Annotated in this window: 108 protein-coding genes, 1 riboswitch and 2 other annotated features (2 of these 111 only partly in view); of the genes, 102 read left to right on the top strand and 6 right to left on the bottom strand. The window is 30.1% G+C overall.

Annotated elements, in window-relative coordinates:
• Both ABDJ34_RS02095 and ABDJ34_RS02090 read left to right on the top strand, forming a co-directional pair.
• Positions 1-1083, top strand: partial view of an ABC transporter permease gene (locus tag ABDJ34_RS02095; RefSeq protein WP_353316319.1) — the 3' portion only. The gene continues 18 nt to the left of window position 1, outside the view; only the last 1083 of its 1101 coding nucleotides appear in the window; its start codon lies beyond the left edge, outside the window; its stop codon occupies positions 1081-1083.
• Positions 1083-2018, top strand: a complete 936-nt coding sequence (locus ABDJ34_RS02090) for an ABC transporter permease (RefSeq protein ID WP_353316318.1) — start codon at positions 1083-1085, stop codon at positions 2016-2018. Before ABDJ34_RS02095 ends, ABDJ34_RS02090 begins: the two co-directional genes overlap by 1 nt.
• A 53-nt stretch (positions 2019-2071) precedes the next feature.
• Here the strand turns inward: ABDJ34_RS02090 and ABDJ34_RS02085 are convergent, their stop codons facing one another.
• From ABDJ34_RS02085 to ABDJ34_RS02070, 4 genes are all read right to left on the bottom strand, one after another.
• Positions 2072-2416: a hypothetical protein gene (locus tag ABDJ34_RS02085; protein ID WP_094207284.1), complete on the bottom strand. Its 345-nt coding sequence runs from the start codon at positions 2414-2416 to the stop codon at positions 2072-2074.
• Positions 2409-3689 (bottom strand): DUF1576 domain-containing protein, encoded by a 1281-nt coding sequence (locus ABDJ34_RS02080; protein WP_154271823.1) that lies wholly within the window; start codon positions 3687-3689, stop codon positions 2409-2411. The genes ABDJ34_RS02085 and ABDJ34_RS02080 overlap by 8 nt, the downstream gene beginning before the upstream one ends.
• Positions 3690-3781: 92 nt before the next feature.
• The gene (locus tag ABDJ34_RS02075) at positions 3782-4900 is read right to left on the bottom strand and encodes a toxic anion resistance protein (RefSeq protein ID WP_412701204.1); all 1119 of its coding nucleotides are present in this window, start codon (positions 4898-4900) and stop codon (positions 3782-3784) included.
• Positions 4900-5979 carry a 5-bromo-4-chloroindolyl phosphate hydrolysis family protein gene (locus tag ABDJ34_RS02070; RefSeq protein WP_412701203.1) on the bottom strand — a complete coding sequence of 360 codons (1080 nt, stop codon included), beginning with the start codon at positions 5977-5979 and terminating at the stop codon, positions 4900-4902. Before ABDJ34_RS02070 ends, ABDJ34_RS02075 begins: the two co-directional genes overlap by 1 nt.
• Positions 5980-6142: 163 nt before the next feature.
• Between ABDJ34_RS02070 and ABDJ34_RS02065 the strand changes: the two genes are divergently transcribed.
• The 37 genes from ABDJ34_RS02065 to ABDJ34_RS01885 all read left to right on the top strand — a co-directional run bounded on the left by ABDJ34_RS02065 (position 6143) and on the right by ABDJ34_RS01885 (position 49574).
• Positions 6143-6547 carry an NUDIX hydrolase gene (locus tag ABDJ34_RS02065; protein ID WP_002836712.1) on the top strand — a complete coding sequence of 135 codons (405 nt, stop codon included), beginning with the start codon at positions 6143-6145 and terminating at the stop codon, positions 6545-6547.
• Between the two features lie 4 nt (positions 6548-6551).
• Positions 6552-7469 carry a DNA-binding protein WhiA gene (whiA, locus tag ABDJ34_RS02060; RefSeq protein WP_412701202.1) on the top strand — a complete coding sequence of 306 codons (918 nt, stop codon included), beginning with the start codon at positions 6552-6554 and terminating at the stop codon, positions 7467-7469.
• A 64-nt stretch (positions 7470-7533) separates the two neighbouring features.
• The gene (locus ABDJ34_RS02055; RefSeq protein ID WP_412701201.1) at positions 7534-11019 is read left to right on the top strand and encodes a DNA polymerase III subunit alpha; all 3486 of its coding nucleotides are present in this window, start codon (positions 7534-7536) and stop codon (positions 11017-11019) included.
• 9 nt (positions 11020-11028) lie between these two features.
• Entirely contained in the window at positions 11029-11988 is a 960-nt protein-coding gene (gene pfkA, locus ABDJ34_RS02050) for a 6-phosphofructokinase (RefSeq protein ID WP_094207277.1), read from the top strand.
• Positions 11989-12000: 12 nt separating this feature from the next.
• Complete coding sequence (gene pyk / locus ABDJ34_RS02045) at positions 12001-13758, top strand: pyruvate kinase (protein WP_412701200.1); 1758 nt, start codon at positions 12001-12003, stop codon at positions 13756-13758.
• A gap of 34 nt (positions 13759-13792) precedes the next feature.
• On the top strand, positions 13793-14683 hold the full coding sequence (locus ABDJ34_RS02040) for an HAD family hydrolase (RefSeq protein WP_412701199.1): 891 nt from the start codon (positions 13793-13795) through the stop codon (positions 14681-14683).
• Positions 14670-14915: an RNA-binding S4 domain-containing protein gene (locus ABDJ34_RS02035; RefSeq protein WP_094203802.1), complete on the top strand. Its 246-nt coding sequence runs from the start codon at positions 14670-14672 to the stop codon at positions 14913-14915. Before ABDJ34_RS02040 ends, ABDJ34_RS02035 begins: the two co-directional genes overlap by 14 nt.
• Before the next feature lies 1 nt (position 14916).
• Positions 14917-15291, top strand: coding sequence for an FtsB family cell division protein (locus tag ABDJ34_RS02030; RefSeq protein ID WP_154254603.1), 375 nt, complete (start codon positions 14917-14919; stop codon positions 15289-15291).
• A gap of 68 nt (positions 15292-15359) precedes the next feature.
• Complete coding sequence (locus tag ABDJ34_RS02025) at positions 15360-15782, top strand: S1 RNA-binding domain-containing protein (protein WP_281682215.1); 423 nt, start codon at positions 15360-15362, stop codon at positions 15780-15782.
• Positions 15783-15819: 37 nt separating this feature from the next.
• Positions 15820-17175, top strand: a complete 1356-nt coding sequence (gene tilS, locus ABDJ34_RS02020) for a tRNA lysidine(34) synthetase TilS (protein ID WP_412701198.1) — start codon at positions 15820-15822, stop codon at positions 17173-17175.
• Complete coding sequence (gene hpt / locus ABDJ34_RS02015) at positions 17165-17725, top strand: hypoxanthine phosphoribosyltransferase (protein WP_316511857.1); 561 nt, start codon at positions 17165-17167, stop codon at positions 17723-17725. Before tilS ends, hpt begins: the two co-directional genes overlap by 11 nt.
• Positions 17725-19638: an ATP-dependent zinc metalloprotease FtsH gene (gene ftsH, locus ABDJ34_RS02010; RefSeq protein ID WP_412701197.1), complete on the top strand. Its 1914-nt coding sequence runs from the start codon at positions 17725-17727 to the stop codon at positions 19636-19638. Before hpt ends, ftsH begins: the two co-directional genes overlap by 1 nt.
• Entirely contained in the window at positions 19638-20102 is a 465-nt protein-coding gene (locus tag ABDJ34_RS02005) for a DUF5673 domain-containing protein (protein ID WP_002840266.1), read from the top strand. Before ftsH ends, ABDJ34_RS02005 begins: the two co-directional genes overlap by 1 nt.
• Before the next feature lie 114 nt (positions 20103-20216).
• On the top strand, positions 20217-22271 hold the full coding sequence (locus tag ABDJ34_RS02000; RefSeq protein WP_412701196.1) for a glutamine synthetase III: 2055 nt from the start codon (positions 20217-20219) through the stop codon (positions 22269-22271).
• Positions 22272-22285: 14 nt separating this feature from the next.
• Positions 22286-23884, top strand: coding sequence for a CTP synthase (locus ABDJ34_RS01995; RefSeq protein WP_412701195.1), 1599 nt, complete (start codon positions 22286-22288; stop codon positions 23882-23884).
• Between the two features lie 5 nt (positions 23885-23889).
• Positions 23890-24678, top strand: a complete 789-nt coding sequence (locus ABDJ34_RS01990; RefSeq protein WP_094203793.1) for a type III pantothenate kinase — start codon at positions 23890-23892, stop codon at positions 24676-24678.
• Positions 24671-25603 carry a tRNA dihydrouridine synthase DusB gene (gene dusB, locus ABDJ34_RS01985; protein ID WP_412701194.1) on the top strand — a complete coding sequence of 311 codons (933 nt, stop codon included), beginning with the start codon at positions 24671-24673 and terminating at the stop codon, positions 25601-25603. The genes ABDJ34_RS01990 and dusB overlap by 8 nt, the downstream gene beginning before the upstream one ends.
• Before the next feature lie 83 nt (positions 25604-25686).
• On the top strand, positions 25687-26166 hold the full coding sequence (gene greA / locus ABDJ34_RS01980; RefSeq protein ID WP_094207265.1) for a transcription elongation factor GreA: 480 nt from the start codon (positions 25687-25689) through the stop codon (positions 26164-26166).
• A gap of 2 nt (positions 26167-26168) precedes the next feature.
• Entirely contained in the window at positions 26169-28061 is a 1893-nt protein-coding gene (gene lysS / locus ABDJ34_RS01975) for a lysine--tRNA ligase (protein ID WP_412701193.1), read from the top strand.
• Positions 28062-28182: 121 nt separating this feature from the next.
• The gene (locus ABDJ34_RS01970; RefSeq protein WP_412701192.1) at positions 28183-29460 is read left to right on the top strand and encodes an ABC transporter permease; all 1278 of its coding nucleotides are present in this window, start codon (positions 28183-28185) and stop codon (positions 29458-29460) included.
• Positions 29461-29470: 10 nt separating this feature from the next.
• Positions 29471-30115 (top strand): ATP-binding cassette domain-containing protein, encoded by a 645-nt coding sequence (locus ABDJ34_RS01965; protein ID WP_094203787.1) that lies wholly within the window; start codon positions 29471-29473, stop codon positions 30113-30115.
• A 10-nt stretch (positions 30116-30125) separates the two neighbouring features.
• On the top strand, positions 30126-31502 hold the full coding sequence (locus tag ABDJ34_RS01960; RefSeq protein WP_412701191.1) for an ABC transporter permease: 1377 nt from the start codon (positions 30126-30128) through the stop codon (positions 31500-31502).
• 79 nt (positions 31503-31581) lie between these two features.
• The gene (locus ABDJ34_RS01955; RefSeq protein ID WP_094203785.1) at positions 31582-32238 is read left to right on the top strand and encodes a response regulator transcription factor; all 657 of its coding nucleotides are present in this window, start codon (positions 31582-31584) and stop codon (positions 32236-32238) included.
• A complete protein-coding gene (locus ABDJ34_RS01950; RefSeq protein ID WP_412701190.1) occupies positions 32235-33548 on the top strand; it encodes a sensor histidine kinase in 1314 nt (437 codons plus the stop codon). Before ABDJ34_RS01955 ends, ABDJ34_RS01950 begins: the two co-directional genes overlap by 4 nt.
• 11 nt (positions 33549-33559) lie before the next feature.
• Positions 33560-34126 (top strand): hypothetical protein, encoded by a 567-nt coding sequence (locus ABDJ34_RS01945; protein ID WP_412701189.1) that lies wholly within the window; start codon positions 33560-33562, stop codon positions 34124-34126.
• A gap of 141 nt (positions 34127-34267) precedes the next feature.
• Entirely contained in the window at positions 34268-35299 is a 1032-nt protein-coding gene (locus tag ABDJ34_RS01940) for a metal ABC transporter solute-binding protein, Zn/Mn family (protein WP_412701188.1), read from the top strand.
• A gap of 1 nt (position 35300) precedes the next feature.
• Positions 35301-35942, top strand: a complete 642-nt coding sequence (locus tag ABDJ34_RS01935; RefSeq protein ID WP_316512433.1) for a metal ABC transporter ATP-binding protein — start codon at positions 35301-35303, stop codon at positions 35940-35942.
• Positions 35935-36741 (top strand): metal ABC transporter permease, encoded by an 807-nt coding sequence (locus ABDJ34_RS01930; protein ID WP_094207257.1) that lies wholly within the window; start codon positions 35935-35937, stop codon positions 36739-36741. Before ABDJ34_RS01935 ends, ABDJ34_RS01930 begins: the two co-directional genes overlap by 8 nt.
• A 115-nt stretch (positions 36742-36856) precedes the next feature.
• On the top strand, positions 36857-37747 hold the full coding sequence (locus ABDJ34_RS01925) for a YitT family protein (RefSeq protein ID WP_316524271.1): 891 nt from the start codon (positions 36857-36859) through the stop codon (positions 37745-37747).
• Positions 37748-37759: 12 nt separating this feature from the next.
• Complete coding sequence (locus tag ABDJ34_RS01920) at positions 37760-38617, top strand: CvfB family protein (protein ID WP_094205811.1); 858 nt, start codon at positions 37760-37762, stop codon at positions 38615-38617.
• Positions 38598-39350: a peptidylprolyl isomerase gene (locus ABDJ34_RS01915; protein WP_094208716.1), complete on the top strand. Its 753-nt coding sequence runs from the start codon at positions 38598-38600 to the stop codon at positions 39348-39350. Before ABDJ34_RS01920 ends, ABDJ34_RS01915 begins: the two co-directional genes overlap by 20 nt.
• Before the next feature lie 19 nt (positions 39351-39369).
• The gene (locus tag ABDJ34_RS01910) at positions 39370-40929 is read left to right on the top strand and encodes a cell wall-binding repeat-containing protein (RefSeq protein ID WP_412701187.1); all 1560 of its coding nucleotides are present in this window, start codon (positions 39370-39372) and stop codon (positions 40927-40929) included.
• A 415-nt stretch (positions 40930-41344) separates the two neighbouring features.
• A complete protein-coding gene (locus ABDJ34_RS01905; protein WP_274983388.1) occupies positions 41345-42595 on the top strand; it encodes a dicarboxylate/amino acid:cation symporter in 1251 nt (416 codons plus the stop codon).
• A 151-nt stretch (positions 42596-42746) separates the two neighbouring features.
• On the top strand, positions 42747-44717 hold the full coding sequence (gene uvrB, locus ABDJ34_RS01900) for an excinuclease ABC subunit UvrB (protein ID WP_412701186.1): 1971 nt from the start codon (positions 42747-42749) through the stop codon (positions 44715-44717).
• A gap of 9 nt (positions 44718-44726) precedes the next feature.
• Positions 44727-47546 (top strand): excinuclease ABC subunit UvrA, encoded by a 2820-nt coding sequence (gene uvrA / locus ABDJ34_RS01895; protein WP_412701185.1) that lies wholly within the window; start codon positions 44727-44729, stop codon positions 47544-47546.
• A 61-nt stretch (positions 47547-47607) separates the two neighbouring features.
• Positions 47608-48297 (top strand): response regulator transcription factor, encoded by a 690-nt coding sequence (locus ABDJ34_RS01890; protein WP_002836609.1) that lies wholly within the window; start codon positions 47608-47610, stop codon positions 48295-48297.
• Positions 48297-49574, top strand: a complete 1278-nt coding sequence (locus ABDJ34_RS01885; protein ID WP_412701184.1) for a sensor histidine kinase — start codon at positions 48297-48299, stop codon at positions 49572-49574. Before ABDJ34_RS01890 ends, ABDJ34_RS01885 begins: the two co-directional genes overlap by 1 nt.
• A gap of 42 nt (positions 49575-49616) precedes the next feature.
• Here the strand turns inward: ABDJ34_RS01885 and ABDJ34_RS01880 are convergent, their stop codons facing one another.
• Positions 49617-52553 (bottom strand): penicillin-binding protein 1A, encoded by a 2937-nt coding sequence (locus tag ABDJ34_RS01880; RefSeq protein ID WP_412701183.1) that lies wholly within the window; start codon positions 52551-52553, stop codon positions 49617-49619.
• A gap of 127 nt (positions 52554-52680) precedes the next feature.
• Here ABDJ34_RS01880 and hflX point away from each other — a divergent pair, with 127 nt between their 5' ends.
• The 36 genes from hflX to ABDJ34_RS01700 all read left to right on the top strand — a co-directional run bounded on the left by hflX (position 52681) and on the right by ABDJ34_RS01700 (position 88650).
• Positions 52681-53937, top strand: coding sequence for a GTPase HflX (gene hflX, locus ABDJ34_RS01875; protein ID WP_412701182.1), 1257 nt, complete (start codon positions 52681-52683; stop codon positions 53935-53937).
• Complete coding sequence (locus ABDJ34_RS01870; RefSeq protein ID WP_412701181.1) at positions 53924-54568, top strand: YigZ family protein; 645 nt, start codon at positions 53924-53926, stop codon at positions 54566-54568. The genes hflX and ABDJ34_RS01870 overlap by 14 nt, the downstream gene beginning before the upstream one ends.
• Before the next feature lie 39 nt (positions 54569-54607).
• Positions 54608-55333, top strand: coding sequence for an NAD+ synthase (locus tag ABDJ34_RS01865; RefSeq protein WP_094223532.1), 726 nt, complete (start codon positions 54608-54610; stop codon positions 55331-55333).
• A gap of 12 nt (positions 55334-55345) precedes the next feature.
• On the top strand, positions 55346-56071 hold the full coding sequence (locus ABDJ34_RS01860; protein WP_094205793.1) for a YebC/PmpR family DNA-binding transcriptional regulator: 726 nt from the start codon (positions 55346-55348) through the stop codon (positions 56069-56071).
• A 2-nt stretch (positions 56072-56073) separates the two neighbouring features.
• Positions 56074-56820: a prolipoprotein diacylglyceryl transferase gene (gene lgt / locus ABDJ34_RS01855; protein ID WP_412701180.1), complete on the top strand. Its 747-nt coding sequence runs from the start codon at positions 56074-56076 to the stop codon at positions 56818-56820.
• Positions 56821-56859: 39 nt separating this feature from the next.
• Positions 56860-57042 (top strand): hypothetical protein, encoded by a 183-nt coding sequence (locus ABDJ34_RS01850; protein ID WP_412701179.1) that lies wholly within the window; start codon positions 56860-56862, stop codon positions 57040-57042.
• Positions 57039-57443, top strand: coding sequence for an SOS response-associated peptidase (locus ABDJ34_RS01845; RefSeq protein WP_412701252.1), 405 nt, complete (start codon positions 57039-57041; stop codon positions 57441-57443). The genes ABDJ34_RS01850 and ABDJ34_RS01845 overlap by 4 nt, the downstream gene beginning before the upstream one ends.
• 228 nt (positions 57444-57671) lie before the next feature.
• Complete coding sequence (locus ABDJ34_RS01840; RefSeq protein ID WP_412701178.1) at positions 57672-59069, top strand: glycine--tRNA ligase; 1398 nt, start codon at positions 57672-57674, stop codon at positions 59067-59069.
• A gap of 4 nt (positions 59070-59073) precedes the next feature.
• Positions 59074-60339 carry a Glu/Leu/Phe/Val family dehydrogenase gene (locus tag ABDJ34_RS01835; protein ID WP_412701177.1) on the top strand — a complete coding sequence of 422 codons (1266 nt, stop codon included), beginning with the start codon at positions 59074-59076 and terminating at the stop codon, positions 60337-60339.
• Positions 60339-61223 (top strand): DNA-3-methyladenine glycosylase family protein, encoded by an 885-nt coding sequence (locus ABDJ34_RS01830; protein ID WP_412701176.1) that lies wholly within the window; start codon positions 60339-60341, stop codon positions 61221-61223. Before ABDJ34_RS01835 ends, ABDJ34_RS01830 begins: the two co-directional genes overlap by 1 nt.
• A gap of 178 nt (positions 61224-61401) precedes the next feature.
• Entirely contained in the window at positions 61402-61686 is a 285-nt protein-coding gene (locus ABDJ34_RS01825; protein WP_002836581.1) for a co-chaperone GroES, read from the top strand.
• A gap of 13 nt (positions 61687-61699) precedes the next feature.
• Positions 61700-63319, top strand: coding sequence for a chaperonin GroEL (gene groL, locus ABDJ34_RS01820; RefSeq protein WP_154271081.1), 1620 nt, complete (start codon positions 61700-61702; stop codon positions 63317-63319).
• A 105-nt stretch (positions 63320-63424) separates the two neighbouring features.
• On the top strand, positions 63425-64543 hold the full coding sequence (locus tag ABDJ34_RS01815; protein WP_412701175.1) for a YcjF family protein: 1119 nt from the start codon (positions 63425-63427) through the stop codon (positions 64541-64543).
• Positions 64536-64751 (top strand): hypothetical protein, encoded by a 216-nt coding sequence (locus tag ABDJ34_RS01810; RefSeq protein WP_002836577.1) that lies wholly within the window; start codon positions 64536-64538, stop codon positions 64749-64751. Before ABDJ34_RS01815 ends, ABDJ34_RS01810 begins: the two co-directional genes overlap by 8 nt.
• 29 nt (positions 64752-64780) lie before the next feature.
• A riboswitch (THF riboswitch) is annotated at positions 64781-64869 on the top strand.
• Positions 64870-64971: 102 nt separating this feature from the next.
• Complete coding sequence (gene folE / locus ABDJ34_RS01805) at positions 64972-65526, top strand: GTP cyclohydrolase I FolE (RefSeq protein WP_094208693.1); 555 nt, start codon at positions 64972-64974, stop codon at positions 65524-65526.
• Positions 65526-66005 (top strand): HD domain-containing protein, encoded by a 480-nt coding sequence (locus ABDJ34_RS01800; protein ID WP_412701174.1) that lies wholly within the window; start codon positions 65526-65528, stop codon positions 66003-66005. The genes folE and ABDJ34_RS01800 overlap by 1 nt, the downstream gene beginning before the upstream one ends.
• 11 nt (positions 66006-66016) lie before the next feature.
• Positions 66017-66832, top strand: coding sequence for a dihydropteroate synthase (gene folP / locus ABDJ34_RS01795; RefSeq protein WP_412701173.1), 816 nt, complete (start codon positions 66017-66019; stop codon positions 66830-66832).
• Positions 66832-67650 (top strand): 2-amino-4-hydroxy-6-hydroxymethyldihydropteridine diphosphokinase, encoded by an 819-nt coding sequence (gene folK / locus ABDJ34_RS01790; RefSeq protein ID WP_412701172.1) that lies wholly within the window; start codon positions 66832-66834, stop codon positions 67648-67650. The genes folP and folK overlap by 1 nt, the downstream gene beginning before the upstream one ends.
• Before the next feature lie 144 nt (positions 67651-67794).
• Entirely contained in the window at positions 67795-68442 is a 648-nt protein-coding gene (locus ABDJ34_RS01785; RefSeq protein ID WP_094205778.1) for a redox-sensing transcriptional repressor Rex, read from the top strand.
• Between the two features lie 99 nt (positions 68443-68541).
• The gene (locus tag ABDJ34_RS01780; RefSeq protein WP_412701171.1) at positions 68542-69087 is read left to right on the top strand and encodes a hemerythrin domain-containing protein; all 546 of its coding nucleotides are present in this window, start codon (positions 68542-68544) and stop codon (positions 69085-69087) included.
• A gap of 111 nt (positions 69088-69198) precedes the next feature.
• Positions 69199-70353 carry a glycosyltransferase family 4 protein gene (locus ABDJ34_RS01775; protein WP_412701170.1) on the top strand — a complete coding sequence of 385 codons (1155 nt, stop codon included), beginning with the start codon at positions 69199-69201 and terminating at the stop codon, positions 70351-70353.
• An 82-nt stretch (positions 70354-70435) separates the two neighbouring features.
• Positions 70436-70957: a TVP38/TMEM64 family protein gene (locus tag ABDJ34_RS01770; protein WP_412701169.1), complete on the top strand. Its 522-nt coding sequence runs from the start codon at positions 70436-70438 to the stop codon at positions 70955-70957.
• A 6-nt stretch (positions 70958-70963) separates the two neighbouring features.
• Positions 70964-71962 carry a glycosyltransferase gene (locus tag ABDJ34_RS01765; protein WP_412701168.1) on the top strand — a complete coding sequence of 333 codons (999 nt, stop codon included), beginning with the start codon at positions 70964-70966 and terminating at the stop codon, positions 71960-71962.
• A gap of 127 nt (positions 71963-72089) precedes the next feature.
• Positions 72090-72410 carry a septation regulator SpoVG gene (spoVG, locus tag ABDJ34_RS01760; protein ID WP_412701167.1) on the top strand — a complete coding sequence of 107 codons (321 nt, stop codon included), beginning with the start codon at positions 72090-72092 and terminating at the stop codon, positions 72408-72410.
• A gap of 124 nt (positions 72411-72534) precedes the next feature.
• Positions 72535-73545 carry an aspartate--ammonia ligase gene (gene asnA, locus ABDJ34_RS01755; protein ID WP_412701166.1) on the top strand — a complete coding sequence of 337 codons (1011 nt, stop codon included), beginning with the start codon at positions 72535-72537 and terminating at the stop codon, positions 73543-73545.
• A 122-nt stretch (positions 73546-73667) separates the two neighbouring features.
• Entirely contained in the window at positions 73668-75002 is a 1335-nt protein-coding gene (locus ABDJ34_RS01750; protein ID WP_094207222.1) for a TrkH family potassium uptake protein, read from the top strand.
• A 9-nt stretch (positions 75003-75011) separates the two neighbouring features.
• Positions 75012-75689, top strand: coding sequence for a potassium channel family protein (locus ABDJ34_RS01745; RefSeq protein ID WP_094207221.1), 678 nt, complete (start codon positions 75012-75014; stop codon positions 75687-75689).
• A complete protein-coding gene (locus tag ABDJ34_RS01740; protein ID WP_412701165.1) occupies positions 75667-76398 on the top strand; it encodes a TrmH family RNA methyltransferase in 732 nt (243 codons plus the stop codon). The genes ABDJ34_RS01745 and ABDJ34_RS01740 overlap by 23 nt, the downstream gene beginning before the upstream one ends.
• A 19-nt stretch (positions 76399-76417) precedes the next feature.
• Positions 76418-76605, top strand: a binding site (T-box leader).
• Between the two features lie 37 nt (positions 76606-76642).
• Positions 76643-77665 (top strand): phenylalanine--tRNA ligase subunit alpha, encoded by a 1023-nt coding sequence (gene pheS / locus ABDJ34_RS01735; RefSeq protein ID WP_412701164.1) that lies wholly within the window; start codon positions 76643-76645, stop codon positions 77663-77665.
• An 8-nt stretch (positions 77666-77673) separates the two neighbouring features.
• Positions 77674-80046, top strand: coding sequence for a phenylalanine--tRNA ligase subunit beta (pheT, locus tag ABDJ34_RS01730; RefSeq protein ID WP_412701163.1), 2373 nt, complete (start codon positions 77674-77676; stop codon positions 80044-80046).
• 8 nt (positions 80047-80054) lie between these two features.
• Complete coding sequence (zapA, locus tag ABDJ34_RS01725) at positions 80055-80687, top strand: cell division protein ZapA (protein ID WP_412701162.1); 633 nt, start codon at positions 80055-80057, stop codon at positions 80685-80687.
• Entirely contained in the window at positions 80671-82812 is a 2142-nt protein-coding gene (locus tag ABDJ34_RS01720; protein ID WP_412701161.1) for a U32 family peptidase, read from the top strand. The genes zapA and ABDJ34_RS01720 overlap by 17 nt, the downstream gene beginning before the upstream one ends.
• Positions 82813-85164 carry an endonuclease MutS2 gene (locus tag ABDJ34_RS01715; RefSeq protein ID WP_412701160.1) on the top strand — a complete coding sequence of 784 codons (2352 nt, stop codon included), beginning with the start codon at positions 82813-82815 and terminating at the stop codon, positions 85162-85164.
• Between the two features lie 10 nt (positions 85165-85174).
• A complete protein-coding gene (gene argS, locus ABDJ34_RS01710; RefSeq protein ID WP_412701159.1) occupies positions 85175-86869 on the top strand; it encodes an arginine--tRNA ligase in 1695 nt (564 codons plus the stop codon).
• Positions 86870-86877: 8 nt separating this feature from the next.
• Positions 86878-87534 (top strand): hypothetical protein, encoded by a 657-nt coding sequence (locus ABDJ34_RS01705; protein ID WP_094205764.1) that lies wholly within the window; start codon positions 86878-86880, stop codon positions 87532-87534.
• Complete coding sequence (locus tag ABDJ34_RS01700) at positions 87535-88650, top strand: tetratricopeptide repeat protein (protein ID WP_412701158.1); 1116 nt, start codon at positions 87535-87537, stop codon at positions 88648-88650.
• On the opposite strand, the gene ABDJ34_RS01695 is transcribed toward ABDJ34_RS01700, so the two are convergent.
• The gene (locus ABDJ34_RS01695; RefSeq protein ID WP_412701157.1) at positions 88647-90005 is read right to left on the bottom strand and encodes a helix-turn-helix domain-containing protein; all 1359 of its coding nucleotides are present in this window, start codon (positions 90003-90005) and stop codon (positions 88647-88649) included. The genes ABDJ34_RS01700 and ABDJ34_RS01695 overlap by 4 nt on opposite strands.
• Before the next feature lie 96 nt (positions 90006-90101).
• Between ABDJ34_RS01695 and murJ the strand changes: the two genes are divergently transcribed.
• The 27 genes from murJ to scpB all read left to right on the top strand — a co-directional run.
• Positions 90102-91625, top strand: a complete 1524-nt coding sequence (murJ, locus tag ABDJ34_RS01690; RefSeq protein ID WP_227905187.1) for a murein biosynthesis integral membrane protein MurJ — start codon at positions 90102-90104, stop codon at positions 91623-91625.
• Positions 91626-91665: 40 nt separating this feature from the next.
• Positions 91666-91845, top strand: a binding site (T-box leader).
• 37 nt (positions 91846-91882) lie between these two features.
• Positions 91883-93649 carry an aspartate--tRNA ligase gene (gene aspS / locus ABDJ34_RS01685; protein ID WP_412701156.1) on the top strand — a complete coding sequence of 589 codons (1767 nt, stop codon included), beginning with the start codon at positions 91883-91885 and terminating at the stop codon, positions 93647-93649.
• Position 93650: 1 nt separating this feature from the next.
• Positions 93651-94343: a tRNA threonylcarbamoyladenosine dehydratase gene (locus ABDJ34_RS01680; protein ID WP_002836544.1), complete on the top strand. Its 693-nt coding sequence runs from the start codon at positions 93651-93653 to the stop codon at positions 94341-94343.
• A 4-nt stretch (positions 94344-94347) separates the two neighbouring features.
• Positions 94348-94776, top strand: a complete 429-nt coding sequence (locus ABDJ34_RS01675; protein WP_002837908.1) for a SoxR reducing system RseC family protein — start codon at positions 94348-94350, stop codon at positions 94774-94776.
• Positions 94769-96007, top strand: a complete 1239-nt coding sequence (locus ABDJ34_RS01670) for a serine hydroxymethyltransferase (RefSeq protein ID WP_412701155.1) — start codon at positions 94769-94771, stop codon at positions 96005-96007. Before ABDJ34_RS01675 ends, ABDJ34_RS01670 begins: the two co-directional genes overlap by 8 nt.
• 110 nt (positions 96008-96117) lie before the next feature.
• Entirely contained in the window at positions 96118-97434 is a 1317-nt protein-coding gene (gene der, locus ABDJ34_RS01665) for a ribosome biogenesis GTPase Der (protein WP_094205757.1), read from the top strand.
• Positions 97434-98030, top strand: coding sequence for a glycerol-3-phosphate 1-O-acyltransferase PlsY (plsY, locus tag ABDJ34_RS01660; RefSeq protein ID WP_392435797.1), 597 nt, complete (start codon positions 97434-97436; stop codon positions 98028-98030). Before der ends, plsY begins: the two co-directional genes overlap by 1 nt.
• 9 nt (positions 98031-98039) lie before the next feature.
• Positions 98040-99221, top strand: coding sequence for an acetate/propionate family kinase (locus ABDJ34_RS01655; protein WP_094207207.1), 1182 nt, complete (start codon positions 98040-98042; stop codon positions 99219-99221).
• A gap of 94 nt (positions 99222-99315) precedes the next feature.
• Positions 99316-99504 (top strand): 50S ribosomal protein L32, encoded by a 189-nt coding sequence (rpmF, locus tag ABDJ34_RS01650; RefSeq protein WP_002836538.1) that lies wholly within the window; start codon positions 99316-99318, stop codon positions 99502-99504.
• A gap of 95 nt (positions 99505-99599) precedes the next feature.
• Positions 99600-100571: a phosphate acyltransferase PlsX gene (gene plsX, locus ABDJ34_RS01645; protein ID WP_412701154.1), complete on the top strand. Its 972-nt coding sequence runs from the start codon at positions 99600-99602 to the stop codon at positions 100569-100571.
• On the top strand, positions 100564-100800 hold the full coding sequence (locus ABDJ34_RS01640; RefSeq protein ID WP_094207205.1) for an acyl carrier protein: 237 nt from the start codon (positions 100564-100566) through the stop codon (positions 100798-100800). Before plsX ends, ABDJ34_RS01640 begins: the two co-directional genes overlap by 8 nt.
• A 2-nt stretch (positions 100801-100802) precedes the next feature.
• Positions 100803-101519: a ribonuclease III gene (rnc, locus tag ABDJ34_RS01635; protein WP_094207204.1), complete on the top strand. Its 717-nt coding sequence runs from the start codon at positions 100803-100805 to the stop codon at positions 101517-101519.
• Complete coding sequence (locus tag ABDJ34_RS01630) at positions 101512-102576, top strand: elongator complex protein 3 (RefSeq protein ID WP_412701153.1); 1065 nt, start codon at positions 101512-101514, stop codon at positions 102574-102576. Before rnc ends, ABDJ34_RS01630 begins: the two co-directional genes overlap by 8 nt.
• Before the next feature lie 2 nt (positions 102577-102578).
• Positions 102579-106082, top strand: coding sequence for a chromosome segregation protein SMC (gene smc, locus ABDJ34_RS01625; protein WP_412701152.1), 3504 nt, complete (start codon positions 102579-102581; stop codon positions 106080-106082).
• Entirely contained in the window at positions 106076-107230 is a 1155-nt protein-coding gene (ftsY, locus tag ABDJ34_RS01620) for a signal recognition particle-docking protein FtsY (protein ID WP_412701151.1), read from the top strand. The genes smc and ftsY overlap by 7 nt, the downstream gene beginning before the upstream one ends.
• Before the next feature lie 50 nt (positions 107231-107280).
• Positions 107281-107613 carry an Asp23/Gls24 family envelope stress response protein gene (locus tag ABDJ34_RS01615; protein WP_002836527.1) on the top strand — a complete coding sequence of 111 codons (333 nt, stop codon included), beginning with the start codon at positions 107281-107283 and terminating at the stop codon, positions 107611-107613.
• A gap of 40 nt (positions 107614-107653) precedes the next feature.
• Positions 107654-108067, top strand: a complete 414-nt coding sequence (gene nusB / locus ABDJ34_RS01610) for a transcription antitermination factor NusB (RefSeq protein ID WP_094207200.1) — start codon at positions 107654-107656, stop codon at positions 108065-108067.
• Complete coding sequence (xseA, locus tag ABDJ34_RS01605) at positions 108054-109388, top strand: exodeoxyribonuclease VII large subunit (RefSeq protein WP_412701150.1); 1335 nt, start codon at positions 108054-108056, stop codon at positions 109386-109388. Before nusB ends, xseA begins: the two co-directional genes overlap by 14 nt.
• Positions 109381-109617, top strand: a complete 237-nt coding sequence (gene xseB, locus ABDJ34_RS01600; protein ID WP_002836523.1) for an exodeoxyribonuclease VII small subunit — start codon at positions 109381-109383, stop codon at positions 109615-109617. Before xseA ends, xseB begins: the two co-directional genes overlap by 8 nt.
• A complete protein-coding gene (locus tag ABDJ34_RS01595; protein WP_353316234.1) occupies positions 109610-110419 on the top strand; it encodes a polyprenyl synthetase family protein in 810 nt (269 codons plus the stop codon). Before xseB ends, ABDJ34_RS01595 begins: the two co-directional genes overlap by 8 nt.
• 1 nt (position 110420) lies before the next feature.
• A complete protein-coding gene (locus ABDJ34_RS01590; protein ID WP_353316233.1) occupies positions 110421-111179 on the top strand; it encodes a TlyA family RNA methyltransferase in 759 nt (252 codons plus the stop codon).
• 4 nt (positions 111180-111183) lie between these two features.
• The gene (locus ABDJ34_RS01585) at positions 111184-111636 is read left to right on the top strand and encodes an arginine repressor (protein WP_002836519.1); all 453 of its coding nucleotides are present in this window, start codon (positions 111184-111186) and stop codon (positions 111634-111636) included.
• Between the two features lie 4 nt (positions 111637-111640).
• Positions 111641-113338: a DNA repair protein RecN gene (gene recN / locus ABDJ34_RS01580; RefSeq protein WP_412701149.1), complete on the top strand. Its 1698-nt coding sequence runs from the start codon at positions 111641-111643 to the stop codon at positions 113336-113338.
• A gap of 2 nt (positions 113339-113340) precedes the next feature.
• Positions 113341-113877: an NUDIX hydrolase gene (locus ABDJ34_RS01575; RefSeq protein ID WP_094205744.1), complete on the top strand. Its 537-nt coding sequence runs from the start codon at positions 113341-113343 to the stop codon at positions 113875-113877.
• Entirely contained in the window at positions 113871-114479 is a 609-nt protein-coding gene (locus ABDJ34_RS01570) for a site-2 protease family protein (protein WP_094205743.1), read from the top strand. Before ABDJ34_RS01575 ends, ABDJ34_RS01570 begins: the two co-directional genes overlap by 7 nt.
• A complete protein-coding gene (locus ABDJ34_RS01565; RefSeq protein WP_412701148.1) occupies positions 114476-115186 on the top strand; it encodes a segregation and condensation protein A in 711 nt (236 codons plus the stop codon). Before ABDJ34_RS01570 ends, ABDJ34_RS01565 begins: the two co-directional genes overlap by 4 nt.
• Positions 115187-115188: 2 nt before the next feature.
• Positions 115189-115343, top strand: partial view of an SMC-Scp complex subunit ScpB gene (scpB, locus tag ABDJ34_RS01560; RefSeq protein WP_094208657.1) — the 5' portion only. It continues 394 nt past the right edge of the window; 155 of the gene's 549 nt are visible here — the first part of the coding sequence; its start codon is at positions 115189-115191; its stop codon lies off the right edge, out of view.

Below are 115343 nucleotides of genomic sequence, written 5' to 3'. Positions count from 1 at the left end.
CAAATTTCAATATTCACAAAGTACAACAAGCTATTCTTCATGCTTTTATCTATTTTGATAGGTCTGTTAGTTGGAGCTTTGGCTTTAGTATTAGCAGGTTATAGTCCTTTAGAAGCATATAAGCTAATGCTTGAAGGAATATTTAAAAGACCGAAAAATGTTGGTTGGACAATTGTAAATGCCATTCCAATTATATTCACAGGACTTGGTGTTGCGTTTGCATTTAAAACAGGATTATTCAACATCGGGGCAGAAGGTCAATACATTGTTGGAACAATGGTTGCATTTTTATTGGGATATAATCTTCACTTACCAGCATTTATTCATGTACCTGTAGTAATAATTGTTGGAATGTTAGCTGGGGCAGCTTTTGGAGCATTAGCTGGATTTTTGAAAGCTAAATTTGGAATACATGAAGTTATCTCAACAATAATGCTTAACTGGATAGCTTTTTATTTTAACAATATGGTTGCGAATTATCCAAAATTCAAAGCACCGAACTCAATGGGAACTCACGAAGTTCAAGAAACTGCGAAAATTACATTGATGCAAAATGTAAAAGGACTACCAAAAGCAATCGACAACTTCTTCAAAGCTCCAATTCACTTGGGATTGATATTAGCAATTGTAGCAGCAATTTTATTATGGTATATTTTGAAGAAAACTAATTTAGGATATGAATTAAAGGCTGTAGGTCTTAACCAAGATGCGGCAAAATACGGTGGAATTGATGTCAATAAAAAATTGACATTATCTATGGCAATAAGTGGTGCAGTGTGTTCACTTGGTGGAATCACTCAAGTTTTAGGATACAGATACACAATTTCTGCATTATCTAGTATGGAAAATTTTGGATTTGATGGACTCGCAGTAAGTTTACTTGCAAATAATAACCCAATAGGTTGTATTTTCTCTGGATTATTTTTCGGTGGATTGAAATACAGTGGTGCAAATGTACAAAGAGTTTTACATGCTCCTACTGAAATGATTAACATCATAATGGGAACAATCATTTTGTTCACAGCAATTCCATTGATGTTCAGGATAATTAAATCTAGATTTAAAAGCAAAGGAGGCAAATAATGAACTTAGTACTTTTAGGATTAGTAATAGGTAATACATTAATCAATGCGACTCCTATTTTATACGCTGGATTAGGTGGTATGATTTCTGAAAAGTCTGGAGTTACAAACATCGGACTTGAAGGTATGATGACAATAGGTGCATTAATTGCAGCCACTGTGGGATATTATACTCACAATCCTTGGTTAGCATTTTTGTGTGGCGGACTAAGCGGAATGGTATTTGCATTAATTCACGCAGTTGTATCCATCACATTTGCAGGAGATCAAACTATTTCTGCAATAGCTATAAATTATTTAGGACCTGGTGTTGCTTTATTTGTTTCTAGAATATTCTTCGATGGAGCAACTCAAACGAAACCAATTGAGCCACAATTCAAAATTCCAGTATTATTTGATGGAATTCAAAACAAATTCTTGGCTAACGTAATTTCATTACCTGCTACAGTTTATTTGGTATTTGTATTAGTATGTTTGATTTATATATTTATGTACAAAACAAAATGGGGAATGAGATTGATTGCAGTTGGTGAGCATCCGAAAGCAGCAGAAACTTTGAACATAAATGTATTTTTCGTTAGATACATGGCAGTTTTGTTCTCAGGATTTATGGCTGGTTTAGGTGGAGCTACAATGTCTATTTCACTTGTATCTTCATTCTTCCCTGCATTAGTTGCTGGACAAGGTTTTATAGCTTTGGTTACAGTAATATTCGGAAAATGGACTCCACACGGTGTTATGTTAGCAGCGCTATTCTTCGGATTCGCTCAATCAATATCCGTTGTGTTGGGAGGAACAAATCTACCAATACCATCAGAATTAATATCAATGATTCCATATGTTGCAACATTAGTTGTATTGATACTATTTGGTGGAAAAACAAAAGCACCTACAGCAGATGGAATTCCGTATTTGAAGGATGATATAGCACTTTAATTGAACAAAAATAAAGGTAGTGTGAATTTCACACTACCTTTTTAAAATTTAATCTAAATTAAATTACGCTCTACATAAAAGCTCAAGATTTTTCCGTCGTAAGAAATTATTCCAGAGTCAACCATTGAGCCAAGTAGATTTATATCATTATAATCTGATTCCCATCCCAATAAATTTGCATAATAATCTTCAATTTGAGGAGATCTTCTTACATTGATAAGTCTTTTCATATCTTCAAGATGTTGTGGTGTTTTTGTTGGCATTCCTTCGGCAATAATTATCAATTTATCATCTTTAAATTCTGAATCAATTCTGATACTTTTTGTGTCGTACATGAAAAAATAACTTAATATTTCTGATACAATTAATTTAGCTTTTTTTTCTTCGTTACTAATCATCGTTTTTTAACCTCACTCTCATTAAGAAATTATCCATTTCACTAAATACTGGAACTAAAATACCAGCGACAAATCCTCCTGAAAATCCATTGTTGTACAAATTAACTCCGCCATGAACTACTCCTATGTTTAGAACCATAGCCATGTGCAAAAATCCTGCTAAAATACCTCTGAAAAAGCCAAACTCACCAGCGATTGGAGCAAGAGTCGTTCCAAATAAAGCAGCTAAAAGGCTTGATGTAGATAGAGGATTAACTGTATTTAAAATAGATGCTAGGAATACACCAATTAAAATAGGGATAGTGTTTTTAGGGTGTTTACCAAATGCAGAAAAACCTGTTACAGTGAAAATTCCTCCTATTATTGGTCCACTTATCTTGCCACCTACAATTATGATGTAGCTTGTCGCAATTAGTCCCATAATGCCCATATTAATCATCGTTTGATATAAACCATCAAGCGATATAAAATCCGTCGCCAATCTACCCGAATTGTACATTATATTTTCATATCCATGGAAGGATAAATTATTCTTTACAAATCCTAACAAAAATATGGAAATAAAAAGCAAATACAAAAATATTATTATTCTTATATCATTAACTGGATATACCAAGTTAACAGATTTTATAGTCACATTAAACATTCTTAAAATTCCTACATAAAGCATTCCAACAATTCCTGCTGTAAATCCCATGTTGTATAAGTTATAACCTTGATGAAATCTCAAAAAAGTTCCGGATAAAGGAACCATAATAATTCCTATACTTATTCCAACTAAATAACTTAATATAATTGAATGTACGATAGATAAATTTGAGTCAAATGCTATTTCACTAATTAAAGGCCCTAATGCGCTACCAAATAACGCTGGAAGTATTACAGATGCTCTTGATGTATTTTCTATTTTTGCATAAATTAACACTCCAATAGTTATAGGAATTGTGTTGAAAATATTTTTGCCAAAAAAAGCAAATCCAGTCATAGTGAAAATAGCTGCAACTCCTGGACCAGAAATAACAACATTAAAACTATGTGATAAAATAGTTGATAATAGACAAATCAAGCCAGCATTAAAAAATGCCGCTCCAATATTTGCTAAATACATATAATCAGTAATTAAAGTACAAGGACTTTTAATTATAGTTATCAAACCGTTAAAAATTTCTGTCGGAGAATTAAATAAAAACGCCACTACCATCAGTAATCCAGCTAATGTGTAAAGAAGTTTATAAATCCCCATTGAGTGGAAAACTTTTTCTTTATCTTTCATAAGACCTCCATTTATAATTTAGTATATTTTATTATAAAGAAGTATAAATTTCAACAAAAAAGGAGCGATATTAAAATATCACCCCATAAAAATTAATTAGGTTTATTTAACAGTCTGTTTTTTAATTCTTGTTCCATTGCCATTAATTCTTGTTTTGCTTTTACTCTATTTTCGTGACCTTCTATTTGAATATTGCGCACTTCATCTAATGCACTGATAAGTTGCTCATTAGTGTGTCTAATTGTTTCGACATCAACAATTCCTCTTTCGGTTGCTTTTGCAGTTTCTATAGTACTCATCTTCAATGTGTCAGCGTTTTTACGCAATAAATCATTAGTCAAGTCTGTAACCTTCTTTTGCGCTTCTGCTGCTTGCGAGTTATGATAAACACCTAATGATAAAACCATTTGGTTTTTCCAAATAGGAATAGTATTCACTATTGTAGATTGGATTTTTTCTACCATAACAGCATTTGAAGATTGCACCATTCTTATTTGTGGAGCCATTTGCAAACTCACCATTCTCGTAAGCTCAAGATCGTGTAATTTTTTTTCGAATCTAGTAGCCAAATCTCTTAAATCATTTGCTTTTTGCGCAGTGATAGAATTAGGAGAATTTTCGGCTTCTTTGAGCATATTTGGAAGTTCTTCATTTCTTACTTGATCCAATTTCTTTTGTCCAGCAAGAATGTACATGCTTAATTCCTTAAAATATAGTTCATTTAGCTTATACATTTGGTCTAACAATGAAATATCTTTCATCAAAGTAATTTGATGATTTTCTAAAATTTTTGAAATCTCATCTACATTTTTTTCAGCCTTTTCGTAGTTTGCTCTCAAAGCAGTAATTTTATTGGCACCTTTTTTGAAAAAACCAAACACACCTTTATCTTCAGTTTCATCAAATGATTTTAATTCTGTAACAACGGAAGATAAAAGATTACCAACTTCTCCAAGATCTTTTGTCTTTACTGAATTTAAAGTTTTTTCAGAGAAACTAGCGATTTTCTTTTGGGCTCCAACTCCGTATTGTAAAACTATGTTGGAATTAGATAAATCAATTTGTTTAACAAATTCATCAACAGTTTTTTGTTCCTCAGGAGTAAGGTTAACTTTTTGTTCAAATTCTGGGTAAAAAACTTCATCTTCTTTAATTTCATTTAGTGTAGGTTCTTCTACATCCAAAGTCAATTTAATAGGTTTATCTTCCATTATTCAGCACCTCTCTTAAACATAGTATTTTTCTCAATCAATCCATCTTGTGACAACAAAGTATTCATAACTTCGATTTCCGAGTTAATATTCAAAATATCATCGCTGTACAAATCTGTTAAAAGCTTTGAAAAAGCTTTATTGATATTTTGAATAGCATTTTTAATATCATTTTTTGATTTTTCTACGCTTAATATATCATTTTTTTCATTTTCAAATTGAATATAATTTTTCACCAAATTTATAGCAGTTGGAGTGTAATAATCAACGAATTTATTAAGTCCATTGACATCAGAATTTTCGTTTTGAATTTGATTATTTATCGACACTAACAAATCTTTTAATTTAATGACATCTTGTTTGAAATCAAAATCCTTAACAGATGTGATTAAATTTTCAGTTATCGTAATATAATTAGTAATGTCTCTGTTAGATTCAATCTCTTTTTGGTTTTCTTCTGATTTGCTTTCATCTAAATAATGAGCTTTGTAAGCATCGTAGCTTGTTCTATCTAACAAAAACAAATGACCGTTTTCGACAACACGAGCTTGAGGGAAGTATCTTTTGTTTATGAAATAAATTAGTTCTTTACTACATTTTTCAACAGGAAGATTAACTGCTGATGCAAAATCTTCTACGCTTAAAATTTTATTGTCTCCAATTTCTGTTTTGTATCTTAAAAATCGTTGTAATTTTGATGCGTGTTTATGTGACAAAAAACCCACAACACCAAAAGCTAAGCTTACCATAATACCAGAAAACAGATCGGGTAAACTATGGGTCAACGATGAGACAGAGCCAAATAAAGTCATAGCGCCTATAGCATAACTAATATTTCTTAGTGCAAAATAACTTTTTGGATTAATCTTTTTTTGGGTTACTAACTTAGAGTCTTTATTTGCCAGATATTGTTGTTTCGGTTTAGGTTTTAGATTAAATGTGTTCATAACTACATTTAAACCGTTTTTTGATAAATCCAACGCCATATCAATAGATTTTTCTATTATTTCACCAACTTTTGAAAAATCATTGTCGCTTATAGCGTTATCTATATATTCTTCTAATTTGTTTTTCTTCATTTCACACCTTCCTATTACTATTGTATCATATATAGTAGTTGAAATTAAATGAATTTTATTTACAAAAATTCAAATCGATTTTTAAATATCGCTTTGACTTTTAAATATTTTCAATTCAGTTTATAATAGTATTAGATTTTCAAAATAAAATACAGGAGGATATATGGAAGAAATAAGTGCAGGTGGGGTTGTTATCAATAATGGTAATGTTGCTGTGCTTAAAAAGTTCCGTGGTGAATGGGTTCTTCCTAAAGGTAGGGTAGAGAAAGGAGAAAGCTTAGAAGAAACTGCAATTAGAGAAGTTTTTGAAGAATCGGGACTAAGAGCTGAGATTGTTAAGTATATTGGATATGTAAAATATAAATACAGACACATGGATGGCACGAAAGTTCTTAAAACAGTTCACTATTTTTATATGGTAACGAAAGATAATAATATTATCCCACAAAGAGAAGAAGGCTTTGCAGAAGGAGATTTTATGAATCTCGACAAAGCTTTAAGATATGTGCGTCACAGCGCAGAAAAAAATATGATAAAAACAGCTAAATCGTTTATAGAAAAAAGGTAAAGATATGAGCTTTTCATCTGATATTAAAACTGAAATAATAAGTAATCTTGATGACTATAATGTTTTGGCAATGCTATCAGCTTTTACTAAAACAATAGGAACTTTAAATTATAATTCATTAGGTGTAAAGATTACATTAAAAACAGAAAGTAATCCAGTTGCAAGATTAATCTTTTCTAATTTAAAAAAACATTACAATTATGAATGTGATATGAAAGTTATTCACAACAATAATCTTCGTAAGAAAAATATCTACGAAATATTGATTGATGATAAGATATCAAAACAATTTTGTGAGGATACGCACACTTCAACTAGCCCTTTTGACTTTGATTTGGGAATTGATGAAGAATTAATTGATTCTAATATCAAGAAAATTAGTTTCCTACAAGGAGCTTTTTTGGGGACGGGTTTTTGTTATGACCCATCAAAAATGTATCATTTAGAGATGATTTTCAAGCAAGAAAATGTTGGAAACCAAGTAAAAGATTTACTTCAAGGTTTTGGAATAAAATCTTCTATTTTTGAGAGAAGTGAAAATTATGTTTTGTATATCAAAGAAGCTGAAGCAATTTCTGATTTTTTGAGTTTGGCTAAAGCATATAATAGTGTTTTAAAACTTGAAAATATCAGAGCATTCAAAGATATAAAAAATAATGTCAACAGAAGGTTTAATTTTGAGACAGCAAATTTGAATAAAACTGTTGATGCTGCTTTGAAACAAAAGCTTATAATAGAAAAAATTGAAAACACGATAGGTCTTGAATCGCTAGATCCACTATTGTTGGAATTAGCTTATGCCAGAATAGAAAACCCAGATGTTTCATTAAAAGAATTAGGAGAAATGATGACTCCTAAGATTTCAAAATCTGGAGTTAGTTACAGACTTAATAAACTTAAAAAAATTGCTGATGATTTATAATTGTCAGCAATTTTTCTTTTAAAATAACCAAACTTATTATAAAATAAGGCTAAAGGAGTTTGAAATGATAGATACGTTTACGCATTTACATGTTCATACAGAATACAGTTTACTAGATGGATTTTCTCCAATAGAAAAACTTTTAGATAAAGTTGAAGAATTGCAAATGAAATCCATCGCTATTACTGATCACGGTAGTATGTTTGGAACAGTAAAGTTTTATAAGGAATGCAAAAAAAGAAACATAAAACCTATTATTGGTTGTGAAATCTACACGACTAATAAGGATCATAAAATTAAAAATCCAGAAAATAAATTCTACAATCATTTAGTTCTTTTGGCTAAAAATCAAATAGGTTATTCTAATTTGATGAAAATTGTGTCACTTGGATATGTTGAAGGATTCTATTATAAACCAAGAGTGGATAAGGATACTTTGAGAAAATATTCTGAGGGAATCATTGCTTTGTCTGCGTGTTTGAAAGGAGAAGTACAAGAATCTCTAATTAGATATGGATATGATAAGGCAAAAGATGTTGCAAAGGAACTAAAAGATATTTATGGAGAAGATTTTTACTTAGAATTACAAAATCATTCTTCACGAGAAGATATGGTAGTTATGGAAAATATTCCAAAAATCGCTAAGGAATTAGATATCGGACTTGTGTGTACTAATGATGTTCATTATATTGAAAAAGAAGATTATAAAATACACAATATTTTGATTTGTCTTCAAACAGGCAAAACAATCGAAGAAGACAATAAAATGAGCTACATTCCAGGGGAGTTTTTTCTAAGAAGTGAAGAACAAATGAGAGATTTGTTCAAAGATTATCCCGAAGCAATCGAAAACACGAAAAAAATTGCAGAAATGTGTAATGTTGAACTTGAATTTGGTAATCTTCATCTTCCATATTTTGCAATTCCAGATGGTTTTACAAACAGTAGCTATCTAAAAAAACTCGTTTTTGACGGATTAGAAAACAGATTTTCAAATGATGACAGATTAGAAGAAGCAGAAGAAAGATGCGAATATGAACTATCTGTAATTGAAAAGATGGGATATGTCGATTATTTTTTAATCGTCTGGGATTTTATAAGATTTGCAAAATCACAAGGCATTCCTGTTGGACCTGGACGTGGTTCTGCTGCGGGAAGTATTATAAGTTATTGCTTAGAAATTACAGATATCAATCCATTGGATTACAATTTAATTTTCGAAAGATTTTTGAATCCTGAACGTGTTTCTATGCCAGATATAGATATAGATTTTTGTTATGAAAGAAGAGAAGAAGTAATAGATTACGTAGTTAATAAGTACGGCGAAGATAAGGTTGCTCAGATTGTAACTTTTGGAACAATGGCAGCTAGAAATGCTATAAGGGATGTTGGAAGAGTTCTTGCTATGGATTTTAAAACAGTGGATGACACGGCTAAGAAAGTTCCTAATCTTTTGAATATTAATATAGACAAATCACTAGAGATTTCTCCGGAATTTAGAAAAGCTTACGAAGAAAACCGTGATGTAAAAAAATTAGTCGATGTTGCACGAAGAGTTGAAGGAATGCCACGTCACACATCAACTCACGCAGCTGGTGTGGTTATTTCCAAGCTTCCAATCATGGAATATGTTCCGTTGGCAATTAACAAAGATGCTGTTATTACTCAATTCAATATGACAGAACTTGAAGAGCTTGGACTATTGAAGATGGACTTTTTGGGTCTTAGAACTTTAACTGTAATCAGTGATTGCATGAAATTTATCAAAAAAAATAAAAATATAGATGTAAGTTTTGAAGATATGGACGAAAATGATCCTAAAGTTTTGTCAATGTTTACAGTTGCACAAACTCTGGGAATATTTCAATTTGAATCACAAGGCATGAGAAATTTCTTAAAAGAATTAAAGCCAACTAAATTTGACGATTTAATTGCTGCAAATGCTTTGTTTAGACCTGGTCCAATGAATGAAATTCCAACTTACATTCACAATAAACACAATGAAAAAGATGTTGAATATTTATCTCCGTTACTTGAAGATATTTTGAAACCAACTTACGGTACGATTGTTTACCAAGAGCAAGTTATGCAAATTGTACAAAAAATCGCGGGATTTAGCTTGGGAGAAGCTGACAATTTGAGACGTGCTATGAGTAAGAAAAAAATGAAAGTTATGGAAGATGGTAGAAAAGAATTTATCTTTGGAAAAGAAGATGAAGATGGAAATATTTTGATTGAAGGAGCTATTAGAAGAGGAGTCGGTGAGGATATTGCAAATAAAATCTACGATTTGATGATAGACTTTGCAAAGTATGCATTCAACAAATCTCACTCTGCAGCTTATTCGTTAGTAGCAATGAGGACGGCTTGGTTAAAATATTATTATCCAGTAGAATTCTTAGCAGCGCTTATATCTTCGGTTATGGGAAACACTTCACAACTTTCGTTGTATATTGAAGAAGCAAGAAGACTTGACATAAAAATTGAAGCGCCAGATATCAATTACAGTCTAGATAAATTTGATGTGAAAGATAATTCTATAATTTATGGATTGAAAGCTATAAAAAATGTAGGAACGAATTTAATAGAGCAAACAATTATTTCAAGAAATGAAAATGGTAAATTCAAAAGTTTTAGAGATTTTGTGGAAAGAATTTATGCAAAAGATAAATCAGCTATAAATAAAAGATCGATTGAATCGTTAATAAAAGCGGGAGCATTTACATCTTTGGGAGAAACAAGAGCTACATTAATGCTTCAATACCAATCTATCATTGACTCTGTTCAATCGGGTTTAAAAAATAACGTACCTGGTCAATCAAATTTGTTCGATATGTTTGAGTCCAAAGATGACGATGAACGAGACGATTTTACTAGAAGAGAAGAGTTCGATAAATCAGAACTTTTGAGAATGGAAAAAGAGGTATTGGGTATATATTTATCAGACCATCCTTTAAGAACTTACTCAAACATCATAGAGAAATATTCTAATTTTTCTACAGGGGACTTAGAAGATGATGATTACAATGAGAAAAACTTCGACGGGAAAAGAGTTAAAGTCGTAGGAATAATTGAATCAATCAATAAAAAATTCACTAAAAATCAAAAGATAATGGAATTTGTTAAATTTGAAGATCTGTATGGAACTATGGAATTGATAGTTTTTCCACAAAAGTACGAACAATATTCAGATATTTTAAATGAAGATGAAATTTTGATTGTGAGTGGAAGATTGAATATTATTGAAGGAGAAGATCCAAAAATTTTGGTAGATAACATTCAAAGTATCAAAACTATTTCAAACGTTGAAAAACAAGAAGAAACACAGCCAAAATTATTTTTAAGAATTACAAAAAATATGCCAAGTTATATCTTGGATAAAGTCAAGCCAATACTACTCAATAGCAAAGGAAATACTCAATCAAATATATATTTTGAAGAAAAGAAACAAAACTACTTGCTTGGAAATGAATTTAGAATTTCTGTGGAAGATGATACTATTGATGAACTTGTATCATTATTAGGAAGAGAAAATGTAGTTTTAAAATAGAGGTTAATTATGAAAACAATAGCAATATTGACAAGTGGTGGCGATGCACCTGGAATGAATGCCTGCATTCGTTCTATAGCTAGAACTTGTATTTACAATGGAATAAGAGTAATGGGAATAAGATCTGGATATGATGGTCTTATGAATGGAAATATTTACGAAATGAATGTGTCTTCAGTTGCAGATATTATCCACAGAGGTGGAACTATTTTGGGTTCTGCTAGATGTAATGAATTTAAAACTGAAGAAGGTCAAAACAAAGGCGCACAAATATTAAAGGATTTCGGAATAGATGGACTAGTCGTTTTAGGGGGAGATGGTTCATTTAAAGGTGCAAGTGCACTAAGCAAAATAGGAATATCTACGATTGGAATTCCTTGTACAATTGATAACGATATGGGTTATACTGATTATACGATTGGATTTTTTACTGCCGTTGAAACAGTAAGTGATGCGATATCAAAATTAAGAGACACATCTTCAAGCCATGGTAGAGCAAATATAATTGAAGTTATGGGAAGAAATTGTGGAGATATTGCTCTTTATTCTGGTGTTGCATCTGGAGCAGAATCAATCCTAGTTCCTGAAGTAGAATTAAATATTGATGAAGTCACAGAAAAGATAGAACGAGGAAGAAAAAGAGGAAAGCTTCATCATTTAATCATGCTTGCTGAAGGAGTCGGTGGAGCTTACGATATTAAAGACATAATTGAAGAAAAAACAGGAGTTGAAACAAAAGTTACAATTTTAGGTCACGTTCAACGTGGAGGTACACCTTGTACTTTTGATAGATTAATGGCAACTCAAATGGGAAATTTAGCAGTAAAATTAATCATGGAAGAAAAAACAGGATTAGCAATCGCTATGAAAGACAATAAGATAATCACAGTTCCAATAGATGAAGCAGTAGCAACAAAAAGAAATTTCAGAGAAGATTTATACGAGATATCTAAGGAAATTTCAATATAGAAAGGAGTAAATATGTTAAAGAAAACTAAAATAGTCTGTACTATAGGGCCGGCATCAGATTCTTTAGAGACTTTAAAAACATTGATGCAAAGTGGAATGAACGTGTGTAGATTGAACTTCTCACATGGAAGTCATGAAGAGCATTTACAAAGAATAAAAAACATAAAACAAGCACGAGAAGAATTGGAATTACCAATAGCAATAATGTTAGATACAAAAGGTCCCGAAATTAGATTGGGAGATTTTGGAGTTGATCAAGTTCAACTTTCAATTGGTGATCAATTCACATTAACTACAAGAGATGTAACTGGAAATCAAAATATCTGTTCAGTGAGTTACAAAGGACTTCCAGATGATTTGGATATCGGGAAGAAAGTATTGATAGATGATGGATTAGTTGAATTAGAAGTTGTAGAAATAAAAGATACAGATGTGATTTGCAAAGTTAACAACTACGGTATTTTGAAGAGCAAAAAAGGAGTCAATATTCCAAATTCAAAAGTAAAATTACCAGCAATCACTGAAAAAGATATTTCAGATATAAAATTCGGAATTGAAAATGGAATTGATTATATAGCTGCATCTTTTATCAGAAAATCACAAGACGTATTAGATATTAGAAAAATTTTAGAAGAAAATAACGGAAACGACATAAAAATAATATCTAAAATTGAATCACAAGAAGGCGTAGATAATTTGGACGAAATAATCAACACTTCTGATGGGATTATGGTTGCAAGAGGAGACTTGGGCGTAGAAATCCAAACTGAAATTATGCCTATTGTTCAAAAAGAAATAATCAAGAAAACTTCATTAGCTGGAAAACCAGTTATAACTGCGACACAAATGTTAGATTCTATGATTAGAAACCCAAGACCAACCAGAGCGGAAGTTACCGACGTAGCGAATGCGATTTTGGACGGTAGTGATGCTGTTATGCTTTCTGGAGAGACTGCAGCAGGAAATTATCCAGTAAATGCTGTAAAAGTTATGAATGATATCGCAATTAATACTGAAAATTCTGAAGAGTTTAAAGAAGCTGCGAATAAAAGGTTGAAATGGTTGGACATTACAACAACGAATGCAATAAGTATTGCAACTAGAAGTATTAGTGAACAATTGGGAGCAAATGCGATTGTAGTTGCTACAACTTCAGGTTCAACAGCTAGAAATGTTTCAAAATATCGTCCGTTGTCACCAATAGTTGCAGCTACTACATCAGAAGGTGTAATGAGAAAACTATCTTTAATTTGGGGTGTTCATCCTGTTCTTAGCGAATTGAGTGAAAACACTGACGAAGTAATTGATAGATCAATTTCTGCGGGTATCAAAAAAGATTTGGTTCACGAAGGAGATTTAATTATAATCACAGCAGGTCTTCCAGTTGGAGTTTCTGGAACTACAAATTTATTAAAAGTACACACAATTGGAGATATTTTGATTGAAGGAACAGGAATTGGTAAAAAATCCGTTACTGCAAAAGCTAGAGTTGCTAAAGGTGTAGAAGATTTGGCTTCTAAATTTGAAGATGGAAATGCAATTGTATTGTACAGTTTGGAAAGAGAATTCGTTCCATATATTCAAAAAGCTTCTGCAATTATTGTGGAAGAAGGTGGCCTAACATCACCTGCTGCAATTGTTGGATTACATTTGGGAATTCCAACGATTGTAGGATGTAAAGATGCTGTAAGTAAAATCAAAGATCAAGAAATTTTGACTATTGATCCAATAGCTGGGTTAGTTTATCGCGGAGCAGCCAAGATTTTATAACAGTAATGTGGTACAATAAACTTAGAGGTAGAAAATGAATACTGTAATATTTGATATGGATGGCGTAATAATTGATAGTGAAGTAATTTATATTGATTTTTTCCAAAAAGTACTTCAAGATTTTGACGTCGAAATATCTGAAGAAGATTTGTTTTCTCTTGCTGGTTTGAGTCAACAAAAAACTGATGAATTTTTGAAATCAAAACTTCATAGAAAACCTGAGGAAGTATATAATTTGATGAAAAAATACATCGATGATGATAAAATAAACTACAGTTCTATAGTAATGGATGGATTTTATCCATTACTAAAAGAACTAAAAAGAAAAAATTTTAAGATTGCATTAGCATCTTCATCACCCAAAAAAACTATTAACAATGTTTTAGAAGAATTAGATATAAAGGATGAATTTGATGCGGTAATAAGCGGTGAGGATTTTAAAGAATCAAAGCCAAATCCCGAAATTTACATTAAAACATGTGAGATTTTGGGAGTACGTCCCAAAGATGCTATTGCAATTGAAGATTCTGATTACGGTATTGATTCTGCAAAGAATGCAGGATTAACAGTAATTGCCAGAAGAGAGAATAGATTTAATTTTAAACAAGACAAAGCTGATTTTATTGTCGATAATTTACAAGATATTAAGCTTATATTGGAAAAATTTGAAAAAGAAAAAAATGGCGTTTACAAAATCAGAAGAAAATCAAAAGAATTTGTAAAAGCAATGTTTTTTATTGATCGAGAATCTTTCAATGATAATGTGGATGATTGTGATATTTATTGTTTATATCGAAATGATAAAATGAAATCTGCAATCATAAAAAAACATGATAAAATAATATATAAGAATGTAGAATCAGAGTTGGATTATAAATTAATACTAGAAGGAATAGAAAATAAGGAAATAGATGAGATTAGATAAATTTTTAAAAAATTCAAGGATTATTAAAAGAAGAACTGTAGCAAAAACTGCTTGTGAATCCCAAAGAGTGAAAATCAATGACAAAATCGCTAAACCTGGAGACAACGTAAAAGTCGGAGATATAATTGAAATAAGTTTTGCTCAATCGGTTTTAAAGGCAAAGGTTACTGAATTGATTGATAATCCAAAGAAAGACGATGCAGATAAAATGTTTGAAACTTTAGGAGATTAAAATGAATGCCAGGGATAATCAGATAAGAAAAAGAAGAAAAAACGTTAATAAATTTAGAATAATAGTTTCTGCAATAACTATTTTTGCTTGTGTTACGTTGTTATTTACAATTTTTAAGCAACAAATTCAAATCAGAAACATTAATAATGTTAAGTTGGAACAACAAACAAAAAAGGATGAACTTGAAAAAGAAATAAAAAAATTATCTGAAGATTCCAAAAACTTAGACAATCCTGAGTTGATAGAAAAATATGCCAGAGAAAAATTAGGTATGGTAAAACCTAACGAAGTTTTGATTAAGGATGAAAAGGAAAAACCAAAAAAAGATACAAATTTTACACCGTCGCCAACTTTTGACAAAAAGCCTGATAAATAATTATTGACACCGTTTTTTTAGTAGTATATACTGGTATATAGTATTATATTAGGAGGAAGATATTGCGTATGTCTATATCAGTGGGCGATATTGTTGAAGGTAAAGTAACAGGAATTACTAAGTTTGGGGCATTTGTAGAATGCGAAGACGGAACTAAAGGATTAGTTCATATTTCACAAATTTCTAATGATTACATAGAAAAAGTTGAAGATGTGTTAAAAGTTAATGATGTAGTAAAATGTAAAGTTATGAGCATTGAAGATAATAAGGTTAGCTTTTCAATAAAGGAATGTCTTCCGAAAAAAGAACACAAAAAAGAATTTTCAAAGAAAACTTATTCAGAAGATGATAAGAATTCAAACAAAGAATCTAGCAAAGAATCAACTTTTGATGATTTACTTTCTAAGTTTATGAAAGAAAGTAACGAGAGATTAGATTCTATTAGACAAAGAGAGAATAAAAAGTTTTCGAAGAAAAGAAAGTATAATTAGGAGTAACGCCGCAGATTTATGCGGCTTTTTTATTATTATGGATTTGATACACAAAATAAAAAATACTATCATCAGAGAAAACTTAATACAAAAAAACGACAAAATTTTGATAGGATTATCAGGTGGGGCGGACTCAGTATTATTATTCAATGTTTTATACCAACTAAAAGATGATTTAGATTTTGAGATAAAAACATGCCACATTAATCATTCTTACAGAGCTACTGCCGATCGAGATGAAAATTTTTCAAGGGAAATATCTGAAGAAAAAAATGTTCAATTTTTTTCAAAAAAAGTAGATATGAAACAATTTTCCATCGACAATTCTATTAGTTTGGAAGACAGTGGTAGGATTTTAAGATATAATTGTTTCAACAAAATTTTAGAAACAGAGAATTTTAATAAGATTGCTGTAGCACACCACTTGGACGATCAAGTGGAGACTTTTTTCTTACATTTGTTTAGGGGAAGTGGAATTGATGGATTGTGTGGAATACAATATCGAAACAAAAATGTAATAAGGCCACTTTTAGATGTATCAAAAAATGAAATCCTAAATTATTTAGATAGCAATAATATTGAGTATGTAACTGATGAAACAAATTTCATAGCCGATGTCAAAAGAAATAAAATTCGACTTGAAATGTTGCCATATATTCAAGAAAATTTCAATAATTCTATAAATGAATCGATATATAGGACTATAAATATTTTACAAGATTCAAAAGAAATAATTGACGATATTACTAATATTAAATTCGAAAAATTAATTAGTCAAAGAAATGGTGAATATTCTATAGATGTAAAATTATTTGAAATCGAAAAGACCTCTATTCAAAGAAATATAATTAGAAAACTTTTAATTGAATTAAATGGGTCTAACCAAAACATTAGAATGGCTTATATAGATGATATTATAGAATTATTTGATTTAAAAAACGGCAGGGAATATATATTTAAAGACTACAGTTTTTTCAAAAGTTATGATAAAGTAATAATTAGGAAAATTGTAGACAACAAAAAAAGTCAAATTGTCAAATTTGAACTTGGGACAATCATTTTTGGGGATTTTAAAATTAGTAGTTATCTAACAAAAAATACTAATATTAAACCTTCAAGAAATAAAATGGTTTTTGATTCTAAAATTCTATCACATAATCTTGTTTTACGAAGAAGAGAAAATGGAGATAGAATTAAATTAAAGGGATTTACCAAGAAAATTAAAGATGTATTTATTGATAATAAAGTTTTACAAATTGAACGCGATAATTATCCCATTTTGAGCGATGAAGAAAATGTATATGCTATTTTGTCGTTAAAAAGATCAAATTTGTACATGAAAAATTCTAACAGCAAAGAAGTTTTAGTTATAGAGGTGACTTATGAAAAGTAATTTATGTGATGCAGTCGAAAAGGTGCTAATACCAAAATCAGAAATCGACAAAAGAATTGAAGAATTAGGACAAGAAATCACTGAAGAATACAGAGATAAGGGTGAACTTATCGTAGTTGGTATTCTAAGAGGCGCAGCGATGTTTATGAGTAATTTAACATTGAATATCGACTTAGAAGTTGGAATAGATTTCATGGCAGTATCAAGTTATGGACATTCTTCAGAATCGAGTGGAACTGTAAGAATCATCAAAGATTTGGAAGAAGACATCGCCGGCAAAAATATCCTTATAGTTGAAGATATTGTGGACAGTGGTCGCACATTAAGTTACTTGGTTCGAAACTTAATGGATAGAAAAGCAAAATCAGTTAAGATAGCGAGTCTTTTGGATAAACCAGAAAGAAGAACTAACGAAGTTGATGTTCAATTCAAAGGTTTTACTGTACCTAATGAATTTATAGTTGGTTATGGATTGGATTTTGCACAACAATTTAGAAATATTGAAGATATTTGCATATTGAAGAAATCTTTTTATGAAAAGGAGATTTAATGAAAAAAGTAACTAAAAGTTTAGCAATTTATCTTGTTCCAATTATTTTAATAGCTTTTTTCGTGACTATGACTCAAAACAATACATTGAGCACAAAATATTTTACTGTCAACGAAATGATTGTAAATGTCAAGAAAGATAATGTTAAAGAAATTGTTGCAAGAGGAAATGATATAAAAGGCGTTCTAAAAGATAGCAAGGGTACTCCTTTTAGAATGTATATGCCATCAGAAATGTGGGAAGTTTTTTACAATAATTATCTGAAGGAATCTGTTGAAAACAACAAGATCGTATTGAAGACCGAAAAAGATCCTGGCAAACCATGGTATGTTGATATAATGCCAACTATATTAATTATAGTCGGGCTTGGAATAATTTGGTTTATGTTTATGAATCAAACACAAAACTCTGGAAATTCTAAGGCTATGAATTTTGGAAAATCAAAAGCAAAACTCAACCAAGATTCAAAAGAAAAGGTTGTGTTTGCTGATGTAGCGGGATTAAAAGAAGAAAAAGAAGAATTGATGGAAATCGTAGATTTTCTGAAAAATCCTTCTAAGTATATAGACATTGGTGCAAGAATTCCTAAAGGAGTTTTGTTAGTGGGGCCTCCAGGAACTGGTAAAACATATTTATCGAGAGCAGTCGCAGGTGAAGCAAAGGTTCCATTTTTTAGCATTTCTGGTTCTGATTTTGTCGAAATGTTTGTTGGTGTCGGTGCATCAAGAGTTCGTGATTTGTTTGAACAAGCTAAGAAAAATGCTCCTTGTATCATTTTCATCGATGAAATAGATGCAGTAGGTAGAAAAAGAGGAGCAGGACTTGGCGGAGGCCATGACGAAAGAGAACAAACGTTGAATCAATTACTTGTTGAAATGGATGGTTTTGGGAAAAATGAAGGCGTAATTGTAATGAGTGCTACTAATAGACCTGATATTTTGGATAAAGCATTGTTGAGACCTGGAAGATTTGACAGAACTATTTATGTGGGACTTCCAGACGTGAGAGAGAGATTAGAAATATTAAAAGTTCACACAAAAAACAAAAAACTTAAATCAGATGTGGATTTGGAGAATATTGCAAAAACAACTACTGGTTTTTCTCCAGCTGATTTGGAAAATTTGTGCAATGAAGCAGCACTTCTTGCAGCAAGAAATAATGAAGCAGAAATTTCAAATGAAGTGTTCAAAGAAGCATCTATAAAAGTTGTAGCTGGTCCAGAAAAGAAATCACAAGTGGTAATAGAAAAAGAACGTGTGCTTACAGCTTATCACGAATCTGGTCATGCAATTGTTTCTGGATTTTTAGAATATAATGACAAAGTTCATATGATTACAATTATTCCTCGAGGAAGAGCGGGAGGATTCACGGCATATCTTCCACAAGAAGATGCAAAATTTATGACTAAAAGACAAATGCAGCATAAATTGATTTCTCTATTAGGTGGACGTGCAGCAGAAGAAGTTGTGCTTGATGATATCTCTACTGGTGCAAGCAACGACATCGAAAGAGCGACGAAAATCGCACATGCAATGGTAACAAAATACGGTATGAGTAAAAGATTGGGACCTATGATGTACGGTGGAGATGATGCTGAAGTGTTCTTAGGTGAAGAGCTTGGGAAGAACAAACAATATTCAGATAAAATTGCCTATGAGATTGATTCTGAAATGAGAGAATTAATTGATGAAGCCTACAATAAAGCTTTGAATATTTTAAATGAAAATATTGATTTATTGCATGCATTGGCCAATAAACTTTTAGAAAAAGAAACTATTGGACAAGAAGAATTTGAGGCAATATTTGACAAATATACTCAGACAAAAATTCACGAGAATGAACCTAAAGAATTAGTTGATGTAAGAAAAAAAGACGAAGAAATAGAAAAAAATATAGATAATCAGGAGAAATAATGAGCGCACAAAATGTTATAAACGTCATGTATATATTGATTTTGCTTTTTGGATTGAAGCAAATGTACAATGTATACAAAGTTAAAAAAAATATTGGAAGAGTCATCAAAAACTTTAACCAAAGAAAAAGAATTTTAATGATGGTTGCATCGTATTCAATAGTAGTCTTGGGATTATTGTACCTTTATCAACAAAAAACATGGTTCCCATTAATTTATATACTACTGGGAGTTATATTTATTTATTTGACATTCGAAAAAATTTCATTCACAGATAAAGGAATTTATTTCAATGGATTTTTGGCAGAATATGAAGATATCAAACAATGGAAATATTCAAAAGACAAGAGGTTCTTGGAATTAATTTTGAAAAATTCCAAAGCTAATAGTAAACTTATTCCTATCAATCCAAGTGATGCTTCTGAAATGCAAGTAATCATAAAAAAGAATAAGAAAAAACAATAAAATACTTGACAACAAAACCGTGATTAAATATAATAAAAAAAACACTATTTTTGTTTTTCATAAATTGGCTTTCTTTGATTGCCAATTTTTTTTATTTTAATACATGGAGGTATTATGGATACAAACAAAATTTTTGGAATTGACACTTTTGATAAGAGACAAATGAAAGATTCGTTACCTTTTCCTGTTTATCAAAAATGGAAAAATGCAGTTAGAAAAGAAGATTTACTTGATATTGAAACAGCAGAAATAATTGCACATGCGATGAAAAAATGGGCAATTGAAAGAGGGGCTACTCATTTTTGTCACTGGTTTCAACCATTAAATGGTTTAACAGCAAAAAAACACGATTCTTTTTTGGATAGAGGAGACGATAATACTCCAATAAATAGATTTTCAGCAAAAGAATTAATTAAAGGGGAACCAGACGCTTCATCATTTCCTACAGGCTCCATTAGATCTACGTTTGAAGCCAGAGGATACACTTATTGGGATTGTACATCTAACACTTTTATAGTAGATAATATAATGTATATACCATCAGTGTTTGTATCTTATGATGGAACTACTTTAGATAAAAAATTGCCACTACTTAAAAGTTTGGACTACTTGTCTGATTATGCTACTAAACTTTACAACGAAATTTCTGATGACCAATGTTACAGAATGAAAGTTAAAATTGGATTGGAACAAGAATTCTTCCTTATTGATGAAAATGTATATAAACAACGTATTGATTTGATTAACACTGGAAGAACTCTTTTAGGAGCACAAGCACCAAAATCACAAGAACTTACTGACCATTATTTCGGTTCAATTCCACAAAGAGTTGAAGCTTTTTACAAAGATTTTGACGAAAAATTATTCAGACTGGGGATATACGCTAAGACAGAACACAACGAAGTTGCTCCAAATCAATTCGAAGTAGCAATTCTTTTTGAGAACGCAAATATTTCAGTAGATGATAATCATTTGGTAATGGAAATTTTGAAAACTACTGCAAGAAAACATCATCTTGTATGTTTATTGCACGAAAAACCATTTAAAGGTGTAAATGGATCCGGTAAACACAATAATTACTCTTTAGTTACAAATCACGGTAGAAATGTATTCTCACCAGAAGCTGACATGGAAAATGATTTTGTATTCTTGATATTTACTGCTTGTTTGATAGAAGCGGTGGACAGATCACAAGCACTTTTAAGATCGGCATCTTCTACTACTTCAAACGATTATAGATTAGGAGGCGATGAAGCTCCACCATCGATAATATCTATGGATTTGGGACAAGATATCGAAGAGACGTTTAATTCATTAATGAATGAAGAAGAAATTGTTAGAAATTATCCTAAATTTTCTATAAATAGATTCGATTACATTCCACCAAATATGACAGATAGAAACAGAACAAGTCCATTTGCCTTCAGCGGGAACAAATTTGAATTCAGAATGTTGGGTTCTTCGAATAGTGCAAGTGATGTCAACATAGTTTTGAATACAATGTATGCAAATACAATCAAAAGAGTTTACGAAAAATACAAATCTCAAAATGAAAATATTGAGCAATTTATCAAATCAGAAGTTGTCGATATTTTGAAAAATCACAAACAAATTTTATACAGACAAGACAACTATACACAACTTTGGAGAGAAGAAGCTAAGAAGAGAGGTTTGTTAGATTTAGTTCATTATTTTGATTCTTTATATTCATTAATCTCAGAAGAATCTATCAAGGATTTTTGTGGTATACTAAGTGAGGAAGAATTACACGCAATCTATGATGTTGGATTGGAAGATGTAATAACAACTCATGAAATTGAAGCGAAGACTTTGATTTATATGTTGGATAAATTTGTTATTAATGCCTTTTCAAAACAACTAATTCAAAATAATAAATTAATTGAAAAGTGCGGTATTAATAGCTTAGATTCTACACAAGAAAAATTGAAAAATGGTTTAAATGAAATCATCAACAAGAGAAATAACCTGGAAGAAATGATACACAAATCTGATTTTGAATCTAAATATGAAAAGGCTAAATATTTTCAATATGAAATTAGCCCTCTAATTGAAGAAATCAGAGAAGTTCATGATAATCTTGAAAAATTTGTATACAAAGAAAATTATAATTTGTGTGATATTCAAGACATATATTCATCATTAATATAATTATAGGAGGAGTAATGAGTAAATTTATTTTTATTACTGGAGGAGTTGTCTCTGGTATAGGTAAGGGAATTAGTGGTGCAAGTATTGGTAGAATGCTAAAAGACAGAGGAATTTCTGTGTTTATGCAAAAATTTGACCCTTACTTGAATATTGACCCAGGAACTATGAGTCCTTATCAACACGGGGAAGTTTTTGTAACAAAAGATGGAGCTGAAACTGACCTAGACTTAGGCCACTACGAAAGATTTATCAACGAAGAATTAACTCAAAGATCAAACATTACCACAGGAAAAGTCTACAATGATGTTATTAAAAAAGAAAGACGTGGAGATTACAACGGTAAAACTGTACAAGTTATTCCACATATTACTGATGAAATAAAAAAAGCAGTGTACAAAGCTGCTGAAGAATCACAAGCTGATATTGTTATAACAGAAATTGGCGGAACTGTTGGTGACATTGAATCATTGCCATTCTTGGAAGCAATCAGACAAATCCACGCCGAAAATGAAAAAGAAGATGTATTATTTATTCATACAACTTTAGTTCCAACAATACCTGGAAGCAATGAATTAAAAACAAAACCAACGCAACATTCATACAAAGAATTGATGAGTTTGGGAATTAAAACAAATGTAATAATCCTTAGAAGTGAAGGCATAGTTACAGATGAACTAAAAGAAAAAATCTCATTATTCTGTGACGTTCCTGTTGAAGCTATTATTCAATCATTTAATGTTGATTTCATTTATGAAGTTCCATTGAAATTCCAAGAACAAAATTTGGATAAGTATATCATGAGAAAAATGAAACTTAAATCCAAAGTTGAAGAAGATGGAAAATGGAGAAAAATGATTGAAAACTACAGAAAAGCAACTGAAACTGTAAACATAGGTTTAGTAGGAAAATATACAGAACTTCACGATGCTTATCTTTCTGTAGAACAAGCTCTAATAGATGCGGGATATGCAAATAATCACAAAGTAAACATTCGTTGGATTAATTCAGAAGAATTAAACAAAGATAATATAAAAGAATCATTCGAAGGATTGAATGGTATCATCGTTCCAGGTGGATTTGGTGGAAGAGGTATGGAAGGAATGGTTGAAACTTCAAAATATTGTCGTGAAAACAACATGCCTTATTTCGGAATTTGTTTGGGAATGCAAATTGCCGCAATAGATATTGCTAGAAACGTATTAGGTTTGGCAGATGCAAATACAGCTGAAGTTGTTGCTGATTGCAAAAATCCAGTAATAAGTTTAATGAAAGAACAAAGAGATATTGAAGATATAGGTGGAACATTAAGACTTGGTAACTACGAGTGTCACTTGAAAGATAAATCTTTGGCAAAAGAATTGTACGGTGAAGAATTTATTCAAGAAAGACACAGACACAGATATGAATTCAACAACGACTACAGAGAACAATTTGAACAAAACAATGTCGTATTCTCAGGAATTAATGACCAATATAACTTGGTAGAAATGCTTGAAATACCACAAAATAAATTCTTCTTAGGTTGCCAATTCCATCCGGAATTCAAATCAAGACCTAATAAAATTCATCCTTTATTCGATGGATTCATAAAAGCATCCATTGAAAACAAATAAAGAAGGTGGAAGATATTTTACTTGTAATAGATATTGGAAATACTAATATTGTTTTGGGTATTTTCAAAGATGATGAGTTGATTTTTGAATGGAGAATATCTACAGATTTGAGAAAAACGAGCGATGAATACGCTCTAACATTAAGACAAGCTTTGGAATATTCAAACGTCAAAAAATCAGATATAAAAGAAGCTATTATTGGTTCTGTAGTACCAAATCTGATGCCAACTATACCAAAAGCAGTAAAAAAATATTTGGGAATTGAACCATTGATAGTAGATGAAAATATAAAGACGGGAATAGTTAATAAATACGCAAGTCCAAAAGAGGTCGGCGTAGATAGAATAATCAACGCAGTAAGTGCTTGTAAAAAATATTCTACTCCAGTTATTATCGTAGATATTGGAACGGCGATTACTTTTGATTATATTTCGGAAAATAAAGAATATTTGGGAGGAGCAATAGCTCCGGGGATTGCAATTTCATCAGAAGCATTATTTATGAAAACTGCAAAACTACCAAAAATTGAAATAGAAATGCCGGATAAAGTTATTGGTGATAGCACCGTAAAAAGTATGCAATCAGGAGTTGTATTTGGATTTATAGGATTAATAGATTATATAATTGAAAAAATCCTAGAAGAAAAACACAAAACAAAAGATGAAGTTACAATTATTGCAACTGGTGGTTTTTCTTATTTGATTGCCAAACAATCAAAGTACATTACAATTATTGATAAACTAATCACTTTAGATGGCTTAAAAATTATTAACGAATTAAATAGAAATGATTAAAGAAAAATTGAACTTAAATAGTAATTTGTTTTTGGCACCATTAGCTGGAGTTACAGATATTCCATTTCGAATAATCTGTGGAGAATTGGGAGCGGGGTTGTGCTTTACAGAAATGATAAGTGCCAAAGCACTTTACTATAATGATAAGAAGACTAAGAAACTTCTAGATACAGATCCAAGAGAGAACAATACATCTGTTCAAATATTTGGACACGAACCAGAAATCATTGCCTATGCAACTAGATTTCTGACGGAAAATTACAATTTCAAATCAATTGATATAAATATGGGATGTCCTGCACCGAAAATTTTCAAAAACGGTGACGGCTCAGCTTTAATGGGAGATTTGAACTTAGCAGAAGATGTTATCAGAGCTTGTAAGAACAACACTGATTTGCCAGTTTCTGTAAAATTCAGACTTGGAATTGATGAAAATTCCATGAATTACATGCAGCTTGGACAAATTTGTGAGAGATTGAAAGTGGATTATATCACACTACATGCACGAACTAGAAAAATGTTTTATTCAGGAGAGGCTGATTGGTCACACATTAAAAGATTAGTGGAAAATGTAGACATACCTGTATTTGGCAATGGCGATTGTTTTACAAAAGAAGACATTAGAAAAAATATGAAATACTCGAATTGCGATGGAGTTTTGTTGGCAAGAGGTGCAATGCAAAATCCATTTATTTTTAGTGATGATGAAATCAAAACGAAAGAAGAAGTTATCGACACAATCAAAAAACACATGCAATTGAAATTGGAATTTTATGAAGAAAAACGTGCGATTTTAGAAATGAGAAAGCATATTCAATGGTATCTGAAAGGATTCAGAAATTCTAATAAAGTTAAGAACAAAATCAATCAATTGACAGATCTTGTTGAAATATACAAAATACTAGATGAATTTAAAAATGAATAGTTTAATCATATACTAAAAACTTGACAATTATGCCTTTTGTTATATAATTTTAGAATATATGGTTAAAATAAGGAGAATAGATTATGGCAGATAAAGAATTTTTATTAACTCAAGAAGGATTAGATCAACACAAAGAAGAACTTGAGTTTTTAAAGACTACTCGCAGAACAGAAATAGCTGAGAAAATCAAAGTTGCTAGAGGGTTTGGTGACCTTTCTGAAAATGCAGAATATGATGAAGCTAAAAATGAACAAGCGCAAGTAGAAGAAAGAATTAACTATCTTGAAAACTTGCTATTATATGCAAAAGTTATTAAAGATGATGAAAATCAAAAAGACGTTGTGACAGTGGGATCAACAGTAACTTATAAAAATTTAAAGTCAAACAAAGAAATGACATATAAAATAGTAGGAACAGCAGAAGCTGATCCTTTTGAAGGTAGAATTTCAAATGAATCACCAACAGGAAAAGCTCTGTTAAACCTAAAAGTTGGTGACACTACTACAGTTGAAACACCAGGTGGAATCGTAGAATTAAAGGTATTAACTGTCAAGAAAGGATAAAAATGGAAAATTTAAACGAAATGCTACAAATTCGTAGACAAAAGTTACAAGAATTATTAGATGCAAATGAAAACCCATACGTTCATGAAAAATTTGACAATGCTAATAATACAAAAGAAATCCTAGATAACTTTGACGAATTTGACGGAAAAGAAGTTAAAATAGCCGGAAGAATCATGAGTAAAAGAGGACATGGAAAAGTTAACTTCATGGACCTACAAGATTCTTTTGGCAGAATACAATTGTTTAATAAAGTAAATGAATTAGGCGAAGAAAACTACGCAAAAGTAAAAAATATGGATATCGGAGATATCGTTGGTGTTGAAGGAAGTATATTCAAAACACACAGCGGTGAAGTATCCATTAGAACAAAATCTGTAGTTTTATTATCTAAATCATTACAAATATTACCTGAAAAATGGCACGGACTAAAAGATCCTGATTTGAGATATAGACAAAGATATGTGGATTTAATTATGAATCCAGAAATCAAAGAAACTTTTGTTAAAAGATCTAAAATTATTTCAGCAATCAGAGAATTTTTGGATACAAGAGGATTCTTAGAAGTTGATACTCCAATCTTGAACACAATAGCTGGTGGAGCAAATGCTAGACCATTTATCACTCACCACAACACATTGGATATCGATATGTATTTGCGTATCGCAAATGAATTATACCTTAAGAGATTAATTGTAGGTGGTTTCGACAAAGTTTATGAAATGGGCAGAATGTTCAGAAATGAAGGAATGGATCACACTCACAATCCAGAATATACGGCAATAGAATTGTATCAAGCTTACGCTGACTACAATGATATGATGGATATCACAGAACAATTAGTTGCATTTGTTTGTGAAAAAGTTAATGGTTCTATGAAAGCACAATTTGGCGAAACAGAAATAGACTTCACACCACCATGGAAGAGAATCACAATGGTTGATGCAATAAAAGAATACGCAGACATAAATTTTGATGAAATTGAAACTGATGAACAAGCTCGTGAAGTTGCCAAAGCAAACAATGTTGAAATCGCAGACAATATGTCACGTGGTGAAGTTATAAACGAATGTTTTGAACATTTCTGCGAAGAAAAATTAGTTCAACCAACATTTGTATTGGGTCATCCAGTTGAAGTAAGTCCATTGGCTAAGAGAAATCCAGATGATGAAAGATATACTCATAGATTTGAAGCATTTGTATGCACAAAAGAAATCGCAAACGCATTTAGTGAATTGAACAACCCAATCGATCAAAAAGAAAGATTCTTAAAGCAAGTTGAAGCGAGAGAGAATGGTGATGACGAAGCTCAAATGATGGATTATGATTTCTTGAATGCATTAGAAGTAGGACTTCCACCAACAGGCGGTTTGGGAATTGGTGTTGATAGACTTATAATGATGTTAACTAACAATGAATCAATCAGAGATATAATGTTGTTCCCAACAATGAAGCCAGTTGGAAATAATTCTTCTAGCAATTCAAAAGATGGTGAAGATAACACAAAAGCTAAGAAATTGGACTTATCAAAAGTGAAAGTTGAACCATTATTTGAAGATTTTGTAGATTTTGACAAATTCTCAGAATCTGATTTCAGAGTTGTGAAAGTAAAATCTTGTGAAGAAGTTCCAAAATCCAAGAAATTATTAAAATTTACATTGAATGACGGATCTGGAAAAGACAGAATCATATTATCAGGAATTAAAAACTACTACAGCGCAGAAGACTTAGTAGGTAAGACATTACTTGCAATCACTAACTTACCACCAAGAAAAATGATGGGTGAAGAATCTTGTGGAATGCTTTTATCTGCAATCTGCGAATATGATGGAGAAGAAGTATTGAATCTTATAATGTTAGATTCAAATATTCCAGCAGGATCAAAAATTTATTAATTAAATAAAATCCTTAGACGATAGAATTGAATTCTGTCGTCTTTTTTTATTGCCATGAATTTCATATACATTTCATAAAACTTTTGTAACATATATATGTAACAAAGTTAAGGAGATATTTATGATAAAAAATGCGATTGCTTATATAACAAGAAAAAGAAATAGGTCTTTGATAATACTTATAATTTTAACACTTGTATTATCATGTTTGTATGCTTGTTTGAGTATAACGAAATCACAGAAAACACTGGAGAAATCACTGTACGAAACATCAAATTCATCTATTTCAATAACGAAAAAAGATAATAACGGATATTTTGATATAAAAGAATTTGACAAATTGAAACAGATCAAAGATATAAAAGAGGTTTCATATCATTATGAGGGATTAGCCAACGTAACAAATACCAATGTCGTTGAAAGTAATCAGAAAGTTATGCGTGAAGATTTGTCTCCAAATATGAAAAATTTAGTATCGATAGATGCTATGACAGATCAAAAACGTAACACATTGTTCACAAGTAACGTGTTTACTATAAAACAAGGCAAGAATTTGGATAAAAATGATGACAATAAGATTCTAGTTCATGAACAATTTGCAAAGAAAAACAAGCTCAAACTTCACGACAAGATAGGTCTAAAGTTGATGAATATGAATGGAAATGGAGATACAAATAAAGAGACACAATATGAGATAGTTGGAATATTTTCAGGGAAAAAACAAGAAAAATATACAGGATTGTCTTCTGATTTCAGCGAAAACTCTATGTTTGTTAATTACAACTCAGCGCAAAATTCGTTGAATATAAAAGACGGTAACAAAATTGCCAATAAAATCTCAGTTTATACACAAAATTCAACATTAATGGATAATGTAATAAATCAGCTGAAAAATCAAATCGCTAATTCTTCACAATACATTATCGAAAAAGATGACAATGCATTCAAAGAAGCTATTGATTCTATAAATGGCGTAAAGCATATCATACAAATGATGACATATTCCATAATGGTTGCAGGACTTGTAGTTTTATCGTTGATTTTAATATTATGGCTAAGAGAAAGAATTTATGAAATAGGAATACTTTTATCAATTGGCTTTAGTAAATCTAAAATCATAGGACAATTCATCATGGAGCTTGTATTTGTATCCGTTCCTGCGGCAGTTTTATCGTTTATTAGTGGAGATTTTATTATCAAACTAATTGCATCAGGAATAACCGAATCGGAAAATGCATCATTTACAGGTAGCCTATTAATTACTAAAATATCAGATAAATTAGAAGTGTTTATCAAAAGCTACGGATTGCTTTTATTAATAATCATAGTTTCTGTGATTATCGCATCTACAATGATATTAATCAAAAAACCAAAACAAATATTATCACAAATAAGTTAGGAGATATAAAATGAATATTTTAGAAATCAAAAACGTATCATACAGTTATTCAAGTTCAAATGAAGAAGTTTTGTCATTAGTTAACAGAGGATTTGAACAAGGAAAATTTTATGCAATCATTGGGAAATCTGGCACAGGTAAATCAACACTTTTATCTTTATTGGCTGGATTAGATTCACCAGATACAGGTCAAATCTTATTCAAAAACAACAACATCGAAGAAAAAGGGCACAGTTATCATAGAAAAAACAACATATCATTAGTTTTTCAAAACTATAACTTAATAGATTATCTGACTCCTCTTGAAAACATAAGATTAGTAAATAAAAATGCATCAGAAGATATTTTATTGGAATTAGGATTGGATAAAAGTCAAACAAGAAGAAATGTTATGAAACTGTCTGGTGGGCAACAACAAAGAGTTGCGATTGCAAGAGCTTTAGTTTCAGAAGCTCCAATCATATTGGCAGATGAGCCTACTGGAAACTTGGATGATGTGACTGCTGGTGAAATTATAGATATATTGAAGAAACTTGCAATGGAAAGAAACAAATGCGTAATAGTTGTTACTCATAGTAAAGAAGTAGCAAAAGCAGCAGATATTGTTCTTGAATTAAAAGATAGAAAACTACAAGAAGTAGTTGACAATATTTAGGGAGGAAATTATGATAAAAAACGCATTTGCTTATGTAACTAGAAAAAGTCTCAAATCGATAATTATATTAATCGTAATAATGTTGATGTCAGCTTTAAGTTTGATTAGTTTATCCATCAAAGATGCCACTGACAAAGCTTCAGAAAAAACATTTGGAAATATTACCAACAGTTTTTCAATGGAAATTAACAGACAAGTAAATCCAGGAACACCAAGAGGCGGTGGAAATGTCAAAGGACAAGACATCAAAAAAATCACAGAGTCACCTGATATTGAAAGCTATGTAAAAAGAATAAATAGCGTGGCTGATCTGGATGGATTGGATATAATTGAAACACAAGAAACATTGGCTAATCAATCAGAAGAACGTGCGAAAAATTTCAAAAGCACTGTAATGTTGACTGGTGTTAATGAATCGTCTAAGGAAACAAAATTTGTATCTAGAGCATACAAACTGGTTGAAGGGGAGCAATTGAAAAATGATGATAAGAATAAGATTCTTATGCACAAAGATTTGGCAGCCAAAAACAATTTAAAAATAGGTGACAAATTAAAATTAAAGTCCAATTTATTTGATGCAGATAATGAAAAACAAGCCAATGAAACAGTAGAAGTTACAATTAAAGGTTTGTTTGATGGGCACAATAACGGAGGTGTGAGCGCTGCTCAAGAATTGTACGAAAACACATTGATTACTGATTTGAATACAGCAGCCAAAGTATACGGTAACACTGAAGATACAGCAGTCTATCAAGATGCTACATTCTTTGTAAAAGGTAACAAAAAACTAGAAGATGTCATGAAAAATCTTTCCAAACTAGATATCAATTGGCAAGAATATAATTTAATAAAAAGTTCATCAAACTATCCAGCATTACAAGAATCAATCAGTGGGATATATGCAATAGCAGATAAATTATTTGTAGGATCACTTGCATTTGCAGGATTGGTAGTAGCTTTATTATTGTTCTTATGGATGAACGCAAGGAAAAAAGAAATAGCAGTATTGTTGTCGATAGGAATGTCCAAAGCGAAAATATTCGGACAATTTGTCACAGAATTATTGTTAGTTGCTGTACCGGCTTACATTGGTTCATTCTTCTTGGCTAGATTTGCAGGAGATAAAATTGGAAATAATATACTACAAAAAGTAACAGGAAATATCGCAGATAAAATCGCCAAGCAATCAGCGTCAACTGGACTTGGTAGCGGTGCTGAAGTTGATGGATTCAATAAAACATTGACAAGCCTAGACATTAGTATTTCATCAAAAACCTTGGTTTATGTAGTAATATTCATGACAATAGTGTTGTTAATATCATTGATTATTTCATCGACAAATATTCTTAGGAAAAATCCAAAAGATTTATTAATAGATACTAAGTAAAATTATCGGGGCATATGCTCCGATAATTTTGTAATTAAAGTAAATATTGTATAATAAAATATAAAGAGAGGAATAAATTATGAACTTACTTGTAGTAGAAGATGACAAAATGATACGTGAAGGAATTTGTGAATTTTTGTCTGAATTTGGATACAAAACATATCAAGCAGAAGACGGGAAACAAGCCATATCCATATTTGAAAATAACGAAATCAACTTAGCAATATTAGACATTCAACTTCCATACATAAATGGACTTGAAGTTCTCAAAAAAATCAGAGAAACAAGTGATATTCCAGCTATAATGTTGACTGCATTCAGTGATGAAGAATATAAAATCAACGCATTCACAAGCTTAGCAGATGGCTACATTGAAAAGCCATTCTCACTTCCTGTTCTCAAAGTTAGAATAGAATCTTTAATTAAAAAACATTATGGAAATAATGAAACATTTAATTACAAAAACACCGAAGTTAACTTCACAAGCTACACTGCAAAAATAAATGGTGAAAAAGTTGATATAAATGCCAAAGAACTAGAAATACTCAAATATATGATAGAAAATGAAGGTCAAGCACTCACGAGAATGCAAATAATAGACAGTGTGTGGAAAGAAACAGATGAAATTCCTTTTGACAGAGTAATTGATGTTTACATAAAAGAATTACGTAAAAAATTGCAACTAGATTGCATAGTAACCATCCGAAACGTTGGCTATAAATTGGAGAGAAAATGAAAAATTTAAAAATATTTCCGAAAATGTTCCTGCAAATATTCACAGCATTAGCGCTCACTGTATTGTTCATACATTTTATGGTGTTTTTAATATTTCCTAAAACATATTTGGAAGATAGAAAACAAGAGATAAATAAAAAAGCAAATGAAATATCCAAGACATTAACAAATAAAGATATAGGATATGTTACACAGTCTTTGGATTTTTATTCTAATAATAACGACATTAAAGCTTATGTTAAAAATAAAAACAACGACAACGGCTTACAAATCAAAGAAATCATTGATTTTGACAAAAAAAGTGAAAACAATTCACTTATAATTGAAGAACGAGATATTACAATTAACACTGGAGAGAAAATTTCACTTCAATTCGTATCAACAGCTGATATGAAAAAAGATGCCAAGAATTTGAGCCTAAGATTTCTTCCTTTTTCGCTTTTAATTTCTATGTTTTTCTCAGCAATTATTTCATTAATTTATGCTAAGTTAATCAACAATAATATACAAGAAATTAAACATATTACTGATAAAATGATGAATATGGACAAAAAAGCATTACTTGAAGTAGATTCTACCAATGAGATTGGACAGTTAAAAGTGCAAATCAATGATTTGTACACTACATTGTTACATTCCATTGACGATTTGGAATCAAAAAACGAAGAAATTATCAAACTTGAAAAACTAAAATATGACTTTTTTAGAGGAGCATCACACGAACTCAAAACTCCTGTAGCGAGTCTCAAAATAATTTTGGAAAATATGAAGTACAACATAGGAAAATACAAAAACAGGGATTTGTACATTGACGAATCTCTGAAAATTATTGATGGATTGTCACATAGCATTTCACAAATACTTACATTGTCATCAATTGAAAATCTAAAGAATGACGAAGAAAATGTAACGATTTTACCAATATTAAATGATATAATTAATAAGCAGGAAGTAATTGCAAATCAAAAACACATCACAATCGACAATCAGATTACAGATGAAAAGATTTTGATTGGCAAATCAGCTCTTAAAATAATACTATCCAATGTAATTGGAAACGCCGTAAAATACACTGATGAATATGGGACAATTACTATAAAATCAGATGGAGAATGGTTTGAAGTAATTAATACTTGCAAAAAGGCAAGCGAATTAGATACCACTAAAGTGTTTGATGTGAATTGTGATTTGAACAAAGAAAACAGCAATGGACTTGGGTTGTATATCGTGGGAAATTTATTAAATAATTACAAAATCGATGCAATCATTGAAACACAAGAAGAAAACGTAACATTCAAAATCAAGTTATAGAGGAGAACAAAATGTATATTTTAGAATTGAATCAAAATGGACAAGCAACAGAATTAGCGTTATTTGACACAATTGAAGAAGGAAGAGAATTCATCAAGAAAACAAACTGCTACGAAATCACAGAAGAAGATGGATTTGTATATGAATATATCATTCCTGAAAAATTAGGTGAATATGTTGAACTGGAATACAATGGAAACATTATTCCGATGACCAAATTCATGTTTACAGAAGAAGGAAAAGCAGAAATATTTTGGAAAGAAATTCCGAATCTTTCAAAAAAAGGAAATGGAATAGTAGATGGTTCTACGAGAGTAGACGCTTATGTAATAGCTAACAAAGATGTGAAAACATATATTGAAGAAAGAGAAAAATCTTACAACGAAGTAAAAAAATACTTGGAAGAAAAAGGATATGACGTAGACAGGGCTTACTTCGGATCAGAAGATGGAGAAGCAATAGTTTACAGAAAAAACGAAAAGGATGAATGGCACTTCCTAACACATATGGATCCATCATTTTTTGAAGATAAAACACCACAAGAAATAATCGACGAGATAGAAGAAGATTTGGAATAAATAGAATAAATTAGCATAGCTCTTCTTAAAGAAAATAAGAAGAGCTTTTTAATTTTTATATAATCCTTGACAAAATAATAAAATCATTCTAAAATGATAATGCAAATAATTTGCATTAATAAATTATTATGTGGAGGATTTATGAAAAAAATTTATAGAATATTATTGTTAGCTCTTATGATTGGTGTAGCATCTGGATGTACTAGACAAAACAATGATGTTAACAATCAAAAGGTGCAAGAACAAAAAGAAAAAACTGAGGACAAATCAACTGAAAAGTCAGATTCAAAGAAATTATATGTTAGTTTTTATCCGATTGAATATATGGCAAAAGAAATCGCTAAGGATAAAATTGATGTGGTAAATGTTATGCCAAAAGGCGCTACAGTTCATGATTGGGAACCAACTGCACAAGATATTAAAAATTTATCTGATTCAAAGATGCTTATTGTTAACGGTCTTGGATTGGAAGGTTGGTTAGAAGATGTTAAATCTAGTTTAAAAAACACGGAAATAGTTGATTCATCTACAAATATTGACAAGATTAAAGCTGAAGAAGAACATGAACACGAGCATGACCATGAAGAACATGAACACGATCATGACCACGAAGAACATGAACACGACCATGATCATGAACATAATCACCACGGTGAATTTGATCCACATGTTTGGATGAGTCCAAAACAAGCTAGAATTCAAATGAAAAATGTGTATGAAGCTATTATTAAATTTGACTCTGAAAACAAAGATTTCTATGAAAAAAATTACAAAGAATTAGATAAAAAGTTTGAAGAATTAGACAAAAAATACGCTGAAGTTTTGGCACCACAAAAGGACAAATATTTCATCGTACCACATGAAGCTTTTGGATATTTAGCTAGAGATTATGAAATAAAACAAGTTCCTATTGAAGGTATTAATTCAGATTCAGAACCTGATTTAAATAAGATGAAAGAATTGACTAATTTCGCAAAATCACATAAGATAAATACAGTATTTTATGAAATGGGAGAAAGCGATAAGATTGCAAATTCCTTAGCTAAGGAAATCAACGCAAAGACTGCTGGGTTATCTACTATAGAAGCTAAGACTCAAGATATCGAAGATGGAAAGGACAATTATTTTTCATTGTTAGAGAAAAACTTGGATGCAATCTCACAAGCAAAATAATATGAATAGTATAATTAGTGTAGAAAATTTGAATTTTTCGTATAGAAACGAAAAACTATTAAGGGATATAAATTTTAATATCGAAAAGGGAGATTTCGTAGGGATAACCGGAGCTAATGGCTCCGGTAAATCTACGTTATTGAAACTTATTTTAGGTTTTTTAAAGGCAGATAATGGTGAGATTAAATTTGCTGGAGGAAGGGAAAATTTTAGTTTTGGATATGTTCCTCAAAATAATCATGAAAAGAGCATTTCTTTTCCTATTACTGCATGGGAAATCGTGGCTATGAATGTAAGCGATGATGAGAATATGAAAGCTAATGAAAAAATAGAAAATGCGTTGTCTATTGTAGAAATGAAAGATAAGAAAAATTACGACTACAATAAGATGAGCGGTGGAGAACAGGAAAGAGTCATGATTGCAAAGGCGTTGGCTAACGATCCACAAATTTTGATTTTTGACGAACCTACTGCAGGACTAGATCAACGAAGCAAGGAAAATTTGTTTGATTTGTTGAAGCATTTGAATATTCATCATAATATAACGATTCTGGTGGTTACTCATGAGCTGGATTTTACTAAAGATTATTTTAACAGGATTTTTAGATTGGATAATGAATTTGTTGAGGTGAAACATGTTTGAGATGTTTTCTTATGATTTTATGAGAAGAGCTTTTATCGTGGGGATATTAGTGTCAATTATTGTTCCTTTGATAGGGACCTTTGTAGTTAACAAGAAAAACTCCATGGTAGGAGATGCTTTGAGTCACAGTTCCTTAGCTGGTGTTGCCTTGGGACTTATTTTTGGAATAAATCCTGTTATAGCGGCGATTTTCGTATGTGTGATTGCAGCTTTTGGAATAGAAATCATCAGAAAAAACTTCGCCAAGAGTTCTGATTTGTCAACTGCGATTGTGATGAGTAGCGGTATTGGACTAGCTGCAATCTTGTCAGATTTTGTTCCTGGCGCTGCGAATTTTCAATCATTTATGTTCGGATCTATTGTAGCTATTCCAGATATTGAATTGTACACAGTAATTATTGTGAGTTTTATTGTTATTGTGACTTATGTGCTGTTGTACAAAAAATTAGTGTATATTATCTTTGATGAAGATGGAGCTCGATTGTCTAATATCAACGTGGGACTTATCAATAAAATATTTACTTTTTTGATAGCTATCACTGTTGCTATTGCGTCTAGAACTGTCGGTGCACTTATGGTTTCAAGCTTGATGGTTATTCCTGTGTCTTGTGCAATAATGGTTTCTCATTCTTTTAAAAGAACTGTGATTAATTCATCGCTATTTGGAGTATTGTTTACGATTATCGGTATCAATATGTCTTATTATTTTCAATTAAAACCAGGTGGCTCAATTGTGTTGACAGGACTTTTAGTTCTGATAATTTTGATGATAGTAAATAAATTTAGAAAAAATAATTAACTGTAAACACTGCATTATGAATTTTGAATTAATTTATTTTGTGGTGTTTTTTAGTGTATAAAACGTTGTAATTTGCAATTTTTACAAGTATAATAAAAGGATAGGAGGCGATAGCATGAACAAAATGATTAAAAAAATAATGATATTAACATTGGGAACATTAATACTTACTTTTGGCTTTTTCTTTTTTATAATGCCTTTTAATTTAACTATTGGTGGAATTTCTGGTATTGCGATTAGCTTGAATGCTTTTGTTCCACAAATTCCAACGGGTATTTTCGTTATGATTATGGATACTATTTTGTATATTATAGCGTTTATTATTTTGGGAAAAAGCTTTGGGGTTTTGTCGATATATTGTTCATTTATTTTTGCAAGTTCAACGACACTATTGGAAATTTTGCTACCAAATTTTAAACCTTTGACTGATGATATTTTGATTAATTTGATTTTTGGAATTATTATTTCCGCTGCTGGTATGGCATTGGTTATCAACCAAGGTGCATCGACTGGTGGAACAGATATTATCGCAATGATAATCAGAAAATATTTTTCAATTGATGTGGGTAAATGTATGCTTGTAGCAGACTTTTTTGTTGTGTTACTTGGTATGTATACTTTCGGAACAAAAAGTGGAATGTATGCTATGCTTGGAATTTTCATAAACTCAATTGTCATTGACAAAGCTATCGCTGGTCTAAATACAAGGGTAAATATGATGATAACAAGCGATAAATACAAGGAAATTAACGCTTATATTATAGATCAAATTTCAAGAGGATCCACAATTTATAAAGCAGTTGGTGGTTTTTCTGATAATGAAAAATTTGTTATTAATACGATTGTTTCAAGAGGAGAGTATATTAAGATTAAAAATTACGTGAAATCTATTGATCCTAAAGCATTCGTATGTATTTCGTATGTCAGTGAAGTGGTTGGTGAAGGATTTACTTACGATCCAGTGGATAATCCAGAGCTTGAAATACTTCCTGGTGGAATGAGTTAGAATGGAGAAGAAATGTATAAATTAGGACAAAGAGAGAATTTAAAAATTGATAAGATAAATACGGAAGTTTTGTTGAAAAAAGACAACGAAAATAATTTTGTTAGAATGAATGTAGATGAACTTTCTGGAGAAAAAGTTGGCGATGTTGTCGATGTATTCATTTACAATGACAATAAAAAACTAATGGCAACGAAGAAGCAACCTAAGATTGAATTGGGTAAGATTGCAAGACTAGAAGTAAAAGACATTACTAGAATTGGTGCTTTCTTAGATTGTGGCTTAGATAAGGATATTTTGTTGCCATTTAAGGAACAAACTTCAAAATTGGTAAAAGGTCAAAAATATTTAGTGTATTTGTATATTGATAAGTCGAACAGATTGGCACTTACTATGAGAATTAAAAATTTATTGAAAAACGACAGCGGCTATGTTAAGAACGATTGGGTAGAAGGCGTTATATACAACATAGTGGACGGTCTAGGAGCTTTTGTAGCTGTAGACAATAAATACGAAGGACTCATTCCTGCAAGTGAATTAACTGGCGTTGTAGACCTTGGAGAAGAGGTCAAATGTAGAGTTACAGATGTGAAGTCTGATGGAAAATTAGATTTGTCATTTTTTGAACCTGCATATAAGCATATCTCATCTGATGCTGATGTTATTATGGAAGAACTTAAAAACTCTGATGGATTCATTAATTTTAATGATAAAACAGACGCCAACAGAATTAAATCGGTATTTAATATGTCAAAATCTAGTTTTAAAAGAGCTGTTGGAAGACTATTAAAAGAAAATATGATACAATTTTATAAAGACGGAATAAAATTAACTAGTAAAGGGAGAGGTAATAATGGAAGACAACAAAGATAAAATATTAGCAGTAGTAAATGGTGAAGAAATTAAACAATCAGAAGTTGATAATTTTATTCAAGCTTTAGGTTATAGAGGAGCACAATTCAATAATGAAGAAGGAAGAAAAAGATTAACTGATGAATTAATCAATAGAAAACTTTTATTCTTTGATGCTAAGAAATCTGGCTTAGATAAAGATGAAATATATGTAAAAGAAGTTAAAAAACAATCCGAAGAATTGTTGAAGGATTTTGCTATGGCCAACATAATCAATTCTGTTAGAGTATCAGATGAAGATTTGAAGGAATATTATGAAAACCACAAAGATAATTTCAAAGTTCAACCAACATTCACAGCTTCTCACATTTTAGTTGAATCTGAAGATTTGGCTAATGAAATTAAAGAAAAAATCGATAACGATGGTGATTTTGCACAATTAGCAAAAGAGTATTCTACATGTCCATCAAAAGAACAAGGTGGAGATTTGGGAACATTCCAACAAGGCCAAATGGTAAAAGAATTTGAAAATGCTTTGATTGAAAATGAAATCGGAGATATCGTAGGACCTGTTAAAACACAATTCGGTTATCACATTATTAATATTAAAGATAAAACTGAAGGAAAAGTAAAATCTTTTGAAGAAGCTAAGAATGAAGTTAAACAAACACTATTACAATTGAGACAACAACAAGCATATATAGATGCTACAGACAAATTACAAAAAGAATACAAAATCGAAAAATTTTATTAATAACAAATGGAGAAGTTAAATGAATAATCTTAAGAAGAAGATAGTAGCTTTATGTCTAACATTTAGTATGGTATTTAGTACAGGCACTGCTGTATTTGCGAAGGATGAAGATGATAATGCAACTCCTACAAAAGTACAATCAACTATGAATAGAATTGAAGGGCGAGATAGATTTGCCGTTGCAAATAAGGTGATGGAAGATTATTATCAAAACTCTAAAAAAGTAGTGCTTGTATCTGCGATAAAGTTCCCTGACAATATCAGTTCTACTGTAATGAGTCAAGGACAAATCCCGATATTATACACTTATTCAGATAAATTAGACGCATCTACTGAAAAACTTTTAAAATCAAAAGATTTGGACGAAGTTATAATTATAGGTGGAGAAAAATCTGTTAGTAAGGATGTACAAAATCACATAGAAAATGATTTAAAAATAAAAGTTGTAAGATATTCTGGATACGACAGATATGCAGTTAATGCTAAAATAGTTTCTGAAAAGTTCTCTAGCAAAAATGCTGAAAAACAAAACTTGGTTGTAGCTAGTGGAGAGGTATTTGCAGATGCTATTAACGCTACTTCCTTAGCACAAAAACACAATGCACCAATATTATTAGTATCGAAAAACAAGATTTCTAGCGACACAAAAGATTATTTACAATCTTTCTATAAAGGAAATATAGGTAAAATTTTTGTAGTCGGTGGACAAAATACAGTTTCTGAAAAAGTGCTACAAGAAATCAAAGCTATTACTAATGTTAAGCCACAAAGAATATTTGGATCTAACAGATATATGACATCTGTCAGAGTTGCAAACGCAAGTTTTACTGCACCAACTAAAGCGATATTTGCTAGTGGTGAAGTTTTTGTAGATGCATTAGTAGCGGCACCACTTTCACAAAAGCTAAAAGCACCAATACTATTGGTTTCAAAATCATCCATTACAAGTGATGTAAAATCATATATTGGTAGTAATTCTTTTGAAGAAATGTATATTGTAGGTGGAAAAAACACAGTATCAGAAAAAGTAAGAGATTTGATTTTGGATAACAAATCAGACGAAACCATTACAACTGATCCAAAATATCCTGGCAAGAAAGTTATTCGTAGAAAACCATTACCAGGATTAGAAAATGAACAAGAATTTCCTGTTCAAATCAGTGATGATACAATTGTAATGGTTCGTGGTCACTATGATGATGAAATGGCGGATGAAATACTAAGACTTTTGAATCAATATCGCAAAGAAAACGGACTAAAAGCATTAAAACAAGACAATTCATTATCACCAGTTGCAAAAACAAGAGCAACTGAAATTGTTCATTTATTTGAACACGTTAGACCAAGAGGTGGCTTAGTAACAGATATTTCCAACATCAACGGAGAAAATATCTATAATGGTCCATACACTGCAAGTGGTGCAATGGAAGCTTGGAAAAATTCTGAAGGACATAATGAGAATATGTTGAGAGAAGTGTTCACAAGAGTTAAAATAAAAGTATTCGTTACAAAAGCATATTACGAAGATTCTGATCAAACTTATGACAGATATTACGCAGTTCAAATATTTGGAATTTGATATCAGATTTTATCTAAAATTATGTGATGTTATAATATTGACAAGAAATCGAAATATAAACTAAAAGAAATATTTGATTTTTGAAATTTAATAAAAAATATACGAGATTCATAATATGACCCTAACACAATATTTATAGATTATTGTAAGATTGGGGGCAGTATGAGTCTCTTTTTTTACGCTAAAAATAGTGGGAAATTACGGCATTTTGATAAAATATTATGATACTAGTGATTTAATATACGTTATTAAAATAAAATAAAACCAAAAATATAACAAAATTTAAATAAATCCGTTAAAAATCTATTGAATTACTTGCTCTTTTTTAAATTGTATTGTAAAATAATTTGGGTTTAAAAATGCAATATGTATTTTACATATAAAACAACATAAAATAAGGAGTGATTTAAAGAAAATGAGTAAAACTGAAAAGAAAAAACTAGGATTAATACCAAAATTATTAATCGCGATAGGATTAGGTACTTTGGCTGGTTTGTATATGCCTCAATGGTTCGTGAAGACTGCTGTAACATTCTCATCAATGTTCGGCGCGTTTCTAAACTTTGTTATTCCACTTATGATTATTGCTTTTGTAACAAAGGGAATTGCTGATCTGGGAGAGGGAGCTGGACAATTATTATTAGTAACTGTTGTAATTGCTTATGCATCTACTCTTATTGGTGGGTCATTATCATATGTTATGAGTTCAAATGTATTCCCAGCATTTATAAGTCCAGACCAAGTTTCTAAGATTCAAGCCTCAACTAAGATAGGCATGGATCCGTTTTTTGAAATTCCAATCAAACCATTTTTTGATGTAACTTCATCAATTATTTTTGCTTTTATGATGGGGATTTCAATATCATGGTTAAGAAAACACGGTGAAGGAGAATATTGCTACAATTTAATCTCAGAATTTAATGACATAATCACAAAAGTATTGTCAACTGCAATTGTACCATTGTTACCTTTCTTTATTTTTGGTAATTTCTCAAAAATGGCATTCACTGGATCTGTATTTGCAGTTCTTTCAATTTTCTGGAAGATATTCTTATGTGTAATTGCACTTCACTTAATATATGTTTCTGTATTATTTATAATAAGTGGTACTTACACGAAGAAAAATCCTGTAAAGTTAATCAGAAATCAAGTAAAAGGATATTTAACAGCAATAGGAACTCAATCATCTGTTGCGACAATTCCAGTAAACTTGGAATGTGCTAAGCAAAATTCAGTAAGTAAAAGTATTAGAGATTTTGTAATTCCATTGGGAGCTACCGTTCATATGCCAGGTTCAATGATTACAATTACAGCTTGTACTTTTACAATTTTAACAATGTATGGAATGGGACATTCTTATTTACTAATGTTAAGATATATGGCAATTCTTGGGATAGCTATGGTTGCTGCTCCAGGAGCTCCAGGTGGAGCAATTATGAGTGCATTGCCATTTTTGCCAGTAGTTGGAATTCCATCTGAAGGTGAACTTGCATCATTGTTGATGACACTTTATTTGACACAAGATTCATTTGGAACTGCTGCAAATATTTCTGGAGATACTGCTATTTCAGTGGCTATCGATAAAATATTTAACAGACATATTGTAAAAAATGATGAGTATAAAGATGGTTTCAATGAAAAAGTAATAAATGAAGAAGATTTATAATAAAAATATTTGGCTAGGCTCTGTGAGCCTAGTTTTTGTTTAGGAAATTTTTTTTGATTTTTTTGATAATGAACACGAATTATTATTTATTGAATTAAATACACAGATGATATATAATGTTAAAGTAAAACATATGTTCAAGGGGTGAGTTATGGAGTTTAAATTACATTCAAAATTTAAACCAACAGGTGATCAACCACAAGCGATTGATAAACTTGCAAATGGTTTGGAAAATGGAAAAAATCATCAGATTTTAAAAGGTGTTACTGGTTCAGGTAAAACTTTTACGATGGCGAATATTATTCAAAAAGTTCAAAGACCAACTCTGGTTATAGCTCACAACAAAACTTTGGCATATCAATTGGCAAGTGAGTTTAGAGAATTTTTCCCAGAAAATGCGGTTGAATTTTTCGTTTCTTATTACGATTATTATCAACCAGAAGCATACGTGGTTCAATCAGATACTTATATTGAAAAAGATTCAAGTATCAATGAAGAATTGGACAAGCTTCGCCACAGTGCTACGATGAGTTTATTCGAAAGAAGAGATGTAATTATAGTTTCTTCTGTATCTTGTATTTACGGTTTGGGAGATCCTATTGATTACGAAAATTTGGTTATATCTTTGCGTCCAGGAATGGAAAAAGATAGAACTGAAGTTATGAAAAAATTAATCGACATTCAATACGTTAGAAATGACATTAATTTTACCAGAGGAACTTTCAGAGTAAGAGGAGATAGCTTGGATATTTTCCCAGCATCTAGTGGTGAAAAAAGCGTTAGGATAGAATTTTTTGGCGACGAAATAGATAGAATTACTGAAATTGATGCTTTGACTGGAGAAATTGTAGGTGAAAGAAATCACGTTGCGATTTATCCTGCAAGTCACTATGCAACGACTCAGAAAAAAGTCGAAAAAGCTATTGTAACTATTGAAGAAGAATTAGAAGATAGATTAAAATATTTTAAAGACCACAATAAACTATTGGAAGCTCAAAGATTAGAGCAAAGAACTAGATACGATATAGAAATGCTAAAAGAAATGGGATTTTGTACAGGAATAGAAAACTATTCAAGACATATGTCTCAGAGAAAGCCTGGTAGCAGACCTTACACTCTTATCGACTACTTCCCAAAAGATTTCGTGACAATGATTGACGAATCACACGTTACTGTTCCACAAATCGGAGGAATGTATGAGGGAGATAGGTCCAGGAAAACCAGCTTGGTTGATTATGGTTTCAGATTGCCTTCTGCATTGGACAATCGTCCTTTGAGATTCAACGAATTTGAATCGATGATGAATCAAGTAATATATGTGTCGGCAACTCCAGGAAAGTATGAAAAAGCAAAAACTAATGAAGTGGTTGAACAAATTATTAGACCTACGGGATTATTAGATCCAAAAATTGAGGTTCGTCCTACTAAAGGACAAATCGACGATTTGGTTAGTGAAATCAATAAAACTATTGAAAAAGGTGAACGTGTTCTTATCACAACTCTTACTAAAAAGATGAGCGAAGATTTGACGCGTTATCTTGAAGATTTGGATATAAAAGTAACTTATTTGCATTCAGATATTGATACAATTGAAAGAATGGAAATTATAAGAGATTTGAGAGAAGGAAAATACGATGTACTTGTAGGAATTAACCTTCTGAGAGAGGGATTGGATTTACCAGAAGTTTCTCTGATTGCGATTTTGGATGCAGATAAGGAAGGTTTCCTACGTTCAGAGACTTCTCTTATACAAACTATAGGTAGAGCTGCTAGAAACTCAAATGGTCACGTTATAATGTACGGTGATACGATTACTAGATCGATGGATGTGGCTATCACAGAAACTAATAGGCGTAGAGAAATACAAGAAAAATACAACGAAGAACACAACATTATTCCAACTACTATTAATAAATCTGTTAGAAAAAGAATCCAAAATACTTTCGTGGCAGAAGAAAATGAAAGTTATGATGTTAATAAAGTTACGGAATTTTCAAAGGACGAAATTGAAGTTATTATTGAAAATTTGAACACAGAAATGTTAAAATCTGCAGAAGAATTGGATTTCGAGAGAGCTGCTACACTTAGAGATCAAATCAGAAATTTGAAAAACACTTACTAAAGGAGCAAAATGAGCAAAGATAAAATTGTTATAAAAGGTGCTAAGGAGAATAATCTAAAAAATGTGGACCTTACCATTCCTAGGAATAAAATGGTCGTGTTCACTGGATTGAGTGGGTCAGGTAAATCTTCTTTGGCATTTGACACTATATATGCGGAAGGGCAACGAAGATATGTAGAATCTTTGAGTTCTTACGCACGCCAATTTTTAGGGCAAATGGATAAACCAGATGTAGAGTACATTGAAGGATTGTCGCCTTCGATATCTATAGACCAAAAAACAACTAACAACAACCCACGTTCAACAGTGGGAACTGTTACAGAAATATACGATTATTTTAGACTACTTTTCGCAAGAGTTGGAACTGCTTATTGTCCTGTTTGCGGGAAAGAAATTGTTAGCCAAACTGTCGACCAAATTGTAGACAGTGTGAAAGAATTAGAGGAACGTTCCAGAATTCAAATTTTAAGTCCCGTAGTAAAAGGGAAAAAAGGTGAATTCAAGAAACTTCTTCAAAATTTGAGAAAAGATGGATTCATAAGAGCGATTGTAGATGATGAGCAAGTTGAATTATCAGAAGATATCGAACTTGATAAAAACAAAAAACACGATATTGATGTAATTGTCGACAGAATTATAATTAAAGATGGAATTGATTCAAGGCTTACAGATTCCATAGAAACAGCTCTTAGATTGTCTGAAAATAATGTAAAAGTTGATGTAATTGGCAAAGATGTAATTTCTTATAGTACATCAATGAGCTGTCCAGACGGACATATTTCTTACCAAGAATTAGAGCCAAGAGATTTTTCGTTTAATAATCCGTTTGGAATGTGCCCTCATTGTAATGGACTTGGTTTTCATAAAAAAGTTGATGAAGATTTGGTAATTCCAAATAAAGAGTTGTCGATTTTACAAGGCGCAATAGATCCTTATCAATCTTCGAAACCAGGTGGATATTATTTCGAAATAATAAAAGCGATCGCAGATTCTTATGACTTTCCATTGGACAAACCAATTAAGGATGCTCCAAAGAAAATGATAAATGAAATCTTGAATGGATCAAAGAAAAATCTTTCATTTATTTTCGATAGTCATTTTTCTGGAAGAAAAAAATTCAACGGTAAATTTGAAGGAGTTTTGAAAAACTTAGAAGAAAGATACAACAGAAGCACGACAGATTCTATGCATCAAAAAATTGGTGAGTACATGACTGACGTTGAATGCGATTATTGTCATGGAGCTAGATTAAAAGATGAGTATTTGTCAGTTCGCATAAATGAAAAAAATATTTACGAAATTTGTCAAATGCCTGTAAAAGATTCTCTTCAATGGTTCAAAGATTTGGAATTGGAAGAGTCCAAGAAATTTATTGGAGATGAAATATTGAAGGAAATTATCAGCAGACTTCAATTTTTGAATGATGTTGGGCTTGATTATTTAACTTTGGATAGATCTGCTTCTACTTTATCAGGTGGAGAATCTCAGAGAATTAGATTGGCAACACAAATTGGATCTGCATTGGTAGGCGTTGTGTATGTATTAGATGAACCTTCAATCGGACTTCACCAAAGAGATAATAACAAATTAATTAAAGCGCTTAGAAATTTGACGGATATTGGAAATACTTTGGTTGTAGTTGAACACGATGAAGATACGATGAAAGAATGCGATTATCTTGTTGACATCGGACCGGGAGCTGGTGTTCACGGTGGAGAAATCGTAGCTTGTGGAACTATTGATGATATTATAAAAGAAAAAAGATCAATTACAGGTAAGTATTTGTCAGGCGAATTGGAAATTCCCGTTCCTGAACAAAGGCGAAAACCAAATGGATATTTGGAATTTAAAGGTTGCAAAGAAAATAACCTTAAAAACATAAATGCAAGATTTGCACTTTCATGCTTCAACTGTGTTACAGGGGTTTCAGGATCTGGAAAATCTTCATTAGTTAACGAAATTGTCTACAAGAAATTAGCCAGAGATTTGAATAATGCTAAGATGAAAAATGGTAAATTTAAATCGGCTACTGGAATTGAAAATTTGGATAAAGTTGTACAAATAGATCAATCTCCGATTGGTAGAACGCCTAGAAGTAATCCAGCGACTTATACAAAAGTATTTGATTTGATAAGAGATTTGTTTGCGTCAACACCTGAAGCAAATATGAGAGGATATCAAAAAGGAAGATTCTCATTTAACGTAAAGGGTGGAAGGTGTGAAGCTTGTAAAGGCGACGGAACTTTAAAAGTAGAAATGCACTTTTTACCAGATGTTTATGTTCCATGTGATGTTTGTAAAGGAAAAAGATACAACAGAGAAACTTTGCAAGTAAAATACAAAGGCAAAAATATCGCCGACGTGTTAGATATGACGATTGATGAAGCGTTAGAATTTTTTAGAAACTTCCCTCCTATAAAAAATAAATTGCAAACTTTACAAGATGTAGGTTTGGGTTATATTAAATTAGGACAATCTTCAACGGAATTGTCTGGTGGAGAAGCACAAAGAGTAAAACTAGCCAGTGAATTATCTAAAAAAAGTACAGGAAAAACTATATATATTTTAGACGAACCAACCACGGGTCTTCATTCAGCAGATATTGACAAATTAATTGAAGTATTGCAAAGACTTGTGGATCAAGGAAATACTGTTATTGTTATTGAACACAATCTTGATGTTATAAAGGTCGCAGATTATATTATAGATTTAGGACCTGAAGGAGGAAATGGTGGAGGACAAGTTATCTTCCAAGGAACTCCTGAAAAATTAATTAGTAAGAAAAATTCTTATACTGGTCAATATTTGGCTCCAAAATTGAATCGTTAAATTTTTGTAATAATCACCTTCTGCTTTTTAGTGTATAATAAAAGTTAAGAAGGTGATTTTTATGTACAATATTATGGTTGTCGACGACGAAAAAGACATAGTAAAAGCCATAGAAATATATTTGAAAACAGATAATTACAATGTGTTGAAGGCTTATAATGGTTACGATGCATTAGAATTAATGGAAAAGAATAAAATAGATTTATTTTTGGTAGATATAATGATGGAAGGAATGGACGGCTTAGAACTAACACAAAAAATAAGAGAAGTATCAAATGCACCAATCATAATTTTGTCTGCAAAAAGCGAATTGAATGATAAGGTTATGGGATTGAATTTGGGTGCTGATGATTATATTACTAAACCTTTCGATGCTGTAGAATTATTGGCTAGGATAAAATCATGTTTGAGAAGATTGGAACTTAGCAAGGACAATTCTCTAAATGGAAATGTATTCTCAGCTGGAAGATTGACAATCAACGACGACAAAAAAGAAGTATTGATTGATGGTGAAGAAATAAAGTTAACTCCTTATGAGTATGGAATAATTTTACTTTTATTGAAAAACAAGGGAATAGTATTTACATCAGAAGAAATATATGAAAATGTATGGGAAGCTCCACCTTATGATGTAAAAAAAATAGTTTCAGTCCACATATCAAGACTTAGAGAAAAAGTTGAAATCAATCCTAGAAGACCTGATTTGATTAAATCTGTATATGGAATGGGATATAAGATAGAGGACATTTAATGATAAATTGGATTAAAAAAAGTTTTCGTTCTATCGATGGTTATGTTGAAAAACAACTGGTAGATTTACTATTGTATTTTAGTTTTGGCTTCATTCTTGTTTTCACTGTATCATTTTTTATTGAAAATATAATTAATGTATATAATTTTTCGGTTGCCATAACGTTGATATATGCTATGTTTGCTTTCGTTTATTCAATGGTTAAGGTTGTAAGAACTATCTACAAAAAGAAGAAAAATGCTTTTTTAATATATCAATTCATAAGTAATTTCAAAGGAAAATACTACAATATTTATGTTGAGTCACTATTAACTTTGATATTTTTGATGTATACGATGGCGACTATTATGGTTGCAAACAGGAATTTGTTTGGGATTGTATTCATCGGTGCAATTTTGGCGAAAATTTACATATCAATTTTGATTAATAATCTAGGCAAAATACTGCTTAACAAAAAAGTTGAGGCTATGTATTCTGGAAAAGACATTGATGTGTTTATAGATGATGAAATTTACAAAGATTCTGTGTACCTTATAAACCATTTGCATGATTCGGTTATCAACACGATGCAAGATAAAATTAATTCAGAAAAAATGAAAACGGAACTAATCACAAATATTTCACATGATATCAAAACGCCTTTAACTTCCATTATAAATTACGTAGATTTGCTGAATCACGAAACTGATGAATCAGAAAAGAAAAGATATATAGAAATTCTAGAATATAACGCTAAAAGATTGAAAACAATGGTAATAGATTTGATTTATGCTTCCAAAACTGGAACGGGAAATATTGATATTGAAATGGAAGTTGTGGAACTAAATGAATTAGTATTACAAGTTTACGGTCAATTTAATTCTGATTTCAATAAGATTGGATTGGAATTCGAATATAATGATAAAAGGAAAACTGTTTTGATGATGACAGATGGCGCAAAGTTATCTCGTGTAATCGAAAATATTTTTAGCAATATTGTGAAGTATTCCAAACCTAACACAAAAGTTTACGGAGAATGTGATGTAGTCAATGACAATATTATCCTTAAATTCTCTAATGTATCCAAGAATAAAATTGAGGTTAGTGCAGAAGAATTGATGGGTCAATTTGTAAGAGGAGAAAGGTCTCGCCATTCTGAAGGTAGTGGACTTGGTTTATATATTGCGAAGAATTTGATAGAGTTGCTCGGGGGAACAAGTAAAATTTCAATTGATGAAGATAGATTTGTTTATGAGATTAATTTTAAAGTTACTAGAAAGAAAAAGATAGATAAATAAGAAAAAAGGTTAATTTTGGAATTTTCCAAAATTAACCTTTTTTTAATTATTTCTATCATTTGACGAATCACGGTCACGATTATGTTTACGATCTCGGTCTCTATTATTTCTATTGTTTTCTTTGTCGTCGTCTTTCTCGTCGTTATCTTTTTCGTCCTTGTCGTCTTTGTCCTCGTCATCTTTGTTTTCATCTTTTTTATCATCAGGTTTTAAAATATTAAAGATTGTTCTATCAGAATAACCAGGCATACTGTATTTCCAGTCTTTAGGAATAATGTTGTTATGTTCTGATGGTTTGTATGGAGGATCTCTTTTTATGAAAACTCCCCATCCTAATTCCCAAGGTGGAGTATTATCTGTAGCTAATTTTCCATCTACAACGTCAATTCTTCTAGATTCATACAAATCAGAAACTTCTGTAGGTTCTGTACCCGCTTTGTAAATTTCTTCTTTTACAATTCCGCGAGGATCTCTCCAACTGTATTTGCTTGGCAATTTATTTGCCAAAGTATCGACCTTAACTCTTACAATTCCGTCTGGTTCTTCAAATTTAATTGGAATTTTATCTTCCAAAGTATATCTGTTGACTGCGCTCCAGATTTGTACAACTTTTTTCTGACTAATTTGAGTCATTTTCAATTGTTGATTGTCAAAACCTAACCATGTACTAATTGTATAGTATGGGCTCATTCCGACAAACCATACGTCTTGGTAGTCGTTTGTAGTACCAGTTTTTCCACCAATATCAAAGCCATCTAACCTTGCGTATTTTGAATAGTTGTAATCTGTAGAAGTTCTGAGTATATCTCTCATAATGTATGCGATTTGAGGGCTCACAACTTCATTTTGCTTTTGAGGATTTTCGATTATAACTTTTCCTAAACTGTCAGTAACTTTTGTGAACGAAATAGGCTCTCTGTACTGTCCGCTATTATTGATAGCATTGTATGCACCTGCCATCTCTACAGGTGTAAATCCTTTAGTTAGTGAACCTAGTGCCATTGCAGATGTATTTTCATCGTTTTCTGAAGTGTTTTCAGCTGCACTTATATAGTTATCGGCTTTAGGATTTTTTGCATTAATCAATCCAAATTTTTCTAAATAAGTTTTTGATTTTTCAATTCCAATATCTTCCAAAACTTTTACGGCAGTAACGTTGATTGAATTTTCAACAGCATGTCTAAGTGAAACTAAACCTTCATAACCTTCGTACCAGTTTTGTGGCCACAATTCATGCTTTTCATTGTAATGAGGTAAATCATCTAAGCCTGATGCAGGGGAGTATCCATTGTCCAATGCAGGAGTATATACACCTAAAGGTTTCATGCTTGATCCAACTTGTCTAGGAATATCAGATGCTCTGTTTGTAGTATCTTTATTATCTGAATATCTTCCACCAACCAATGCTTTGATCTGTCCAGTTGTTTTATCAACAACAACACTTGATGATTGTGGTTGTTTGATTCCATCCTCATTTATAGTGTAGAAATCCTTAGCAAAAATCAAATTGTCATTTTTGTCGTATTTGATTAAATTTGGATTTTCTTTTATATATTGGCTTGAGATTGTGATGTTACCTTCACCATCTGTATTCAAATTTTTGCTACCAATATTGATTGAAGATATTTTATGAGTTACCAAATTATTATTGTCATTTACTGAGTAATAATCTTTCAAATCCAAATAGTTTCCATATTGTTTTACTTTAATTGATTTTGAATAATTAAAAGTGATAGAATCATCTGGGTTTTTAGTATATTGTTCTGGTGAAATAAAGAACTCATCATTGTCATTGATTATATTTTTCTTCCTAAAATAAATGACTTCATTTAATGCGTTTGTAATGTTTCTGCCGTCATCGCTTGACCATTTTAACAAATTTGCTGATGAACCATCTGCGATAATATCATCGACTTTTTTATCGTATAATTTTTCCAAATTACTTTGCATATTCATATCAACACATGAATATATCTTTAATCCACCATTGATTAGTTTGCTTTTAGCTTCTTGTTGTGAGTATCCTTTTTCGATAAGTTTTGCAATAACTTGTTCGTAAATAATATCTGAATAGTAGTTGGACAAGTTATCTACGTTTTTAATTCCTGGTTTAATATTAGCTGCGATATTTTCTTGAAGAGCTTTATCGTATTCTTCTTTTGTGATCTTATTGTTATCTAGCATTTTTTTAAGAACGTAATCTCTTCTGTCGATAGTTTGTTGATTGTAGACAGCTTTATATGTTTCACCGTTTAAAGTAACTTCACCGACGATTTTTGATTGGTCTTTTACTTGACCTGGTTCAATCGCCTTGTATAACGCTAAGTTAGTAGGACTCTTCACAATTCCTGCTAAAGTAGCACATTCTGATAAAGTTAGTTCATCGATATTTTTTTTGAAGTAAATTTCAGAAGCGGCTTGAACTCCGTAGGCATTTTGTCCCAAGAAAACAGTGTTCATATAAGTTTCCAAAAGTTTTTCTCTGCCTAGATAGTTTGTCAATTCCATTGCTAAATAAACTTCTTTGAATTTTCTGTCAAATGATCTTTCATTAGTTAAGTACAAATTACGAGCCAATTGTTGTGCTAGAGTACTTGCTCCACGTTTCATAGAACCAGATTTTAAATTATCAAAAATAGCTGATGTGATACCGATAGGATCCACACCATTGTGTTTGTAAAATCTTTCATCTTCCACAGATGTGAAAGCATCCATCATGTATTTTGGTATCTTATCTAATTTAACAACCTCTCTATATTCAGTGGTTTTGATTTTCTCGATTAAATTTCCATCCTGATCCAAAATTTCTGATGTTTGATTCATCATATTATTTATTTCTTCGGGATTAACCTTTGGAGCTAATTGCATAGCTCGAACTCCAGCTACTCCGATTAATCCACCTACAAATGCAAATATACAAATCAAACATAATATTAAAATTTTTATGGATTTCAATATTATATTTTTATCTTTATTCATAAATTCCTCCATAAAATATATATACACTATTATACCACAAAGTGTAGATTCAACATATATTCCTAGAAATACGAAGTACATTTTACTTAAAGACAGATTATTATATAATATAAATAAAGGAGCAACAATGAAAGAAAAAACAATTCTAGTTTATTTTGAATTTAAAAACAAAAAAATAAACGATGAAGATATAAAAGAAATGCAAAGTTTGATTGAATCTTCTGGCGGTGAAGTTTGCGCAATTTCAGAAGTTAGAAAAAACTTTATTGATTCAAAATATTACATAGGAAAAGGGAAATGTCTGGAGATTAAAGATGCTTCAGAAAAATTGGACGTAACAACTTTGATATTTAACGTAGAACTATCTGGTTCAAATATAAAAAACTTGGAAGATATAACTGGACTTAAAATAGTAGACAAAACAAATTTAATTTTAGATATATTTGCAAGTAGAGCGAAAACAAAGCAAAGTGTGCTACAAGTTGAACTTGCAGAATACAAATACAGACTTCCAAGATTAATTGGATTCAGAGATCACTTATCCAGAACTGGTGGTGGAATTGGAACTAGGGGTCCTGGGGAAACAAAACTTGAAGTAGATAGAAGAACTATCCAAAACAAAATTAACAATATAAAACGAGAATTAAAAAGTATCGATAAAAGCCAAGAAAACATGAGAAAACAAAGACTAAAATCTGATATAAAAATGGTGAGTATGGTTGGATACACAAATGCTGGTAAGTCTACTTTGTCCAACAAATTGGTGAATTTCTACAAAGATAAGTACACGGAAGAGTTTGAAACAGAGGATTTACTATTTAAAACACTGGACACTACTTTGAGAAAATGTACATTACCAAATAAAAAACAATGCCTTGTAATAGATACCGTTGGATTTATTAAAGATATTCCAACAGATTTAATCGAAGCATTTAAGTCAACGTTATTGGATTTGAAACATTCTGACTTGATTTTATTTATATTAGATTCTTCAAGTTCTGATTTGGATAATCAAATCACTACAACGATGGATATATTAAAAGAATTACAAGTATTGGATAAACCAATGATTACGGTATTCAATAAATCTGATAAAAATCCTAACATCATTTTTCCGTATAATTTAGAAAATAAAGTTAAGATATCAGCTTTTAACGATGAAGACATCGAAATGTTATTGTACAAAATTCAAGAAGAATTATATGGCAATTACAAATGTGTTAAAATGAGATTTGACTACGATCATCAGGACGTTTTGAATACAGTTTTACAAAATTTTAAATGTGAAGATGTAACATATAATAATCAAGATGTACGTCTTAAGGTTGAGATTTCTGAATCAGAGATAGAAAAATACGAGGAATTTATATATGAAAAATTATAGAAGTATTCACAAAAGCGTACCTTTTTCTTTTGTAATCAACAAATCAGAATTCATCGGAAATTGTAAGTTCGTGGAAACGGAAGAAGAGGCTTTAGAATTTGTGGATAGTATAAAAACAAAATACCATGATGCAACTCATAATTGCTCTGCATATATCATTGGAGAGGACAAATTAATTCAGAGATTTGATGACGACGGTGAGCCTTCCCAAACAGCAGGGATTCCAATTCTTGAAGTAATAAAAAAAGAAGATTTGACTAATGTTTGTGTAGTTGTTACAAGATACTACGGCGGAATTAAACTTGGAGCTGGTGGTCTTATAAGAGCATACACAAAAGCTTCTAGTGAGTGTTTGAATGAGTCGGTTATTGTAGATAAGAAAATATTTAGAAATTTTCAGATAGAATTTGATTACACCAATGTTGGAAGTATTGAAAATTTTTTGATGAATAATGATATTTACGTAGCTGACAAGCAATATTCAGAAAAAGTGGTTTTTGATATTTTATTAGATGAAGATAAATACGAAGAAATAGAAAATAAGTTAATTGATTTAACAAGCGATAACATAAAGTTTACAATGATTGAATTTACTTACCAATCATCTTTAAATGGTAAGTTAATATTTTAAAATGATGTAAATTGTGATAAAATTTGAGGGTGGATTAAAATGAATTACGCAAAATTATGTGAAGATATAACAAAATGGATAAAAGAAGAAGTCGAATCAGCTAATTTAAAAGGAGCGGTTTTTGGAATTAGCGGTGGAATCGACAGCGCTGTATTAGCGTGTTTGTGCAAAAAAGCTTTTGGAGATAACGCCCTAGGTTTGATTATGCCGATAAAAAGCAATCCAAAAGATGAAGAAGATGCGAGAATATTAGCAGAAGCGATTGATTTGAATTGTAAAAAAGTCGATTTGAATGATGGTTTTGATGCATTGATACAAACTTTTGAAAAAACTTCTGTAGAAATGGCAGTATCAAATATTAAGCCAAGACTTAGAATGTTGACGTTGTACTATTATGCTCAAAATAATGGTTATATGGTATTATCCGGATCAAATCGTTCCGAATTTATGACTGGATATTTTACAAAATACGGCGACAGTGGAGCTGATCTTATGCCACTTTTGAATTTATACAAAACAGAAATTTTTGAGATGGCAAAAGTTTTAGGCGTTCCAGATGTAATTATTAATAAAAAACCTAGCGCTGGTTTGTGGGAAGGTCAAACAGATGAAGATGAGTTTGGGTTTACTTACGAAGAGCTAGATAATTATTTGATGAATAATTCTGAAACTAAGTCAAAAAATTTGATTGATAAAAAAATTAAACAAAGCGAACATAAAAGAAAATTTGCGAAATCATTTGAGTTCGATAGAAATAAATATTAAGGATGTGATTTTATGTCAGGACATAATAAATGGAGCAAAATAAAAAACAAAAAGGGTAGTGAAGATGCTAGAAGAGGTAAAGTATTCACAAAAATGGCAAGAGCGATAACTGTTGCTGTTAGAGAAGGTGGAGCTGATCCTGAATACAATCCTAGCTTAAAATCTGTTATAGAAAAAGCTCGTGCTGAAAATATGCCTAACGATAACATAGACAGAGCAATCAAAAAAGCGAGTGGCGATGGAGATTCTGCAAACTACGAAAACATAGTATACGAAGGATATGGTCCAGAAGGAGTTGCAGTTATAGTTGAATGTTTGACAGACAATAGAAATAGAACTGCTTCAGATGTTAGACATTATTTTGATAAATTCGGCGGAAATCTTGGACAAAATGGTTCTGTATCATTCATGTTCCAAAGAAAAGGTCTGTTATTAATTGACGCAGAATCTTTGGATGAAGAAGAAGTAATGATGGACAGTTTAGATGCTGGAGCAGAAGATTTTGAAGCTGATGATGGAATTTTTGTAATCAACACAGCAATGGAAGATTTTGCACAAGTAAGAGATACTTTGTTAGATAAGGGATATAAATTCGTAAAATCTGATTTGGTTTATGAACCATCAAATTACGTTAAAATTAACGACGAATCAAATGTAGATAAAATGGAAAAATTAATAGATAATCTTGAAGATAGTGATGACGTGCAACAAGTAAGTCATAACTGGGATAACGAATAAAAATGGACAGAGTAGCTTTTTCGATTTTTGGAATAGATATAATGTGGTATGGAATATTAATTACTTTAGGAGTAATTTTGGGCTATGTTGTAGCTGTAAAGTTAGCCAAATTAGAGAAAATTTCAGAAAATACCATATTGGACATTTTAGTGTGGGCACTTCCTCTTGCAATTGTAGGAGCGAGGGCATATTATGTGATATTCGAATGGGATTATTATTCCAAAAATTTAGGAGAAATCATCGATATTCGCGGTGGTGGATTAGCGATTTATGGAGGAATAATTGCCGCAGTTATTACTTGTTACGTTATTTGTAAAAAGAAAAATCTTAAATTTTTGAAGTTGCTAGATATTTTTATGCCTGCGATTGCATTGGGACAAGCAATTGGTAGATGGGGTAATTTTATTAACAAAGAAGCCTATGGTACTCCAACTAATCTTCCTTGGGCAATTACAATAGATGGTGTAAAAGTTCATCCTACATTCTTATATGAATCACTAGGAGATTTTATAATATTTTTATTATTGGTGTATATATTTAAAAACAAGAAAAAATTCGATGGACAAGTAACAAGTTTGTACATGATTTTATACGGAATATTGAGGTTTTTTGTAGAAGGACTCAGAACTGATAGCTTGTACATTGGAGCATTAAGAGTGAGTCAATTAGTGAGTATTGCAATTGTAATTGCAGGAATAATTTTACAAATTAAATACAAAAAGCAAATTATTAAGTCAGATGAAAAGTAACTCATCTGGCTTTTTACAAATATAAAAGAGGTGATATATTTGTGTTCTAGATTTGAACTGAATATAAGTAAACTTGATTTATTGAAAAGATACAATAAAAAACAAATCACAAAATTTAATCCGAAAACAGAAGTATTTCCTGGTCAACAAATTTTAACTTTATGTGACGAATTTGATCATATGAGGTGGGGAATAGATGTTGATTTTATGAAAAATCTATAATAAATTCTAGGATTGAAAAGATTTATACTTCAAAGTTTTTCAAGGAAGATTTCGAATGCAGAAGATGCTTGATTCCAGCAACTGCTTTTTTTGAGTGGAATAAGAATAATAAAGATAAGTATAGATTAACTGTTGCGAATCAACAAATATTTTCTATCGCAGGTATTTTCAGAGAATACAAAAGTCAAGAAACAAGTATAAGACATGTGAGTATGCTTACCACAGAAGCAAAAGGATTAATAGCTGAAATTCATACTAGAATGCCAATTATATTGCCGCAATCTTTTGAACAAACATATTTTCACGGAGAAAATTCCAAAGAAATTCACGAGTTTTTGTTGGATAATTTTATTAACTTAGATATGGAAAATTTATCGGACAGTCAATTAACTTTTTTGTAAATTTATGATATAATTTATATGAATATTGAAAAGCGAAGAAAGATAAATAATATAACAATTACAGAGAGTTAATGTGTGGTGAAAATTAACAAGTTATAACGGCAGTCTGGAGCTAATAATTCTAAGAGTGATGTTTTATCATAATTAGGGTGGAACCGCGGAAATTACATTTCGTCCCTGAAGTTTTACTTCGGGGATTTTTTATTATTCAAAAAAATGGAGGGTTTTATGAAAAACGAAGAAAAAACTATGGAGAAAATAGTAAGCTTATGTAAATCAAGGGGAATAATATTTCCTGGTAGTGAAATCTATGGAGGATTATCAAATACTTGGGACTACGGTTCATTAGGTGTTGAAATCAAAAATAATATAAAAAGAGCTTGGTGGAAAAAATTTATCCAACAAAGCCCTTACAATGTTGGTTTGGATGCAGCTATCCTTATGAATCCTCAAACTTGGGTAGTATCTGGTCATGTTGGTGGATTCTCAGACCCATTAATCGACTGTAAAGAATGTAAATCTAGATTTAGAGCTGATAAATTAATCGAAGACTATTTCATGGATGAAAAAAATGAAGAAATAACTGGATTAGACGGAAAATCAGAAGAAGAATTATTGGATATTATTGAAAAAGAAAACATCAAATGTCCTGAATGCGGTAAGCATAATTTTACTGATATCAGAAAATTCAACTTGATGTTCAAAACTTTCCAAGGTGTTACTGAAGATAATAAATCTGAAATTTATTTGAGACCTGAAACAGCACAAGGTATTTTTGTGAACTTTAAGAATGTTCAAAGAACTTCAAGAAAGAAAATTCCTTTTGGAATTGGTCAAATAGGTAAATCATTCAGAAACGAAATAACTCCAGGTAACTTTATTTTCAGAACAAGAGAATTTGAACAAATGGAACTAGAATTCTTCTGTGAACCAGGAACTGATTTGGAATGGTTCGAATATTGGAGAAACTTCTGTAAAGAATTCTTATTGAATTTGGGAATTAGAGAAGAAAACTTGAGACTTAGAGACCATGAACAAGAAGAATTATCATTCTATTCAAAAGCGACAACAGACTTTGAATATCTATTCCCATTTGGATGGGGAGAATTGTGGGGTATTGCCGATAGAACTGATTACGATTTGTCAAAACACAGTGAAGGTTCTGGAGAAAAACTAGAATATATGGATCCAACAACAAACGAAAAATATATTCCATATTGCATAGAACCATCTGTAGGTGTAGACAGAATGTTTTTAACTTTCTTATGTGATGCTTATGAAGAAGAACAATTAGAAGACAACTCTACAAGAACTGTTTTAAAAATTCATCCTGCATTAGCGGCATATAAAGTTGCAGTTCTTCCTTTAACTAAAAAATTAAATGATAAGGCAATGGAAGTTTATAATGAATTAGCTAAGAATTTCATGACTCATTTTGATGATGCTGGTTCAATTGGTAAGAGATACAGAAGAGAAGACGAAGCAGGAACTCCATATTGTGTAACTATTGATTTTGATACTTTAGAAGATAATACTGTTACTATCAGAGATAGAGATACTATGGAACAAAAAAGAATGACAGTTGAAGAAATTATAGAATTTGTTAATAAAGAAATGGAGTTTTAATTATATGACAGAAACATTAAATCCGTTGGAAAACGCAAGATATCAAATTAAAAGAGCTTGCGAAATTTTAAAATTAGACGATAGCATTTATGAATTATTGAAAGATCCTTACAGAGTAATTGAGATAAATATTCCGGTGAAAATGGATGATGGATCAATGAAAGTATTTAAAGGATACAGATCACAACATAATAATGCAATGGGTCCTACAAAAGGTGGTTTGAGATTTAGAGAAGATGTTAACTTGGATGAAGTTAAAGCTTTGTCTATATGGATGACTTTTAAATGTCAAGTAACTAATCTACCTTATGGTGGAGGAAAAGGTGGAATAATTGTAGATCCATCTAAACTTTCTGAAGGGGAATTGGAAAGATTATCCAGGGGATTCGTTGATGGAATGTACAAATATTTAGGAGAAGATTTTGATATTCCAGCCCCAGATGTTAATACAAATGGGAAAATTATGAGTTGGATGGCTGATGAGTATAACAAATTAACTGGTACTAATCAAATGGGAACTTTCACTGGTAAACCAATTGAATTTGGAGGATCTTTGGGAAGAACAGAAGCTACAGGATTTTCAGTAGCTTTAAGCGCTAAAAAAGCTGTTCTAAATTTAAATAAAAAATTAGAAGAAACAAGTGTTGCTTTACAAGGATTAGGTAATGTTGGGATTTATACATTAAAATACGTTCTTGAACATGGCATGAAAGTCAAATACATTATGGAGTATAACAAGCAAAGGGGAGTATTTGCAATTTATAAAAAAGACGGATTTAATTTTGATGAATGTTTCAAAATTTCTAAGACTAAAGAAAAAGACTTTGCTAGTATTGAAGGATGCGAAGTAATTTCAAATGAGGATTTTTTCTCAGCAGATGTAGATGTTATTATACCTGCAGCTTTAGAAAATGCAATTACAACTGAAAATGTTAATTCAATTAAAGCGAAAATCATTGTAGAAGGTGCAAATGGACCTATAACAAAGGATGCAGATGAAATCTTAAATGAAAAAAATGTAGTTATTGTTCCAGATATTTTAGCAAACTCTGGTGGGGTCACTGTATCTTATTTTGAATGGGTACAAAATAAAGCGGGATATTATTGGTCTGAGGAAGAAGTCAGAGACAAAGAATATCAATTGATTAATAAATCATTTGATGAAATTTGGAAATTATCTGAAAAGCTTAATATAACATTGAGACAAGCTGCTTATGTACATTCAATCAAAAAGATTAGCGAGACAATGAAAATACGCGGATGGTATTAATGCAAACACAAATAGAATTTAATGATGAACTAAAACTTACTAAAATTAAACAATCATCTTTTAACCCTACCCACATTTTTGAATGTGGGCAGGCGTTTAGATGGTACAAAGAAGACGATATGTCCTATACAACTGTTGATGGTGATATGTACTGTAATGTAAGTTTGGTTGGAGATTACGTTTATATCAAAAACTGTACAGAAGATGATTACTATAAAAAATGGGAAAATTATTTTGATTTGAAAACAGATTATTCAGAAATCAAAGAAAAATTATCTTTCAATGAAACTTTAAAAAACGCATTAGAATATGGTGATGGAATCAGAATATTAAATCAAGATAAATTTTCTACAATAATTTCATTCATAATCTCAGCAAACAATCAAATACCTAGAATTATGAAATCCGTAAATATAATTTGTGAAAATTACGGAAAATTTTTGGGAGAATTTAACGGTAGAAATTTATATTCTTTTCCTAAGCCTGAAGATTTAGCAAAAGTACCAGTGGAAGAAATGAGAGAAGTGTGCCGCGTTGGATTCAGAGATAAAAGAATTGTAGATGTGTCAAAAATGGTTGCGAATAATGAGTTTGATATTTTGGAAGTAGATAACTTATCAAATGAAGAATTAAGAAAAGAATTAATTAAACTTCCTGGAGTAGGACCAAAAGTTGCTGATTGTATAATGCTTTTTTCATACAACAGACATAATACATTTCCAGTTGATGTGTGGATTAAACGAGTTATGGAATATTTGTTTATTAAAGAAGCAACAAATAAAAATTTAATTGCAAAATACGCTGACGATTTATTCGGAGATTATGCTGGATATGCACAGCAATATTTATTCTACTATGGAAGAGAAAACACAATCGGAAAATAACTTTGAGAATTTCTTCATAAAAAATAGAATTAAAATGAGAAATATCAAAATAAATTGAGCTATTTGCTTTCAAATGCTAATAAATACGTTTGATTAAAACAAAAACGTGGTTTATTATATAAGAGGATTAACACTCAACAGGTTAGAGTGCTAACAAAAGATTCTGAAGGAGGATATCATGAATTTAAAACCTATTGGTGATAGATTAGTATTAAAAAAACAAGAAAAAGAAGAAGAAAAAACATTCTCTGGAATAGTTCTCCCATCTTCAGCCAAAGAAGCTCCTGTTTATGCAGAAGTTTTAGCTATTGGATCTGAAGTAGAAGAAGATGAAAAAATGAAAGGCAATATTAAAGTTGGAGATAAAGTTATATACTCAAAATACGCTGGAACAGAAATAAAACTAGAAGACACAGAATATATATTAGTTAAATATGAAGATATTCTAGCAGTTGTAGAATAGGAGGATAAATTTTATGGCAAAACAAATCAAATTTTCAGACGATGCTCGTAAAAGCATGGTAGAAGGTATTAATAAATTATCAGATACAGTTAAAGTAACATTGGGACCTAAAGGTCGTAACGTAGTTTTGGATAAAGAATACGGCGCACCATTGATTACAAATGACGGTGTTTCAATTGCAAGAGAAATTGAACTTGAAGATGAATACGAAAACATGGGTGCACAATTAGTAAAAGAAGTAGCTACTAAAACTAATGATGTAGCAGGTGATGGTACCACTACTGCAACACTTTTAGCACAAGCAATTATTAGAGAAGGTTTGAAGAACTTAGCGGCTGGTGCTAATCCAATTGTTTTACAAAAAGGTATCAGAAAAGCTGTTGAAAAATCTGTGGAAGCTATTAAAGCAAGAAGTCACAGTGTTACTACAAAAGAAGAAATTGCAAATGTTGGTAGCGTATCAGCAGCTGATGAAACTATTGGTAAACTAATTGCAGAAGCTATGGAAAAAGTTGGAAATAATGGTGTAATTACTGTTGAAGAATCAAAATCTATGGGAACTACATTAAATGTTGTAGAAGGTATGGAATTCGATAGAGGATACGTATCTCCTTACATGGTTTCTGATTCAGATAAAATGGTAGCAGCAATGGAAGATCCATTCATTTTAGTTACTGACAGAAAAATTACAAATATTCAAGATATATTACCATTGTTAGAACAAGTTGTTCAACAAGGTAAGCCATTATTTATAATTGCAGAAGATGTTGAAGGTGAAGCATTAGCAACTTTAGTTTTAAATAAAATCAGAGGAACATTCAACTGTGTAGCAGTGAAGGCACCAGGCTTTGGGGATAGAAGAAAAGAAATGCTTGAAGATATCTGTATTTTAACTGGAGCTCAATTGATCACAGAAGATTTGGGAATCGAATTGAAAGATGCATCGTTTGATATGCTAGGAAGAGCAAGAAAAGTTAATGTATCAAAAGACAAGACGACTATTGTTGACGGAAATGGTGAACAATCTAAGATAGAAGAAAGAATTAACCAAATTCAAAACAGAATTCCTGAAACTGATTCTGAATATGATAGAGAAAAACTTCAAGAAAGATTAGCGAAATTATCTGGTGGAGTTGCTGTGATTGAAGTTGGAGCAGCTACAGAAACAGAATTAAAAGAAAGAAAATTGAGAATAGAAGATGCACTTGCAGCTACCAGAGCGGCAGTTGAAGAGGGCATTGTAGCTGGTGGTGGAACAGTTCTCTTGGATGTTCTTGAAGAAGTTGAAAAACTTGTCGATGAAGTTGAAGGCGATGAAAAAACAGGAGTTAAGATAATTCTAAAAGCGTTAGAAGAACCTGTAAAACAAATCGCAATTAATGCCGGAATCGATGGATCTGTTATAGTTGAAAATGTTAAAAACAAAGACAAAGGAATTGGATTTGATGCATACAAAGGTGAATATGTAGATATGTTAAAAGCTGGTATTGTAGATCCAACAAAAGTAACATTATCTGCATTACAAAATGCAGCATCTGTTGCAAGTTTATTATTGACTACAGAAGCAGCAGTAGTTTCTATAAAAGAAGACGAACCAGCTATGCCTCAACCAGGTCCTGGCGCGTATATGTAGACAAATCAAAGGTGAGGAGATATTCCTCATCTTTTTTTATGCAATGAATTAAAAATGTTAGTTGAAAATGAATATCGGGTATATATACAATAAGTTGGTGAGATAATGAATAATTACGATTTAATAAATGAAGTGCTTGGCAAAACAAGTGAAGAAATACAAAAAATGAGTCCAATCAATATTTTATTGGTTGGAAAAACTGGAGTTGGTAAATCAACGTTAATTAATGGAATGTTTAGAGATAATTTGGTGGAGACAGGTGTAGGAAAGCCTGTCACTAAATATTTGCAAAAAATTACTAAGGAAAATATTCCTATTAATTTATACGATACTCAAGGACTCGAACTAAACTCACAAAATCAAAGAGAAGTTCTTACAGAAATAACAACTTTATTAAAAGATTTAAAACGTCAAGGTGAAAAAGATAGAATTCATTTGATATATTATTGTATTAACTCAAATGGATCTAGGATAGAAGATTCTGAAATAGCTCTTATTAATTCCTTAAAACAATTTGCTCCAGTAATCATAGTCTTAACGCAATCACTAGGAGAAAATTCTGAAAAATTAAAAGACTATATTAAGAATTTGAATTTAGATGTGGCAGATGTTATCGAAATACTTGCAAAACCATATCGCATTAACGATATGGTTATTGAAGAAAAAGGATTAAAAGAGCTAATGACTAAAAGTTTTGAACTTTTAGATGAGGAAATTAAAAATTCTTTTATTAATGCCCAACATGTCGATATTGATTTAAAAGCAAAAACGGCAAGACGTTGGGCAAAAAGATATATAAAAACAGCTTTTGGTATTGGATTTGTTCCTATACCTTTCTCAGATGCCTCCATTTTAGTGCCTATGCAAATTGGAATGATAGCTCACATTAATTCTATATTTGGAATATCGATGGATAAACAAAGAGTTGCTTCAATCATAGCGGCAATTGGAGGAACAGGAGGAGCTACTTTTGCGGGAAGATTCATAGTAACGAATGCGTTGAAGTTTATTCCAGGTGTAGGTAGCTTAGCTGGCGGTTTAATATCTGCAGCGACTGCATCTATAATGACCACGGCGTTAGCGATGAGTTATATAGAGGTTTTGAGTTATATTGCTAAAAGAGAAAAATTGGGAATTAATATGGATTTTTCTGAAATTGAAAAATTAATGCAAAAAACTTACACAGAATATTTGAAGAATAGGAAGAAGAAAGACGATGAATGATTTAACAAAAAAAGATTTTATTGAAAAATATAAAGATGGAAATTTTGATTTTGCAGTTCAAAATACTTGCAGAGCTGTTGAATACGCAAAGCTTGAAGACTGTTTCAATGTAGCTGAAAGAAATAGAGAACCATCTGATATCATTATCTATGAAGATGATGATATGATTGACTATTTTCACTTTGATGGGTTAAAATATCAAGATTAAAAAACACATAAGTGTGGTATAATAGTAATTACAGAGTAGGGTTGATGCGTTTAGTGTAATGGGATAGGGAGTTGCCCATTAACGAAATTATTGCGATATCAATGCCGCTTCCGCTGATAACATGAATTAGTGGGAGCATTATCTTTGAAATATAGGATAATGCTTTTTTTGTGGAGCACTCTCGGGTGCTCTTATATTTTTATAAAAGAGAGGGATTTAAATGGATAAAGAAAAAATTGAACAAGCAGTGTCAATGATAATAGAAGCTATTGGTGAAAACCCAAACAGGGAAGGTTTATTGGAAACACCTCAAAGAGTAGCTAGAATGTACGAAGAAATTTTTAGTGGACTAAATCAAGATGCGAAAGTGCATTTGTCAAAATCTTTTGAAATAGTTGATGATAATATGGTTATAGAAAAGGACATTCCTTTCTATTCAATGTGTGAACATCACTTACTACCTTTTTGGGGAAAGGTTAATATTGCTTATATTCCTGATAAAAGAGTTGCTGGTTTATCAAAATTAGCTAGAACTGTTGACGTGTATTCAAAAAAACCACAATTACAAGAACGTTTAAATATCGAAATAGCTGATGCATTAATGGAATATTTAAATTGTAAAGGATGTTTGGTCACTATTGAAGCTGAACACATGTGCATGAATATGAGAGGAGTTAAAAAACCAGGTACTTCAACAATGACTTCAGTAGCAAGAGGAGCTTTTGAAGAAGATTTAGATTTGAAAAACGAAGCATACAGATTAATGGGATTATAATGAAAAATACCGACATTGTCCTTAATCACAAATTATTTAATAAAAAAATAAATAAAATTGAAGATGACGAGAAAACTCGTGTATTTTGCAAACATGATTTCTCTCATCTTATGGATGTAGCTAGAATCTGCTATATTATTAACTTAGAAGAGAATCTGAATATTGATAAGGATTTAATATATGTTACTGCGCTTTTGCATGATTTGGGAAGAGCTGACGAAGTAGATACAGGGATTAATCACAGTATATTATCACAAGAAATTGCACAAGAAATTTTGAAAGATTTAGATTTTAATGATGAGTCAAAGCAACGAATAATTAATGCGATTAAACATCATAGAACTAATGAAGAAAACGGAGATAGATTTATAGAGATTTTTTACAAGGCAGACAAGCTATCAAGGATGTGTTTTAGATGTCCTGCTAGAAGTATTTGTAATTGGCCGGAAGAAAAGAAAAATAAAACAGTTATTTATTGAAAGGATACAATATGTTAATTAGAAACAAAGAATTTGATTTTAAGAACGATGCTTATATAATGGGTATTTTGAATGTCACACCAGATTCTTTTTCAGACGGAGGAAAATGGAATGAAGTTGACAGAGCTGTGAAACATGTCGAAGATATGATAAACGAAGGAGCAAGTATCATTGATATTGGTGCAGAATCCACAAGACCAGGACACACTCCTGTATCTTCTGAAGAAGAACTTGAAAGAGTTATTCCTATCATTAGAAAAATAAGAGAAAATTTTGATATTCCAATTTCTTTGGACACTTACAAATCTAATACTTTAAGAGAAGTTGTGAAAGAAGGGGCAGATATTTTAAATGATGTCTGGGGATTGAAATCAGATCCAGAAATGGCTAAAACCGCTAAGGAACTAGATATTCCTGTAATATTGATGCACAATAAAGATAATAATAATTACAATGATTTAATGAAGGACTTAAACAGAGAAACATTAGAATCTATTGAATTAGCAAAAAAAGCGGGAATCAAAGATGAATTAATTATATTGGATCCGGGAGTTGGATTTGCACTTGATTACGAAAAAGATTTAACCGTTGTAAACAGAATCAAAGAATTTGTCGATTTGGGATATCCTGTTTTATTGGGAACAAGTAGAAAAAGATTTATTGGTAAAGCTATGGGAATAGATGTAGCTACTGAAAGAGATTTTGGAACAGCTATAACTACTGCTATTGGTGTAATGAATGGATGTTCAATTTTCAGAGTTCACAATGTAAAAGAAAGTTATGATGCTATGAGAATGGCTTTGGCTATAAAAAGAGAAGGAAAATAATGGACTACCTTTTAGTAAAAGATTTGGAAATATACGCTAACCATGGAGTATTTCAATCTGAAAAAGAATTGGGACAAAAATTTTTGGTGACATTAAAAATGGGATACAACATGAAAAAAGGCGCAACTTCCAATAATTTAGAGGATTCAATACACTATGGGGTTTTGAGTAAAGAAATTTACGATTATTTTCGTTCAGAATCCATAGATTTAATAGAAACAGTAGCTTATAAATTGGTTGAGTTTATATTTGAAAAATACAAAATCGTACAAGAACTTACTGTAGAAATTAAAAAACCATGGGCTCCAATAAATTTGCCGCTTGATACTGTTAAAGTGACAATTAATAGAAAAAAAAGAAGATATTTTCTGGGAATAGGATCCAACATTGGAGATAAACAAGAATACGTTGATTCTGCAATTGATCGATTGAAAAACGCAAATAGTATTGAATTAAAAAACGTGTCTGAAATGTACACTACAAAAGCTTGGGGAAAAACTGATCAGGAAGATTTTCTAAATTGTGCCGTTGAAATAGAATCATACGAAGAGCCTGAAGATTTGCTGAAAATAACTCAACAAATTGAGTTGGATCTTGGCAGAGAAAGACACGAAAAATGGGGACCGAGAACTATAGATATCGACATCTTATTTTGTGATGATGAAATAATATATACTGATGATTTGAAAATACCACATCCTTATGTTCAAGATAGAAAATTTGTGTTGGAACCTTTGAATGATTTTGCACAATTTTTTGTACACCCTGTTCTAAATAAAACATTAAAACAATTGTTAAGTGAATTAGAAAATAGTTAATTTTTAAAATATAAATATCATAGCAAACAAAGTCAAGCATAAAAAATTGCTTGGCTTTTTCTTATTCAAATTAATTGCAGAATTATTGAAATTAAAATATTTTTTTGATATAATTATATTAATAACAATGAATGGAGTGATAATATGGCAAGGGCAAGAGTATCATTAGCTGTTGTTAAGAGACTTCCAAAATATTACAGATATTTAGGAATGATCGAGCAAAAGGGAATAATAAGAGTATCAAGTCAAGAATTGAGCAGCATTACAGGTTTAACTGCTTCTCAAATTAGACAAGATTTAAATCATTTCGGTGGTTTTGGTCAACAAGGATACGGATACAATGTCGAAGAATTAAAATCAGAAATAGAAAAAATTATGGGTATAAACAAATCTTATAAGGCAATTATTTTGGGTTGTGGAAATATTGGAAAAGCCATAATGAACTACAGAGGATTTAAATCTTCAGGTTTTAATATTGTTGATGTATTTGACCATGGAAAAAAGGTAGGTACAAAAATTTCAGATTATGAAATCAAAGATATTGATAAAATTGAAGAGTATCTAAAAGAAAAGAAACCAGAAATAGCTGTTATTGCCCTACCAACAGATGTAGCTCAAGATGTTTGTGATAAGCTAGTTGATGGTGGCATAAAAGGTATTTGGAATTTTGCTTCATTGGATTTGAAATTACCAAAAAATGTTGTATTGGAAAATGTGCATCTTGATGAAAGTCTGTACACATTAACATATTACATGAATAATTTGGCAGATTATCCAGGAACTAAAAATTAATTGTATTCGGCGTTTTATAACGCCGTTTTTTATTGTAACGAATGTTACAATATTTTTTACGCATTTATAATATAATTATTGTATAAAAGGAGTGATAATATGGATAGTATATTGGTTTTAGAAAAAGAACACGAAAATATAAGTAAGATAATAGATTTAATGAAAGAAAAGTCAATTGAATTCATAAATAATAAGGATATAAATGTTGAATTCGTAGAATTATTGATTTATATTTTAAAAGAATACGCAGATAAATTTCACCACAGAAAAGAAGAAGAAATTTTGTTTAAAAAGATGCAAGAAGATTTGGGTAGAATTGGTGAAGTTATGGTTTTGAATGGAATGTTAGTAGAACACGAAATAGCAAGAGGTATAATTTTTGACCTTGGTCAAAGTATTAAAGAATACGAAAAAGAAAGATCGGATGAAAATTTTGTTGAAGTAATCGGTAATCTTATGGGATACAGAAGACATTTACAAAAACACATAGAAAAAGAAAATACAGTGGTGTATCCTTATGGAAAGAACAATTTATCTGATGAGAGATTAAAAGAAGTTGAAGATGAAACTATAAAATTTTTAGAAGAAAATAAAGAAGTTCACAATAATTTGATGGAGAAAATTGACAAATTATTTAATATGTAATGTATGAGAGGAATTAGGTAATAATTCCTTTTTTATTTGCATAAAATGTAATATTATTGTAACAAATACACACCTTTCATTTATGTTATAATTTTATGTGGAAGGTGTTTTATGAAAATATTAATAACTACAGATACATACAGACCGACAATAAATGGAGTTGTAACATCTATTGAATCTTTAAAAAAAGCTTTAGATAGATTGGGACACGATGTTAGGATTTTAACTTTTTCAGATAGTTTTAATTCAAAACAAGAAGGCGACATTTATTATATGGGCTCTTTAGGAGCTGGAAAATTTTATCCAGACGCTAGAATGAATAAGTTATTTTATAATAGATTTTATGAAGATATTATGGATTGGAAACCAGATATAGTTCATTCACAAACAGAATTCACTATGTTTATCCAAGCAAAAAAGATTGCTAAGGATTTGGATATTCCACTTTTGCATACTTACCACACTGTTTACGAGGATTACACTCATTATTTTTCTTTGAATAAAAAGATTGGCAAGGAACTTGCAAAACAATTTACGAAACAAATTATTAAAACTACTGACGGTGTAGTAGTTCCCACTAATAAAATATATAATTTGCTAACAGAATACAATATACATGAAGATATATATGTAGCATCAACGGGAATTAATGTCCAAAAGTTATCTGAATGTGACGATTTTGATATACGAAGTGGCTATAAAATTCCTGAAGATAAGCATATAGTACTATTTCTTGGAAGAATCGGAAAAGAAAAAAATATCACTGAAATTCTACAGTATCTTGAAAACATTGATAGAGATGATATTGTGTTCATTATTGCAGGTGCAGGACCATTTCTTTCAGAATTAAAGGATATTTGCTCAAATTCAAAAATAAGAGATAGATTGATATTTACAGGAATGATTGATTCTTCAAAAGTAGGAAACTTTTACTCCAAAGCAGATGTATTCGTATCTGCATCCACATCCGAAACACAAGGATTGACATTTATTGAGTCAATGGCATGTTCTACACCAATAATTTGTAGGCACGATGACTGCTTGGACGGGGTGTTGATTGAAGGTAAAACAGGATTCGGTTACGATACAGAAGAAGAATTTATTGATTATCTAAATCAAATTCTGGACAATGAAAAACTTAGAGCTAAAATGGGTAAAAATTGTAAACAATTAGTAGATGAAAACTATACTGAAGATTCATTTGCAAATAAAATTGAGCAGATATATATAAAGGTAATTGAAAATCATGCAAAATCTGTTCAATAAGATACTCGAGGCTGACAATAAAAAATTTCAGATTATTATCCATGTGCTAAATGCAATTGGAATATTACTAAGTATATGCGTTATGATTTACGCATGGAGAACAGGAATACTTAAAGATATCGATAAGTTTCAAGAATTTATGAATCAGTTTGGGAAATTAGCTGTTCTGATATTTTTCTTATTTCAGATTATGCAAGTAATTATCCCAATAATTCCCGGTGGTATAACTTGCCTGGGTGGAGTAATTTTATTTGGATCTTGGATGGGATTTGTATACAATTATGTAAGTATTTGTATAGGGTCAATAATTGTATTTTTTATTGGCAGAAAATATGGTACTCCATTGATTATAGCAATTTTTGGAGAAAGGGCATATAACAAATACATCAAAATTCTTACCAAAAAGAACAGATTTGATAATGTATTTGCGGCTTTGATATTTTTTCCAATTGCACCAGACGATATGCTATGTTACATAGCTGGAACAACAAAAATGAAATTCCAAAAATATTTCTGGATAATTATATTAGGAAAGCCTATGTCTATAGCTCTTTATTCATTAGGATTGGAAGTATTATTTAAGAAACTAGTATTAAGGATTTAAGAATAAATGAAAATTTTGATATATAAAGGAGATTATGATTTAGTAAAGCAAAGTGGAGTAGGTCAAGCGATTGAACACCAGGAAAAAGCTTTGAAACTAAATAATATTGACTACACAACCGATGAAACTGACGATTATGATATTGTTCATATAAATACTATAATGCCAAAATCAAAAAAATTCGGACGAAAAGCAAAGAAACAAGGTAAGAAAGTTATTTATTATGGGCATTCCACGATGGAAGATTTTAGAAATTCTTTTCGTGGAGCGAATTTATTGAGCAGACTTTTTAAAAAATGGATTATTAGTTGCTACAATATAGGAGATATTATTATAACTCCATCACAATATTCTAAAAACATACTTGAAGGATATGGAATCAATAAGAAAATATACAGCCTATCGAATGGTATTGACCTTGATAAATTTAAGGGCGACAAAGATAGCAGAAAGAGATTTCGAGATAAGTATAATTTGAAAGATGATGATAAAGTTATTATTTCTGTAGGTCATTTGATGAAGAGAAAGGGTCTGGATGATTTTTTAGAAGTTGCAAGGAAGCTTCCGCAGTACAAATTTATTTGGTTTGGTCACACTAATCCTAAACTATTGACTACTAATATTAAAAAAGCAATAAAAAATAAGCCGGATAATGTAATTATGGCTGGATATGTTGATCAAAAAGAACTGGTAGATTGTTATCGAGGGAGTGATTTGTTCCTATTTATGACCAGAGAAGAGACAGAAGGAATTGTACTATTAGAGGCTTTCGCTTCTAAAATAAAAGTTTTGGTAAGAGACATTAAAATTTACGAAAATATGTTTACTGATGGTAAAGAAGTTATCAAAGCAAAAACCAATGATGAGTTTAAAAACAAAATTGTTAATATAATAAATGGCAAATATTCTACTGTTGAAGAAGCGTATAGATATGTTAAAGAACGAAGTGTTCAGAAAATTGGAGAAAAATTGAAAAGCATTTATTTAAAATTAGAAGATGCTTAAGATTTAGTGACATCTTAATCTCATAAAAATATATTATATATAAATGTTTTGTTTAATATTTACATTTATTTACAAAAGAGTTTTTTAGCGGTATAATTATATATATAAAACACAAGGTGGTGAGGTTATGCAAATTACAGATGTTAGAGTTAAAATACTAAATATTGATAACAGATTAAAAGCAATTGCTTCTGTTACTTTTGATGACGAAATAGTAATTCATGACATCAAAGTTATAGAAGGTGAAGAGGGATTATTCTTAGCTATGCCTAGTAGAAAAATCGGTAATAATAAATATCGTGACATAGCTCATCCAATTAGTTCTCCAGCCAGAGAAAAAATTGAAGTAGCAGTTATCAATAAATACAATGAAGAATTTGAAAAACAATCTTCTGAAGAAACTGAGCCAGTGACTGAAGATAATATAGAAACTGCAGAAAAAGAATAGTACAAAAAGCATCTATTAAGGTGCTTTTTTTAGTGCTTAAATTATCCGATTCAAATTATTTTACATATTTCGTATGTTTGATATAATAATAAAATATGGTTAATTTTGAATAAAGGAGATATTTATGGAATTAAAAGTACCGAAAGGATACAAATCCTCTTTGGATTTATTAGAAACACAGAAAGCTATTAAAATTATCAAAGATTTTTTTCAATATAGGTTGTCTGAGACTTTAAATTTGACTAGAGTTTCTGCTCCGCTATTTGTTAGAGCTAATACTGGGATTAATGACAACTTAAATGGTATCGAAAAACCCGTAGGTTTTGAATTCCTGGAAGATGGTTCAATGAGTAGGTTGGAAATCGTACAATCACTTGCAAAATGGAAGAGAATAGCATTAAAAAACTACGAGATCCCAGTAGGAGAAGGTATTTATACGGATATGAATGCTATCAGACCTTCAGAAGTTTGTGACAACACACATTCATTGTATGTGGATCAGTGGGATTGGGAAAAAGTAATTTCAAAAGAAGACAGAAATGTCGGATTTTTAAAAGATACAGTAAGAAATATATATCAATGTTTCTTAGACACTCAAACAATGTTGATTAATTCTTATGATGATTACAAAAAAATACTTAGAGATGAAATTACTTTTGTAACTACTGAAGAGTTAGAAGAAATGTATCCGGATAATACTTCAGATGAAAGAGAAACTTTGATTACTAAAAAATACGGATCTGTGTTTTTGATTGGAATTGGTGATTCTTTAAAATCGGGGAAATCTCATTCTGACAGGTCTCCCGATTACGACGACTGGAGCTTAAATGGAGATATATTAGTTTATAATCCTGTTTTAGACAATTGCCTTGAATTAAGCTCTATGGGAATTAGAGTTGATAAGGATAGATTGATTTATCAACTAGACAAAAAACAAAATAATGATAGAAAAAATTTAGAATATCATCAAATGCTGATTAATGATATACTTCCTCAATCTATAGGTGGAGGTATTGGTCAATCCAGAATTTGTATGTTTTTCTTACAAAAAGCACATATAGGAGAAGTTCAATCATCAATTTGGCCAAAAAAAATGCTTGAAGAATGTGATAAGTTGGGTATCAAATTATTATAATTTAGAGTTATAAAATTAGTTTTATAAGAGAGTTATTTATTTGAATAAATAAGTAACTCTTTTTTTGTAAAATGTTCAATAATTTGTTTTACTTTTAAATTCTTTTGTAGTATGATTTGTTTATGAAACGTTTAAAAAAATATTTAGAAGACAATCCGCCATTGGTGTTGATTCTTAGTTTCCTTTTTTTGATTGTAGTAGGCTCATTATTATTGTCATTACCTATTAGTCAAAATGCAACAAAAGTTCCATACATAGATTGTTTGTTTACAGCAACTTCTTCTGTATGCGTAACAGGACTAGTTACTGTTGCAACTTACAGCACATGGAGCTTTTTTGGAAAATTAATTATAATCATTTTAATCCAAATGGGTGGACTTGGTTTTATGACATTTGCAACTTTAATTGCACTTGTCATGGGTAGAAGAATTACCTTAAAAGATAGATTAATTATTAAAGAGCAAACGAATAGTATTGATATGCAAGGAATGGTAAAACTCATAAGATATATACTAATATCTACTTTCACTATTGAAACAATTGGTGCTTTTTTGCTGATGACGAAATTTGTACCCATGTATGGATTTAAGGGTATTTTTTATAGTTTCTTCCATTCAATTTCAGCTTTTTGCAATGCAGGATTCGATATTTTGGGACCTAATTCTCTAATTGATATTAATACTAACTTTTTTATTTTGTTGGTAATTGGACTTTTAATTGTAATAGGTGGTATTGGTTTTAATGTAATACTTGATATATTACACAATGGTTTTGATTTTAAGAAATTTTCATTGCACTCAAAAATTGTACTTACAACAACTGTGTTGATGTTATCTATAACATCTGTTTTAATTTTTGCTATGGAATTTTTGAATCCAGAAACAATTGGTAATTTAAGCTTGACGGACAAGATATCTAATTCGGTTTTTCAAGCTGTGACATTGAGAACGGCTGGTTTTTCAGCAATTGATCAGTCAAAACTATTGGATAGCTCAAGTGTTTTATCTATATTGAATATGTTTATTGGGGGATCTCCAGCAGGTACTGCCGGAGGTATTAAAACGACAACTTTTGCATTATTAATTATTGTAGCTCTGAGTGAGATTAAAGGTCAAGAAGATGTAGAAGTGTTCAATCGTAGAATTAGATTTTCTCAAGTTAAAAAAGCTTTAGCTATAATTACTTTATCAATGGTTTGGGTAATTTTTGTTACATTTGCGATTTTAGTCATAGATAAAGCAAAATATTTAGATGTAGTTTACGAAGTAGTAAGCGCATTTGGTACAGTTGGTTTAACTCGAAGTTTAACTCCGACTTTAAATATTATTTCAAAGATTTTGATAATTTCTACGATGTATATAGGTAGAGTGGGATCATTAACAATTCTGTTTGCGTTGTCGAATACGAAAAACAAAAAAGCTTACAAAGAAGCTCACGAAAATATTATAATAGGTTAGGTTTTAAATATGAAACAATTTGTAGTAGTTGGCTGTGGTAGATTTGGTAGAGCATGTGCTATTGAATTATCCAATACTGGCCACGAAGTTTTATTAATAGATAATAATGAAGATACTGTAGATGAAATGAGTCGTATTGTTACTCATGCGGTGTATATTGAACATTTGACAGAAAATTCATTGAGTTCAGTCGGTGTTGGAAATTTCGATGTGGCGATAGTTGCTATATCTTCAAATTTTGAAGCATCAATTCTATCAACTGTAGTTTGTAAAAAATTAGGGGTGAAGAAAGTAATCACAAAGGCTAAGGATACTCTTCACGGTAATATTTTACTTAAGGTTGGAGCAGATAGAGCAATAATTCCAGAAAATGACTCAGCCGTAAGACTTGCTAAGAGTTTAATAAGTGATCAAATCTTCGACTATATTGAATTTACTGATGATTATTCAATTGCAGAGATTACTCCAAAAAAAGAATGGATAGGAAAGAACTTCATTGATATTGGTATGAGAAGTAAATACGGCATTAACGTTGTTGCTGTTAAGAATAATGGAGAAATGAATATCAACCCTTCACCAGAATATACAGTAAAGTTTGAAGATTACTTGATAGTAATTGGATCAAATAAAGATTTGGACAAAATTACTGAAACAGGTGATAAAGATGATAACCTCTACTTCAAATAAAATATACAAACACGTAAAATCACTTTATAAGAAGAAATATAGGTACAAGTATAACGAATTTGTAATAGAAGGTTATAAGCTTTATGAAGAAGCGATTAAATCAAATTTAAATATCAAACAAATAATACTAAGAGAAGGGGAAGAAATTATTGATGGTTGTGTTTGTTTTGATTCAAAAACTTTCAACAGTCTCAGCGAAATGAACAATCCTGAAGGTATAATTTGTGTAGTTGATTTTATTGAGAACAAAGATAAGGATACAGATAAAATTCTATTTCTTGAATGTATAAACGATCCAGGAAATTTGGGGACAATAATAAGAAGTGCAGAAGCTTTTGATTATAATAAAATTATTTTATCTGACAATAGTTGCGATATTTATAATTTGAAAACTATTAGAAGTGCTATGGGTAGCTTATTCAGAATAAATATTTCTTATGAAAGTATTGATGTTTTAGAGAATTATAAATCAAATGGATTTAAAATTTATGAGACATCTTTGGAGAAAAATTCTAAAAGTATTCTTGAGGTTAAGGACAAAGAAAAACATGTTCTAATAATTGGAAATGAAGCAAATGGAATTAGTAATGAAATAAAAAAATACGCTGATGAATTTTTAATAATTCCTATGGACAATGTAACCGAATCATTAAATGCTTCCATAGCTGCTAGTTTGAGCATGTTTTACCTATCAAAATTGACAAATTAGTAGTTATATTATACAATAATTAAAAATGTTGAAGAAGAAAATACAAAACTAGATACAAAGAGAGATATGGTTTGGTGTGACATATTTATCGAATTTTGTTGGTTCGCTTTGAAGTTGCTAGTATAGCCGTGTAGAGTGCGTTAAACTTGCGAGTGATGTTATCATAAATTGGGTGGTACCGCGGAAATACAATCTTTCGTCCCATAGGGGATGAGGGATTTTTTTATTGTTTAAGGAGAAAATAATGAAAGAAGAAATTTTGAAAATTAAAGAAGAAACTGTTGGTTTAATCGATAATGCCAGTGATTTAAAATCTTTAGAAGATATTAGAGTAAAAGTTCTTGGCAAAAAAGGTGATTTGACACTTGTTCTAAGAAATATGGGTAAACTTTCTAAAGAAGAAAGACCGATTATGGGACAATTAGCAAATGAAGTTAGATCTGAAATAGAAGAATTGTTGTCCAATAAATTCGAACAATTAAAACAAGAGCAAAAAAAGATTAAATTAAAAGAAGAAGAATTAGATGTAACTGCAAATAGAGGTGTCAGAGAGATTTCTCACAGACATCCACTTAATGAAACTATAATCCAATTGGAAAATTTATTTCAAACAATGGGATTTGATATTGTGGATGGTCCTGAAATTGATACAGTTGAAAATACATTCGATTTATTAAATTCACCAAAATATCATCCTTCAAGATCTTTATCTGATACTTTTTATTTGGATGATAAAACTGTACTTAGACCTCACACATCAAGTGTACAAATCAGAACAATGAAGGCTCAAAAACCACCTATTAGAATGGTTTCTGCGGGAAGAACTTTTAGATTTGATGATGTAGATGATACACATTCACCAATGTTCCATCAAATCGAAGGATTGGTTGTGGATAAAGGCGTTACTATGGCTAACTTAATGGATACAATCAATATTTTCATAAAAAACTTATTTGGAGAAGAAATAGAAACTAGATTTAGACCACATTATTTTCCATTTACAGAACCTTCAATGGAAGTAGATGTTACTTGCTTCGATTGTAAAGGCAAAGGATGTCCAAGTTGCAATGATACAGGTTGGAGCATGGAGCTTTTAGGATGTGGAATGGTCCATCCAAATGTTTTAAGAAATTGTGGAATAGATCCTGAAGTTTATACTGGATTTGCATTTGGTATGGGAGTTGACAGGATTACAATGGTAAAACACAAAATCGACAATATAAGATTGTTGTACGATAACGATAAGAGATTTTTGGAACAATTCTAGGAGGAAATATGTTATTACCTATTAATTGGCTTAAAGATTACGTCGATGTAGACGAATCGATAAAAACTATTACAGATAGACTTTCAGAAACAGGAAGTCACGTTGAATCGGTTATAGATAAAAGTAAATATTTAAATGATAAATTAATTGTAGCTCAAATAAAGCAAATTGATAAGCATCCAAATGCCGATAGATTATCTATAGTTACATTGGATACAGGAAATTCAGATATCGAAGTAGTTACAGGTGCAAAAAACATCAAAGAAGATATGTTTGTTTGTTATGCACAGGTAGGGGCAACTCTTCCTGGAGATATTGTTTTAAAAGAAGCTGATCTTAAAGGAATTATGAGCCCTGGAATGTTGACAAGCTTTGAAGAAATGGGATTTGAAACTTCAGTTGTAGATAAAAACTCCAAAGATGGAATCGCTGTTTTATCTGAAAATAAAATTGGGGAAACTGTTACTGAATCACTAGAAATTAATGAACCTATAATTGAGTTTGAAATCACACCAAACAGACCGGATTGCTTATCCGTTTTAGGAATGGCAAGAGAATATGCCGCATCTTTTGGCAAAAAAATCAAATATCCTTCTATTGAAATCAAAAACTTTGGTGAAGATATCAATGATTACGTAAATTCTGTTGATATTCAAACTAACAAGTGTACTCGTTATGTGGCTAGAGTTGTAAAAAATGTAAAAATAGGAGATAGTCCACAATGGCTAAAAAATAGACTTATTCAATCTGGAATTAGACCTATTAACAATATTGTTGATATTACAAATTTTGTAATGTTGGAAACTGGTCAACCAATTCACGCCTATGATTTGGATAAAATCACAGATAAGAAAATTATAGTAAAAGAATCTGGTTCACAAAAATTTACAACATTAGACGATGTTGAACGTGAATTATCAGATGATATAATAATTTGTGATGGTGAAAACACATTAGGTATCGCTGGAATTATGGGTGGTTTTGATTCAGAAATAACATCAGATACTACAAATGTGCTTATTGAAGCTGCAAGTTTTGATAGCGATACAATTAGACTTTCATCAAGAAGATTATCTTTAAGAACTGATGCCTCCACAAGATTTGAAAAAGGTGTAAGCCAACAATTATGTGATTTAGCGTCATTGAGAGTTTGTAAATTAATTGAAGATATTACAAATGCCACTGTGATTAATAATTCTATAGATGTGATTACATGTGAAGAAAAATTAGAAGATGTAGAGCTATCTTACAAAAAATGCAATGATTTATTAGGATCAGATATTTCAAATGAAGAAATTAAAAATATATTACAATTATTGGAATTTAAAATTGTGTCAGAAGACGACGAAAAAATCAAAGTTAAAGTTCCATTCCACAGACAAGACGTTTCAATTTATCAAGATTTAATTGAAGAAGTTGGAAGAATTTACACATTTGAGAAAATTGGCGCTAAACCTCTTATCGGAAAACTAAAGAGAGGTGTTAAGAGCGAAGAAAGAATTGCCATAGATAATACGAAAAAAGCTTTGTATTCTATGAATACTTTTGAAGTGTTGTCTTATTCATTCATCAGCCCAAAATCCTATTCTAAAGCAATGATTGAAATGGATGATGATAAATTGATCAAACTAATCAATCCACTAGGAGAAGATTTCTCTGTGATGAGATCCACAATTATACCAAATATTTTGGATATACTATCTAAGAATTATAAAAATAAAATCAAAGATATTTGCGTATATGAATTGGGCAATACTTTCCATTTGGTCGGAAACGAAAGAATCGTAACTAAAAAATTAGCTTTGGGAATGTATGGAGATTATGATTTCTACGATGTTAGATCTATGATTTTGGCATTATTTAACGAATTGGGAATTGATAATTATGAAATCGTAAAAAACAAAGATAATAAAACTTATCACAGCGGTAGATGTGCTGATATATTTGTAAATGGTGAATTGATCGCAACATTTGGTGAAATAAGTTATGAAGTAAGAGACAACTATGACTTTGATAATAGAGTTTATATTGGAGAAATTCATTTTACAGAATTAATTAAACATATGGATTTCAAAAAGCTTTACTCACCAATTAGTAAATATCCTTCAATTGAAAGAGATATAGCTCTTGTGGTGGATAGAGAATTGGAAAGTATTGAAATTGAAAAAGAAATTCTAAACCACTCTAATGGTATCATCAAGGATGTTTACTTATTTGATGAATATAAAGGTGAACATGTTGATAATGATAAGAAGAGCTTAGCTTACAGAATTATATATCAATCAAAAGATGAAACATTAAAAGACAAAACTATTGAAAAAATACAAGAAGAAATATTAAATTCATTAGAACAAAAATTCAACGCAACATTGAGAAAGTAGGAATGTATATGAACAAATTACAAGTTGTAATTCAAGGTTCAACTTACAATATTGTTACTGAAAAATCTAAAGAAGAAACAGATAAGATAGTTGAGAAAATTAACAAGGATATTGCAGATTGTAAAAACAGAAATTCAAAATTAACGACATTGAATGCAACTATCTTAGCTCTTATGAATTTGGCAGAAACTCACGATAATTTAACAACTGAATTAAATGAATACAAAAAAGAGAATGATCCAATTATCAAGGATTATTCTAACTTAAAATCTGATTGCGAAAAATTGTATCAAAATTTGGTTATTAAAGAAACAAACTTAAAACAAATGACTAAACAATACAATGAAATTAAAGAAAATTCTGAAAAGGAAAAAGAAGATATAAAGAAAAAAGCTGAAAAATACACTAACGAAATCAAAGCGCAATATGAACAAAAAGCATCAGATTTAAAAACAAAACTCAAAAAAGAGAATAAAACTACGGAAGATTTGAAAAAGCAAATTGAATTTTACGAAACAGAAAATGATGATATATCTCAAAAATACAAAGATTTAAAAGATGAATATAATAAATTAGCTTTTGAAAAAAATAAGCTAGAAAATATTTTAATGGATTATCAAAGGGATGAAATCATTGATTAGTGAAATATTAGCTCCTTGCGGAAATTGGGACATGGTAAAAGCAAGTGTCCGTGCGGGAACTGATGCCGTTTATCTTGGAACAAAAGAATTTTCCGCAAGGGCTTATGCTGAAAATTTTATTGTAGAAGATGTTAAGGAAGTTGTAAAATACTGCCATTTAAGAAACGTAAAAGTTTATGTAACATTAAACACTCTTATAAAACAATCAGAAATTCACAAGGCAATTGATTATGTAAACAGATTATATAACATCGATATTGATGCACTAATTGTGCAAGATATTGGTCTGGCATATCTTGTAAACAAGTTATTTCCTGATTTGGATTTACATGCATCTACTCAGATGAACATTAATAATTTGAATGGGGTATTAATTGCCAAAGAACTTGGTTTCAAAAGAATTGTATTGGCTAGGGAAACTGATTTAGAAGAATTAAAAAATATTAGGAAAAACTGTGACATTGAAATAGAAGTTTTCATTCATGGATCATTATGTGTGTGCCAATCAGGGCAATGCTTGATGAGTTCATTAAATGGTGATAGAAGTGCAAATAGAGGAAGATGTGCTCAACCTTGTAGGAAGGATTACAAGATTATTTTAGCCAACGAAACTATTAATTCAAAGCTGTCTTATCTCAGTCCAAAAGATTTGTGTACTATCGATAATGTTGACGAAATCGCAAAATATTGTGATAGTTTGAAAATCGAAGGAAGAATGAAATCCAAGGAATACGTGTACTCTATTGTAAAATCTTACAGAGAAAAATTAGACAATGGTAAATACGATTATTATTTAGACGAAGTTAAAAATCGTGGATTTACAAAAGGATTAATCAATAATACAAATGGATACAATTACGTTGAACTTGGTAGGAAAAATCAAATTAAAGGTAACACAGTAGGAAAAGTATTAGGAAAAGGGAAAATAAAATTTACAGAAGATGTATTTAAGAAAGATATTTTAATACTTTCTAACGGGAAAAATACTTTTCCGTTGACATTAACTGAGAATTATACGAAAAATAGCATAGCTTCATTTAAAAACATAGGTGATGCTCTTGAAAATTCTGATGTAAAAAGAGTTAGTCACATTAAAATAGTTGATGAATCAAATGAAGAAAAAAATGTGAAATTTGATTTACAAGTCAAGTTTATTTGTAAAAAATTTCAACCTATTCAAATATTTGTAAATGATCTAATATATAACACTAATATAATTTGCGATGACGCAAAAAATAAGCCAATAGATGATGATTTTATACGTAATCAAGTACTAAAAACAGGAAACTATCCAGTAAATATTTCTGAGCTGGAAATTATACTAGATGATGGATTATTTTTATCGAAAAGTCAGATAAATCAGATAAGAAGAGATTTCATAGAATTCTATTTGGAAGAAAAAGCTGATTTTAATCATAGAAAACAAAAAAATGTTGATTTGAAAAATTTAGATAATCTAATAGAAAAAAATAGAATTAATAATTCAAGTTATAAAACAGTTTATGTAGATGAAGTGGATGGTTACAGCAATAAAATTTCATCAGAATACATCGTGAGAGTTCCAAGATTTTTGAATCAAGAAAAAACGGATAAGTTTATAAAAAAGTGCAGAGAAAATAATGTATCCAAACTTTTAATCAATAATATTGGAGATATTATTATAGCTAGGGATATTAGAGCTGATTTTGTTGTTAGTGACTATCAGATGAATGTATTTAATACTTTATCAGCAAAAGTTTTAAATGATTTGGGAGTAGATGTAATAACTTTATCAGTTGAATTAAACAAATCTGAAATTAAAGAAATTGTAGAAAATTCAAATTACAATTATGAATTGGTTGTTGAAGAAAACTTAGTTAATATGATTACTATTTATTGTCCTTTTTCGAGCATAATAAAATGTAATGGGAAAAATTGTGAGTTCTGTAAGTTTAATGATTGTTATATTGAAGGAGATTTTTCTAAATATAAGGTTGTAAGAATGGACGATTACTCTTTAATTTATTCTTGTGATAGAATTAAGATAGATGAGAATGATATAGATTTCAACTTATATTCAATTAGGAAAAACAAATATGCAACTGGAAAATCTAATGAATTTCATTTTAAAAAAGGAATTTTATAAATGGATAAAAAGACATTAAACACACTTGAATACAACGAAATAAAAAATAAAATTGAAAAACTTTGCAAATCTAAATTGGGGAAAAGTATAGCCAATAAATTGGAACCTATGATAAATGAGGATGAAATCAGACAAAGTTTGGATGAAACTTATGAAGCTATGAGTATGATTTACAAATTTTCTAATCCTCCTATATATGAGATTATAAATGTTAAAGCAAGTATAATGCATGTATCAAAGGGTGGATACATAGTTCCAGAAGTTTTGTTGAAAATCGGCCAAATCTTAAGTAGCGTTCACGATATAAAAAGATACGCTGGAGAATCTGACGAAAATCACGAAAATTACCCTATGATTATGGCAATGATGGATTCTTTGGTAGAAGAGCCCGATTTAGTAGCAACTATAAATAATGCAATAATTTCCGAAGATGAAATTAGCGATAATGCTAGTAGAAATCTCGCTAGAATTAGACAAACTAAAAGGCAAAAGACAGAAAATATTAGAGATAAAATTAACAGTATTTTATCTTCTAATGATCAAGCATTACAAGAAAACATCGTAACTATGAGAGATGATAGATATGTAATTCCTGTAAAAGTTTCACATAAATCATCTTTTAAAGGAATCGTACACGACCATTCTTCTTCGGGTCAAACAGTATACATCGAACCGATGGAGGTTGTAGAATTAAACAATGAATTGAGAATGCTTGAAGCAGAAGAAAGAGAAGAAATAATAAGAATTTTGAAAGGAATTTCTGATAGAGTTTATGATGCTAAGGATTCGATTTTTGTGGATCAGGATGTTTTATCAAGATTAGATTTCATATTCGCTAAAGCAAAATATGCGATAGAAATTGATGCGACAAATCCCAAACTAAACACTAATGGATATTTTAATTTCAAAAATGCAAGACATCCTTTATTGGACAAGAAAAAAGTTGTGCCTATAAGTATTTATCTTGGTGATGATTATAATACATTGGTAATAACTGGACCTAATACTGGTGGTAAAACTGTAACACTTAAAACAGTAGGTCTGATAACTTTAATGGCACAATCTGGAATTTTAATTCCCGTAGATGAAAATTCGGAAGTAGCAATATTCGATAATATATTCACAGATATTGGTGATGAACAAAGTATAGAACAATCTTTGTCAACTTTTTCGGCTCATATGAAAAACATTGTCCACATTGTAAATAATATTACGTTTAATTCTCTTGTGTTATTCGACGAACTTGGTGCAGGAACAGATCCAACAGAAGGAGCGGCGTTGGCGATTGCAATTTTGAGAATTTTCTTAGACAAATCTATAAGAACAATTGCTACAACTCACTATTCTCAACTTAAAATATTTGCATTGACAGAAAGATACGTAAAAAATGGTTCAGTAGAATTTGATGTAAATACTTTATCACCAACTTATAGATTGCGAATTGGAATTCCTGGTAAATCAAATGCATTTGAAATTTCTAGAAGACTTGGTCTTGATGATGATATAATTAATAATGCAAAGGAAATCTTGTCTCAAGAAGACAAAGATTTTGAGGATGTTTTATCAGATATTGAATCTGAAAAGAAACAAATTGACGAAGATAAAAGAAGACAATTAGAACTTAAAGAAGATTTATTAAAGCTTCGTGACAGATACGAAAAAGAACTTGAAAAGACAAAACTCGAAAAAGAAAGAATTATTAATGAAGCAAAAGAAAACGCAAATGAAATTTATATTCAAGCTAAGGAAGAATCACGTGAGCTTATCAATAAATTAAAATTCTTAGAGAAAGAATCTGATGCCAGAACAGTAGCTAATGATGTTGAAAGTAAATTTAATAAAAGAATTAAAAAGAGTTCCACTAAAAAACTATTGAACGAAACATCTAAGAAACAAAATCTTCAATTAGGAGATGAAGTCGAAATCTTAGGAATTGACCAACAAGGTACTATTGTTTCAGAGCCTGATAAAAAAGGTGATTTATTGGTTCAAGTGGGTATCTTAAAGATAAATGCCAATGTTAAGAATTTGAAGAAAATTAAAGAACAAGAAGTAATTCAATCATCAAAGAGCATTAAAAGTATTATAAAAAATAAAGCTAATTCTGATATAAAAAGCGAAATTGATTTGCGTGGTAAGAATATCGAAGAAGCGATATACGAGCTTGACAAATACATTGATGACTGTGTAATTGTCGGTTTGAAAAAAGTGAATATAATTCACGGAAAAGGAACTGGTATGCTCAGAAAAGGTATCAGAGAATACCTAAGAAGTGATAAAAGAATCAAAAAGGTTGAAGATGCAGCTTATAATGAAGGCGGGCTTGGAGCTACTTTCATTTATTTAAAGTAAGGGGATTAAAATGATAAATTTTAAAGAAGAAGTAAAAGAAATTATACTAGGATTTGACACTGGTCTAACTGAAAAAGAAATATCAGATTTAATCGAAATTCCACCAAATAGTGATATGGGAGATTATGCGTTTCCAGTGTTTAAATTAGCAAAAACTTTTAGAAAAGCACCTAATTTAATCGCAGAAGAATTAGCTAAAAAAGAATTCAGCAATGAAAATATCAAAAAAATTGCAAATGTAGGTCCTTACGTAAACTTTTTTGTAGATAATTCAAAATTAGTAGAAAGTGTTCTAACAGAAACTGTTAAAGATGATTTTGGAAGTAGTCATATCGGCGTTGGGAAAAATGTTGTGTTTGACTTTTCTTCTACAAATATAGCAAAGCCATTTCATATTGGACATTTACGCTCCACTGTAATAGGAAATGCCATCAGAAACATAATGAAATATCAAGGGTTTAATACAACTGGTGTTAATTACATTGGTGATTATGGAACTCAATTTGGAATGATGATTTCAGCTTATTTGAAATGGGGAGACGAAGATAAAATAAATGCTGATCCAATCAAAGAACTTTTAAATCTTTATGTTAAGTACAACAAAGTTGCAAAAGAAGACGAAACATATATGGATGAGGCGCGTGAATGGTTTGATAAATTAGAAAAAAAAGATTCAACCGCAGTAAAGCTATGGTCTTGGTTTAGAGATATTTCATTAAAAGAATTCCAAAGAGTTTATGATTTACTAGGAGTTGAGTTTGACAATTTTAATGGTGAATCATTCCACTCACAATTTATTGGAGATGCATTAGAAGCTATAGATAAGAAAAATTTACTAGAAGAATCCGATGGTGCAATGATAATCAATTTGGATGATGAAAACTTGCCACCTGTTTTAATAAAAAAATCAAATGGGTCTTCAACATACTTAACAAGAGATATTGCCACTGCAATGTATCGTAAAAAAACTTACGATTTTTATAAAAATGTATACGTTGTTGCTAGTCAACAAAAACTTCATTTTGAACAATTAAGAGCCGTTTTGAAAAAAATGGGATTTGATTGGTGGAATGATTGCGAACATGTTTCTTTTGGTATGGTTAGCATGAAAGATGGATCTATGAAAACAAGAGAAGGTAAAGTTATTTTCCTAGAAGATGTTTTAAATAGAGCTATTGATAAAATAAAATCAATCATAGAAGAAAGGAATCCTAATCTTGAAAATAAAGAAGAAGTGGCAAAACAAGTTGGTGTTGGAGCTGTAATATTCCAAGATTTATTCAATAATAGAATAAAAGATTATACGTTTGATTGGGATCAAGTTTTGAATTTTGATGGAGAAACTGGACCATATACACAATATACATTTGCAAGAAGTTGTTCTATATTAGACAAGGGAGAATTTGAATTAAAAGACAATAGCAAATTTGATTTATTAGTTGACGATACAGAAATCGACATTGTAAAACACTTATCAAAATTTGAAGAAGTTTTATTAAATGCTACTGAAAAATACGAACCTTCTTTCTTGACACGTTATACAGTAGAATTAGCAAAACTATTCAATAAATTTTATGCAAATTGTCCAATCAACACTGTAGAAGATGAACTAAAATATCAAAGATTGTATCTAACTTATTCTGTTAACAAATGCTTGAAATTATCTTTGAGCTTGTTAGGCATTGAAGCACCAGTTAGAATGTAGGGAGAATAATGGACTCATTTATAGAAATAATCAAAAATTCTTTTACAAGAACCGCACATACAATTAAATATTTTCCGTTGATTTTTGCATCAATGATTGTAATGAAATTATCGTTAAATATGTCTAATAATATTTTGTTTAGATTATCTGTATCTAAAGAAATATCAAACGTGATAATAGCGGTTTTGGTTACATTTCTGTTGAGTATCCTTTTAAATATGCTTAGTATTTCGGTTCATACAAGAGATAACTATCAAATAGAACCGATTACTATTCCCAAATTAATGTTAAAGGTCGCTTTTAATGGAGGAATTTTATTGTTGTTGTATTTTTTCTTAAAAAAATACGAGGGAGCAGTAATTGTTCTTTTATTAATATTTAATCCGTTAGTGGAGACACTTTACATGATTGACGAAGAATTTTATAAATCGATTTGCACATCATTAAAATTTAATTTTAAAAATTTTTTAACATGGAATATACCTAATGTTGCGATTTTTGCAATTTTGTATAATTTGATTATGAAGAATTACACATTTGAAGACTTTATAATGTCAAATGAAGTTGTGTCGATTTTAAAATTTGGATTGCTTTTGATGTTCATTTCGTTGTTCATGTTGTATAGGGCTAATTTGTACAGAATTTTAGAAACGGGGGAGAAATAAATGATTAATAAGATTGACGAATATTTCAGTAAATTTATGGACCAGTTGGTGTATGTGAATTTATTAGAATCAAATGATTACATTGATAAAGATATTCCACTACCTGTTTTAGAGAAAGATTTGTTAGATGGAGTCAAGAATAATGATTTCGTCAAAAATTTTGATTTGGAATTAATAATTAAAGGCATGATTTATAACATAGCTTACGATAGATCATTCAAATACTGTGTAAACTACACAGATATTATGTACAATATTTTTCCTGATAATGAAAAATCAATAATATCTATGGGAGTTGAAAAGATTTCAAACCCAAAAGAAGCTGTTATTTATTTTAGAACAAATGATATATTAAAATCGGATATTGCAGATAATGCGTATTATTATGCGTATTGTTTGAGATTAATGGCGCTTGAAGATGAGTTTAATTCTAGTATTTTTATCGAAGAAGCTTTCAGAGTGTTAAATGAAAATGTTTTGAATTTTCCTGATTTCTTCTTAAATTATGTAGAACTTGCAAATCTAGAATTACTAAATCATAATTATATAAAAGCTTATGATTACTTAAAAAATACTCATAAGATGGCAACTTCACCTAACGATTACGATGAAAAAAGAGTATTAATTGTGATAAATGAAGTTGAACGTTTAATGGAGGATATAAAGCCTTTAAGAGATTTGGATTTTGCGACTACTTTAATCAATTCAAAACCACAAAAAGCACTTGAAATTTTCCAAGAACTTGAAAAGACTTCTAGAATTGTTTATTTAATGGGTAAATGTTACTTGAATTTGAATGATTTGGATAAAGCTATAGAATATTTTGAAAAATCAGAGAATATGGGATTTGATCATGTTGATTTGTATAATGATATGTCTGTGGCTTATTTCAACGATTATGATTTTGAAAAATCAATTCAAGTTTTAAATCGTGGGCTCAAAATCCACAAAGACAATGAAATTTTATTGTACAATAAAGCAGTTATTGAACTAAACTCAAATAGAGTTGCAAAAGCACAGGATACATTGTCAACTTTGGTTTCTTATGATGATGTACACGAAGATATTTTTAATATGGCAATGCAATTATTGCAAAAAATAGAAGAAGACAATTAAATGTCTTCTTCTGTTATTTTAAGCGTATTGTCCAATCGGTCGATGATTTCTAAAGCGCTTATTATGTTTTTTCTTGCTTTGTAACAATCCAAATTAATATCTACCAATTCATTAATTTTGTTTATTCTATAAACAATGGAGTTTCTGTGTACATTCAGTCTTTGAGATGCCTTTATTAATGAACGTTCTTCTACAAGATAAAAGTATAATGTTCTGAGAAGGTCTGTGCCATTATTTATATCGTCATATTTTAGTTTATAGATGAATTCTGGAACTAAAATTTCTATTTCAGAATCCAAACATACCAAATCATAGATGATTTTACAGCAATTATCGTTTATGTTATCAGTTAATTCTATATTGTTTTCTAAAATTCTTCTAGACAAATCATAAGCTTTTTTCAAATTGAATAGGTTGTTTTTTAGTGATAATTTAATGCTTTTTAAGTCGTATTTTTCAGTAAAGAAGTTTAAATTTGTCTTTACTGATGAAACATCTTTAATTTTATTATTAGTTAATAACACAAGGTATCCTTCTTGTAATACAGAATACATATACATTGGATAATCCAAAACAAACCTATTTCCGTGTGAGAACATATCTTGGTATTTAAATAAACCACCTTCAATTTTAATTACATTAATATCGTAATTGTCATCTGTTTTCCAGCCTATATTTGCGATATTTTCTTCGTCTTTTTCTGTAATATTTCCAGAAATCAAATTCTTAATAGTACTGTATATGTCTTCTTTTGAATTTATCAGTCCGTTTACATTGTTATAAATATATGTTGAAATTATTTTGGAAATTTTTCTGAATTCAAATTCATATTCATCTTCAATAGTTTCAAAAGCGAGATATCCGTACAATTTGCTCAAGCTTTTCTTTTTTATTTCCAACGGATAAATCTTTTTTATAGTTGAAAAATCAAATGTATTTAGCAACAACTTTTTGTTTGAATTCAATAGGCATACATTTACATCAAAATAATTTTTTATGATTAAAAGCAAATTATTAACAGCCTCACGGTTTGAAATTGTATTGTAAATTCTATTATAGAACTCGGAATGCTCTCGCAAAAATCCATTCACAATTTCGTAAACTTTGAAAATATCATCTTGTTTTGAATAAATAATATTTGCATTCTCGTTTTCTATAATTTCATCTTCTGCTTTCAAAAAAAGAATATTAGAATTTTTAGGACACATAATATTTTTGTCATATTCAATTATGGATAGGGTGTTTTTCTGATCAGAAATACAATTTAACGAAATATTATCGATATCGTTTATTATTTTTATGTCCGAAGAGTCAACCAACTCATACATTTGTTTTACCAATAATCTTATATTCATTTTATCACCTTTAATTATCGTTAGACCTGTGTTATTATCTATAGTATAAATAATATCACAACCAACAAATTTTTTAAATATAAACAGGAGATACTTATGAAAAAGACTGCAATTATACTTATGATAATTACACTACTATCAAAAGTCTTAGGATTAGTAAGAGAAACTACACTGGCATATTTTTTTCCTACAAATGGGCCGGTTGCCAACGCATTTTTGGTTTCGCAAATATTGCCGATTACAATAGTAAGCTTGTTTTCAGCGGGAATTTCAACTTCTTTTATTCCTATATATAATAAAATAGTACACGAAAAGGGAAAGGAAGAAGGCGATATTTTTACATCAAATATCAACAATATAGTTGTTATTATAATATTAGCATTAATAGTAATACTGGAGATTTTTACACCATCTGTAATTAAAATTTTCGCTCCAGGATTTACTGGATATACAAAAGAATTAACTATAAAATTCATGCGATTGACTTTATTGTCAATGATACCGTCCATAATGTCATGTGTATTCAAGGGATATTTGAATGCGAATAATCATTTTGTAGTTCAAAATTTACAAGGTTTTATAATGAATTTCTTCATTATACTTGCTCTTGTAATTTCCAATAAATACGATAATAATATGATAGTTGGAATTGGTTTGCTATTGGGAAATGCACTCCAATATTTGCCTTACATATTTATAACGAAAAGAAAGAATTTTAAATATCATAAGATTTTAGATTTTTCAGATAAAAATGTAAAGATGATTGTTCTTTTATCAATTCCGATAATTTTAGGAGTATCGGTAAATCAAATCAATGTTATGGTAGATAAGTCGATAGCATCTACAGTTTCAGCTAATGGTATTCCAATTCTAAATTATGCATCAAGGCTTATTGAATTTGTAACTGGTATTGTTATAGCAAATATTTCTGTAATTGTGTATCCTGAATTGTCTAGAAATTTTATCGCTAATGATTTGAATAAAATGAAAGATAGCATAATGAAATCAATGTCTATGATTTGTATTTTAGTAATTCCGGCGACAATAGGACTTTTGGTATTATCTTATCCTATTACTAAGATGCTATTCTTTAGGGGAGCGTTCACGATGAATGATGTTGATATGACATCAGTTTGTATGTTCTTCTACGCTTTGGGGATCATAGGAACTGCTATCAGAGATATTTTGTCGAAATCATTTTATGCCATGAATGATACAAAAACTCCTACGATTAATTCTGTTATTATGGTTGCTATAAATATAATAGGAAATATTATTTTATCAAGAATTTTTGGCTTAGTAGGATTAGCAGTAGCAACAAGTTTTGCAAATCTAATTGGAGCAATAATGATAATAATGAGATTACACAAAAAAATTGGGGATTTTAGCTCTACAAAATCATCATTTGTAAATATTTTTAAGATGTTGATCTCATCGTTGATAATGGGAGCTTTAGCTTATATTACATTTAAAACGACCAATATGAGATTTTCAAATACATTATCATTAATGATGTCTATAATTGTTGCAGGAATTAGTTATTTGAGTTGTATTTTAATTTTTAAGGTCGATGAACTAAACGAAATTATCGCTTTTTATAAAAACAGAAGAAAAAAATAGATGGTTTGACAATTGAAAGTTTTTTGAATATAATTTTGTTATAAAGACAAAGATAAAAAGAGCGCATTATGATTGATTTTCAGAGAGATAAGGGTTGGTGTGACTTATTATTCATAGTAATTGCAGACATTTTTGAGTCGAATTTTCCGCTTAATAGCGTTATAAATTAAAGTGAGGTTTACCTAATTAGGGTGGTACCGCGATTTAACTCGTCCCTTATCATAAGGACGGGTTTTTTATATTTTAGGAGGTTTTTTATGAATAGTATGGGAAATCTTAGACGTACTCACATGTGTGGGGAGTTGAGATTAAGTGATGTAAACAAAGAAGTCATTCTTATGGGATGGGTTCAAAAAGAGAGAAATTTAGGATCTCTTATCTTTATAGATTTGAGAGATAATACAGGAATAACTCAAATAGCTATAAAGGATGATAACAAAGAGATTTTCGATAAAGCAAAAGATGTTAAAAGCGAATATGTTTTATGTGTAAAAGGTGATGTTAGAGAAAGAGAATCAAAAAACAACAACATTCCTACTGGAGAAATTGAAGTTATAGCTAACGAACTAATTGTTTTGGATACAGCGAATGTTCCTCCAATTTACATTAAAGATGATGATAATGCTCAAGAAGCTGTTAGGTTAAAGTACAGATATTTGGATTTAAGAAAACCTAAATTACAAAATAATTTAAAATTAAGAGCCAAAACTAATAAATTAATTCGTGATTATTTAGATGAAAATGGATTTTATGAAATTGAAACTCCATTTTTAGGAAAGCCAACTCCAGAAGGAGCTAGAGATTATTTGGTTGCAAGTAGAGTAAATGAACACAGTTTCTACGCATTGCCACAATCACCACAATTAATGAAGCAACTTCTTATGATTAGTGGAATGGACAGATACTACCAAATCGTTAAATGTTTCAGAGATGAAGATTTGAGAGCGAATAGACAACCGGAATTCACTCAAGTGGATATGGAAATGAGTTTTGTTGATCAAGAAGATGTAATGACATTGAATGAAGGCTTGATTAAAAAACTTTTCAAAGAAATTAGAGGAATTGATATTCCAACTCCTATTAATAGAATGACTTACGCAGAAGCTATGGAAAGATATGGATGCGACAAGCCAGATTTGAGATTTGGATTTGAATTGAAAAATATCACTGAATTAGTAAAAGATTCAGAATTCAAAGTATTCTCAAGTTGTAATGATAAAAACAAAAGCGTTAGATGTATCAATATTGGGAATTATGAAAGTGAATACTCACGTAAAAAAATTGACAAATTAGAAAAATTTGTAAAAGAATACGGTGCTAAAGGTTTAAGTTGGATAAGAGTTCACGATGGAGAAATTCAATCTTCAATTAAAAAATTCTTATCTGATGAAGAAATGAATTCGATAATTGAATCTACAAAAGAAGACGAAAATGCATTAATATTTATACTAGCAGACAAAAATGATGTTGTATTTAATGGATTAAGTGCATTAAGAAACAAAATTGCAAGAGATATGAATTTGGTTGACAATGATACATTCGAATTTGTTTGGATAGTTGATTTCCCATTATTTGAATTCGACGAAGAAGAAAACAGATTTGTAGCAATGCATCACCCATTTACAATGCCAAAAGAAGAAGATATTCAATATTTGTTAACTGACAAGGAAAAAGTAAGAGCTAAAGCTTACGATATTGTATGTAATGGAGACGAAATCGGTGGAGGTTCTATAAGAATTAACAATTCTGATTTACAAAAGAAAATGTTCGAAGCATTAGAATTAACTGAAGAAATGATTGAAAACAAATTTGGTTTCTTTGTAGAAGCTTTCAACTATGGAACACCTCCACATGGTGGATTAGCGTATGGTATGGATCGACTTATGATGTTATTAGTTGGAACTGATAATATCAAAGATGTTATAGCATTTCCTAAAACACAATCTGCTACAGATTTATTAACTGGTGCTCCATCAAATGTTGACGAGAAACAACTTAAAGAAATTCACATCAAATTAGATTAGTATGGATAAAAGATTTGAAAGAACAAAACTTCTAATAGGTGAAAATGACCTAGAAAATATCATCAACTCCAAAGTAGCTGTTATTGGCTGCGGTGGAGTTGGAGGTTTTGTAATAGAAGCTTTGGCTAGATGTGGAGTAGGAACATTAGCAATAGTAGATTATGATACTATCGATATAACAAACATCAATCGCCAAATTATAGCTTTGGAAGATACTGTTGGAAATTATAAGGTAGATGAATTTGAAAAAAGAATTCACAGAATTAATCCGAATTGCAAAGTTATTAAATTTAGGGAAAAGTTTGATAATTCTACTGTTGATTTATTTAATCTTAAAGATTATAATTATGTTATAGACGCTATCGATTTAATATCAGCGAAGCTAGATTTGGCTGAGTATTGCTATAAAAACGATATTAAGTTGATAAGTTCTATGGGTGCGGGATCGAAACTAAATCCTTTTCTTTTTAGAATTACGGATATTAAAAAGACCCACACTTGTCCAATGGCTAAAGTAATGAGAAAAGAGCTAAAAAGAAGAAACGTTGACAAACTTACATGCATTTGGTCTGATGAACAAAGGTCAGGAGAAGTTCTATCTTCAAATGGAAGAAATGCTCCGGCAAGTATAAGCTTTGTACCTTCATGTGTCGGACTTATGATTGCATCGTATGTTATTAAAGAATTGAGGTAATTTTTTGGCAAAAGAAGGAATGGTTATAAAAACTGAATCCACAAAAGCATCTGTTCTAATTACTAGAAAAGGAGCTTGTGGTGGTGAAGGTTGCAGCAAATGTTCAGGTTGTGAACATCAAACGCAAGTTATAGAATGTGCAAACTATATAAGTGCTAAGGTAGGGGATAGAGTGCAAATTTCAGGTGACGATTCTTCAATGCTTAAATATACAGCATTGTTGTATTTAGTGCCTTTAACATTTTTCCTAATTGCTCTTATATCATCATATTCTATTTTGGAAAATAAAATAGGAAATTTTGAATTAGCATCTTTTGGTATAGGACTTGTAGGATTATTAATTGGCTATATAATTGTAAAATTTATAGATAAAAAATTTGTTGATAAGGACCTAGTTCATATCACGAAAATAATTGGAGGTTTGTATGAATAATTGTAGACAAAATTTAGAAAATTTTGACCCAGAGGTATTTGGACATCTAAATGATGAAATCAAAAGACAAGAAGAACATATCGAGTTGATAGCTTCAGAAAACTTTGTTTCAAAAGCAGTACTTGAAACTATGGGTACTGAATTAACTAACAAGTATGCTGAAGGATATCCTGGAAAAAGATATTACGGCGGTTGTGAACATGTTGATAAAATAGAACAATTAGCTATAGATAGATTAAAAGAATTATTTAATGCAGATCATGCTAACGTTCAACCTCACTGTGGAGCAAATGCTAATATTGCTGTATATGTTGCAGTTTTAAAACCTGGAGATACAGTATTAGGTATGAGATTAACAGAAGGTGGACACTTAACTCATGGATCACCAGTAAATATGTCAGGTAAATTCTATAATTTCGTAGATTATGGTGTAGATCCTGAAACTGAAACAATTGATTATGAAAACGTTCGTGAATTAGCTTTAAAACACAAACCTAAATTAATCGTAGCTGGTGCTTCTGCATATCCAAGAGTTATAGATTTCAAAAAATTCAGAGAAATTGCAGATGAAGTTGGAGCATATTTAATGGTAGATATGGCTCACATTGCTGGATTAGTAGCTACTGGAGATCATCCAAGTCCAGTTCCTTATGCAGATTTTGTAACTACAACTACACATAAAACATTAAGAGGACCAAGAGGTGGAGCTATACTTTGTAAGGAAGAACACAAAAAATTATTAGACAAATCAGTATTCCCGGGATTCCAAGGTGGTCCATTAGAACACATTATTGCAGCAAAAGCAGTGTGCTTCAAAGAAGATTTACAACCAGAATTTAAAGAATACACTCATCAAATTTTGAAGAATGCAAAAGCTATGGAAAAAGTCTTCTTAGATAACGATGTAAGATTAGTTTCTGGTGGTACAGATAACCACTTATTATTAATCGACTGCAGAAGCTTTGATATGACTGGTAAAGAAGCAGAAGCGTTATTAAGTGAAGTTAATATTACAACTAACAAGAACACTATTCCGAATGATCCAGAAACACCATTTGTAACTAGTGGTATTAGAATTGGTACACCAGCTATTACAACTAGAGGATTGAAAGAAGCAGAAGCCGCAAAAGTAGCAGAATTTATGTTAGACGCATTAAAGAAACGTAGACCTTCTGAAGAAATCAAAAAAGATGTTGTAGAATTGATGAAACAATTCCCAATCAATAGATAAATTTTAAGCTAATACTAGACAAAAGTTTAGTATTAGCTTTATTTTTTTGATGAAATATTGTATATTTCACACATTTTATGGTATCATTTATACAGAAATGAGGTGATAACATGGCAAAACCAGTTGTTGCTATTGTAGGAAGAGCTAATGTAGGAAAATCTACATTGTTCAATAAATTAATAAAGAAAAGAATCGCAATCACTCAAGATGATCCAGGTGTTACAAGAGATAGATTGTATATGGAAGCTGAGTGGCAAAATAAATATTTTACAGTTGTAGATACAGGTGGTTTGGAACCAAAAAGTAATGAAATCATTACTAAAAATATTAAAAAACAAACAGAACTTGCTATTGAAACTGCAGATGTTATTTTGTTTATGGTTGACGGTAAACAAGGCATTACTCCGATTGATATGGAAGTTGCCGATATGCTTAGAAGAACGAAAAAAAGCGTAATTTTAGTTGTAAATAAGATTGATCATATAAAACAACAGGACAATGTGTATGATTTTTATAATCTTGGATTTTATGAAATATTTCCTATAAGTGCTTCAAATTCTATGGGGCTTGGAGATTTACTAGAAGCTGTAGTTTCAAAATTTGATGATAATTCAAATACAGAATCTGATGAGGATATTACAAAAGTTTGTTTAATTGGAAAACCAAATGTTGGTAAAAGTTCTTTGATTAATAACTTATTAAACGAAGAAAGAATGATAGTTACTGATATTGCAGGAACGACGAGAGATGCCATAGACTCCAAGATTAATTACAAGGGAAATGAGTATATATTTATAGATACAGCAGGTCTAAGAAAAAGAAAAAAGATAGACACAGAAGTCGAGAGATATTCTGTTGTAAGGACTTTGTCAGCAATTGATAGGTCTGATATTTGCGTTCTAATGATAGATGCCACTGAAGGTGTTAGCGAACAAGATACAAAAATTTTAGGATATGCTCATGATCAAGGCAAAGCTATGATTATTCTTGTGAATAAATGGGATCTTGTTGAAAAACAAACAAACACTATGAATGATTTCAAAAAAGATATCCGAACTAAATTGGGATTTGTAATGTATGTTCCTATCGTGTTCATAAGTGTAAAAGAAAACAAAAGAATAGATACTTTGTTTACTGAAATCGAAAAAGTAGATAATAATTATTCTATGAGAATTAGCACAGGTGTTTTGAATGATGTAATATCAAAAGCAGTATTATTAAATCCGCCACCATCAGATAAAGGTGTTCGTTTGAAAATATTTTATATTACTCAGATAGAAGCCAGACCACCAAAATTTTTGGTGTTCATAAATAGAAATGATTTGATGCATTTTTCATACCAAAGATATATCGAAAATCAGCTAAGGGAAAACTTTAGCTTTGAAGGTGTTCCTTTGCAATTTGAATTTAAGACAAGGGGAAAATAGTGAATTATTTATATTTAATTGTCCTTGGAATAATATGTTATTTCATAGGTAATATAAGTGGTTCTATTGTGCTTTCTAAGTTGATTTATAAACAGGATATAAGAAATTATGGAAGCAAAAATGCAGGTGCAACCAATGCTTTAAGAGTTTATGGAGTGAAGTTTGGTTTGGCAACTTTTTTGATTGATTTCTTAAAAGGATTATTGTGTGCATATTTGGGCTTTAAATTTTTCGGCAGTTTAGGTATACTAGTATGTGGGCTTTTATGTGTAATAGGACATATATTACCGGTTATTTATAATTTTAAAGGTGGTAAGGGAATTGCGACATCTTTCGGTGTTTTATTGTTTGCCCAACCTTTACAAATTTTATTTTTATTAATATTGTTTTTAATAGTTGTACTTATAACTAAATATGTTTCATTGGGAAGCATAATAGGATGTGTTTCAGCTGTTATTTATGGATTAATTTACATTAGAAAAGACTTTTACATTGGTTTAATTTATATTTTGCTAGGAATAATATCATTATTCAAGCATAGATCCAATATAAATAGATTGATTCATGGAAAAGAAAGTAAATTAGGTAAAAATTAGGAGGAAAAAATGAAAGTATTAGTAATCAATTGTGGTAGTTCTTCATTAAAATATCAATTATTTGATATGACTGATGAAAGTGTATTATGTAAAGGATTAGTAGAAAGAATTGGAATTGAAGGTTCTAAATTAACTCATAAAGTTAATGGAGAAAAATTAGTAGTCGAAGAACCAATGAAAGATCACACTGAAGCTATTAACCATGTTTTCGATGCTTTATTAGATGAAAAATATGGTGTTATCAAGAGTTTAGACGAAGTATCTGCTATTGGTCACAGAGTACTACACGGTGGAGATAAATTAACAGAATCTTGCATTATTGACGATAAAGTAAAAGATAAGATTAGAGAATTTATCAAATTTGGTCCACTTCACAACCCAGCTAACTTAATGGGAATTGAAGCATGTGAAAAATTAGCTCCAGGAAAGAAAAATATCGCTGTATTCGACACTGCTTTCCATCAAACAATGCCAGCTAAAACATTTATGTATGCTATTCCTTACGAATACTATGAAGATTACAGATTAAGAAAATTCGGCTTCCACGGAACAAGTCACAGATATATTACTTTAAGAACTCAACAATTATTAGATAAAGAAGACATCAATATTATTACAGTTCACTTAGGTAATGGTTCATCTATAGCAGCTGTTAAAGACGGAAAATGCTATGATACATCAATGGGACTTACACCATTGGAAGGACTTTTAATGGGAACTAGAAGTGGAGATTTGGATCCTACTGTAATGACATTCTTAATGAATGAAAAAGGATATTCAGCTGATGAAATGAACCAAATCTTGAATAAAAAATCTGGTGTATTAGGAGTTTCAGGAATTAGTTCAGACTTTAGAGATCTTGAAGAAGAAGCAGAAAAAGGAAATGATAGAGCTCAATTAGCATTGGATATGTTTATTGAAAGAGTTAAGAGATATATCGGTGGATATATGGCTGAATTAGGTCATGTTGATGCAATTTGCTTCGCTGGTGGTATCGGAGAAAATTCTTCATCTATGAGAAAAGATATCTTAGATACATTTGAAGAACTAGGCGTTAAATTAGACCTTGAAAAGAACAACACTCGTGAAGAAGCTTTAATCTCAGCTGATGATTCAAAAGTTAAAGTTTATGTTGTTCCAACTAATGAAGAATTAATGATTGCTAGAGACACTTTAGACTTAGCAAAATAATAATATTTTTATTGACAACTTAACATTATTATATTATAATTAACTACGTTGTTTGTATAAATTTTAAGGACTAAAGTCCTTAAGGAGGTGTAGCATGGCAGTACCAAAGAGAAAAACTTCTAAAACTAGAAGAGATAAAAGAAGAGCTTCTTCGTATAAATTACCAAGAGTTACTATAACTACATGTCCTAATTGTGGATCTCCAAAATTACCTCACAGAGTATGTAAAGAATGTGGGTATTACGATGGAAAACAAGTTGTAGATAATTCAGAACAAAATTAATGAAAAGAGAGCCGTTTAATTATTATTAAGCGGCTTTTTTATTTGTTTTATGTTATAACAAACAATATTGTGATAGAATATACTAGAGGTGAAGTATGAAAATTTTATTAGATACTTTGGGCTCTGATAAAGGAGCATCAGAATTAATAGAAGGAGCTATAATGGCTCTTGAACAAAAAGATTTTAACTTGACGATAGTAGGAAACGAAGAAGAAAATAGAAATATTGTAAATAAAAGATTTGAAGACAAAATAGATTTTATAAATGCTACAGAAACCATTGAAAACAATGAATCACCAACGAAAGCGATAAGATCAAAAAAAGATTCCAGTATGAGAAAATGTTTTGATTTATTAAACGAAGATTACGATGGGTTGTTATCGACAGGTTCTACTGGCGCTTTATTGACGGGGGCTACACTTATAACTAGAAGGCTTGATAATGTATCTAGACCTTGTTTGATGGTAACAGTACCTAGCTTAAAGGGTGATGTGGTAGTGTTAGATGTTGGCGCTAATGTTGATGTCACTTCTGAGTTATTAGAACAATTTGCAAAAATGGGATATGTATATTCCAAAAATATTTTAGGAAAAGAGGATTGCAAAGTAGGTCTATTAAATATTGGAGTCGAAGAACATAAGGGAGATTCATTAAGATTAGAAACATACAAGAATTTATCAAAATATCCTTATTTTAAAGGTAATGTTGAAGCAAGAGCTGTTTTGAAAGGTGATTTTGATGTCGTGGTAACTGATGGTTTTTCAGGAAATATTCTTCTGAAAACAATAGAAGGTTCGGTTGAGTTTATTAAAACTTTAGCTAAGTCAAAATTATCTAAGCTTGATGAAAAATCTCAACAAGCTATTATTCCTATGATTAAATCAATGAGTACAGGTATTGATTATAACAGTGTTGGATCTGCACCATTTCTAGGAACTAAGAAGCCGGTGTTTAAAGCTCATGGCTCATCTAACAGGGACGCTATTATGTCTGGGATTTTAACGCTGATAAAATTCGTTGAAGAAGATGTTACTGATAAATTAAAAAAGGAGTTAGCAAATGAATAAAGAAATTTATGAAAAAGTTGTTGAAGGCTTAAAAAAGGAATTTAATAGAGACGATATAGACGAAAAAACAAGATTTGTAGAAGATCTTAAAGCGGATTCAGTACGCTTATTGGAAATCGTAATGGATGTAGAAGAAGAATTTGATATAGAACTTGATGACGAAAAGTTATCTGAGTTAAAAAATGTAGAAGATGTAGTTAATGAAATTGAAAGGGCACAAGGAAAATAGTTGTGGACAAAGCTAGAATTGAAATGCTACATGACCTAGAAGAAAAATTAGATTACAGGTTTACAGATATTAATCTGTTAAACCTGGCTTTTTTTCATAGCTCATACGGAAATGAAAACAAATCATATAAAGATATTTCAAACGAAAGATTGGAATTTTTAGGAGATGCAGTCTTGGATCTAATTGTTAGTGACTTCTTGTATAATAGTAAATCTTCGTTAAAAGAAGGTGCTATGACAAAGATTAGAAGTCAAATGGTATGTGAAAAATCTTTCTCAAATATGGCCAAGTATTTAGAATTAGGAAAATATTTAATGATGGGTCACGGTGAATTTATTTCAGGTGGCAGTGAAAAACCTAGTGTACTTGCTGATACTTTCGAAGCAGTTTTTGGTGCAATATATTTGGATTCTGGTTATGAATCGGCTTTTAAAATTGTAGAAAATAAGTTTAAAAGTCTATTCATAGCTGAAATAGAAACAAAGTCTAGTTTTATTGACTATAAGACTATGTTACAGGAAAATAATCAAAAAAATTCAAGAGATAAATTAAAGTACAAGATTGTTAAAGAAGAAGGTCCAGATCACGACAAGAAATTCTATGTTGATGTTTATGAGGGTAACTTGGTTATAGGATCTGGATTTGGATCTTCAAAAAAACATGCAGAACAAGATGCTGCTAGAAACGCCTTGATTAGATTAAGGGTAATAAATGAGTAAGAAAAATTACATTGTATCATTGTTCATTCCTCATTTAGGATGTCCAAATGATTGCATTTTCTGTAATCAACGCAAAATTACAAATTATATCGAAGTTGTTAAAAAAGATGAAATAAGAAATGAAATAAAAAATCAACTTGCAAATTTTCCTAATAAAAGTCAAGAAGATACTCAAATAGCTTTTTACGGGGGATCATTTACAGGAATTGAAGAAACAGCTATGATAGACTATTTAAAAATAGCAAATGAATTCATTGATGACGGTAAAGTTCGATCGATTAGACTTTCTACAAGACCTGATTATATTGATAAACACATTTTAACTATTCTTAAGGAATTTAACGTAGAAACTATAGAGTTAGGTGTTCAATCAATGGTAGATAGTGTATTAGATTCAAATTTAAGATGTCACGATAGTCAGTGTGTTAAAACATCTTCTGAGCTGATAAAATCTATGGGATTTAGTTTAGGGCTCCAAATGATGACAGGCTTATACAAATCAACCCCAGAGATGGACTTATATACTGCAGATGAATTAATCAAGTTACAACCTGATTTTGTCAGGATATATCCAACTTTAGTTATAAAGAATACTATGCTTGAAACTTTTACCAAAATTAATAAATATAGTCCGGAAAATTTGCACGATTCGGTCGAAAATTGTACCAAAATATATTTGAAATTTATAAACGCTAACATTCCAGTTATTAGATTAGGTCTATTAAATACAGAAAATATAAAACAAGGCGAAGATGTAGTTGCAGGGGCAATTCATCCAAATTATAGACAATTGGTAGAAGATGATTTGTATAGAAAAGTGGTAGATTATGTTTTGAAAAATGATAATTTTGAAACACTAGAAATACATGCCAAACCAAATATTTTGAATAATTTTGTCGGCTATAATGGGGAAAACAAAAAATATTTTCAAGAAAAATATGGATTAAAAACAATAAAATATTCTAATTCTAATAATAACTTCTTAGTGTTAGATAATATCAATAAAATTGATATTAATTTAGAACATATTTTTAAAAACATTGAAAAAGAGGTGTAGCTGTGGGATTAAAATCAGTTGAAATACAAGGTTTTAAGTCATTTAAAGATAAAATAAAATTGAATTTTGATAATCCCATAACAGCAATTGTTGGGCCAAATGGTAGCGGAAAGTCAAATATTTCTGATGCTATTTTATGGGTTTTAGGTGAACAATCAGCAAAAAATCTCCGTGGGAATAAAATGCAAGATGTTATTTTTGCTGGAACTCAGAAAGAAAAACCTGTTAACTTTGCACAAGTTTCCATAACTTTTGAGAATGACTTATGGAAAGACATTGATTATCAAGAAATTACAGTAACGAGAAGAGTTTTTCGTACTGGTGAAAGTGAATATTACATTAATAAAAACCAAGTTCGTTTAAAAGATGTAAAGGAATTATTCTTAAATACGGGAATTGGGAAAGAAGGGTATTCTGTAATCGGACAAGGTAAAATCGACGACATTTTATCATCAAAAAGTGAAGATAGAAGGGAATTATTCGAAGAAGCATCCGGAATTTCCAAACAAAAGTACATTAAAGAACAAAGTGTTAAGAAACTTGAACAAACTAATGAGAATTTATTAAGAATTGAAGATATATTAATTTCACAAGTTGATAGATTAAAATATTTAGAAAAAGAAAGTAATAAAGCTAAAAAAGGAATTATTCTAGAAAAAGAACTAAAAGAAATGGAAATTCAAAAAGCTTTATTGGATATCGAAAAACTTTCTATTACACTAAGTGATGTCATTGAGAAAAAAGAAAATAATGATAAAACCTTGATAGACTTAAAATCAAAACTTGTAAAATTTGAAAATAAAAGAAATGATTTATTAAAAAGCATCAATAAAACAGATATCGATACAGAATTGAAAATCTCTAATTTATCTGATATTAAGAGTCAAAAAATAAAAAACGAATCAGATATTCAATTGAATGATGAAAGACTTAAAAATAGCAACACTGAATTAGAGAGATTAACAAAAGAAAACGAGAATTATTCATCAGAAATTAAAAATTTAATATCAAAAATTGATAATTTACAAAATACAATAAAGAACTCTGAGAAAAAGCTTGAAGAAATAAATTCAAATTTAGAAAAATTGAATATTGATGATTCTGAAGATGAACTTAACATTAAAAAAGAATTGAGCGATAAGAAATCAGAAAAATTAAATGAATTACAGTCAATTTATACACAACATATTATTAAAAAATATTCACGTGATGCTATTGAACAAGAAAGATTGAAAGAAATATCAGAAGTAAAAAAGCAAAAAGAAGAATCTGAATTTAAATTAACTCAACTAGTAAAAGCATTACAAAATTTCGAAGAAATGCTAAGTGATTATGACAAACATTTGGATAATTTAGATAAAGATAAAGAACGAATTTCTAGCATTATAAATGATAAAGAGAAAGCTTTAATTGATTTAAGAGTCAAATTATCAAACTTAAAAGAAGATTCGATAACTAACAAAAATAAATATATGTTTTTGAAAAATACTATAGATAATCACGAAGGATACAACTTTACAGTTCAAAACTTTTTTAAAAAGTTAAATCCTAGTTTACAAGATAAAGTAATAGGGACACTTGGGGATTTAATCAGTGTAGCAAAGCAGTATGAGAAATCTGTTGATGCAATAATGTCATCAGCGTTTCAAAATATAATTGTTAGGAATGAAAATGATGGTAAGGAATTAATTAATTTTTTGAAGTCATATAAGATAGGAAGACTTACTTTTTTACCATTAAATAAAATAAAATCTAGAAATTATAATTATGTAAAAGATGAATTGGTACTTGGACATTTAAATGAATTTATAAAATCTGATGAAAAATTTAGGGATATTGTAGATTATTTTGCACAGAAAACACTTGTTACTCAAAATATGGAAGATGCTATTATCGTAAGTTCGAAATACAAAAACTATAGAATAGTTACATTAGATGGTGATATCATTAATAGTTGGGGTTCAATGGTAGGTGGATATAAAAAGCCTTCCAATTACTCAATACTATCAACGAAAAATAGTTTAAATTCTGTTGAAAATTTGTATAAAGACTGTGTTAATGAATACAACGATTTGAAAAAAATATACGAAGAAAATATTGATATTGTAAATCAAAACAAATCCGATTTAGAAATTATTGAAGATAAGATTGTAAAATTAAGAACTGAAAGGGATGCTTGTAATAGCAACATCAAGGACAAACAGTTTGAAATTAAATATTTGAAATCTAATATTAGTGATTTTGATAATAAGTTGAATTCAAATACTATACAAAGTGATGCCAATGATTTACAAGAAACTGATTTAAAAAATCAAATTGTAGAATTAGAAAGTCTTTTAAAAGAATTAAGTGTTGAAATTGAAAAATTACAAGAACAATATAATTCGGAAAAAATGAATATGATTAGTTTAAAATCTGAATACTCTTCTGTACAAAGGGATTTAAATATATTTAATAATCAGTTAAATGATGCAAAAATTAGAAAAGAATATTTAGAAGATAACTTTAAAGTTAATTCAATTAAAATTGATGAAATTCATAAAAATATTTCTAAATACAAAAGCCATAAAAATGATATAAAATCTAAAACTATTGATTATGATGATATTATTTCTGGACTAAATAATGAAATTTTAAATATGAAGTCCAATATGAATGAATTTAAATCAGAGTTAACAAAGATTGAGCAATCAATATATGATTCAAATGCTAGTGTTCAAAAAATAGAAATAAGCAATAACTCATTAATTGAAAAGGCTTTAAATACAACAGAGAAGTTAAATAATATAAAAATAGATATTAATGAGCTCTATGATATTAATATAGACACAATAGAATCTAATTCTGATATTAAAATTAGTCAGAAAGAAATCAATAAAATTATCAATGATTTAAGAAATATAGGTTCTTTTTCTGTAGATAGTATTCAAGAATATGAATCAGTTAAAAAAGAATTTGATTTTATGACTAAAAATAAAAATGATTTAATTGAATCCAGGGAAGATATCATGAATGCTATTAATAAGCTTAATAGAGAAATGAAAGAAGTATTCACCAAAAAATTTGAAGAAATAAATACAAAATTTATTGCGATTTTTAAACAACTTTTTAATGGAGGATATGCAAGTCTTAAATTGACCGAAGATGATGTTCTAAGTTCTGGAATTGAAATAACTGCTCAACCACCTGGGAAAAAACTTCAAAGTCTAAACTTGTTGTCCGGTGGAGAAAGATCGTTGACAGCGGTAGCGTTGCTTTTTGCGATTTTTGAGACAAGACCATCTTCTTTTTGTATATTAGACGAAATAGATGCTGCTTTAGATGAAATAAATATTAAGAGATACAAAGAATATTTAATTAAATTTAAAGAAAAAACTCAATTCATTATTATTACACATAGAAAAAGTACAATGGAGATAGCTAACATATTATATGGAATAAGTATGGAAAAAGATGGAATATCTAAAATGATTAAATTAGATGTAGATAGGAGAGAGATATGCTAAATAAGTTCTTTGATAAGTTTAAGTCTAAAAAAGATGACGAAGAAACAAAAAATACAGAAGAAGATTTACAACAAGAAGAATTAGAAATTAGTCAATCCAATGAAAATATAGAAATAAGCGAAGAAGTTAATGATACTGAAAAAGTCGTTGAAGAAAAGAATGAAAAGTCTGAAACTGATAACGAAAAATACCAAGAACAATCTGAAGAATTTATCGAAGATAAAGAAGAAAATAAGGAAGGATTTTTTGAAAAATTAAAGAATTCATTACTTAAAACTCGTGACAATATTTCTAATAAGATTGATCAAGTTTTAGCCAATTATAGAACGGTTGATGAAGAATTATTCGAAGAAATTGAAGAAACTTTGATTTCCGCTGACATTGGTGTTGAAACAACATTAAAGATTGTTGCTCAATTGAGAGATAAAGTAAAACTTAATAACATTCAAGATCCAAGTGAAATAAAAAATGTTTTGGCTGATATTTTAAAAGAAAATATAATTAATGATAAGATTGACAATAATTTAAATGTAGGTGATAAAACTATTATTTTAGTAGTCGGTGTAAATGGTGTAGGAAAAACTACTACGATTGGTAAATTAGCCATGAAATTCAAAAAAGATGGGAAAAAAGTTTTGATGGTTGCTGCCGATACTTTTAGAGCAGCGGCTATAGAGCAGCTTACTGAATGGGCAAATAGAGCTAAAGTTGACATTATTAGTCACAAAGAAGGTTCTGACCCAGCTAGTGTTGTTTTTGATGGAGTTAGTGCTATGAAAAGTAGAGATGCAGATATATTAATTTGCGATACAGCTGGAAGGCTTCATAATAAGAAGAATTTAATGAATGAATTGAATAAAATAAAGAGAGTTATTGAAAAAGAATATCCAGAAGCTAAAAAAGAAATTTTACTAATTGTAGATGGCACAACTGGACAAAATGCTATTATTCAAGCAAAAGAATTTATGAATGCAACTGATTTAACAGGGGCTATAATTACAAAACTAGATGGTACAGCTAAAGGTGGAATGATATTTCCACTTGAAATGGAATTGGGAATTCCAGTAAAATTTATTGGAATTGGCGAACAAGTAAATGATTTGGTTAAGTTTGAGCCAGAAAAATTTATAGAAGCAATAATAAATTAAAATTGAATTTTTTTTCATTTTTTGATAAAATTTGTGTGTGGAGGAATAACATGGATAATAAATTTAATAACGGATCTGTTAAGATCTCTAATGACATAATTTCACTTATTGCAGCAGAAGCTTGCATGGAAGTTGAAGGTGTAAAAGCTATTATGACACCACAATCAGAAAAAGTAAATATACAAAAAGGAGCTCAAAAATCAGTAATCATTGAAATTCTTGACAATGCTGTAAATGTAAGAGCCCATATTGAAGTAGATTCTGATTATAACATCAAGGATGTATGCTATAAGGTGCAAAAGAAAATAAAAGAAAATATCGGCATGATGACTGGGTTAGTTGTCATAAATGTAGATGTTGTTTGTGAGAAAATAAGTATTTAATGTAACCCTCTTATCAGAGGGTTATTTTCTTGGAGGAAATATGTCAAGAAGACAATCTAGAAAAAGCGCAATGCAATTAATCTATGAAATGAATATGAATGGAGATTATGATAAAAATAGAATTGAAGAATTTTGTAAATATCAGAATATTAATAAAAATGATATAGTATTTTTCAAAGAAATTTTATTAAATTTTATTGAACATATTGATGACATAGTAAATATTATAGAAAATAACACAAAGCAATGGAACTTGGACAGAATTAACAAATTAGATTTATCGATTTTACAAGTTGGTGTTTGCGAAATTCTATACGTGGAAAGCACTCCAGATAGTGTTGCAATTAATGAAGCCGTTGAATTAGCGAAAGAATATTCTACAGAAAAATCATACAGTTTTATCAACGGCATATTAGGTTCTGTATTAAAGAGAAAAGAAAATGCAAGTTTATAGTGTTAAAGAGATTTCTGATTATATTCAAAATACTTTGAAGAAAGATCCAATTTTATCCAATGTGTGGATAGAAGGTGAGATTTCAAATTTTAATAAAAATATTTCAGGACATGTTTATTTTAGATTAAAAGATGAAAAAGCATTGATTTCTTGTATGATTTTTAAAACAATGTCTCTCGCAAAAACTATAAACTTAAAAGATGGAGACAAAGTTCAACTAAGAGGAAGTATAACAACATATCAAGGATCAAGCACTTATCAACTTCTTGTAAAAGAATATAAGAAATCAGGCACTGGAGACCTTTTTCAAAAGTATTTAGAGTTAAAAGAAAAGCTTGAACGAGAAGGATTTTTTTCGGAATCAACAAAAAAATCTATAACTAAATATCCTAAAGCTATTGGCGTGATTACATCTTCTACTGGAGCGGCCGTGAATGATATTTGCAGAACAATAAAGAGAAGATATCCTATTTGCGATATTTTGATATATCATTGTGTTGTTCAAGGAGAACAATCGTCAGAATCTATTATACAAGGCATTAAATATATGGATGAGCAAAATCTAGATACTCTTATAGTAGGAAGAGGCGGTGGAAGTTTTGAGGATTTAAATTCATTTAATGATGAAAATCTCTTAAAAACTATTTATAATTCAAAAACCCCAATAATAAGCGCCGTTGGTCATGAAAATGACTTTATGCTTTCTGATTTTGTAGCTGATTTAAGGGCATCAACCCCAACAGCAGCTGCTGAGCTAGCCACTGCTGATTTTGATGAATTAAAATATTTTTTACAAGAAAGCTACGCTAAAATTAGTAGAATTTTGATAAGAAGATTTGAAGATGAAAATCAAGAATTAGACTATTATGGTAAGCAGTTGGAATTTTTAGGTCCCAAAAACATTATTAAAGAACACATGGATAATCTTCAACTTTTGAAGGATAGCTTAAAAAAAGCTTATAAGAAAAATTTGGAAGATAAGTACAATGAAGAATTAAATATTTATCATAAATTAAACTTGTTGAAACCTGATAAGCTATTATCTTTAGAAATCGAAAAACTAAATAAAATTCGAATAACAATGATTAAAAATTTAATCTCAAATATTAATTACAAAGAATTGATTTTAGACTCATATAAAAATAACTTATTGCATTTGAATCCAAGTACAATTTTAGAGAAGGGATATGCAAAAGTATTAAAGAATGATAAGAGTATTTCTTCTATTGATGATGTTATGGAGAACGACAAAATTGTCTTAATTATGAAAGATGGTAAACTTGATACAACTGTTCAAAATAAGGAGAAATTCAATGAATGAATATAGAGAATACGATGAAGGATTAAAAAGACTAAGTGACATCGTTGAAAAGTTGGAAGACAGAGAGCTGAGTCTTGAAGAAAATATAAAATTATACGAAGAAGGTATGAAGCTTCACAAGAGATTAAGTTCTATTTTAAAAGAACAAGAAGGTAAAATGACTTTGATTAAAGATAACAAAGAGGAAGATTTTCAAATAAATATGCTTTTAAGTGATGATAATGAATAGTCAGGAAATCATAAATTTGATAAACACTTCAATAAAAGCTTTAAAATTTTCTGATGATAAAATTGGCGAAGCTATGAGATATACTCTTGTTGACGACGATGCAAAAAGATTAAGACCGCTTTTATTTCTACTAACTTATCAAATGTTTAATGAATCTATTAATGAATCTATAAGTTATGCTATTTCAATAGAATTAATTCACAATTATTCATTGGTACATGATGATTTGGAATGCATGGATAATGACGACTATAGAAGAGGAAAATTAACAGTGCATAAAAAATACGGAGAAGATATTGCGGTTTTAGTTGGAGATGCACTTTTAAATTATTCTTTTGAAGTGTTATCTGAATCAATTAAAAACGATATTGATGCAAAATGTGCAAATTATATCGTAAAAAAATCAGGATGTTTTGGGATGATAAAAGGTCAACTTTTGGATATTGACAGTGAGATTTCTGAAAAAAATATTATTGAAATTTACGATAAAAAAACATGTAATTTACTTAAAGCGGCTACTGTATCTGCTGGAATTTTAAGTAGGGTTGACGATAATACATTATTAAAACTAGAAGATTATGCTTTTAATCTAGGAATGGCTTTTCAAATAATTGATGACATTATGGATTATGAGAATGATTTAAAAATTAATAAAAAAACTTATGTCACTATTTTTGGAAAAGATAAAGGCATTGAAGATGCAAATAAGTATTCTCAAAGAGCTATAGAATGCATTAAAGATATCGATAATTCTCAACCTTTAATTGAGCTTACAAATAAATTATTGGACAGGAAATATTAATATGAGAATCGACTTGTATTTGTGCGAAAACAAATTTGCGTCTTCTAGAACAAAGGCAAAATCTCTGATTGAGAATGAATTAGTTTATTATAAAGGTAATCTAGTAAAGAAACCTTCACTTGAGATAAATTCTGATGAAGTTGAAGTAAAAGAACATATTGAATACGTTGGGAGAGGTGCTCTGAAGCTTTTAAAAGCTTTTGAGGTATTTAACATAGGTAAGCATGATTTGTGCTTAGATATAGGCTCATCTACTGGCGGATTTACTCAGGTTTTATTAAAAAACAATGCAAAAGAAGTCTATGCTATTGATGTTGGCGATAATCAAATGGTTGACGAACTAAGACATGATAGCAGGGTTAAATTATTCGAAAATACTAATTTTCGAAATATTAATGTAGATGAGTATCCGAAATTTGATTTGATAGTATGCGATGTATCTTTTATATCATTGAAAATGATTATTCCAAATGCCGTTAAAATGCTAAAAAATAATGGCGAAATGATATTTTTGATAAAGCCGCAGTTTGAATTAAAATCAAAAAATCATATAATTAATAATAAAAAGGAACATTTATCTATAATAAATGATATTAATAATTATCTAAATAATGAAGGATTGTATATTTCTGAGATGACACATAGTCCAATAAAAGGTAAGAGTGGAAATATAGAGTATTTAATCCATATTACGACTTTAGATAATAAAAATATAAAATTCAAGGATGTTGTGGAGACAGCATTTAATAAATTGAGGTAGAAATATGAAAAAATACACAAGACAAAGATTAATTCTAGACTTAATAGAAGAAAATGAAATAAGAACTCAGGAAGAACTTTCTGACTATTTAGAAGCTCATGGAGTTAGAGCTACACAAGCTACTATTTCTAGAGATATAAAAGAATTAAGAATATCAAAAGTTCAAACTAGAGAAGGTGAATATCATTATGCAATAATTGACACTGTACACGATTCATTAAACGAAAGATTAGATAAGATTTTCAGATCTGCTGTTTTGACTATCAAGCATAATGAAGATATGGTAATTATTAAAACAATATCTCACACTGCAACAGTATGTGGTATGGCGATTACCAACGCTAAATTAGATAATATTGCTGGAATTCTAACAGGTAACGATACAATTTATATAACTGTTGAGGATAAATCTGGATTGGAAAAATTAGTTTCAGAAATCAAATCAATCATCAGGTAATAAAATGTTAAATTCTCTTTATATAGAAAATTTTGCGATAATTGACAAAATCAATGTCGATTTTACAGATGGACTTAATATCATAACTGGGGAAACTGGTTCAGGAAAATCAATTTTGATAGAAGCTTTCGAACTTCTTCTAGGGCAAAGATTTAACAAAAGTTTTGTCAGAGATTCTTCAAAAAAAACTATTGTTGAAGCGACATTTACAATAGCTGACAATTCTAAAATTAAATTTTTAGAAGATATGGGATACAATGTCGAAGATGGAGTAATAATAATCTCAAGAATTGTAGACACTAATTTAAAAAGTATAAATAAATTAAATAATAGATCAATCACGCTTAATACATTAAATGTATTAATGAGTAAATTTGTTGATATTCATGGGCAAAATGGAACTCAATCACTATTGAACAAGGATTTTTATTTAGATTTAATTGATTCCTTTGATAAGGAAGAAACTTTTAAAATCAAAACTGAGTTAAGCGGAATTCTCAATAATATTGCAGAATACAAAAAAGCATACAAGAGTTTTAATATTACAAATGAAGAAAAAGATAGACAACTTGATATTATCAATTATCAAATTGATGAAATATCACAAATAGATCTTGATAATGTAGATGAAGAAGAACTTGAAAACGAGTATAATAAACTATCGAATGTTAATTTGATTAAAAATAATATCGGTGAAATATTAAACATGTATTCAGATGAAAACTACAATGAACAAGATATCAACACTATGTTTAATATTGTTTTAAGCAAAATGGACTCAATCTCTGAGTTTGATAATGAAGTTAATTCTCTCAAACAAGATTTGGATAAGATTTATTATGAGATGGACGACTTGTTCTCAAGAATTAGTTCATATTCATCAGGCATTTATCAAGATGAGTTCAAATTAAATGATTTAGAAAATAAAATAGCAATAATTACAAATTTAAAGAGAAAATACGGAAAATCTATTAATGATATAGTTTTATTTAGACAAGATTTGGAACGTAGACTTAAAGAACTGAATGAAATTACAGAAAACAAAAGAAAATTCAAGGAATTAATCGATTCAAAAAAAAAGAAAGGGATTGAATTATCAGATAGACTTCATAAAATTAGAAAAGAAATTGTTTTTAAATTAGAAAAATTGATTGTTCAAAATCTAAAAGATTTAAATATGAAACATGCTGATTTTCAAGTTAAATTTGAAAAACTTTCTGAGTTCAATGAAAAAGGTTATGATTCACTGGATTTTCTAATTAAAACAAATCTAGGACAAGATTTAAAACCAATGGCATCTATTGCATCTGGTGGAGAAATTTCACGTATTATGCTTGGATTTAAGTCAGTTATATCAGATTTTGAAGATATCAATACTCTTATTTTTGACGAAATTGATACTGGAATTAGTGGTAGGACAGCATTGGTAGTAGGTGAAAAACTTATTGATTTATCAAAAGATAAACAAGTGATTTCGATAAGTCATTTACCTCAAATAGCTTCACTGAGCGATAATCACATTTTAATTGAAAAGATTGATTTAAATAATGAAACGAAATCAATTCTAAAAGTATTAACTCCTGAAGAAAAGGTAAATGAAATTTCTAGATTGATCGGTGGTATAAACATAACGGAAACTACAATTGAACAAGCCAAATTAATGATTAATCAAGCAAATGAATTAAAAAAAGATAGGAGATAATTATGGATTATGAAGAAAAAACTATAAAGAGTGAAATGATATATGAAGGAAGAATTTTAAACCTTAGATTAGATACGGTTGAACTTCCAAATAGAAAATACTCCAAAAGAGAAATTGTAGAGCACGCAAACGCTGTGTGCATAATCGCAGTAAAAGATAATAAATTATTTTTCGTTAGTCAATATAGAAAAGCTATTGACCAACAACTAATGGAATTACCAGCAGGATTAATTGAACACAACGAAACACCAAAAGATGCAGCGATAAGAGAAATGAGAGAAGAAATAGGTTATAATTGCAAAAACTTAACTTATTTATTTGATGCATATTCTTCTCCAGGTTTTAGTGATGAAAAAGTAAGTTTCTTTTTGGCTGAAGAATTATTCAGAGACGAACTAGAAGCAGATGATGACGAATTTTTAAATATAGAACTGATCGAACAAGAAAAATTAATGCAAATGATAGAAGATGGAGCTATTGTTGACGGGAAGACAATTATGGGAATTCTATATTTTTTAAGGAATGTGAGTAAATGCTAGAAACGATAAATCATTATATTATAATTATACTTGTATTACTTCCAACTATTGTTCTCCATGAACTTGCTCATGGTTATGTTGCTTATTGGATGGGTGATAATACGGCTAAAAGCATGGGTAGATTAAGCTTCAATCCTATTGATCACATTGATCCATTAGGTGCAATTAGTTTGATTTTATTCAAGTTTGGTTGGGCAAAGCCGGTTCCAATTAACTCATACAATTTTAGGAACAGACATTTAGGTATGTTCTTGGTTTCAATTGCGGGAGTTACAGTAAATTTAATTTTAGGACTTATATTTTCGTTTTTATATGTTAAATTTTCTCATGTAAATCCTATAGTATCAGAAATTTTGAGTTTATTTATTGTATACAATGTTTATTTTGCTGTATTTAACTTAATACCCGTTCCACCTTTAGATGGTTCTAAGGTTATAACTGCTTTTTTTCCAGGGAAATTTTTAGATTTTATGGCAAAATATGAAAAATACACTTATTTTATATTGCTTATATTAATATTTTCAGGTGTGTTGGGTAAAGTTTTAACGCCTATAACATCATATATAATTGACAAGTTTTTAAGGTTAGCAATTGCACTATGAGTTTGATTATTGAAACTGAAGAATTCAACGGTCCAATGGATCTTTTATTAAATTTGGTTGAAAAAGAAAAAATTGATATAGAAAATGTTGATTTAGCAAAAATTACAAATAAATTCATTGAAGAAGTTGAGAATTTGAAAAATCATTCTACTAAAGATTTGACTGATTTCATTTACTTAGCTTCTACTTTGTTATATATAAAATCAAAAAAATTATTACCTAAAAATGATTTTGATGAAGATGATCAGATAGATGAAGATTTAATTAAACAACGATTAATAGAATATAAAAAATTTAAAGAAATCTCTAAACAATTGATCGAATTAGAAAACATCTCATCGAAACATTTTAGAAAAATTCAAGAGGATTTATCGGTTTATCAATCTGAAAAAGAAAATTTGATCGTTCCTGACATTAATTTATTATCTGAAACTTTGTTAGAAATATTAAATAGGGTAGATAATAGAATTGTCATTGAAGAAACAGAAATTATAGAAGCGGAAGAATATAAGATTGAAGATTGTATTGAAGATATATTGTGGAAGGTAGAAAAAAATAACAAATATACTTTTTCATATTTTTTATCAAAAAATACCAATAAAAATGAAGTCATATCTGTGTTTCTAGCTTTACTAGAATTATTAAAATCCAACATATTAAAGGTTGTAAAAAATCATGAGGATAAAATGGAAATATTAATGAGGTAATTATGGAAGATAAAATTATTCGAAATAAAATTGAATCTTTACTTTTCTTATGGGGTGAACCATTAGATATTTCATCAATATCTGAAGCCATAAACCTTAGCAAAAAAGAAACTAGGAATATGCTTGATGATTTAATTAAAGAATATGAATATAGAAA

The organism is Finegoldia dalianensis (genome assembly GCF_046255015.1).
Taxonomy (GTDB): Bacteria; Bacillota; Clostridia; order Tissierellales; family Peptoniphilaceae; genus Finegoldia; species Finegoldia magna.
Note: the sequence above shows the minus strand (reverse complement) of the source record. Positions and strands in the feature narration are given on the sequence as shown.

Bases quoted from the DNA above. Each gene is read 5' to 3' on its own strand.
- ABDJ34_RS02090 (WP_353316318.1), top strand. From the start codon at position 1,083: ATGAACTTAGTACTTTTAGGATTAGTAATAGGTAATACATTAATCAAT.
- ABDJ34_RS02085 (WP_094207284.1), bottom strand. From the start codon at position 2,416: ATGATTAGTAACGAAGAAAAAAAAGCTAAATTAATTGTATCAGAAATA.
- ABDJ34_RS02080 (WP_154271823.1), bottom strand. From the start codon at position 3,689: ATGAAAGATAAAGAAAAAGTTTTCCACTCAATGGGGATTTATAAACTT.
- ABDJ34_RS02075 (WP_412701204.1), bottom strand. From the start codon at position 4,900: ATGGAAGATAAACCTATTAAATTGACTTTGGATGTAGAAGAACCTACA.
- ABDJ34_RS02070 (WP_412701203.1), bottom strand. From the start codon at position 5,979: ATGAAGAAAAACAAATTAGAAGAATATATAGATAACGCTATAAGCGAC.
- ABDJ34_RS02065 (WP_002836712.1), top strand. From the start codon at position 6,143: ATGGAAGAAATAAGTGCAGGTGGGGTTGTTATCAATAATGGTAATGTT.
- whiA (WP_412701202.1), top strand. From the start codon at position 6,552: ATGAGCTTTTCATCTGATATTAAAACTGAAATAATAAGTAATCTTGAT.
- ABDJ34_RS02055 (WP_412701201.1), top strand. From the start codon at position 7,534: ATGATAGATACGTTTACGCATTTACATGTTCATACAGAATACAGTTTA.
- pfkA (WP_094207277.1), top strand. From the start codon at position 11,029: ATGAAAACAATAGCAATATTGACAAGTGGTGGCGATGCACCTGGAATG.
- pyk (WP_412701200.1), top strand. From the start codon at position 12,001: ATGTTAAAGAAAACTAAAATAGTCTGTACTATAGGGCCGGCATCAGAT.
- ABDJ34_RS02040 (WP_412701199.1), top strand. From the start codon at position 13,793: ATGAATACTGTAATATTTGATATGGATGGCGTAATAATTGATAGTGAA.
- ABDJ34_RS02035 (WP_094203802.1), top strand. From the start codon at position 14,670: ATGAGATTAGATAAATTTTTAAAAAATTCAAGGATTATTAAAAGAAGA.
- ABDJ34_RS02030 (WP_154254603.1), top strand. From the start codon at position 14,917: ATGAATGCCAGGGATAATCAGATAAGAAAAAGAAGAAAAAACGTTAAT.
- ABDJ34_RS02025 (WP_281682215.1), top strand. From the start codon at position 15,360: ATGTCTATATCAGTGGGCGATATTGTTGAAGGTAAAGTAACAGGAATT.
- tilS (WP_412701198.1), top strand. From the start codon at position 15,820: ATGGATTTGATACACAAAATAAAAAATACTATCATCAGAGAAAACTTA.
- hpt (WP_316511857.1), top strand. From the start codon at position 17,165: ATGAAAAGTAATTTATGTGATGCAGTCGAAAAGGTGCTAATACCAAAA.
- ftsH (WP_412701197.1), top strand. From the start codon at position 17,725: ATGAAAAAAGTAACTAAAAGTTTAGCAATTTATCTTGTTCCAATTATT.
- ABDJ34_RS02005 (WP_002840266.1), top strand. From the start codon at position 19,638: ATGAGCGCACAAAATGTTATAAACGTCATGTATATATTGATTTTGCTT.
- ABDJ34_RS02000 (WP_412701196.1), top strand. From the start codon at position 20,217: ATGGATACAAACAAAATTTTTGGAATTGACACTTTTGATAAGAGACAA.
- ABDJ34_RS01995 (WP_412701195.1), top strand. From the start codon at position 22,286: ATGAGTAAATTTATTTTTATTACTGGAGGAGTTGTCTCTGGTATAGGT.
- dusB (WP_412701194.1), top strand. From the start codon at position 24,671: ATGATTAAAGAAAAATTGAACTTAAATAGTAATTTGTTTTTGGCACCA.
- greA (WP_094207265.1), top strand. From the start codon at position 25,687: ATGGCAGATAAAGAATTTTTATTAACTCAAGAAGGATTAGATCAACAC.
- lysS (WP_412701193.1), top strand. From the start codon at position 26,169: ATGGAAAATTTAAACGAAATGCTACAAATTCGTAGACAAAAGTTACAA.
- ABDJ34_RS01970 (WP_412701192.1), top strand. From the start codon at position 28,183: ATGATAAAAAATGCGATTGCTTATATAACAAGAAAAAGAAATAGGTCT.
- ABDJ34_RS01965 (WP_094203787.1), top strand. From the start codon at position 29,471: ATGAATATTTTAGAAATCAAAAACGTATCATACAGTTATTCAAGTTCA.
- ABDJ34_RS01960 (WP_412701191.1), top strand. From the start codon at position 30,126: ATGATAAAAAACGCATTTGCTTATGTAACTAGAAAAAGTCTCAAATCG.
- ABDJ34_RS01955 (WP_094203785.1), top strand. From the start codon at position 31,582: ATGAACTTACTTGTAGTAGAAGATGACAAAATGATACGTGAAGGAATT.
- ABDJ34_RS01950 (WP_412701190.1), top strand. From the start codon at position 32,235: ATGAAAAATTTAAAAATATTTCCGAAAATGTTCCTGCAAATATTCACA.
- ABDJ34_RS01945 (WP_412701189.1), top strand. From the start codon at position 33,560: ATGTATATTTTAGAATTGAATCAAAATGGACAAGCAACAGAATTAGCG.
- ABDJ34_RS01940 (WP_412701188.1), top strand. From the start codon at position 34,268: ATGAAAAAAATTTATAGAATATTATTGTTAGCTCTTATGATTGGTGTA.
- ABDJ34_RS01935 (WP_316512433.1), top strand. From the start codon at position 35,301: ATGAATAGTATAATTAGTGTAGAAAATTTGAATTTTTCGTATAGAAAC.
- ABDJ34_RS01930 (WP_094207257.1), top strand. From the start codon at position 35,935: ATGTTTGAGATGTTTTCTTATGATTTTATGAGAAGAGCTTTTATCGTG.
- ABDJ34_RS01925 (WP_316524271.1), top strand. From the start codon at position 36,857: ATGAACAAAATGATTAAAAAAATAATGATATTAACATTGGGAACATTA.
- ABDJ34_RS01920 (WP_094205811.1), top strand. From the start codon at position 37,760: ATGTATAAATTAGGACAAAGAGAGAATTTAAAAATTGATAAGATAAAT.
- ABDJ34_RS01915 (WP_094208716.1), top strand. From the start codon at position 38,598: ATGGAAGACAACAAAGATAAAATATTAGCAGTAGTAAATGGTGAAGAA.
- ABDJ34_RS01910 (WP_412701187.1), top strand. From the start codon at position 39,370: ATGAATAATCTTAAGAAGAAGATAGTAGCTTTATGTCTAACATTTAGT.
- ABDJ34_RS01905 (WP_274983388.1), top strand. From the start codon at position 41,345: ATGAGTAAAACTGAAAAGAAAAAACTAGGATTAATACCAAAATTATTA.
- uvrB (WP_412701186.1), top strand. From the start codon at position 42,747: ATGGAGTTTAAATTACATTCAAAATTTAAACCAACAGGTGATCAACCA.
- uvrA (WP_412701185.1), top strand. From the start codon at position 44,727: ATGAGCAAAGATAAAATTGTTATAAAAGGTGCTAAGGAGAATAATCTA.
- ABDJ34_RS01890 (WP_002836609.1), top strand. From the start codon at position 47,608: ATGTACAATATTATGGTTGTCGACGACGAAAAAGACATAGTAAAAGCC.
- ABDJ34_RS01885 (WP_412701184.1), top strand. From the start codon at position 48,297: ATGATAAATTGGATTAAAAAAAGTTTTCGTTCTATCGATGGTTATGTT.
- ABDJ34_RS01880 (WP_412701183.1), bottom strand. From the start codon at position 52,553: ATGAATAAAGATAAAAATATAATATTGAAATCCATAAAAATTTTAATA.
- hflX (WP_412701182.1), top strand. From the start codon at position 52,681: ATGAAAGAAAAAACAATTCTAGTTTATTTTGAATTTAAAAACAAAAAA.
- ABDJ34_RS01870 (WP_412701181.1), top strand. From the start codon at position 53,924: ATGAAAAATTATAGAAGTATTCACAAAAGCGTACCTTTTTCTTTTGTA.
- ABDJ34_RS01865 (WP_094223532.1), top strand. From the start codon at position 54,608: ATGAATTACGCAAAATTATGTGAAGATATAACAAAATGGATAAAAGAA.
- ABDJ34_RS01860 (WP_094205793.1), top strand. From the start codon at position 55,346: ATGTCAGGACATAATAAATGGAGCAAAATAAAAAACAAAAAGGGTAGT.
- lgt (WP_412701180.1), top strand. From the start codon at position 56,074: ATGGACAGAGTAGCTTTTTCGATTTTTGGAATAGATATAATGTGGTAT.
- ABDJ34_RS01840 (WP_412701178.1), top strand. From the start codon at position 57,672: ATGAAAAACGAAGAAAAAACTATGGAGAAAATAGTAAGCTTATGTAAA.
- ABDJ34_RS01835 (WP_412701177.1), top strand. From the start codon at position 59,074: ATGACAGAAACATTAAATCCGTTGGAAAACGCAAGATATCAAATTAAA.
- ABDJ34_RS01830 (WP_412701176.1), top strand. From the start codon at position 60,339: ATGCAAACACAAATAGAATTTAATGATGAACTAAAACTTACTAAAATT.
- ABDJ34_RS01825 (WP_002836581.1), top strand. From the start codon at position 61,402: ATGAATTTAAAACCTATTGGTGATAGATTAGTATTAAAAAAACAAGAA.
- groL (WP_154271081.1), top strand. From the start codon at position 61,700: ATGGCAAAACAAATCAAATTTTCAGACGATGCTCGTAAAAGCATGGTA.
- ABDJ34_RS01815 (WP_412701175.1), top strand. From the start codon at position 63,425: ATGAATAATTACGATTTAATAAATGAAGTGCTTGGCAAAACAAGTGAA.
- ABDJ34_RS01810 (WP_002836577.1), top strand. From the start codon at position 64,536: ATGAATGATTTAACAAAAAAAGATTTTATTGAAAAATATAAAGATGGA.
- folE (WP_094208693.1), top strand. From the start codon at position 64,972: ATGGATAAAGAAAAAATTGAACAAGCAGTGTCAATGATAATAGAAGCT.
- ABDJ34_RS01800 (WP_412701174.1), top strand. From the start codon at position 65,526: ATGAAAAATACCGACATTGTCCTTAATCACAAATTATTTAATAAAAAA.
- folP (WP_412701173.1), top strand. From the start codon at position 66,017: ATGTTAATTAGAAACAAAGAATTTGATTTTAAGAACGATGCTTATATA.
- folK (WP_412701172.1), top strand. From the start codon at position 66,832: ATGGACTACCTTTTAGTAAAAGATTTGGAAATATACGCTAACCATGGA.
- ABDJ34_RS01785 (WP_094205778.1), top strand. From the start codon at position 67,795: ATGGCAAGGGCAAGAGTATCATTAGCTGTTGTTAAGAGACTTCCAAAA.
- ABDJ34_RS01780 (WP_412701171.1), top strand. From the start codon at position 68,542: ATGGATAGTATATTGGTTTTAGAAAAAGAACACGAAAATATAAGTAAG.
- ABDJ34_RS01775 (WP_412701170.1), top strand. From the start codon at position 69,199: ATGAAAATATTAATAACTACAGATACATACAGACCGACAATAAATGGA.
- ABDJ34_RS01770 (WP_412701169.1), top strand. From the start codon at position 70,436: ATGATTTACGCATGGAGAACAGGAATACTTAAAGATATCGATAAGTTT.
- ABDJ34_RS01765 (WP_412701168.1), top strand. From the start codon at position 70,964: ATGAAAATTTTGATATATAAAGGAGATTATGATTTAGTAAAGCAAAGT.
- spoVG (WP_412701167.1), top strand. From the start codon at position 72,090: ATGCAAATTACAGATGTTAGAGTTAAAATACTAAATATTGATAACAGA.
- asnA (WP_412701166.1), top strand. From the start codon at position 72,535: ATGGAATTAAAAGTACCGAAAGGATACAAATCCTCTTTGGATTTATTA.
- ABDJ34_RS01750 (WP_094207222.1), top strand. From the start codon at position 73,668: ATGAAACGTTTAAAAAAATATTTAGAAGACAATCCGCCATTGGTGTTG.
- ABDJ34_RS01745 (WP_094207221.1), top strand. From the start codon at position 75,012: ATGAAACAATTTGTAGTAGTTGGCTGTGGTAGATTTGGTAGAGCATGT.
- ABDJ34_RS01740 (WP_412701165.1), top strand. From the start codon at position 75,667: ATGATAACCTCTACTTCAAATAAAATATACAAACACGTAAAATCACTT.
- pheS (WP_412701164.1), top strand. From the start codon at position 76,643: ATGAAAGAAGAAATTTTGAAAATTAAAGAAGAAACTGTTGGTTTAATC.
- pheT (WP_412701163.1), top strand. From the start codon at position 77,674: ATGTTATTACCTATTAATTGGCTTAAAGATTACGTCGATGTAGACGAA.
- zapA (WP_412701162.1), top strand. From the start codon at position 80,055: ATGAACAAATTACAAGTTGTAATTCAAGGTTCAACTTACAATATTGTT.
- ABDJ34_RS01720 (WP_412701161.1), top strand. From the start codon at position 80,671: ATGAAATCATTGATTAGTGAAATATTAGCTCCTTGCGGAAATTGGGAC.
- ABDJ34_RS01715 (WP_412701160.1), top strand. From the start codon at position 82,813: ATGGATAAAAAGACATTAAACACACTTGAATACAACGAAATAAAAAAT.
- argS (WP_412701159.1), top strand. From the start codon at position 85,175: ATGATAAATTTTAAAGAAGAAGTAAAAGAAATTATACTAGGATTTGAC.
- ABDJ34_RS01705 (WP_094205764.1), top strand. From the start codon at position 86,878: ATGGACTCATTTATAGAAATAATCAAAAATTCTTTTACAAGAACCGCA.
- ABDJ34_RS01700 (WP_412701158.1), top strand. From the start codon at position 87,535: ATGATTAATAAGATTGACGAATATTTCAGTAAATTTATGGACCAGTTG.
- ABDJ34_RS01695 (WP_412701157.1), bottom strand. From the start codon at position 90,005: ATGAATATAAGATTATTGGTAAAACAAATGTATGAGTTGGTTGACTCT.
- murJ (WP_227905187.1), top strand. From the start codon at position 90,102: ATGAAAAAGACTGCAATTATACTTATGATAATTACACTACTATCAAAA.
- aspS (WP_412701156.1), top strand. From the start codon at position 91,883: ATGAATAGTATGGGAAATCTTAGACGTACTCACATGTGTGGGGAGTTG.
- ABDJ34_RS01680 (WP_002836544.1), top strand. From the start codon at position 93,651: ATGGATAAAAGATTTGAAAGAACAAAACTTCTAATAGGTGAAAATGAC.
- ABDJ34_RS01670 (WP_412701155.1), top strand. From the start codon at position 94,769: ATGAATAATTGTAGACAAAATTTAGAAAATTTTGACCCAGAGGTATTT.
- der (WP_094205757.1), top strand. From the start codon at position 96,118: ATGGCAAAACCAGTTGTTGCTATTGTAGGAAGAGCTAATGTAGGAAAA.
- ABDJ34_RS01655 (WP_094207207.1), top strand. From the start codon at position 98,040: ATGAAAGTATTAGTAATCAATTGTGGTAGTTCTTCATTAAAATATCAA.
- rpmF (WP_002836538.1), top strand. From the start codon at position 99,316: ATGGCAGTACCAAAGAGAAAAACTTCTAAAACTAGAAGAGATAAAAGA.
- plsX (WP_412701154.1), top strand. From the start codon at position 99,600: ATGAAAATTTTATTAGATACTTTGGGCTCTGATAAAGGAGCATCAGAA.
- ABDJ34_RS01640 (WP_094207205.1), top strand. From the start codon at position 100,564: ATGAATAAAGAAATTTATGAAAAAGTTGTTGAAGGCTTAAAAAAGGAA.
- ABDJ34_RS01630 (WP_412701153.1), top strand. From the start codon at position 101,512: ATGAGTAAGAAAAATTACATTGTATCATTGTTCATTCCTCATTTAGGA.
- ftsY (WP_412701151.1), top strand. From the start codon at position 106,076: ATGCTAAATAAGTTCTTTGATAAGTTTAAGTCTAAAAAAGATGACGAA.
- ABDJ34_RS01615 (WP_002836527.1), top strand. From the start codon at position 107,281: ATGGATAATAAATTTAATAACGGATCTGTTAAGATCTCTAATGACATA.
- nusB (WP_094207200.1), top strand. From the start codon at position 107,654: ATGTCAAGAAGACAATCTAGAAAAAGCGCAATGCAATTAATCTATGAA.
- xseA (WP_412701150.1), top strand. From the start codon at position 108,054: ATGCAAGTTTATAGTGTTAAAGAGATTTCTGATTATATTCAAAATACT.
- xseB (WP_002836523.1), top strand. From the start codon at position 109,381: ATGAATGAATATAGAGAATACGATGAAGGATTAAAAAGACTAAGTGAC.
- ABDJ34_RS01595 (WP_353316234.1), top strand. From the start codon at position 109,610: ATGAATAGTCAGGAAATCATAAATTTGATAAACACTTCAATAAAAGCT.
- ABDJ34_RS01590 (WP_353316233.1), top strand. From the start codon at position 110,421: ATGAGAATCGACTTGTATTTGTGCGAAAACAAATTTGCGTCTTCTAGA.
- ABDJ34_RS01585 (WP_002836519.1), top strand. From the start codon at position 111,184: ATGAAAAAATACACAAGACAAAGATTAATTCTAGACTTAATAGAAGAA.
- recN (WP_412701149.1), top strand. From the start codon at position 111,641: ATGTTAAATTCTCTTTATATAGAAAATTTTGCGATAATTGACAAAATC.
- ABDJ34_RS01575 (WP_094205744.1), top strand. From the start codon at position 113,341: ATGGATTATGAAGAAAAAACTATAAAGAGTGAAATGATATATGAAGGA.
- ABDJ34_RS01570 (WP_094205743.1), top strand. From the start codon at position 113,871: ATGCTAGAAACGATAAATCATTATATTATAATTATACTTGTATTACTT.
- ABDJ34_RS01565 (WP_412701148.1), top strand. From the start codon at position 114,476: ATGAGTTTGATTATTGAAACTGAAGAATTCAACGGTCCAATGGATCTT.